The organism is Arthrobacter sp. EM1, from assembly GCF_029964055.1.
Classification (GTDB): domain Bacteria; phylum Actinomycetota; class Actinomycetes; order Actinomycetales; family Micrococcaceae; genus Arthrobacter.
The window spans coordinates 747,765-863,107 of the sequence record NZ_CP124836.1 but is presented as its reverse complement, the minus strand read 5'-3'; the positions used below and the strand labels follow the sequence as shown (position 1 = coordinate 863,107).

General features: G+C 66.8%; 84 protein-coding genes, 3 pseudogenes and 2 riboswitches (2 of these 89 cut by a window edge). Of the genes and pseudogenes, 35 read left to right on the top strand and 52 right to left on the bottom strand.

Features of this window, described 5'->3' with window-relative positions:
* Positions 1-576: the 3' portion of a LysR family transcriptional regulator gene (locus tag QI450_RS03765; protein WP_226772950.1), read on the top strand. The gene continues 330 nt to the left of window position 1, outside the view; the window shows 576 of its 906 coding nt (coding positions 331-906); its start codon lies beyond the left edge, outside the window; the stop codon is at positions 574-576.
* Positions 577-683: 107 nt separating this feature from the next.
* Here the strand turns inward: QI450_RS03765 and QI450_RS03760 are convergent, their stop codons facing one another.
* From QI450_RS03760 to QI450_RS03750, 3 genes are all read right to left on the bottom strand, one after another.
* On the bottom strand, positions 684-2,066 hold the full coding sequence (locus QI450_RS03760) for an MFS transporter (protein ID WP_226772952.1): 1,383 nt from the start codon (positions 2,064-2,066) through the stop codon (positions 684-686).
* A gap of 180 nt (positions 2,067-2,246) precedes the next feature.
* Positions 2,247-3,431, bottom strand: a complete 1,185-nt coding sequence (locus QI450_RS03755; RefSeq protein ID WP_226772954.1) for a homoserine O-acetyltransferase — start codon at positions 3,429-3,431, stop codon at positions 2,247-2,249.
* Between the two features lie 11 nt (positions 3,432-3,442).
* Positions 3,443-3,558: riboswitch (SAM riboswitch) on the bottom strand.
* Between the two features lie 78 nt (positions 3,559-3,636).
* Complete coding sequence (locus tag QI450_RS03750) at positions 3,637-4,953, bottom strand: bifunctional o-acetylhomoserine/o-acetylserine sulfhydrylase (RefSeq protein ID WP_226774622.1); 1,317 nt, start codon at positions 4,951-4,953, stop codon at positions 3,637-3,639.
* Positions 4,954-5,017: 64 nt separating this feature from the next.
* Positions 5,018-5,133: riboswitch (SAM riboswitch) on the bottom strand.
* A gap of 216 nt (positions 5,134-5,349) precedes the next feature.
* On the opposite strand from QI450_RS03750, the gene QI450_RS03745 reads away from it, so the two are divergent.
* Entirely contained in the window at positions 5,350-5,988 is a 639-nt protein-coding gene (locus QI450_RS03745; RefSeq protein WP_226774623.1) for a VOC family protein, read from the top strand.
* Between the two features lie 142 nt (positions 5,989-6,130).
* On the opposite strand, the gene QI450_RS03740 is transcribed toward QI450_RS03745, so the two are convergent.
* Positions 6,131-6,904: a CPBP family intramembrane glutamic endopeptidase gene (locus QI450_RS03740; RefSeq protein WP_226774624.1), complete on the bottom strand. Its 774-nt coding sequence runs from the start codon at positions 6,902-6,904 to the stop codon at positions 6,131-6,133.
* Positions 6,905-6,955: 51 nt separating this feature from the next.
* Between QI450_RS03740 and QI450_RS03735 the strand changes: the two genes are divergently transcribed.
* Positions 6,956-7,636, top strand: coding sequence for a histidine phosphatase family protein (locus QI450_RS03735; RefSeq protein ID WP_226774625.1), 681 nt, complete (start codon positions 6,956-6,958; stop codon positions 7,634-7,636).
* Between the two features lie 18 nt (positions 7,637-7,654).
* On the opposite strand, the gene QI450_RS03730 is transcribed toward QI450_RS03735, so the two are convergent.
* The 4 genes from QI450_RS03730 to tdh all read right to left on the bottom strand — a co-directional run bounded on the left by QI450_RS03730 (position 7,655) and on the right by tdh (position 12,378).
* Positions 7,655-8,884 (bottom strand): amidohydrolase family protein, encoded by a 1,230-nt coding sequence (locus QI450_RS03730; protein ID WP_226774626.1) that lies wholly within the window; start codon positions 8,882-8,884, stop codon positions 7,655-7,657.
* Between the two features lie 11 nt (positions 8,885-8,895).
* Positions 8,896-10,005: an FAD-dependent oxidoreductase gene (locus QI450_RS03725; RefSeq protein WP_226774627.1), complete on the bottom strand. Its 1,110-nt coding sequence runs from the start codon at positions 10,003-10,005 to the stop codon at positions 8,896-8,898.
* Positions 10,006-10,073: 68 nt separating this feature from the next.
* Positions 10,074-11,282, bottom strand: a complete 1,209-nt coding sequence (locus QI450_RS03720; protein ID WP_226774628.1) for a glycine C-acetyltransferase — start codon at positions 11,280-11,282, stop codon at positions 10,074-10,076.
* 49 nt (positions 11,283-11,331) lie between these two features.
* The gene (gene tdh, locus QI450_RS03715) at positions 11,332-12,378 is read right to left on the bottom strand and encodes an L-threonine 3-dehydrogenase (protein WP_226774629.1); all 1,047 of its coding nucleotides are present in this window, start codon (positions 12,376-12,378) and stop codon (positions 11,332-11,334) included.
* 156 nt (positions 12,379-12,534) lie between these two features.
* Between tdh and QI450_RS03710 the strand changes: the two genes are divergently transcribed.
* Positions 12,535-13,440 carry a LysR family transcriptional regulator gene (locus QI450_RS03710; protein ID WP_226774630.1) on the top strand — a complete coding sequence of 302 codons (906 nt, stop codon included), beginning with the start codon at positions 12,535-12,537 and terminating at the stop codon, positions 13,438-13,440.
* A gap of 84 nt (positions 13,441-13,524) precedes the next feature.
* Here the strand turns inward: QI450_RS03710 and gatB are convergent, their stop codons facing one another.
* From gatB to QI450_RS03690, 4 genes are all read right to left on the bottom strand, one after another.
* Complete coding sequence (gene gatB, locus QI450_RS03705; RefSeq protein ID WP_226774631.1) at positions 13,525-15,030, bottom strand: Asp-tRNA(Asn)/Glu-tRNA(Gln) amidotransferase subunit GatB; 1,506 nt, start codon at positions 15,028-15,030, stop codon at positions 13,525-13,527.
* Positions 15,030-16,595, bottom strand: coding sequence for an Asp-tRNA(Asn)/Glu-tRNA(Gln) amidotransferase subunit GatA (gene gatA / locus QI450_RS03700; protein WP_226774632.1), 1,566 nt, complete (start codon positions 16,593-16,595; stop codon positions 15,030-15,032). Before gatA ends, gatB begins: the two co-directional genes overlap by 1 nt.
* 4 nt (positions 16,596-16,599) lie before the next feature.
* Positions 16,600-16,896: an Asp-tRNA(Asn)/Glu-tRNA(Gln) amidotransferase subunit GatC gene (gene gatC, locus QI450_RS03695; RefSeq protein ID WP_226774633.1), complete on the bottom strand. Its 297-nt coding sequence runs from the start codon at positions 16,894-16,896 to the stop codon at positions 16,600-16,602.
* A gap of 222 nt (positions 16,897-17,118) precedes the next feature.
* Entirely contained in the window at positions 17,119-18,582 is a 1,464-nt protein-coding gene (locus QI450_RS03690; RefSeq protein WP_226774634.1) for a CitMHS family transporter, read from the bottom strand.
* Between the two features lie 159 nt (positions 18,583-18,741).
* Here QI450_RS03690 and QI450_RS03685 point away from each other — a divergent pair, with 159 nt between their 5' ends.
* Both QI450_RS03685 and QI450_RS03680 read left to right on the top strand, forming a co-directional pair.
* Positions 18,742-20,463, top strand: coding sequence for an ATP-binding protein (locus tag QI450_RS03685; RefSeq protein ID WP_226774635.1), 1,722 nt, complete (start codon positions 18,742-18,744; stop codon positions 20,461-20,463).
* Positions 20,456-21,127 carry a response regulator gene (locus QI450_RS03680; protein ID WP_226774636.1) on the top strand — a complete coding sequence of 224 codons (672 nt, stop codon included), beginning with the start codon at positions 20,456-20,458 and terminating at the stop codon, positions 21,125-21,127. Before QI450_RS03685 ends, QI450_RS03680 begins: the two co-directional genes overlap by 8 nt.
* On the opposite strand, the gene QI450_RS03675 is transcribed toward QI450_RS03680, so the two are convergent.
* From QI450_RS03675 to QI450_RS03645, 7 genes are all read right to left on the bottom strand, one after another.
* Entirely contained in the window at positions 21,124-21,642 is a 519-nt protein-coding gene (locus QI450_RS03675; RefSeq protein ID WP_226774637.1) for a hypothetical protein, read from the bottom strand. The genes QI450_RS03680 and QI450_RS03675 overlap by 4 nt on opposite strands.
* Before the next feature lie 89 nt (positions 21,643-21,731).
* Entirely contained in the window at positions 21,732-22,235 is a 504-nt protein-coding gene (locus QI450_RS03670; RefSeq protein ID WP_226774638.1) for a GNAT family N-acetyltransferase, read from the bottom strand.
* A 123-nt stretch (positions 22,236-22,358) separates the two neighbouring features.
* Entirely contained in the window at positions 22,359-23,195 is an 837-nt protein-coding gene (locus tag QI450_RS03665; RefSeq protein WP_226774639.1) for an inositol monophosphatase family protein, read from the bottom strand.
* Positions 23,192-25,507 carry an NAD-dependent DNA ligase LigA gene (gene ligA, locus QI450_RS03660; RefSeq protein ID WP_226774640.1) on the bottom strand — a complete coding sequence of 772 codons (2,316 nt, stop codon included), beginning with the start codon at positions 25,505-25,507 and terminating at the stop codon, positions 23,192-23,194. The genes QI450_RS03665 and ligA overlap by 4 nt, the downstream gene beginning before the upstream one ends.
* 176 nt (positions 25,508-25,683) lie before the next feature.
* Complete coding sequence (trxB, locus tag QI450_RS03655; RefSeq protein WP_226774641.1) at positions 25,684-26,658, bottom strand: thioredoxin-disulfide reductase; 975 nt, start codon at positions 26,656-26,658, stop codon at positions 25,684-25,686.
* Between the two features lie 10 nt (positions 26,659-26,668).
* A complete protein-coding gene (locus QI450_RS03650; protein ID WP_226774642.1) occupies positions 26,669-27,091 on the bottom strand; it encodes an arsenate reductase ArsC in 423 nt (140 codons plus the stop codon).
* A gap of 187 nt (positions 27,092-27,278) precedes the next feature.
* On the bottom strand, positions 27,279-27,950 hold the full coding sequence (locus QI450_RS03645; protein WP_226774643.1) for a metalloregulator ArsR/SmtB family transcription factor: 672 nt from the start codon (positions 27,948-27,950) through the stop codon (positions 27,279-27,281).
* Between the two features lie 45 nt (positions 27,951-27,995).
* Here QI450_RS03645 and QI450_RS03640 point away from each other — a divergent pair, with 45 nt between their 5' ends.
* Complete coding sequence (locus tag QI450_RS03640) at positions 27,996-28,736, top strand: MIP/aquaporin family protein (protein WP_226774644.1); 741 nt, start codon at positions 27,996-27,998, stop codon at positions 28,734-28,736.
* 33 nt (positions 28,737-28,769) lie between these two features.
* Here QI450_RS03640 and arsA read toward each other — a convergent pair whose 3' ends face one another.
* The 16 genes from arsA to QI450_RS03560 form a co-directional block, all read right to left on the bottom strand.
* On the bottom strand, positions 28,770-30,536 hold the full coding sequence (gene arsA / locus QI450_RS03635) for an arsenical pump-driving ATPase (RefSeq protein ID WP_226774645.1): 1,767 nt from the start codon (positions 30,534-30,536) through the stop codon (positions 28,770-28,772).
* Positions 30,537-30,759: 223 nt separating this feature from the next.
* On the bottom strand, positions 30,760-35,205 hold the full coding sequence (locus tag QI450_RS03630; RefSeq protein ID WP_226774646.1) for an FtsK/SpoIIIE domain-containing protein: 4,446 nt from the start codon (positions 35,203-35,205) through the stop codon (positions 30,760-30,762).
* On the bottom strand, positions 35,202-35,933 hold the full coding sequence (locus tag QI450_RS03625; RefSeq protein WP_226774649.1) for a hypothetical protein: 732 nt from the start codon (positions 35,931-35,933) through the stop codon (positions 35,202-35,204). The genes QI450_RS03630 and QI450_RS03625 overlap by 4 nt, the downstream gene beginning before the upstream one ends.
* A gap of 29 nt (positions 35,934-35,962) precedes the next feature.
* Positions 35,963-37,594 (bottom strand): serine/threonine-protein kinase, encoded by a 1,632-nt coding sequence (locus tag QI450_RS03620; protein ID WP_226774647.1) that lies wholly within the window; start codon positions 37,592-37,594, stop codon positions 35,963-35,965.
* Positions 37,591-39,303 carry an FHA domain-containing protein gene (locus tag QI450_RS03615; protein ID WP_282468104.1) on the bottom strand — a complete coding sequence of 571 codons (1,713 nt, stop codon included), beginning with the start codon at positions 39,301-39,303 and terminating at the stop codon, positions 37,591-37,593. The genes QI450_RS03620 and QI450_RS03615 overlap by 4 nt, the downstream gene beginning before the upstream one ends.
* Positions 39,290-40,285, bottom strand: a complete 996-nt coding sequence (locus QI450_RS03610; RefSeq protein WP_282468103.1) for a protein phosphatase 2C domain-containing protein — start codon at positions 40,283-40,285, stop codon at positions 39,290-39,292. Before QI450_RS03610 ends, QI450_RS03615 begins: the two co-directional genes overlap by 14 nt.
* Positions 40,282-41,748, bottom strand: coding sequence for an RDD family protein (locus QI450_RS03605; RefSeq protein ID WP_282468102.1), 1,467 nt, complete (start codon positions 41,746-41,748; stop codon positions 40,282-40,284). Before QI450_RS03605 ends, QI450_RS03610 begins: the two co-directional genes overlap by 4 nt.
* Complete coding sequence (locus QI450_RS03600; protein ID WP_226773095.1) at positions 41,745-44,303, bottom strand: transglutaminase-like domain-containing protein; 2,559 nt, start codon at positions 44,301-44,303, stop codon at positions 41,745-41,747. The genes QI450_RS03605 and QI450_RS03600 overlap by 4 nt, the downstream gene beginning before the upstream one ends.
* Positions 44,300-45,631: a DUF58 domain-containing protein gene (locus QI450_RS03595; RefSeq protein ID WP_226773094.1), complete on the bottom strand. Its 1,332-nt coding sequence runs from the start codon at positions 45,629-45,631 to the stop codon at positions 44,300-44,302. Before QI450_RS03595 ends, QI450_RS03600 begins: the two co-directional genes overlap by 4 nt.
* A gap of 49 nt (positions 45,632-45,680) precedes the next feature.
* The gene (locus tag QI450_RS03590) at positions 45,681-46,655 is read right to left on the bottom strand and encodes a MoxR family ATPase (RefSeq protein ID WP_226773093.1); all 975 of its coding nucleotides are present in this window, start codon (positions 46,653-46,655) and stop codon (positions 45,681-45,683) included.
* 91 nt (positions 46,656-46,746) lie between these two features.
* A complete protein-coding gene (locus QI450_RS03585) occupies positions 46,747-52,464 on the bottom strand; it encodes an Ig-like domain-containing protein (protein ID WP_282359245.1) in 5,718 nt (1,905 codons plus the stop codon).
* 574 nt (positions 52,465-53,038) lie between these two features.
* Positions 53,039-59,140: an Ig-like domain-containing protein gene (locus tag QI450_RS03580; protein WP_282468161.1), complete on the bottom strand. Its 6,102-nt coding sequence runs from the start codon at positions 59,138-59,140 to the stop codon at positions 53,039-53,041.
* Between the two features lie 255 nt (positions 59,141-59,395).
* Positions 59,396-60,520: an adenylate/guanylate cyclase domain-containing protein gene (locus tag QI450_RS03575; RefSeq protein WP_226773625.1), complete on the bottom strand. Its 1,125-nt coding sequence runs from the start codon at positions 60,518-60,520 to the stop codon at positions 59,396-59,398.
* Positions 60,510-61,115 carry a PH domain-containing protein gene (locus QI450_RS03570; protein ID WP_226773626.1) on the bottom strand — a complete coding sequence of 202 codons (606 nt, stop codon included), beginning with the start codon at positions 61,113-61,115 and terminating at the stop codon, positions 60,510-60,512. The genes QI450_RS03575 and QI450_RS03570 overlap by 11 nt, the downstream gene beginning before the upstream one ends.
* Positions 61,108-62,037, bottom strand: a complete 930-nt coding sequence (locus QI450_RS03565) for a biotin--[acetyl-CoA-carboxylase] ligase (protein WP_226773627.1) — start codon at positions 62,035-62,037, stop codon at positions 61,108-61,110. The genes QI450_RS03570 and QI450_RS03565 overlap by 8 nt, the downstream gene beginning before the upstream one ends.
* Before the next feature lie 73 nt (positions 62,038-62,110).
* Positions 62,111-63,001, bottom strand: coding sequence for an NAD(P)-dependent oxidoreductase (locus tag QI450_RS03560; RefSeq protein WP_226773628.1), 891 nt, complete (start codon positions 62,999-63,001; stop codon positions 62,111-62,113).
* Positions 63,002-63,293: 292 nt separating this feature from the next.
* On the opposite strand from QI450_RS03560, the gene QI450_RS03555 reads away from it, so the two are divergent.
* The 4 genes from QI450_RS03555 (at position 63,294) to QI450_RS03540 (ending at position 68,571) form a co-directional block, all read left to right on the top strand.
* Positions 63,294-64,877, top strand: a complete 1,584-nt coding sequence (locus QI450_RS03555; protein WP_226773629.1) for an acyl-CoA carboxylase subunit beta — start codon at positions 63,294-63,296, stop codon at positions 64,875-64,877.
* The gene (locus QI450_RS03550; RefSeq protein ID WP_226773630.1) at positions 64,874-65,110 is read left to right on the top strand and encodes an acyl-CoA carboxylase subunit epsilon; all 237 of its coding nucleotides are present in this window, start codon (positions 64,874-64,876) and stop codon (positions 65,108-65,110) included. Before QI450_RS03555 ends, QI450_RS03550 begins: the two co-directional genes overlap by 4 nt.
* A gap of 93 nt (positions 65,111-65,203) precedes the next feature.
* Positions 65,204-66,913 carry a DUF885 domain-containing protein gene (locus tag QI450_RS03545; RefSeq protein ID WP_226773631.1) on the top strand — a complete coding sequence of 570 codons (1,710 nt, stop codon included), beginning with the start codon at positions 65,204-65,206 and terminating at the stop codon, positions 66,911-66,913.
* A gap of 209 nt (positions 66,914-67,122) precedes the next feature.
* Positions 67,123-68,571: a dicarboxylate/amino acid:cation symporter gene (locus QI450_RS03540; protein WP_226773632.1), complete on the top strand. Its 1,449-nt coding sequence runs from the start codon at positions 67,123-67,125 to the stop codon at positions 68,569-68,571.
* Positions 68,572-68,663: 92 nt separating this feature from the next.
* On the opposite strand, the gene QI450_RS03535 is transcribed toward QI450_RS03540, so the two are convergent.
* Positions 68,664-69,239, bottom strand: a complete 576-nt coding sequence (locus QI450_RS03535; protein WP_226773633.1) for a hypothetical protein — start codon at positions 69,237-69,239, stop codon at positions 68,664-68,666.
* 213 nt (positions 69,240-69,452) lie between these two features.
* On the opposite strand from QI450_RS03535, the gene QI450_RS03530 reads away from it, so the two are divergent.
* The 3 genes from QI450_RS03530 (at position 69,453) to QI450_RS03520 (ending at position 73,149) form a co-directional block, all read left to right on the top strand.
* On the top strand, positions 69,453-69,845 hold the full coding sequence (locus QI450_RS03530; RefSeq protein WP_226773634.1) for a YbjQ family protein: 393 nt from the start codon (positions 69,453-69,455) through the stop codon (positions 69,843-69,845).
* Between the two features lie 78 nt (positions 69,846-69,923).
* Positions 69,924-70,607 carry a TetR/AcrR family transcriptional regulator gene (locus tag QI450_RS03525; RefSeq protein WP_226773668.1) on the top strand — a complete coding sequence of 228 codons (684 nt, stop codon included), beginning with the start codon at positions 69,924-69,926 and terminating at the stop codon, positions 70,605-70,607.
* A gap of 1 nt (position 70,608) precedes the next feature.
* Positions 70,609-73,149 carry an MMPL family transporter gene (locus QI450_RS03520; protein WP_226773635.1) on the top strand — a complete coding sequence of 847 codons (2,541 nt, stop codon included), beginning with the start codon at positions 70,609-70,611 and terminating at the stop codon, positions 73,147-73,149.
* 366 nt (positions 73,150-73,515) lie between these two features.
* Here the strand turns inward: QI450_RS03520 and QI450_RS03515 are convergent.
* Positions 73,516-74,739, bottom strand: a pseudogene (locus tag QI450_RS03515) (DUF222 domain-containing protein); the annotation flags it as partial.
* 368 nt (positions 74,740-75,107) lie between these two features.
* Between QI450_RS03515 and QI450_RS03510 the strand changes: the two are divergent.
* From QI450_RS03510 to QI450_RS03500, 3 genes are all read left to right on the top strand, one after another.
* Entirely contained in the window at positions 75,108-75,785 is a 678-nt protein-coding gene (locus QI450_RS03510; RefSeq protein WP_226773636.1) for a Maf family protein, read from the top strand.
* 157 nt (positions 75,786-75,942) lie between these two features.
* Positions 75,943-77,757, top strand: a complete 1,815-nt coding sequence (locus QI450_RS03505; protein ID WP_282468160.1) for a biotin carboxylase N-terminal domain-containing protein — start codon at positions 75,943-75,945, stop codon at positions 77,755-77,757.
* A gap of 78 nt (positions 77,758-77,835) precedes the next feature.
* Positions 77,836-78,567: a glutamine amidotransferase gene (locus QI450_RS03500; protein ID WP_226773638.1), complete on the top strand. Its 732-nt coding sequence runs from the start codon at positions 77,836-77,838 to the stop codon at positions 78,565-78,567.
* A 266-nt stretch (positions 78,568-78,833) separates the two neighbouring features.
* On the opposite strand, the gene QI450_RS03495 is transcribed toward QI450_RS03500, so the two are convergent.
* Positions 78,834-80,246 (bottom strand): MFS transporter, encoded by a 1,413-nt coding sequence (locus tag QI450_RS03495; RefSeq protein WP_226773639.1) that lies wholly within the window; start codon positions 80,244-80,246, stop codon positions 78,834-78,836.
* 254 nt (positions 80,247-80,500) lie between these two features.
* On the opposite strand from QI450_RS03495, the pseudogene QI450_RS03490 reads away from it, so the two are divergent.
* Positions 80,501-80,894: pseudogene (locus QI450_RS03490) on the top strand (MFS transporter); the annotation flags it as partial.
* Between the two features lie 85 nt (positions 80,895-80,979).
* On the opposite strand, the gene QI450_RS03485 reads toward QI450_RS03490, so the two are convergent.
* Positions 80,980-81,828 (bottom strand): hypothetical protein, encoded by an 849-nt coding sequence (locus tag QI450_RS03485; RefSeq protein ID WP_226773640.1) that lies wholly within the window; start codon positions 81,826-81,828, stop codon positions 80,980-80,982.
* Between the two features lie 211 nt (positions 81,829-82,039).
* On the opposite strand from QI450_RS03485, the gene QI450_RS03480 reads away from it, so the two are divergent.
* Entirely contained in the window at positions 82,040-82,732 is a 693-nt protein-coding gene (locus QI450_RS03480) for a hypothetical protein (protein ID WP_226773641.1), read from the top strand.
* 11 nt (positions 82,733-82,743) lie between these two features.
* Here QI450_RS03480 and QI450_RS03475 read toward each other — a convergent pair whose 3' ends face one another.
* Entirely contained in the window at positions 82,744-84,159 is a 1,416-nt protein-coding gene (locus QI450_RS03475) for an NAD(P)H-quinone dehydrogenase (protein WP_226773642.1), read from the bottom strand.
* 117 nt (positions 84,160-84,276) lie between these two features.
* On the opposite strand from QI450_RS03475, the gene QI450_RS03470 reads away from it, so the two are divergent.
* Positions 84,277-85,095, top strand: coding sequence for a purine-nucleoside phosphorylase (locus QI450_RS03470; RefSeq protein ID WP_226773643.1), 819 nt, complete (start codon positions 84,277-84,279; stop codon positions 85,093-85,095).
* 4 nt (positions 85,096-85,099) lie between these two features.
* On the opposite strand, the gene QI450_RS03465 is transcribed toward QI450_RS03470, so the two are convergent.
* Positions 85,100-85,576: an Rrf2 family transcriptional regulator gene (locus QI450_RS03465; RefSeq protein WP_282359420.1), complete on the bottom strand. Its 477-nt coding sequence runs from the start codon at positions 85,574-85,576 to the stop codon at positions 85,100-85,102.
* Positions 85,577-85,711: 135 nt separating this feature from the next.
* On the opposite strand from QI450_RS03465, the gene QI450_RS03460 reads away from it, so the two are divergent.
* The gene (locus tag QI450_RS03460) at positions 85,712-87,457 is read left to right on the top strand and encodes a phospho-sugar mutase (protein WP_226773645.1); all 1,746 of its coding nucleotides are present in this window, start codon (positions 85,712-85,714) and stop codon (positions 87,455-87,457) included.
* Positions 87,458-87,466: 9 nt separating this feature from the next.
* On the opposite strand, the gene QI450_RS03455 is transcribed toward QI450_RS03460, so the two are convergent.
* Positions 87,467-87,757 (bottom strand): nitrite reductase (NAD(P)H) small subunit, encoded by a 291-nt coding sequence (locus tag QI450_RS03455; protein ID WP_309485670.1) that lies wholly within the window; start codon positions 87,755-87,757, stop codon positions 87,467-87,469.
* On the opposite strand from QI450_RS03455, the pseudogene QI450_RS03450 reads away from it, so the two are divergent.
* From QI450_RS03450 to QI450_RS03435, 4 genes and pseudogenes are all read left to right on the top strand, one after another.
* Positions 87,744-88,232: pseudogene (locus tag QI450_RS03450) on the top strand (winged helix-turn-helix domain-containing protein); the annotation flags it as partial. The gene QI450_RS03455 and the pseudogene QI450_RS03450 overlap by 14 nt on opposite strands.
* Positions 88,233-88,381: 149 nt before the next feature.
* Positions 88,382-89,242: an FAD-dependent oxidoreductase gene (locus tag QI450_RS03445; protein WP_226773646.1), complete on the top strand. Its 861-nt coding sequence runs from the start codon at positions 88,382-88,384 to the stop codon at positions 89,240-89,242.
* 167 nt (positions 89,243-89,409) lie between these two features.
* Positions 89,410-90,093: a deoxyribose-phosphate aldolase gene (gene deoC / locus QI450_RS03440; protein WP_226773647.1), complete on the top strand. Its 684-nt coding sequence runs from the start codon at positions 89,410-89,412 to the stop codon at positions 90,091-90,093.
* Positions 90,094-90,150: 57 nt separating this feature from the next.
* Positions 90,151-90,384 (top strand): hypothetical protein, encoded by a 234-nt coding sequence (locus QI450_RS03435; protein WP_226773648.1) that lies wholly within the window; start codon positions 90,151-90,153, stop codon positions 90,382-90,384.
* A 68-nt stretch (positions 90,385-90,452) separates the two neighbouring features.
* On the opposite strand, the gene QI450_RS03430 is transcribed toward QI450_RS03435, so the two are convergent.
* Positions 90,453-91,283 (bottom strand): metal-dependent hydrolase, encoded by an 831-nt coding sequence (locus QI450_RS03430; protein WP_226773649.1) that lies wholly within the window; start codon positions 91,281-91,283, stop codon positions 90,453-90,455.
* Between the two features lie 6 nt (positions 91,284-91,289).
* Complete coding sequence (gene mfd, locus QI450_RS03425; RefSeq protein ID WP_226773650.1) at positions 91,290-94,973, bottom strand: transcription-repair coupling factor; 3,684 nt, start codon at positions 94,971-94,973, stop codon at positions 91,290-91,292.
* Between the two features lie 226 nt (positions 94,974-95,199).
* On the opposite strand from mfd, the gene QI450_RS03420 reads away from it, so the two are divergent.
* The 5 genes from QI450_RS03420 (at position 95,200) to QI450_RS03400 (ending at position 99,641) form a co-directional block, all read left to right on the top strand.
* A complete protein-coding gene (locus QI450_RS03420; RefSeq protein ID WP_226773651.1) occupies positions 95,200-96,735 on the top strand; it encodes an SDR family oxidoreductase in 1,536 nt (511 codons plus the stop codon).
* A 48-nt stretch (positions 96,736-96,783) separates the two neighbouring features.
* Positions 96,784-97,281, top strand: coding sequence for a DUF2505 domain-containing protein (locus tag QI450_RS03415; protein WP_226773652.1), 498 nt, complete (start codon positions 96,784-96,786; stop codon positions 97,279-97,281).
* 3 nt (positions 97,282-97,284) lie between these two features.
* Entirely contained in the window at positions 97,285-97,506 is a 222-nt protein-coding gene (locus QI450_RS03410; protein ID WP_226773653.1) for a hypothetical protein, read from the top strand.
* Positions 97,507-97,671: 165 nt separating this feature from the next.
* On the top strand, positions 97,672-98,151 hold the full coding sequence (locus tag QI450_RS03405) for a VanZ family protein (protein WP_226773654.1): 480 nt from the start codon (positions 97,672-97,674) through the stop codon (positions 98,149-98,151).
* A gap of 176 nt (positions 98,152-98,327) precedes the next feature.
* On the top strand, positions 98,328-99,641 hold the full coding sequence (locus QI450_RS03400) for a UDP-glucose/GDP-mannose dehydrogenase family protein (RefSeq protein ID WP_226773655.1): 1,314 nt from the start codon (positions 98,328-98,330) through the stop codon (positions 99,639-99,641).
* A 5-nt stretch (positions 99,642-99,646) separates the two neighbouring features.
* On the opposite strand, the gene sufU is transcribed toward QI450_RS03400, so the two are convergent.
* From sufU to QI450_RS03370, 6 genes are all read right to left on the bottom strand, one after another.
* Positions 99,647-100,102 (bottom strand): Fe-S cluster assembly sulfur transfer protein SufU, encoded by a 456-nt coding sequence (gene sufU, locus QI450_RS03395; protein WP_226773656.1) that lies wholly within the window; start codon positions 100,100-100,102, stop codon positions 99,647-99,649.
* Between the two features lie 12 nt (positions 100,103-100,114).
* Positions 100,115-101,413 carry a SufS family cysteine desulfurase gene (locus QI450_RS03390; RefSeq protein ID WP_226773657.1) on the bottom strand — a complete coding sequence of 433 codons (1,299 nt, stop codon included), beginning with the start codon at positions 101,411-101,413 and terminating at the stop codon, positions 100,115-100,117.
* A 176-nt stretch (positions 101,414-101,589) separates the two neighbouring features.
* Positions 101,590-102,498 carry a hypothetical protein gene (locus QI450_RS03385; protein ID WP_226773658.1) on the bottom strand — a complete coding sequence of 303 codons (909 nt, stop codon included), beginning with the start codon at positions 102,496-102,498 and terminating at the stop codon, positions 101,590-101,592.
* 383 nt (positions 102,499-102,881) lie between these two features.
* Positions 102,882-103,712: an SGNH/GDSL hydrolase family protein gene (locus tag QI450_RS03380; RefSeq protein WP_226773659.1), complete on the bottom strand. Its 831-nt coding sequence runs from the start codon at positions 103,710-103,712 to the stop codon at positions 102,882-102,884.
* Positions 103,705-104,685: a UTP--glucose-1-phosphate uridylyltransferase gene (locus QI450_RS03375; protein WP_226773669.1), complete on the bottom strand. Its 981-nt coding sequence runs from the start codon at positions 104,683-104,685 to the stop codon at positions 103,705-103,707. The genes QI450_RS03380 and QI450_RS03375 overlap by 8 nt, the downstream gene beginning before the upstream one ends.
* Positions 104,686-104,738: 53 nt before the next feature.
* Entirely contained in the window at positions 104,739-106,835 is a 2,097-nt protein-coding gene (locus tag QI450_RS03370) for a malectin domain-containing carbohydrate-binding protein (RefSeq protein WP_226773660.1), read from the bottom strand.
* A gap of 292 nt (positions 106,836-107,127) precedes the next feature.
* On the opposite strand from QI450_RS03370, the gene QI450_RS03365 reads away from it, so the two are divergent.
* Genes QI450_RS03365 through QI450_RS03350 form a run of 4 tightly spaced genes read left to right on the top strand, consistent with a single transcriptional unit; the run spans position 107,128 to position 112,072 of the window.
* A complete protein-coding gene (locus tag QI450_RS03365) occupies positions 107,128-108,360 on the top strand; it encodes an oligosaccharide flippase family protein (RefSeq protein ID WP_226773661.1) in 1,233 nt (410 codons plus the stop codon).
* Positions 108,361-108,364: 4 nt separating this feature from the next.
* Complete coding sequence (locus QI450_RS03360; RefSeq protein WP_226773662.1) at positions 108,365-109,258, top strand: glycosyltransferase family 2 protein; 894 nt, start codon at positions 108,365-108,367, stop codon at positions 109,256-109,258.
* Positions 109,255-111,240 carry a WecB/TagA/CpsF family glycosyltransferase gene (locus QI450_RS03355; protein ID WP_226773663.1) on the top strand — a complete coding sequence of 662 codons (1,986 nt, stop codon included), beginning with the start codon at positions 109,255-109,257 and terminating at the stop codon, positions 111,238-111,240. Before QI450_RS03360 ends, QI450_RS03355 begins: the two co-directional genes overlap by 4 nt.
* Positions 111,191-112,072: a glycosyltransferase family A protein gene (locus tag QI450_RS03350; RefSeq protein WP_226773664.1), complete on the top strand. Its 882-nt coding sequence runs from the start codon at positions 111,191-111,193 to the stop codon at positions 112,070-112,072. Before QI450_RS03355 ends, QI450_RS03350 begins: the two co-directional genes overlap by 50 nt.
* A 22-nt stretch (positions 112,073-112,094) precedes the next feature.
* Here QI450_RS03350 and QI450_RS03345 read toward each other — a convergent pair whose 3' ends face one another.
* Positions 112,095-113,144, bottom strand: coding sequence for an IS110 family transposase (locus tag QI450_RS03345; protein WP_226773665.1), 1,050 nt, complete (start codon positions 113,142-113,144; stop codon positions 112,095-112,097).
* Positions 113,145-113,562: 418 nt separating this feature from the next.
* Between QI450_RS03345 and QI450_RS03340 the strand changes: the two genes are divergently transcribed.
* Positions 113,563-114,669: an IS110 family transposase gene (locus tag QI450_RS03340; protein ID WP_282468101.1), complete on the top strand. Its 1,107-nt coding sequence runs from the start codon at positions 113,563-113,565 to the stop codon at positions 114,667-114,669.
* Between the two features lie 451 nt (positions 114,670-115,120).
* Here QI450_RS03340 and QI450_RS03335 read toward each other — a convergent pair whose 3' ends face one another.
* Positions 115,121-115,343, bottom strand: the 3' portion of a protein-coding gene (locus QI450_RS03335) for an O-antigen ligase family protein (RefSeq protein WP_226776250.1). Its footprint extends 1,085 nt past the window's final position; 223 of the gene's 1,308 nt are visible here — the last part of the coding sequence; its start codon lies beyond the right edge, outside the window; it ends in the stop codon at positions 115,121-115,123.

The window sequence follows — 115,343 nt, the reverse complement described above, 5'->3', positions numbered from 1 at the left end:
TTCGTTGCACCGGCGCTCGTCCGGATGCAACGTCAGCATCCGCTGCTGAACGTCGAAATGCTCAGCGCCACGCGCAAGGTCAGCCGGAACCGCTCCGGCGTGGACCTGGAGGTGGTGGTCGGCAACCTCGACGTCAGCAATGCGCAGCCCATTTTCCTGGCCAACTACTTTCTCCGGCTGTATGCCAGCCCGCAGTACGCCCGGGACCGCGGACTTCCGGTGACGCTCGACGACGTCCGGCAGCATGGTTTTGTGTCCTACGTCGAATCGGCGCTGCAGGTCGCCGAACTTGGCCACCGCTCCACCCAGCTTCCCGTCCCGCGGTCCAGCTTCCAGGCCACCAGCATCTTTGCCCAGCTGGAGGCGGTCCGCCGGGGTGCGGGCATCGGGCTGTTGCCGAACTTCCTGGCGGTCGGCGACCCCGGCTTTGTGCCGGTCCTGCCGGCGGACTTCCAGCGCCAACTTCCGATCTGGGCGGTGGCCCGCGCGGAATCGCTGCGCTCCGCGCCGGTGCAGGCCGTCCTGGCGGCCGTCCGGACCGAGATCTCCGAGCGCCAGGATGTCCTGCTGGGCTGAGCCCGGCGGCCAACAACAACGGCCCTTGTCCCCGCGGTGCGGGGACAAGGGCCGTTGTTGTTGCTGCTATTTCGTTGCAGTTACTTCTTGCAGTTACTTCTTGCCCGTTAGTTCTTGCCCGCGGCGAGGAGGTCGGCGGTGCCCCGGGCGTCGGCGGCGTCGACGTCGTGGAGCGAGATGCCGCGGGTTTCCTTGAGGAAGTACACCGCCACAATCGTGACCAGGCAGGCGCCGAGCAGGTAGATGGCCACCGGGGTGGAGGACTTGAACGTGCTCAGCAGCGAGGCGGCGATGATCGGAGCCATCGATCCGGCCACGATCGAGGTGACCTGGTAGCCGAGCGAGACGCCCGAGTAGCGCATCCGGGTGGGGAACATCTCGGCCATAATGGCAGGCTGGCCGGCATACATCAGTGCGTGGAAGAGCAAGCCGATGGTGATGGCGGCCAGGATGATGATGTCGTTTTTGGTGTCCATCATCGGGAAGGCGAAGAAGCCCCAGGTGCCGCCCAGGATGGCGCCGGCCATGTAGACCGGTTTGCGGCCGAGGCGGTCCGACAGGCGGCCGACCATCGGAACCACGGCGAAGTGGACAACGTGTGCGACGAGCAGCAGCAGCAGGATCCGTGAGGTGTCAGTCTGGACAACCACCTTCAGGTACGTGATCGAGAAGGTGACGACCAGGTAGTAGAGGATATTCTCCGCGAAGCGCAGGCCCATGGCGGTGAACACGCCGCGCGGGTACCGGCGGAAGACTTCGCCCACGCCGTAGCCCTTCTTCTCGACGGTGACTTCCTTCTGGGCCTCCAGGAAGATGGGGGCGTCGGTGACCTTGGTCCGGATGTAGTAGCCGATCAGCACAATCACCGCGGAGAGCCAGAAGGCCACGCGCCAGCCCCAGCTGAGGAAGTCCGCGGAGGACAGCGTCGAGGAGAGGATGAACAGCACCGCAGTGGCCAGCAGGTTGCCCAGCGGAACAGCGGACTGCGGCCAGCTGGCCCAGAAGCCGCGGGATTTGTTCGGGCTGTGCTCCGCGACGAGGAGGACTGCGCCGCCCCATTCACCGCCGACGGCGAAGCCCTGGGCGAACCGCAGGAACACGAGGAGGGCCGGAGCCCAGTAGCCGATCTGCTGGAAGGTCGGCAGGCAGCCCATCAGGAAGGTGGCAACGCCGACCAGGATGATGCTGAGCTGGAGCAGCTGCTTGCGGCCGAACTTGTCGCCGAAGTGCCCAAACACGATGCCGCCGATGGGGCGGGCAACGAAGCCAACTGCATAGGTGAGGAAAGCTGCGATGATACCGTCCAGCTCCGAGCCGGAGTTGGGGAAGAAGGTCTTGCCGAAGACGAGGGTCGCCGCGGAGGCGTAGAGGAAAAACTCATACCACTCGACGACCGTGCCGGCCATGGAGGCCGCGACTACTTTTTTGAGGCCGGACGTCTTGACGTCGGGCTCTTCTGCGCGCCGTGCGGCCGCGTTTTCCGTGCTCATTTCGACTCCTTTGGCATCGTCTTCGACGCCTCGTGGACCATTGGGAGGAGGGCGCCTGTGAGGTGAGACACGCGGCGCCATTCCCCACGAGTATGTCCGGTTCCGGCCCGGGCCTCAACGGCCATTAGTGCAGAGCGCATCTGCAAAAGTGCACACCCGGGGCGGCTTTTGGCTGCTGGACTACCCGAAGAAGTGCTGTCGGAGCTGGGTGTTGAGCTGCCCGATCTCGGTCAGGAAGCCGTCGTGGCCGATGGGCGCCTCGATGGTGTGCACCGCAACGTCGCCCGGCAGGGCAGCCGCGAGCGCCCGGGACTGGTCCGGGAAGTACAGCCGGTCCGAGTCGACGGCCGCCACAAGGAAAGCCGCCGTAGCCGGGGCCAGCGCTTCCGTCAGCGCGCCGCGGCCCCGGCAGACGTCATGGCTCATCAGCGCCTCGGTGATGGCGATGTAGCTGTTCGCATCGAAGCGGCGGACCAGCTTGTTGCCCTGGTGGTCGAGGTAGCTCTCCACCTGGTAACGCCCGCGCCCGGCGAGTGACCCGGCACGCAGCGGAGCCTCGGAGTCCTGGGCGTTCCGGCCGAAGCGTCCATCAAGCTCTGCGGCCGAACGGTAGGTGATATGCGCTATCCGCCGGGCCAGGGCCAGTCCCGCCTCCGGCCCGGGACCGCCGTAGTAATCGCCGCCGTTGAAGTTGGGGTCCTGCCGGATGGCGAGTGTTTGCGCCTGGGCGAAGGCAATCTGCTCGGCGGTGCTGCTGGCTCCGATTGAAATAACCCCGCAGCGCCGGACCCGGTCCGGGTAGCTGACGGCCCATTCGAGGGCACGCGCCCCGCCCAGGGAACCGCCGAGCACGGCGTACCAGCTCCGGATTCCCAGCGCATCCGCGAGCCGGGCCTCGGCGTCGGTGGTATCGCGCAGCGTGACCAGCGGGAACCGTGAGCCCCAGGGCTTCCCGTCGGGTGCCGTCGATGAGGGTCCGGTGGAGCCGTAGCAGCCGCCCAGGATATTGATCGAGACGACGAAGTACTTCCCCGTGTCCACCGGGGCGCCCGGGCCCGCGAGCTGCTCCCACCAGCCCGGTTCCGCACTGGCGCCTCGCGTGACGTGGGTGTCCCCCGTCAACGCGTGCTCGATCAGCACGGCATTGGAGCGTTCAGCGTTGAGGGTCCCCCATGTTTCGTAGCCGAGGGTGGCGTCAGGCAGCCGGGCACCGGATTCGAGCACCAGGTCACCGATCCGGAGGTGCCGGACGGTTCCGTCCGGCACAGCCGCGCCGTCCGCGGCGACGCTGCCGCCGGGGTCCGGGGCATGGGGATGGGAGGTCTTGCTTGCGGATTCACCCTGGCGGGTGGCGGCAATCGTCATGTGAGGACCTAACTTCGCGCTTGCCCGCCGGCAGCTCACCGGCAGGCCAGGTCTTCACCCGGGGCACCCCGCCGCAAATGGAGGGTTGCCGGCCAGCAAGCCGGGGCTGTCGCTGGCACTCATGACCTCCCCTGAGTGTACGAAATGCCGGCGCCCGGTGGCGAAGAATGTGACGCCCGTGTGACTTCCCCCGGGGAACGGTTGGTCAGACGGTCTTGGCGGCGCGGAAACCGGCATCCAGGTCGGCGAGGATGTCATCGATGTGCTCCAGGCCCACGGAGAGCCGCACCAGGCCGGGGTTCACCCCGGCGACGACCTGCTGCTCCGGCGAGAGTTGGCTGTGTGTGGTCGAGGCCGGGTGAATGACCAGGGAGCGCACATCGCCGATATTGGCGACGTGCGAGTGCAATTCCAGCGCGTCCACAAAGCTCTTGCCGGCCTCGGCTCCGCCGGCGATGTTAAAGGACACAACGGCGCCGGTCCCCTTCGGTCCGTACTTGCGGCCGCGCTCGAACCAAGGGCTGGACGGCAGGCCGGCATAGGCGACGGATTCGACGTCGTCCCTGGCCTCCAGCCATTCGGCGACCCGGCCGGCGTTGGCAACGTGCCGCTCCATCCGCAGGCTCAGGGTTTCGATGCCTTGGGCGATAAGGAAGGCGTTGAACGGGGACACCGCAGAGCCCAGGTCGCGCAACAACTGCACACGCGCCTTGAGGATATAGGAGAGGTTCGCGCCGAGCGCACCGTCCGCGCCGAGGTCCCGGGCGTAGACCAGCCCGTTGTAGCTGGGATCCGGGGTGTTGAAGCCGGGGAACCGTTCCGGGTCCTTGCCGAAGTCGAAATTGCCCGAGTCCACAATCACGCCGGCGATCGCGGTTCCATGGCCGCCAAGGTACTTGGTGGCCGAATGCACCACAATGTCCGCACCCCACTCAATCGGCCGGATAAGGTACGGCGTGGCGAGGGTGTTGTCTACGATCAGCGGGACACCGGCCGCGTGGGCCACCTGGGAGATGCCCTCAAGATCCAGCACGTCCTGGCGCGGGTTGGAGACCACTTCGCCAAAAAAGAGTTTGGTATTGGGCTGCACGGCGTCACGCCACTGCGCCAGGTTGTCCGGGTCCGCCACGAAGGTCACGGAAATGCCAAACTTCTTCAGTGTGTGCGCCAGCAGGTTGTAAGTACCGCCGTAAAGGCTGGGACTTGCCACCACGTGGTCTCCGGCTTCTGCGACATTCAGGATGGCCAGGGTCTCCGCCGCCTGTCCGGAGCTCAGCAGCAGAGCCGCGAGTCCGCCTTCCAGGCTGGCAACCCGCTGCTCCACGGCATCCTGGGTAGGGTTGCCGATCCTGGTGTAAATGGGGGCCAGCTCCGCCAGGGCAAAGCGGTTCGCGGCACTCTCGGCGCTGGGGAACACAAACGACGTCGTCTGGTAAATCGGCAGCGAGCGGGCGCCGGTGGCGCTGTCGGGCTCCTGGCCGGCATGGATCTGACGGGTTTCGAAGGACCAGGCACTGGACATCGGGACACTCCTTAGGGGAGCGGGCACAGCCTGACCCTGGGCACCGTGGCCCGGGCCCGTGCTGGCGCCGCGCTTGCCTCCCGGCGGGCGCCGGACGGCCAGGTCCTCACCCGGGGCACCCCACCGCGATACGAGGGTTGCCGGCCAGCGAGCCGGGGCTGTGCGCTGGCACTCATGACCTCACCCCAGTCTAGGAACCGGTTGCAGGCGGTGGATAGCTTTGTGACAAAGATGAAGCTGGCCCGGCCGCGGCGCTGCTGATGCCATGCCAATGCGGCCACGTGTGCTGCCAAGTGTGCTGCCGAGAGTGTGGCCGGAACAGTCCGGATCCGACCCCAACTGCCAGTAAGGGTACCCTAAGCTGAGAGGCGCATCACAAAGTGCCAAGATGATGGCATGCGCATGGATCACGTCTCTTACGCCTGTGAACAAGATGGCCTCGCTGCCACCACCGAACGAATTGCGTCTGCCCTCGGCGTGGAAGCCGTGAAGGGCGGAGTACACCCCCGATTCGGGACCCGCAACATGATCATCCCGCTAGCGGGACACAAGTACCTCGAGGTGGTGGAGGTCCTGAACCACCCGGCCTCCGACAAGGCCCCCTTCGGCCAGGCCGTCCGCGCCCGCTCCGAAGCCGGCGGCGGCTGGATGGGCTGGTGTGTGGAGGTCGACGACCTCGCCCCGTTCGAAGTCCGGCTCGGCCGCGCCGCCGTCAACGGCAACCGCAAGTTCCCGGACGGCCGGGAGCTGGTCTGGAAGCAGATTGGCATCCTTGGGCTCATCGCCGATCCCCAGGTCCCGTACATGCTCAAATGGGAAGGCGATCCGGAACTCCACCCGTCGAAGGCCTACGAGGGCAACGTCAAAATGTCCGCCCTCACGATTGCCGGTTCGGCCGAGCGCGTCACCGAATGGCTCGGCGTCCCGGTGGAGAAGCCGCTCGAAGACGTGGCCGTGCACTGGATTGCTCCGCGCGGGACACCCGGCATCCTCTCCGTCACGTTTGAGACGGCGTCCGGAGCCGTCACGATCTGAGGCTTCACCGCCCCGCACTTCGGCCGCCATCAGCGGGTGTCAACGACGTCACCCACCGATGGTGGCCGAATTTCTTAAAGCACGTATGGGCCGCCGCAGCCGTGCCCCGCAGATCCCCTCCGCGCAGAACCCCTCCGGCGGCTCAGCCCAGGCCGATGGCCTTGCCAAAGAGGCTGAAGCCGACGAAGGCCACGGTGTCCAGCAGCGCGTGGGCGATCACCAGCGGCATCACGCGCCGCGTTCGGGTGTACACCAGTGCAAAAACGACGCCCATGATCGCGTTGCCGATGAACGGGCCGAAGCCCTGGTACAAGTGGTAGCTTCCGCGCAGCATGGAACTGGCGAAGATGGCCAGCGGCAGGCTCCAGCCGAACTTGCCGAGCCGGTCCAGCAGGTAGCCCACCACAATCACTTCCTCCACGATCCCGTGCCGGACCGCGGAGAGGATGAGCACCGGCACCGTCCACCAGTAGGAATCGAGGGCACTGGGGATAATCGCCGTGGTGATCCCCAGCGCCCGGCCCGCAGCGTACAGGCCCAGGGAAGGTACACCGATCAGGGCCGCCAGCCCGAGGCCCTGGATCAGGTCCCTGCCCGGGCGGGCAAACGTGAATCCCAGTTTCCCGAACGCCGTGGCCCCGCTGCCGGCCGCACCGGACACCCGGTGTTCGGTGAGGAAATAGAACACCAGGACCACCGGTACCAGCGCGAAGACAATGTCCAGCAGCTGGTAGCTCAGGTCAAAGTATTCGCGGCTGCTTTGGGAGCGGTTCAGGGTGGAAGTCCCCTCCGCCAGCGGCCCCCGGGTCAGCTTGTCCAGCAGCTGAACGACCGAGTACACGGCGGATTGGCCCAGGGACAGGCCCAGGACGATCCAGACTTCTAGCCGCAGGCGACGGCGGGAGGGAACCAGCATGGTCCTATCTTGCCCGGTTTTTCCCGGTCGTCACGCCTATGCTTGGGGTTTATGAGTGCGCCCGGGAAAATCATCATGATCCGGCACGGCCAGTCCGCCGCCAATGCCGACACCTCGATCTACAACCGGGTGCCCGACTACCGGATCCCGCTGACCGGGCTTGGCATCGACCAGGCACGGGCAGCCGGCGAACGGGTACGGCGGCTGCTGGACGGGCAGCCGGCCTGCGTCTACGTCTCCCCGTACCTGCGCGCCTATCAGACCCTGGAGGCGATGAACCTCGGCGCGCTGGTTGAACGCGTGATCGAGGAGCCGCGGCTGCGTGAGCAGGACTGGGCCAACTTCCAGATCGCCGGTGAGATCGAAGACCAGAAGGAACTCCGCAACGCCTACGGCCACTTCTTCTACCGCTTCCGCGAAGGCGAATCCGGCTCCGATGTCTATGACCGGATCTCCTCATTTATGGAAACGCTGTACCGGCACTGGTCCAAACCCAGCTACGCCCCCAATGCGCTGTTTGTGACCCACGGGCTGACCATGCGGCTGTTCTGCATGCGCTGGTTCCACTGGTCCGTGGAGTACTTCGAATCACTCAACAACCCGGACAACGCCGAGGTCCGCACCCTGTACCGCACCGCAGAGAAAAAGTATGAACTCGACAAACCGTTCAGCCAGTGGGAGGCCCGGCGTGTTGATGAGACCGTGCTGAACGCTCCGCGGATGGTGTTCTAGCGGCCGCAGCGGCAGGCGTCAGCGCGCCCGGACCCCGGCCCGCCAGACCGCGTGGGTCAACGGGATGCCGGGCCGGTAAGCCAGATGGGTGGCGGACGGCGCGTTCAGCAGATGGAGGTCCGCGCGGTGCCCGACGGCGATCGAACCGACAGCGCGTTCTCCGTCGGCGTCGTTACCGGACTCCCGGCCAAGGGCCAGCGCACCGCCGTACGTTGCGGCGCGCACGGCCTCATGGACGCTGAGCCGCATCTGCAGCACCGCCGTGGTGACGCAAAACGCCATCGAGCTGGTATAGGAGGTGCCCGGGTTGCAGTTCGTGGCCAGGGCGATTTGCACGCCGGCGTCAAGCAGTTCCCGGCCCGGCGCCAGCGGCTGCCGGGTGGACAGGTCGCAGGCCGGCAGGCAGGTCGCCACAGTCCCGCGTCCGGCGCCAGTGCCGGGGCGCTTCCCGCCGTTACCGCCGTCCCAGCCGGACCAGCTGCCCGCGAGGGCGTCGACGTCGGCGGCGGACAGGTAGTTGACGTGGTCCACGCTGGCAGCGCCGAACTCCACGGCGAGCCTGACGCCGGGGCCCTCGCCGAGCTGGTTGCCGTGCACACGCAGGCCCAGCCCGGCGTCCCGGCAGGCCTGGAGCACGCGCCGGGACTGGTCCTCGGTGAACGCTCCCCGTTCGCAGAAGACGTCGGCCCAGCGCACAAACGGCCGGACGGCGGAGAGCATCGGGCCGCACACGAGCTCCGTGTATTCCTCGGCGTCAATCCCCGCGGGGACAAGGTGCGCGCCGAGGTACGTGACCTCGTCGACGACTGTGGAAGCGATCCGCGCGCTGCGGGCCTCGTTGTCAACGTCCAGGCCGTAGCCGGTTTTGGTTTCAAGATAGGTGGTGCCCTGCGAAACAGCTTCGGCTACCCGGCCCATCGCCAGCCGGGTGAGGTCGAAGTCTCCGGTGGCGCGGGTGGCCCCGGTGGTTGCGGCGATCCCGCCCGCAGTGTAGCTCTCCCCCGCCATCCGGGCCTCGAATTCGGCGGTCCGGTCACCCGCAAAGATGAGGTGGGTGTGCGAATCGACCCAGCCCGGCAGCAGGGCACGGCCGCCGGCGTCGACGGTGCCGTCGGCGGCCGGCGCGTCGGACGCCCGGCCCAGCCAGGCGATCCGTTCGCCGTCGATCACCAGCGCGGCGTCCTTCAGCACCCGGTGGTCCCGGTCCTGGGTCATCAGCTCGGCAATGTTTGTGATCAGGGTGCTCATAAGACCATTCTTCAGTGCCGGATGGACCAGCGCGTAGCCGCCAGCGGCGCCGCTGTCCGGGATACCGGACCGGCGGCAGTGGATCCGGCGCCCTGGCCTGCGAGGATAAGGTCCGCGGCCAGCTCGGCGATGCCGGAGGAGGTCTGGAAGCCATAGCCGCCCTGCCCGGCCAGCCAGAAAAAGCCCCGGGCTTCGGCGTCGAATCCCACCACGGGCACACCGTCGGCCGCCTCCGTCCGCAATCCGGTCCAGGCCCGGCGGACACCGCGGATGCCGAGGGTGGTCAGGGTATTAAGCCGGGCGCTCAGCGCCTCGATGTCCCCCGGGTGCGGCTGCGCGTCCTCGGGGCCGCTGGGCACCGATTCCGAGGGCGAGATCAGCACCTGCCCGCCGTCCCGGCGGAAGTAGAAGGAGTTGTCGGCCGCGCACACCATGGGGCTGGACTCCGGAAGGGGATGCTCGACGTCGACGATAGCCGCGGTGCGCCGGTACGGCTGCAGCTGGACTTTCTCGACCCCGCTGAGTACTGCCAGTTCGTCCGCCCACGCGCCGGCGGCATTGACCACAACGGCGGCTGCGAAGCCTTCCTGCCCGGCTCCGAGTTCCCAGCCGGACCCGAGCCGCTGGGCCGAGTGGACCTTTGCGCCGGTAATGATGTCCACGCCGCCGGCGGCCGCGCGCCGGCGGTGGTCCTCGAGCAGCAGGGGTGCGTCACAGCCGAAGGAGCCGGTGTCCAGGCCCGCGGCGGAGAAGGAGCCGGGGAGCAGTGCCGGGCAGAGCTCCATCGCCGCGGCGTGGCTAATCGGCACCATCTGCCCGCTGGACTCGCCGCGGACAGCCTCGTCGTCGCCGATCAGCATAAAGCTGCGGGGCGAGAGCACCGGCTCCGGCAGTTCGGCGTCCCGGGCGGCGATCAGCGCGAGGGTCCGCAGCGTGAGCTCCTGGACAACTGCCGGACCGTAACTGGGGATCAGCTGCCGCGCCGAGCGTGCCGAGGTGTGGTAAGCCAGGCTCTGCTCGGCTTCCACCAACGCGACGCTGCACTTCCCGGCGAGGGCTGAGGCAAGGGACAAGCCGGCGATCCCGCCGCCGACAATCACAACATCGTAATTAGCTGACATGGTTCCATCCTCGCAGACGGAGAGCCTGCGGCGCCGTTCCCGGCGCCGCAGGCTTCCTCCGGTGCCGCTTAGCCCGCGACGGCGGCGCGGCTGCGCACAAAGGCCTGCACACAGGCCTCGACGTCTTCGGCGCTGTGCGCCGCGGAGAGCTGTACCCGGATCCGGGCCGCACCCTTGGGAACTACCGGGTAGCTGAACGCCGTGACGAAGACGCCGTGCTCCAGCATCGCGTCCGCGACCTTGGCGGCCAGGACGGCGTCCCCGAACATCACCGGGACGATGGCGTGCTCGCCCGGGAGCAGCTCAAAGCCTTCCTCGGCCATCCGGCGGCGGAACAGCGCGGCGTTGTCAAAGAGTTTGCTGCGCAGTTCGCCGGAGTTCTCCACCAGGTCCAGGGCCTTGAGGGTAGCAGCGACGATGGCCGGGGCCAGCGAGTTGGAGAACAGGTAGGGACGGGCCTTCTGCCGGAGCATGGCGACGACTTCGCGGCGGCCGGAGACGTAACCGCCGGAGGCGCCGCCCAGGGCCTTGCCGAAGGTGCCGGTGTAGATGTCCACGCGGTCCGAGACGCCGGCGTGTTCCGGCGTGCCGGCTCCGCTGGCGCCCATAAAACCGACGGCGTGTGAGTCGTCCACCATGACCATGGCGTCGTATCTTTCGGCGAGGTCGCAGATCGCTTCCAGCGGGGCCAGGAAGCCGTCCATCGAAAAGACGCCGTCCGTGACAATGATCTTGCGGCGGGCCGGGTTCTCCTGCGTGCTGGCCTCGATCAGTTTCGATTCGAGGTCCGCCATGTCCTGGTTGGCGTAGCGGAACCGCTGGGCCTTGCAGAGCCGGATGCCGTCGATGATCGAGGCGTGGTTCAGGGCGTCGGAGATGACGGCGTCTTCCGGGCCAAAGAGGGACTCGAACACACCGCCGTTAGCGTCGAAGCAGCTCGAGAACAAGATGGTGTCCTCGGTGCCGAGGAACGCCGAGACGCGTTCCTCCAGGGCCAGGTGCAGGTCCTGGGTGCCGCAGATGAACCGCACGCTGGCCATGCCGAAGCCCCGCTCGTCCATCGCGGACTTGGCTGCGGCAATGATTTCGGGGTGGTCCGCGAGGCCCAGGTAGTTGTTGGCGCAGAAGTTCAGCACGTCCGCGCTGGCCCCGCCGATCTGGCCCGCCTTGATGTGGTTTGCCTGGGGCGAGTCAATGTGCCGCTCGGTCTTGAACAGGCCGGCGCCGCGGATCTCTTCCAGTTCGTGCTGCAGCTGGTTCTTAATGGCTGAATACATGGTGTGGGCTCCTGCGCTGGTGGGGTCGGTGGGCCGAAACGGTGGGGGGTTAGAAGCAGGTCCAGTCGAGGACCACTTTGCCGCCGACGCCGGCCCGGGCGATCTCGAATCCCCGGTCCCAATCGGTGGCGGGAAGGGTGTCCGTGACAACGGCGGAGATGTTGGCGTGCAGGACCGGGTTGGAGGACAGCATGGCGCTCATGGCGTACCAGGTCTCGAACATTTCCCGGCCGTAGATGCCCTTCATGGTCAGCATGTGCGTGACCACTTTGCCCCAGTCGATGTCGATGGACTGGCTGGGCAGTCCCAGCATCGCGATCCTGCCGCCGTGGTTCATGTTCTCGATCATCTCAGGCAACGCCGTGGGGTGTCCCGACATTTCCATGCCGATGTCGAATCCTTCGCGCAGGCCCAGTTCCCGCTGGGCGTCCTTGACCCGCGTCTTCGAGACGTCGATGGCGAGGTCGACGCCGAGGGTCCGCGCGAGTTCCAGCCGCGGTGCGGAGACATCGGTGATGGCGATCCTGCGGGCGCCGGCATGGCGGGCGACGGCGATCGCCATCAATCCGATGGGCCCGGCGCCGGTGATCAGCACGTCCTCGCCGACCAGCGGGAAGCTCAGCGCGGTGTGCACGGCGTTCCCGAAGGGGTCGAAGATGGCACCGAGTTCCGGCGTCACGGAGGAGTCCTGATGCACCCAGACGTTGGTCTCGGGGATAACAACGTACTCGGCGAACGCGCCGTCGCGCTGCACGCCGACGCTGACGGTGTTGATGCACATCTGCTTGCGGCCGGCGCGGCAGTTGCGGCAGATGCCGCAGACGATGTGGCCTTCACCGGACACCCGGTCCCCGACCTTGACGTCCAGGACGTCCTCGCCGGTCTCGACGACTTCGCCGTAGAACTCGTGGCCGGCGATCAGCGGGGTGTTGATGATGCCCTGCGCCCACGCGTCCCAGGACTGGATGTGCAGGTCGGTGCCGCAGATGCCCGTGGTCATGACCCGGATCTTGACGTCCCCGGGGCCTGCCTCCGGTTCGGGACGGTCAACGAGTTCGAATCCTGCGTGCGCGCCGGCCTTGTAGAGAGCCTTCATGGGCCTTCCTCACTGTGCCGTTCGGCACGTTGGGTGCGCTGCCTCGGACAGCGGGTGTGGGACAACTCACCCCATTAGAGCCGGTGAAAAGCATTAGCACAACCGTACTTTTCTCAATCGACGATTTAGATTCCCCTTGCGCATAGACTGGGCGGCATGGAAATCCACCAGCTGGAGATGCTCCGCGAGCTCGGGGCCCTCGGGAGCGTCAAGGCCGTCGCCGAAACCCTGCTCGTTACACCCTCGGCGGTGTCGCAGCAGCTGGCCGCCCTGCAGAAATCCGTGGACGTGCCGCTGACCCGCAAGGAGGGCAGGAACCTGGTCCTGACCGAGGCCGGGCAGGTGCTCGCCGACGCCGGGGCCGCCGTCGTCAGCGCCATGGCCGATGCCCGGACTGCTATCGGCGCCTATCACGGCTCGGCGGTGGCGCCGGTTACGCTGAGCGGTTTCCACAGCGCCGGGCAGGCGTTGTTCGCCCCGCTCGCCCGGCGCCTGGCCGGGCCGGGGCAACCGCGGATCCTGCTCACGGACGAGGACGTGGCCCAGCAGGACTTCCCGGCGCTGACGGCCCGGTATGACCTGGTGCTCGCGCACCGGATGGACCACAGCCCGGGCTGGCCCCAGGAGCGCGTCGCGGTAATCCCGCTCGCGCACGAGCCGCTGGATGTCGCGCTGCCGGCCGGGCACCGGCTGGCAGGCCAGGCGGCGGTGACCGCGGACGACGTCGTGGGCGAACCCTGGGTGACGAGCCGCGCGGGCTACTCCCCCGCGGACGTCCTGGCCGCGCTCGCGGCCGTCTCCAGCCGGGAGCTGAACATCGTCCACCGGATCAACGATTACTCCACTGTGGCGGCGCTCGTGGCGACCGGGGGTGTGATCGGGCTGCTTCCCCGCTACACCGCCCGGCCTGCCCTGAACCCGGGGATTGTGCTGCGGCCGCTGGAGGGCATCAGCACCCGGCGGCGGATCGACGTGCTGGCCCGGCCGGAGAACCTTAAACGCAGATCGGTCATGATCGTCTGCGAAGCATTGCAGACGATCATGACCGAACTGGTCCGTTAACCCAACTGATAACCCAACTGACTCGCAGTTGTGGTCGTTTTGAGGGGGCAAAACGACCACAACTGCGAGTCAGTTGGGCGGGGCCTAGCCTTCGACGCCGAGGCGCTGCAGGATCAGCTCCCGGACGCGGCCGGCGTCGGCCTGGCCGCGGGTGGCCTTCATCACGCCGCCGACGATCGCACCAATTGCTTGGATCTTGCCGCCGCGGATCTTGTCCGCAACGCCGGGCTGCGCGGCGAGGGCCGCGTCGATGGCTTCCAGGAGCGGGCCGTCGTCGGAGACCACTGCGAGGCCGCGCTGCTCGACGATCTCCGCCGGGGTACCTTCGCCGGCGAGTACGCCGTCCAGGACCTCGGTGGCCATCTTGTTGTTGATTTTGCCGTCCTCGACCATCGTGTTCAGTTCCACTATGGTGGCCGGTGACACGCCGAGCTGGCCGGGATCGACGTCGGCGTTCTTGGCGCGTCCGACGATCTCGCCCATCCACCACTTGCGGGCCACCGTGGCCGTGGCGCCGGCGGCGATGGTTTCCTCGATTTCGTCCATTACGCCGGCGTTAACAACGTCGCGGAACTCCAGGTCCGAATAGCCCCAGTCGGCCTGCAGGCGCTTACGGCGGGCGGCCGGCGGCTCGGGCAGCGTGGCCCGGAGTTCCTCGACCCAGGCGCGTGACGCAACAATCGGCACCAGGTCCGGTTCCGGGAAGTAGCGGTAGTCGTCGGCGTCGGACTTGGGCCGGCCCGAGGTGGTGGAGCGGGTGTCCTCGTGCCAGTGGCGGGTTTCCTGGGTGACGGGCTCGCCGGAGTCCAGCACGGCGGCGTGCCGCTGGATCTCGTAGCGGACCGCGTGTTCGACGGCGCGCAGCGAGTTGACGTTTTTGGTCTCGGAGCGGATGCCGAAGCGTTCGCGGCCGTGCGGGCGCAGCGAGACGTTGGCGTCGCAGCGGACGTTGCCGCGCTCCATCTTGGCGTCCGAGACGCCGAGGTTCTTGACGATCTCGCGGACCGCAGCCACGTAGGCCTTGGCGAGTTCGGGGGCGCGGGACCCGGCACCCTCGATCGGCTTGGTGACGATCTCCACCAGCGGCACCCCGGAGCGGTTGTAGTCCACAAGCGAGTAGTCCGCGCCCTGGATACGTCCGGTGGCGCCGCCCATGTGGGTCAGCTTGCCGGCGTCCTCCTCCATGTGGGCGCGCTCGATCTCGACCCGGAACACTGTCCCGTCGGCGAGCTCGATGTCCAGGTAGCCGTCGTACGCGATGGGCTCGTCGTACTGGGAGGTCTGGAAGTTCTTCGGGGTGTCCGGGTAGAAGTAGTTCTTCCGGGCGAAACGGCAGGTTTCGGCAATTGTGCAGTTCAGTGCCAGGCCGATTTTGATCGAGGACTCGATCGCGGCCTTGTTTACCACGGGCAGCACGCCGGGCATCCCGAGGTCCACCTCGTTGACGTTGGTGTTGGGCTCGTCGCCGAAGACGTTCGGCGCGGAGGAGAACATCTTCGTTTTGGTGTTGAGCTCCACATGGACTTCGAAGCCCAGGACGGGATCGTACTTCTCCATCGCCTCTTCGAAGCTGAGGGTTGCGTCAGTCATTAGTGGGAACCTCCGTGGCTCGCGACAGCGTCGTTAAGGGATGGGGCCGTCAGGGAAGGAGCCTTATCCAGCAGCGGGCCGCCCCACTGCGCCTCCAGCAGGGATTCGAGCACCGCACCGACCCGGTACAGCCGGGCATCCTGGCGGGCCGGGGCCAGCAGCTGGACACCGACCGGCAGGCCGTCCTCGTCGGCCAGGCCGCCGGGCAGGGACAGCCCCGGCACGCCGGCCATGTTGGCGGGGATGGTGGCGACGTCGTTGAGGTACATCGCCAGCGGGTCGTTGAGCTTCTCGCCGAGCTTAAACGCCGTGGTGGGCGCCGTTGGGGAGATCAGCACGTCGGCCTTGGCGAACGCGGCGTCGAAGTCGCGCTGGATCAGGGTGCGCACCTTCTGGGCCGAGCCGTAGTAGGCGTCGTAGTAGCCGGCGCTCAGCGCATAGGTACCCAGGATGATCCGGCGCTTGACCTCGTCGCCGAAGCCGGCGGCACGGGTCGCAGCCATCACGCGCTCAATCGTCATCGGGCCCTCTTCGGGCAGGACCCGCAGGCCATACCGGACGCCGTCGAACTTGGCCAGGTTGGAGGAGGCCTCGGAGGGCATGATCAGGTAGTAGGCGCCGAGGGCGTACTTGAAGTTGGGGCAGGACACCTCGACGATTTCCGCGCCGGCGCCCTTGAGCAGCTCAAGGGATTCGTTAAAACGGTTCTCGACGCCGGCCTGGTAGCCCTCGCCGTGAAGTTCCTTGATGATGCCGATCTTCATGCCGGTCACGTTGCCGATCGACGCGGCGGCCACGAGGTCCTCCAGCGGGTCCGGCAGCGAGGTGGAGTCGCGCGGGTCGTGCCCGCCGATGACCTGGTGCAGCAGTGCGGAGTCCAGTACGGTGCGCGAGACCGGGCCGATCTGGTCCAGCGAGGACGCCATGGCGATCGCACCGTAGCGGGACACTCCGCCGTACGTCGGCTTGACGCCCACGGTGCCGGTGACGGCGCCGGGCTGGCGGATCGAGCCGCCGGTGTCGGTGCCCAGGGCCAGCGGCGCTTCGAAGGCCGCCACGGCAGCAGCCGAGCCGCCGCCGGAGCCGCCGGGGATCCGGTCCAGGTCCCAGGGGTTGTGGGTGGGGCCAAAAGCGGAGTGCTCGGTGGAGGAGCCCATCGCGAATTCGTCCAGGTTCGTTTTGCCCAGGATCGGCATTTTGGCGGCGCGCAGGCGCTCCACGACTGTGGCGTCGTAGGGACTGCGCCAGCCTTCGAGGATCTTCGAGCCGGCAGTGGTGGGCTGGCCGATCGTAACAATGAGGTCCTTGACGGCGATCGGCACACCGGCGAGCGCGTGCAGCCCTTCGGCGGCGGCGCCGCCGGCGGCGCGGATCGCGTCCACTTCGGCGGCGACGGCGAGCGCTTCGTCGGTGTTGACGTGCAGGAAGGCGTGGACCTTGCCGTCGACGGCGGCGATGCGGTCCAGGTGCGCCTGGGTGACCTCGACGGCGGAGACCTCACGGGCGGCGAGCTTGCCGGCGAGCGCCGCGGCGGAGGAACGGATCAGTTCGTTGTTCTCAGTCATGTTCTTAGCCCTCATCCAGGATTGCGGGGACCTTGAAGCGGCCTTCGTACGCATCGGGAGCGCCGGAGAGTGCCTGTTCGGCCGTGAAAGTGTGGCCTACTACGTCCTCGCGGAACACATTCGTCAGCGGGATCGGGTGGGACGTGGCCGGGACGTCATCACCGGCGGCTTCACTTACGGACTTCACTGAATCGACGATGACGGCGAGTTCGCCTGCCATCGTGTCCAGCTCTTCAGCACTCATCTCGATGTGCGCGAGACGCGCGAGATGCGCGACGTCGTCGCGGTTGATCGCAGCCATGGATCTCCCCTGCAAGTTCGGATTATTTTCCGTCCCAGTCTACGTGGCCCTAAGCCCTTCCGCCGTCGGCGGCGGGCCGGACGATCCTCCGCGTGCTCGCTCGTTCCTCGCTTAGACGCACGCTTCCGGATGTCCGTCCCGTCGCCGATGTGCTGCGCTCACCGAACGAGACTGCCGAGTCCGGAAAATTTCCGAACTCGACAGTCTCACAGTTTTGTTTTGTCAGCCGATGCCGATGGCTCCGGTGAGTACTCCGGTGGCCAGCATGACCAGGGAGATAACTGCCGTGCGCCAGAGGACCTTCTTGTGGTGGTCGCCCAGGTCCACCTTGGCGAGGGAGACCAGCAGCAGGATCGCCGGTACCAGCGGGCTCTGCAGGTGGAAGGGCTGGCCGGTGATGGAGGCGCGGGCCATGTCCGCGGCGCTGATGCCGTAGTGGCCGGCCGTTTCACTGAGCACCGGCAGGACGCCGAAGTAGAAGGCATCGTTGCTCATAAAAAACGTCATGGGGATGCTGAGCACGCCGGTGATGACGGCCATAAACGGGCCCATGTCGGCGGGAATGATGGCCACGAGCCACTGGGACATGGCCTTGACCATTCCGGTCCCGTTCAGCACTCCGGTCAGGACCGCTGCGGCCATCACCATGCTGACGACGGCGACGATCGAAGGTGCGTGCGCGATCAGCTGCGCGCCCTGGTCCTTGAGCCGGGGAAAGTTCACCAGCAGCGCGATGGCGGAGCCGACCATAAAGACAAAGGGCAGCGGCACGAGGTCGGCGACCAGCAGCACCATAATGGCAACCGTCAAGCCCAAGTTGAACCACTGCAGCTTCGGCCGAAGCGTGGACCGGTTGGGATCCAGCGCGGTATCCGCCATGGCCGAATCGCGTTCATCGGCGAGGTCCCCGGTGTGTTCCAGGACCGCCACTGCCGACCGTGCCGCGGCGGGGCTTCCGCCGGGACCGGACGGCTTGCGGCCGAAGCCGAGCCGGCCGAAGCCGGTGCCGGTACCGGTACCGGTGTAGCTGTCGCCGGGGGTATCCGCAGAACCCCAGATCTCGGGGGCGACGGTGCGCAGCCGGTTGCGCTCCTGCAGGCCCAGCAGCCAGGCGAAGACGAACACAACGACGAGGCCCGCGATCAGCGAGGGGATCATCGGGACGAACACCTCCGAGACGCTGATCTTCAGTGCGGAGGCGGCGCGGGCGGTGGGGCCGCCCCACGGCAGGATGTTCATGGTGCCGTTGGCCAGGCCAGCCACGCAGGTCAGGATCACGGGACTCATCTTCAGGCGCAGGTACACCGGCAGCATCGCAGCGGTGGTCAGGATGAAGGTGGTGGATCCGTCACCGTCGAGCGAGACCGCCGCGGCGAGGACGGCGGTGCCGAGGACCACCTTGGCGGGGTCGTTGCCCAGCCGGCGCAGGATGAACCGGACCAGCGGGTCGAAGAGCCCGACGTCGATCATCAGGCCAAAGTAGATGATCGCGAACATCAGCAGGGCCGCGGTGGAGGTCATCGACTTCATGGAATCAAGCACCATGTCGCCGATGCCAAGTCCGGCGCCGGCGAAAAGCCCGAAAACGGTGGGAACAATAATAAGCGCCAGAACGGGCGTCAGTCTTTTCGTCATGATCAGCACCATAAAAACCGTGATCATGGCGAAACCTAGTAATACCAGCACAGCCGGCTCCTTCTGCAGTGAAGTGCACCACTCCGGTGTGATGCGCACTACAGACGCTAGGGTGGCGGGCGTCACGGCCGGGTCTTTGCCGCATTTGATTGGCATACTGCTTGTTGGACGCATTGTGCGCATTGTGCTCACACCCGAAGGAGGGTCAACGTGCCACGCTTAACCGGCCGCACGCCGCTGCGGTTCGCTACCCAGACCCTGCTGCTCCAGCTGGCGGTGGTGGCCCTGGTGGTGCTCCTGACGAGCGCCGTGCACGGCTGGCTCACCTATGACCGGCTGGGCCGCGAGGCCGAAAACCAGGCCCTTACACTGGCCAGGACCGTCGCTTCCGATCCGCAGGTGCGGGCCGCGGTGCAGCAGATCAGCGCCCAGCCAGGCACTCCCCCGCCGGCCGAACTGCTGGCCGGGCCGCTGATGGCAGCAGCCGAGGGCGCCCGCACCCGCACCGGAGCACTTTTTGTGGTCATCACCGACGAGACCGGACTGCGGCTGGCGCACCCCGAGGCCGAGCGGCTGGGCGAGCGCGTGAGCACTGACCCGTCCGAGGCGCTCGCCGGCAAGGAAGTCACCACCCGGAACACCGGAACCCTGGGCCCCTCGGCCGGGGCCAAGGTCCCGGTGTTCGCCCCGGAATCGGACACCGTGGTGGGCGAAGTCAGTGTGGGCTACTCTACCGAAAGCGTCAGCCAGAGCCTGGGCCGGGACATCGTTCCGATCGCCCTGACCGCGGCCGGCGCCCTGCTGGTCGGCGTCCTCGCCTCGTTCCTGCTCCGGCGCCGGCTCCAGCGGCTGACGCTGGGCCTGGAACCGGAGGAAATCAGCACCCTGGTCCACGACCAGGTGGCGGTGCTGCAAGGGGTCGACGACGGCGTGATCGGCGTCGCCGCGGACGGCCGGATCAGCGTGTTCAACTCCGCCGCCCGGCGACTGCTGGGCCAGCCTGATCTCACCGGCACGCCGTGGTCCGATGCTCCGGTGCCGGCCCGGCTGCTGGCGCTGACCAAGTCCGACGCCGCTGAAGGGGACGCCGTGGAACTTGTTGTCGGCGGGCGGGTGCTGGTGGCCAGCGCCCGCAAGGCCCTGCACGGCCGGGAGGACCTGGGCTGGGTGCTGATGCTGCGGGACCGGACCGAACTTCAGCAGTTGACCCGCCAGCTCGACGCCGTGGGAACCATGTCCACCGCGCTCCGGGCCCAGCGGCACGAGTTCGCCAACCAGCTGCACACCATCGCCGGGTTCATAAGCATCGGCGAGCACCAGCAGGCCCGTGATTACCTGGCCCGGCTGGCTGCCACCGGTCCGCTGAAATTTCCCGTGGACCAGGCCGAACTGCTCCAGGACCCCTATCTGCAGGCCTTCCTCGGCGCCAAAGGGGTGGAAGCGGACGAGCGGGGCGTGAGCCTGCGGCTCGGACCGGAAACCCTGGTCCGGGGACAGGTCACCGAGCCGCAGGACGTCACCACCGTGCTCGGCAACCTGATCGACAACGCCGTGAACGCCGCCGTCGCGGGCCCGTCACCGGACCGCTGGGTCGAGGTGGAAGTGCTCGACGAGCCCGGCACCGGAGGCAACGGCGGCACGCTGTTGATTGTCGTCGGGGATTCCGGCGACGGGCTGCCTGCCGCTGCGGCCGGCGGTGCTGATGACGTGTTCGAGGACGGATTCACCACCGCCGGCCGTCCGGCGCGGGCGGGCGCCGGCCAGGGCCTGGGCCTCGCGCTGGCCCGCCAGCTGGCTCGACGGCGCGGCGGCGACGTGCGCGTACTTGACCCGGGCTCCGCCGGCGGCCCCGGCGCGGTTTTTATGGCGACCCTGCCGGGGACCATTGTGCCCACTGAGACGAAGCCTAACGAAAGGGACAACGATGCCTGAGGACATCAGGGTGTTGATTGTGGACGACGATTTCCACGTCGCCAAGCTGCACGCGGCCTACGTGGACTCGGTGGCGGGATTCCTGGCCCTGGCCCCGGCGGGTTCCGCGTCGCAGGCGCTGCAGGCCATCCACAGCCTGCGCCCGGATCTGGTGCTGCTGGACGTGTACCTGCCGGACGCTTCCGGCCTGGACCTGCTCCACCAGCTGGACGTGGACACCATGATCCTCAGCGCCGCCGCGGACGCGGTCTCGCTCCGGCTCGCGTTCCGGCGCGGGGCGCTGGCGTATCTGCTCAAGCCATTTACTGCCGAGTCGTTGTCGCAGCAGCTGCGCTCGTACGCGCGCTACCGGCGGATCCTGGCCCAGCCCGGGAACGTCACCCAGGACACTGTGGAACGGGCCAAGCGGGCGCTCATCCCGGGCGATGTGATGGCCTCCGCTAAGCCCAGGTCCGCCACCGAGGCAGCGGTGCTGGAATCGTTGGCACCGGGTGAGCAGTACTCCGCGGCCGAGGTCGCCACCCGGGTAGGCGTTTCCCGGGCCACCGCACAGCGGTATCTGTCAGCGCTCGCCGACGACGGCGCCGTCGACATCCAGTTGCGGTACGGCAGCACCGGGCGCCCGGAGCACCGCTACGGGCTGGCGGCCGGCGCCGCCGGCTAGCCCAGGTCCCCGTGCAGGTGGAAGGCGTTGCTGCGGGCGTGCTCGTGCACGCGGGTGAGAGCCTCGATCTGGTTGCGGGCGTCGTCGGCCAGCGCGGCCAACGTAACAGGGTCGACTCCGAGGTCCGGCGCCAGCTCCGCCAGGACCTGCCAGCCGCCAAGCTTTCCCAGGATTGCGGAGCGCATCAGTTCAGCCTCCAGCACCATGGTCATCGGGGACCGGCTGACGATGCGGCCGTTGAGTTTGAGCCGGCCGGCGTGCTCGCCCAGCCAGGCGGCGGCTTGACGGTGACGGCGCGGCCGCAACCCAAGATCCTTGATGATGCCCCGGAGCACCTCGCGTTCGCTGCTGATCTCCTGGCTGATCCGGGAGAGCTCGCCCGCCACCGGGGTGTCGGCGTAGGCCTCAGCCATGCGTCGGATCCGGGAGACTCCGGCGGTGGAGCCGGTCAGGTGGTCCGAGAGATACAGGCCGAGGAGCTTTGCATCGATTGAGGCGGGGATGCGCGCTGCCATGGGTCCTCCAGAGTGCCTAAGCGTTTCGATTGACACTAACCTACCCCAGGGTGAGCGCCGCAAGGAGGAGTCCTGCCCGTCCGGCCGGGCTACAACTCCTGGCGGTAGACCAGCAGCTTGATGTCGGTGTCCGGCACAACCCAATCGCGTTCGGGGGCCCGCTGGAAACCGGTCTTGAGGTAGAGCCCGTGAGCGCTTTCCCAGGTCAGGCCCGTGGTCAGCGCCACGGCATTGATCCCGGCCAACAGCCGGGCATGTTCGAGGATGGCCTGGACCATGGCCTTGCCTGCACCGCTGCGCTGGACTTCAGGGTCCACCACAAGCATCCGGAATTCCAGCTCGTCGCTTTGGGCGATGTCCGCATAGGGTTCCCCGGCGACGGCCAGGGTCACGGAGCCTACGATCTGTCCGGCACGCTCCGCGACCCAGATGGTCGCGTGTGCGGCCCGCCGGGCGACGTCCTGGATTTGCCGCATGTACGGGTGGTCGGCGCTCTGGAAATAGCCTGCCGCGAGGTAGGCGTCACGGGTAATGCGCGCGATGGCGTCGTAGTCGGCCGGAACTGCGGGACGGATAAGGATCTGGGGATGCACTTATCCATGCTAAGCGCGCGCGGGCCGCCCTGGCCCCGGAACGGCGTTTTCCGTGACTGAACTATCAGAACGGCCGGAAATCAGAACGGTCGGAAATCAGAACGGCCGGGCAGGCACCGGGGGCTAGAGCGGGAATTTTCCGGACAGCTCCAACGTCCCGGCGCAGGTCCAGGCGGCGAGTCGTTCGTCGTCGGAGGGGCCACCGGCGAGCGGGCTGGTCAGCCGCGGGCGACGCACCCAGCAGCCGGCCTCTTCGGCGATGAGGGCTCCGGCGGCGAAGTCGTGCTCATTGAGTCCCCGTTCCCCGTAGGCGTCGTGCGTGCCGTCCGCGACGAGGCAAAGGTCCAGAGCGGCGGAGCCGAGGCGGCGGACATCGGCGAAGCCGTCCATAATGCTGCCCAGCCCGGACGCCTGCTCGGCCCGGACGGCAGGGTCGTAGCTGAAGCCGGTGGCCAGGATCTGTCCGCTGCGGCCCGGCAGCGGCCCGGCCAGTGGTGTCAGCCGGCCCGCTTCCTCGAGCCAGGCTCCGTGCCCGCGGAGCGCGTAGTAGCGCCGGCCCAGGGCAGGGGCATCGACCACGCCGGCCAGCCAGACTCCGTGCGGGTCCGCGACGGCCACCGATGTGCCGTAGTAGACGATGTTGCGGATGAAGTTGGCGGTCCCGTCGAGCGGGTCGATCGACCAGCGGTAGCCGCTGGGCGAGGGCGGCAGTACGGTACCACCCTCCTCTCCGGTGATGGTGTCGAACGGCCTGGCCGTGCTGATCACCTCGCGGACGGCTCTTTCCGCGGCGAGGTCAAAAGCTGTCACCCAGTCACCGGCGTCGCCCTTGTTGCTGACGTCAAGTTCGGCAGCGTTCCGGCCGGCCAGAACGGCGGCCCCGGCAGCTGCCGCCCGCCGGGCGAGCTCCAGCAGCGCGGCCGGCAGCCCGGTGGACGGGTTTGGGTTTTCGGCGCTCATTCGGTCATCACATCCTGGTGGTTTTCTTCGGAGTCCCCGCTCCCGCCGCCGCTGTCATTGCCGCCACCGCCGTCATTGCCGCCACCGCCGGATCCGTCAGCGGGCGCGGGGCCGGGTTTCGCGGCCGACGACGGGTCCGGCCCGTTGGCCAGTAGGGCGCGGAAGCCATCCTCGTCCAGGACCGGCACGCCGAGCTGTTCGGCCTTGTCCAGTTTGGTGCCCGCGTTCTCCCCGGCCACGACATAATCCGTCTTTTTCGAGACGGAGCCGGAGGCCTTGCCGCCACGGATCAGGATGGCTTCCTTCGCTTCGTCCCGGCTGAAGCCCGCCAGGCTGCCGGTCACCACGATTGTCAGTCCTGCCAGGGTTCGGGGCATGGATTCGTCGCGCTCGTCAATCATCCGGACCCCGTCGGCCGCCCAGGTGTCCACGATCCCGCGGTGCCAGTCTTCGGTGAACCATTCGGTCAGGGCGGCAGCGATGACCGGCCCGACGCCGTCGACGTTGGCGAGCTCTTCCTCGGAGGCCTGCCGCATCGCGTCCATGCTGCCGAACGCCGTCGCGAGCGCGCGGGAGGCCCGCGGACCGACGTGCCGGATGGAGAGCGCCACGAGGACGCGCCAGAGCGACTGGGCCTTGGCCTTTTCCAGTTCGCGGAACAGCTTCTCGGTGGTGGCCGTGGGCTTGGACGGGGTCTTGGCGGTGCCCTTGCTGTAGAAGTACGGCACCAGCTCGAACTCACCGGTGCCGACACCCTTGGCCCGCTTTTCCCGCCGGATCCGCACCTCCGCGAGGTCAGCGTGGGTGAGCCGGAACAGGTTCGCCTCGCTGGTCAGCGGCGCAGTTTCCGGTTCCGCGGGCTGGGTCAGGGCAATCGCGGCTTCCCAGCCGAGGGCTTCGATGTCGAAAGCGCCGCGGCCCGCAAGGTGGAACACCCGTTCGCGCAGCTGCGCGGGGCAGGAGCGGGAGTTGGGGCAGCGGATGTCCACGTCCCCTTCCTTGGCCGGCGCCAGCGGGGTGCCGCAGGCGGGACATTCGGTGGGCATCACAAAGTCCCGGACCGGCGGGTCCTGCTGCCCGCGCAAGGCCAGGACGGGGCCGACGATCTCCGGGATAACGTCCCCGGCCTTGCGCAACACCACGATGTCGCCGATTTTGACGCCTTTGGCCTTAACGACTTCCTGGTTGTGCAGCGTGGCCATCTCAACTGTGGAGCCGGCCACCTTGACCGGCTCCATCACTCCATACGGAGTGACGCGGCCGGTGCGGCCCACATTGACCTGGATGTCCAGAAGTTTGGTGTTGACTTCCTCGGGCGGGTATTTGTAGGCAACGGCCCAGCGCGGCACCCGGGAGGTGTAGCCGAGCGCACGCTGGGTGGCGAAGGCGTCGACCTTGATAACAATGCCGTCGATCTCGTGGGCGAGGCTGTGGCGCTTGTCCCCGTAGCGGGTGATAAATTCCAGTACTTCCGTGAGCCCGGGCAGCACCTCGAGGTACGGACTGGTGGGCAGTCCCCATTCGGCGAGCTGCCGGTAGGTGTCCGACTGGCTGGCGGTTTCGAGTCCCTCGCGCGCGCCAATGCCATGGACGTACATCCGCAGCGGGCGTTTGGCGGTTTCCGCCGGGTCCTTTTGGCGCAGCGAGCCGGCGGCTGCGTTGCGGGGGTTGGCCAGCGGCGCTTTGCCGGCCGCGATCAGCGCCTCGTTGAATTCAGCGAACGCCTTGGACGGGATAAAGACTTCTCCGCGCACCTCCATTTCGGCAGGGAAGCCGGTGCCGGTGAGCTGCTGCGGGATTTCCTTGATAGTCCGGACGTTGTGGGTGATGTCCTCCCCCGTGCTCCCGTCCCCACGCGTCGCGGCCCGGATCAGCACCCCGTCACGATAGAGCAGGTTGACGGCCAGGCCATCGATCTTGAGCTCGGTGAGCCAGGTCGGCATACCGTTGCCCAGTTTGGCGATGTTGGCTTCGGCCTTGGCGATCCACGCCTCCAGCTCCCCGAGCGAGAAGACGTCCTCCAAGCTGTACATTCGCTGCAGGTGTTCGACAGCGGTAAAAGCGGCCGACACTTCGCCGCCAACCTCCTGGGTCGGCGAATCGTTGGCCACGAGTTCGGGGTGCATGGCCTCGATGGTTTCCAGCCGCCGGTAGAGCTCGTCGAACTCGGCATCGGAAATGATCGGCGCGTCGTCCTGGTAGTAGGCGAAGCGGTGCCTGCGGACCTCCTCCACGAGGACCTCGTACTCTTCGCGTACGGCCCCGGAGGGGTTTTGTGTGTCGGCTTCTGCTGCAGTGTTCCCTGTGCTCACAGACCTATCCTGCCTTAGATCACCGACATTGTCCGGTCAGGATTACCCCGGAGCAGTCGCCCCGGGAGGGGTGCCCGCGACGCGCGGCGGCCGCTGCCCAACCAACTCGCAGCTAAGGCCGTTTTGAGGGCTCAAAACGGCCTTAGCTGCTACCTTGTTGGGCGGCCGGTTGGGGTTCAGGAGTGGGTGGGTTCCTCGACGAGGGCTGTGGCGATGCTGTCCGCGTCCTCGAGTGCGGCGAGGTAGCGTTCGGCGTCCAGGGCGGCCGCGCAGCCGGTGCCCGCGGCGGTGATGGCCTGCCGGTAGCGGTGGTCCACCGCGTCCCCGCAGGCGAAAACCCCGGTCAGGTTGGTGACCGTGGTGGGTGAATCGACCCTGATGTAGCCCTCGGCGTCCAGCTCTACCTGGCCGGTGAGCAGTTCGGTGCGCGGGACGTGGCCGATCGCGACGAAGATCCCGGTGGCAGCCTGTTCCCGGGTTTCGCCCGTGCCGGTGTCGGTCAGGGTGACGCCGGTGACCTTCGCGTCGCCGTGGATCGCGGTGACGGCGGAATTCCAGGCGAAGCGGATCTTGGGGTTGTCCTTGGCCCGCTGGGCCATGATCCGCGAGGCGCGGAGCTCGCCCTTGCGGACCACAACTGTCACGGACTTTCCGAACCGGGTCAGGAAGGTCGCTTCCTCCATGGCCGAGTCGCCGCCGCCGACGACGATGATGTCCTGGTCGCGGAAGAAGAACCCGTCGCAGGTAGCGCACCAGGAGAGCCCGTGCCCGCTGAACTTTTTCTCTTCGGGCAGGCCGAGTTCCTTGTAGGCCGAGCCGGTGGCGAGGATGACGGCGGTGGCTTCGTGGATCTCCCCGGCCCCGGTGACCACACGCTTAGTGTGCCCGGTGAGCGTCACCTCGGTGACGTCGTCGAACACCACCCGCGCGCCGAACTTTTCGGCCTGCTGTTGGAGTCCGTCCATCAGCTCGGGGCCCTGGACGCCGGCGGGGAAGCCGGGGAAGTTCTCCACCTCGGTGGTGTTCATCAGCGCACCTCCGGCCGTGACCGCCCCGGCGATGACCAGCGGCGCCAGCCCGGCCCGTGCGGCGTAGATCGCGGCGGTGTAGCCGGCAGGGCCGGACCCGATGATGATGAGCTGTTCCGTCATGGTCGTGCTCCTACTTTCCGGCGGGAAGGAGTTCGGAAATCAGGGCCTCGATGCGGGCCTTGATGTCGTCGCGGATGGGACGGACCGAGTCCACGCCCTGACCGGCCGGATCTTCGAGTTCCCAGTCCTCGTAGCGTTTGCCCGGGAAGATCGGGCAGGTATCGCCGCAGCCCATGGTAATGACAACGTCGGATTCCTTCACGGCCTCGGTGGTGAGGACCTTGGGGATCTCGGCGGACATGTCGATGCCGAGCTCGGCCATGGCCTCGACGGCGGCCGGGTTGACCTGCTCCGCCGGCGCGGAACCGGCTGAACGGACTTCAATCCCGCCCTTGGACAGGGTGGTGAGGAAGGCTGCGGCCATCTGGGAGCGGCCGGCATTGTGGACGCAGACGAACAGAACGGAAGGCTTTTTTGCGGTTTCGGTGCTCACGGGTTTCTCCTGAAAATCAGCTGTGTGACGGGTGCATCGCGGCCCGTTTGCGGTCCTGCGCCCGGCACGTATGGCCCTCGGCGGAACATTGATAAGAATCGATGTAGAAAGTATTGGACTTTAGATTGATGAATGTCAATTTCTTGCTTATGTCGGCTTGGCCGTCCCGCCTGGTGTCGCGGCCCGGTTAGGCTGCGAGCACGCGCGGCGCGAGGCCATTGACCCGGTGGGCGATGTCATCGAAAGCCTTCTCGAAGGCATCCTCGGTGCCCAGGCGAAGCGGGTCCGGCACCGACCAGTGCACACCACCCAGGCCGGTCAGTTCCTCATGGGCGTTGTCGCACACGGTCACCAGCAAGTCACCTTCTCCCGCCACCTGCTGCAGGCTGCGTGGACGACAGTCTGCCAGGTCCACGCCGTGCCGGCTGGCGACGTCGATAGCGCCTTGTGCGATGCGGTCCGCGGGGTGTGTCCCCGCCGACGTCGAGGGAATTTCGCTGGCCTGCTGCCAGAGGGCGGCGGCCAGCTGGGACCTGGCACTGTTTCGCGTGCAGACGAACACAACGCGGCGTGCCCCGTGCCCGGCTCCCGGCACCAGGCCCGCCAGGGCTCCGGCTGCAAGCCGGATATAGCTGCGCCGCCCGTCGGCTTCGGAGCGGCGGCGGGCGGCCAGCCCGGCCTCTTCCAGCGCGCGCAGGTGGTGGGAGAGCAGATTTGACGGCATTCCCAATTCTGCCTGCAGCTCCGTCGGGGAAAAGTCGCCCAGGGTCAGCAGATCCACGATGCGCAGCCGCGCAGGATCGGCCAGGGCCGCATGCTTGGCCACCCGGGCCCTAAAGCCTACTGTCTCAATATTCATTGGTTCAATTTTGACTGAGTTAATTCTTTGGGTCAAGCTGTTGCCATGACTTTCAACCAGCCGCCGCTGTGGCGCCGTGCCGTGGCCGAATTCCTCGGCACCAGTTTGCTCGTAGCCATAGTGGTCGGCTCCGGCATCGCCGCGCAGCAGCTCTCCCCCAACGACGTTGGCCTGCAGCTGCTGCAGAACAGCACAGCGACGGTGTTGGGCCTGACGGTGCTGATTCTGATGCTCGGGCCCGTGAGCGGCGCACATTTTAATCCCGTGGTCTCCCTTGCCGACTGGATCCTGGGCCGGCGCAGCGGTACCGGGCTGAGCCTGCCGGAGCTTGGCACCTACGTCTTTGCCCAGGTCCTGGGCGCGGTCGGTGGCAGTGTGGTCGCTAACGCCATGTTTGAGGTGGGCACCTCCATCTCCGCCAAGGAGCGCGCAACTCCGGGGCATCTGCTGGGTGAGGTCGTAGCTACCGCCGGTCTCATCCTGCTGATCTTCGCCCTCGCAGCCACCAAACGCGGTGTCCTCGCCGCGCCGGCCGTGGGCGCCTACATCGGCGCCGCGTACTGGTTCACGTCCTCAACGTCGTTCGCGAACCCGGCAGTGACCGCCGGCCGCGTCTTCAGTGACACCTTCGCCGGAATCGCCCCGGCATCCGTTCCGGGATTTGTCCTGGCGCAGCTTGTCGGCGCGGCAGTCGGCCTTGGCCTGATCCTGGTCCTGTTCCCTTCCGCAGCCCGCACCGCGGACGCCGTCGTCCTCCCCCACAGTTCCGAACCGACCAGTTCCTAGCCTTCGCCGGCTCCGGGCGGGGCATCGCCCCCGCTACACGGCGGGTGGGGAGCTGAGGGCGGTCAGGGCCGACAACTTCTCTTCACCAATGGGTTCTTCGGGCAGCAACGGAATGAGGGCGAACCGGTCCGTCAGGGTGTGCACCTTCGTGATCTGTTCGATTTCGCTCGCGGCGCGGGCCCGCAGGAACGGCGTCTGCGGGTGTGCTGCGGCGATCGAGTTGTTGATGACCCAGGCCCACGGGTGGATTCCCGCCCTTTCCAGGTCTTTCTGCAGCTCTTCGGCTTCCAGGACCGGTGTGGTTTCGGCCAGCGTAACGAGGACAACCTTGGTCTGGGCCGGGTCCTGCAGCCGCATAAGCGGTGTTACGAATCCCATGGTGTCGCCAACCTGGCGGGCGATCTCCCGGTGGTACGAACCGGTGGCGTCCAGCAGCAGCAGGGTGTGGCCGGTCGGTGCCGTGTCGATCACCACAAAGTGCCGGCGGGACTCCTGGACCACCCTGGAGAACTGCCGGAACACCGCAACTTCGTCCGTGCACGGGGACATCAGGTCCTCGGCCAGGGCCGCGCGTCCGTCATCGTCCAGGCTCCTGCCCTTGGTCGCCATCACGTGTTCGCGGTACTCCTGGATGGCTGCCTCCGGATCGATGCGCGAAACCGTCAGGCCCGGAATGGAGCCATGGAGGGTTTCGGTCAGGTGCGCTGCCGGATCGGTCGTGGTGAGGTGGACCGCATGCCCGCGCCTGGCCAGGGCAACCGCAATGGCCGCAGCGACGGTGGTCTTCCCGACGCCGCCCTTGCCCATGCACATCACGAGGCCGTGGCCGTCGAGCTCGACGTCGTCCACCAGGGCAGCCAGCGGGGCGTCCGCAATCTCGGGGAGCAGCGCGGCATCACCAGTGATCGCGGCGCCGGAAGTGGGCGCGAACAGGGATTCAAGCGCCGCAATGCCGACCATGTTCCCCGGCTTCAGATCCAGGACATCGCGTGGCAGGCCGGCGACCGCCTCGGGAATGGCAGCGAGGGCCGCGGCTTCCCGGGCGCGCAGGGCCTGTGCGAGCTGCTCCGCACCGGCGGCAGGCGGCAGGACGCCGTTGACAACGACGTAACCTCCCCCGATTCCGATCTGGTTCAGTTCCCGATAGGTCCGCTCGATCTCGGTCAGCGACGAGGTCTGCGCCCGGCTGACCAGGACAAGCCGGGTCCTCGCCGGGTCAGTGAGTGCCTGGACCGCCTTGGCGTAGACCTGCTTGTGCTTTTCCAGCCCTGAGAGGGGTCCGAGGCAGGACGGATCGCCTTTGCCGGCCTCGAGGAAATCGGTCCACGAGCCGGGCAGCTGCAGCAGCCGGATCGTGTGACCCGTCGGGGCGGTATCGAAGATGATGTGGTCGTAGTCCCCGTAGGCCGTGTCGTCGGCGAGCAGGCTGGTGAACTCATCGAAGGAGGCAATCTCCGTGGTGCAGGAACCGGACAGGCTCTCGGCGATGCCGGCCAGTTCGGTCTCGGGAAGGAGGCCGCGGACGGGGGCAATGATCCGCTCGCGGTAGGCCTCGGCCGCCTGCTCCGGGTCAATTTCCAAGGCGGAGAGTCCCGGCACGGCCGGGATGGGAGTGACACTGTTCCCGATTCTTATGCCGAAGACCTGGCCAACATTGGAGGCGGGGTCGGTGCTGACCAGCATGACTGCCTTGCCGGCCCTGGCCAGGGTGAGCGCTGTTGCGCATGCTACGGAGGTCTTGCCCACGCCGCCCTTGCCGGTAAAGAACAAAAAACGGGGCGTGTTCTCAAGAAACTTCACGCCGGCAACTCCCCCGTGGGTTCGCTGGCCAGGTTGTGGCGCGCAATGCCGGCGCCCGGGCCCCGGAGATGCGGCACCGGGCCGCAGGCACCCGGGCCGCAGCAGGAGGTGGATTCGCAGGTTCGGATAGCAGGCATGTGGTTCTCCCTAGACGGTAACTCCCCCTAGCGTATCGACAATCATCGATAACCTTAAGCAGGACCGGCACGCCGTTGGCAGCGGCCTAGTTCCGGTTCTCCGGCGGCAGCGCGAGCTGGAGTTTGCGGACCTTGCCGCGGCCCACGATGTAGCCGCGGCCGGGGACGAAGTCGGTGCTGATCCGGCCCAGCGAGGTGCTGAGCAGGCTGTCGCCGTCGATGTCGCCCGGGTTCAGCAGCAGGCCCCGGCGGCCGGACTTGAACGGTTGCGCGAGGGACCAGGCCGAGGACCAGGTGGAGGTTTCGGACTCGCCCACCACCCACTGTTCGGCCTTGATCGAGGCCGTGACGAGCCGTTCGATCCCGGATTCCGCCCCTGTGTCGGTGAAGTCGGTCAGCCCCTCGATGAAGATTGCGAGCTTGCCCGGGGTGCCGGTGGAGTAGTCCACCAGTTCGTCAAGTGCCTCCTCGACGTCGTCGGCGCCCACCACGGAACGGTCCCAGAGCTTCAGGGACGCTGCCGCCGAGCGGCGGGAACCGATGTAGAAAAGTTCGACGCCGGGGTTTGACCGGCGCAGCGCGTAGGCAAGGGTCACCAGTGCCACGGTGCGGCCGGCACCGGGAGGGCCGGCGAGGAGCAGCGGGCCCTTGGCCAGGATCTCGGCGGGCTGGAGCGTTTCGTCGTCGACGCCGATGACCGGCAGGTCAGGGCTGCCGGCGGGCAGGATGTCGAGGTCGATGTGGTCCGGCAGGCGTTCAATCTGCGGGGCCGGTTCGACGCCTTGGCGCAGCATGGCCTGGCTGAGTTTGTTGACCTCGCGGGCCTGCACGGCCAGGTTGGAGTTGCCGCCAAGCACGGCGAGCTGCACTTCGAGGTTGCCCAGCAGGCCGCGCCCCGGAGGCGAGGCCTGGCCCAGGACGTCCTTGGGCACATCCATCGAGAGGTAGTCGTCCTCGGAGGACAGCCGCAGCACCAGCCGGCGCTGGATCGAGGCCAGCAGCGACGCCGGCACCGAGTTGGGCCGGTCCCCGCTGATGACAAGGTGGATGCCGAGCGGACGGCCGTCGGTGGCGAGCTGCAGGAAGATGTCCCATAACGCGGAGAGCTTGCTGTATTCGTAGGCTTCCCGGAAGGCGGACATACCGTCCACCAGCACAAAGATCCGCTTTTCCGCCGGCTGCTCCGCCAGGGTCCGGTACTCCACGATGGTCGACGCCCGGACCTCCGAGTAGCGGGCCGCCCGGTCGTCGGCCAGGTCCCGGAGCCAGCGCAGCAGCCGGCCGACCCGCTCGACGTCGTCGCCGTTGATGATTTCGCCGACGTGCGGCAGTCCGTCGAGCATCTTCAGCCCCGAGGAGCCGCAATCGATGCCATAGATGTTTACCGGGCCGCCGCGCGGGGTGACAGCGGCGGCGATCGCGATGCCGCGCAGGGCAGCGGACTTGCCGGATCCGCCGGTGCCGTAGATGGCCATGTTGCCGTCCCGGTCCGGCTCGTAGAACACCGTGGGCTGGTCCTGGTGCGCCGGGTCGTCCGCGACGCCCAAGAGCAGCCGTTCGTCAGTGCGGGGGTTGGGCAGCCGGGAGAAGTCATAGGTCGTGGCGAGTTCGTCGAGCCAGGGTTTGCGGGGAGGCTCGATGGAGAGTACGTCGGCGGCTTTGATGATGTTCGCCGTCATCCTGGCGATGTCGTTCAGACCCGCCGCTTCTTCCTGCACCGGGTTCTCGGGTACCGGCGCGGCCCAGGCCGGACCTGAGCCGAAGGCCATCTCGACGATCTCGATCTGCGGCCGCTGCGGCTTCTCGGTGGTCCAGCCGCCGGCGTAACCGGTCTGGAAGCCCTGGATCCGGCCGGGACCGGTCTTGGCGGCGCCGCGTCCGGGAATGGAGGGGTCGAAGTACGCAGCCGTCGGCACGCCGAGGATGTCGATCGCGTCATCCTCATCGGCCATCCGCAGCGCCACCCGCAGGTTGGTGTTGGCGCGCAGGCTTTCCTTGATCACCCCGGCCGGGCGCTGGGTGGCCAGGATCAGGTGCAGGCCCAGGGAGCGGCCGCGGGCGGCGACGTCCACCACGCCGTCGACAAACTCCGGGACTTCGGTGGCCAACGCCGCGAACTCGTCCACAATGATGATCAGGTACGGCGGCGCGTCCGGGTCCGCTTCGCGCTGGAGCTCCAGCAGGTCCTTGGCCTTTTTCCGGTTCAACAGCCGTTCGCGGTAGTGCAGTTCGGCCCGCAGGGAGGTCAAGGCACGGCGGACAAGGTGCTGGGACAGGTCGGTGACCAAGCCCACGGTGTGCGGCAGCTGCAGGCAGTCCGCGAACGCGGCGCCGCCCTTGTAGTCAACGAAAAGGAAACTTACCCGGTCCGGGCTGTACGCTGCGGCCATTCCCATCACCCAGGACTGCAGGAACTCGGATTTTCCGGCGCCGGTGGTGCCGCCAACAAGTGCGTGCGGTCCCTCGTTTTTGAGGTCGAGGTAGAGCGGTTCGATGCCTTTGGAGCCGACCAGTGCCCGGAGCGTGCCGTTGTCCTTGCGGTTGGGCACCGCGGAGGCCCGGACGGAGTTGTTCTCGGTCCAGCGTTCGGCCACGACGGCCGGCTTGTCCAGGAAATCCTTGCCGATCAAGGTGGCGTAGGAAACTGCCCGGGGCAGGTCGGATTCGTCCTCGAGCGGCTTGCCGACGTCCACAACGGGGGTGAGCATCCGCGCCAGTTGGGCTGCCAGGCCGGCATCGAGGCTTTCGCAGCTCACCGGGAAGGTGTGCCGGCCGAGCCGGACCTGGCCGGTGGTGGTTCCGTGCTCGCCGTCGATGGCCATAAAGTCCCGGCACGCGGCCGGCAGTTGCTGCACCGACGAAGCCACCCACATCACGTGTACCCCCGAGTCGGGGCCGCGTTCGAGCATCCGGGTGAGCCTGCCGCGGTCCACCGGGGCGTCGTCCTCGACGACCACCAGCACGGTGGGCAGCAGCGGCCCGGCAAGGTCGGTGCTGAGCGGGTCGACGCCGGGCCGCAGGACGGGGCGGGGCGTCTGGGATGCTGCCTCGCGCTGGTCGATCAGGTCTTCCAGCCTTGACAGCAGGGCCGAGCCGCCCCCCGGGCCGGCGGCAAGATGGTCGCCGCTGAGCGGGCTGTGGCCGGAGCCGACGTGCGGGAGCCACTGCAGCCACTCCCAGCGTTCCTTGGATTGCGCCGAGGTGATGGCGGCCAGCACCACTTCCGCTGGCGAATGCAGGCCCGCGAGCTGCAAGACCATCCCGCGGGCAACATCGTCGACCAGGCCGCGGGGACCGGCGAGGCCGAAGGAGCCGGCGGAGCGCAACTGCGAGACGATCGGCACACCTTCGATGTCCCGGAACTGTGCCAGGCACTGCTGGATTTCGGCCATGTACTCGGCTTCGGTATCGCTGCTGTTGGGCTCTTCGAACTGGATCCTTGAGGGCGCGGTGCCCAGGCCGAAGCGAAGTCCCAGGAATCCGGTGTGCTCGGGCCGGTGGGTCCAGAGCAGCGGGCCGAGCTTGTAGATCGAGTCCACGGTGTCACTGACCGAGGGTGTTTCCTGCAGCCGGACGGAGCGTTCCACGTTCTGCAGCCGCGTAGTTTCGGCCCGGAACGCCGCCATCGACTCGCGGAACTGCTTTAGCTGTTCCTTCCGTTCCCGTTTGGCCTGCAGCTTCTGGTCTACGTAATGGCCCACGATGAACAACGGCATCATCAGCATAAACACCACCGAGAGCACATTTTGGGTGACGGCAAACAGGATTCCGCCCATCATCAGCGGCGCCAGCAGCATGATGTACGGGAAGGCGTGGTGCTCCTGGCGCTTGGGTCCGGCCGGGAGCATCCGTTTTTGCAGTTCGAAGCGCGGCACCACCCGCGGGGAGCGGTTGAAGTCGATCAACGGGGAGCTTGGCGCGGAGCTGTGCCCGGTGCCAAGGGAGACCACGGAGACGGTTGTGTCGCCCAGGGCCACCGTGTCCGAGGAGTTAAGCGTCGCGCGGGTGACCGGCAGCCCGTCCATCAACAGCCCGTTGGCCGAATTTGTGTCCACGATCTCGACTGTCTCGCCGACAGTGATGCGGGCGTGCCGCTTGGAAGTCAGGGGGTCCGTGAGCCGGACGTCGGCGTCGCGGCCGCGGCCGAGGTAGCTGGTGCCCGAGGGCAGCGAGAATTCGCGTCCGACGTCGGGTCCGGAGAGCACACGCAGCGTTGCCGCCGCCGGACCGCGGCTCGCCCCGGGCGTCCCGAACTGCTCGCTGAGCCGGGCGAGCGAGACAATGGAGCCCGGCCGCAGCCCGGATTCGAGCAGGTTGTCCCCGCGGTCCAGGACGCTGCCCTTCATGCCGCCGGCGGCGAAGGCTTCCTCGATGCTCAAGGACAGGTTTGGCGGCGGCGCAGTGCCCCGCCGGGAGGGGTCGGCCGCCCAAAGCTGGGTGGCGATGTCAGCCACGGTGGCTAGCCCGTCAACGGTGACGGCAAGGTCTTTCGCTTCGGCCGGGTCGCGGCGCAGCGTCAGTCGGATTCTCACGCTTCCTCAACTCCGTTCAGGTCATGAGCGGGCTGGCCCAGGCCGGGCCCGCCCAGCAGGTGCAGGTCCGCCGCCGTCACCAGGTGTGAGGTGATGGCATGTTCAACGAGCCGTGCGCGGCGGTTGCTCGCAAGTTTTCCGCCGCCTCCACGCAGGCCGGCGACCCCCGCTTTGTCGAGCTTGTCGCACACATTGTCCAGCTTTCTGTTGAACCGGGTCAGGGCCCAGCCCAGCGACCTGGCGGCCTCTGCCGAGGACGGGATGGCGCTGAAGCCGGTCCCGTCGCGGCGCAGCATGGGTTCGGCGAGGGCCACGATCAGGGCCTTCTGCGAGTCGGTAAAAAGCACCGGGCCGATAGTGGTGTCTCCGCTGCTGTCCGCGTCGCGGGATTCCTGCCGAAACGCAGGAGTCCGCAGGTGGACGGCAAACTCGTAGGTGGTGGGGCCTGCGGTGAAGATGACGTTGGTCAGGCTAAAGACCAGTGGAATCCGTGCGCCCGGCGAGAGCCAGGCCTGCATCCCGCCGGAGGCGTCAGCGATGGTGGCCGAGAGCCTGCTGCCGACATTGTTCAGCCACCAGATGCCGTCGTAGCGGGCGATCTGCAGGAACTGCCGGTGCAGGTACGGATTGTCATCCACCTCAAGGTCGCCTTCGCGGCCGATGCTGAAGATGTCATCGTCCGCGGGCTCATGCCACTCGCCGCAGAAATCTATCGCCAGATCCCCCATATGCCATGCCTTTCTGGACATTGTTGCTGCTATTTGCTGACGCAGGCGATCGAATCCGGACCCAGCGGCGAAGACGCCCCGTCGGTGCGGACGATCATCACCTGAATGCAGCTGGGTTCGGCCGGATTCGCGGCAATTTCAGCGGCCGGCCCGGCGGACGACTGGTAGTCCCCGTCACCCTTGAGAGTGTGGACCCGCCACTTGTAGCTGTCGCCGGGTTTCGGCTGCGGGTTGGTCCAAGTGAAGCTGACCTTCCCGGCCGCCCCGGCCACCCCGGCCAGCGCGGTGACGTCGGGCACTGTGCCGTTGTCCAGGGCGTCGGCGGGCGGTTTGCTGACCTGGTCGGTGGCTTTCGGAGCCGGCTCGGACCCGGTGGTTGACGCAACTATTCCGAGCACGGCGGCGGCCACCAGGACGGTGCCGCCGACAATCGAGAGCAGCAGCGTGCGTCGGCCGTGGCCGGCCGGGTGGGCCTCCGCGCCGTCGTTTGGGCTGGCCGCGGGGGCCGTGCTGGAGCGGTTGACCGTGGCCGCAAGGTCATCTTCGGGGGCCGCAGCTCCTTCGGCGGCTCCGGTTACGGGGGCCTCGAAGGCCGGCAGCGCCGGCGGGCGGTGGATGGTTGCGTTGTTGAACGTTGTTGCGTTGTCCACTGTGGAACTGGTGTCAGCGCCGCCGAACCGGGCCGGGAAGGTCGGTGTGTTGCCGGTGGCGTCCGGGTCGATCGCGGCGACGCTGCGGACCCTGGTTTCTTCGAAGCCGTCGTCCGGATGGTTTTCCTCCGCGCGCGGTTCCTCCAGGACCTCGAACGGTGTCACGGAGAGGTTCAGCTCGGCCTGGATCCGCTGCAGGGCCAGTGCGAAAGCGTGCGCCGAGGAGTATCGGGATGGTGCGGCCTTGGCCATCGCCGTCGCGAGCGCCAGTTCCAGGGATTCCGGGACATCGGCGCGGCCCAGCTTGGGCACCGGCAAGTTGGTGATCCGTGAGATCAGCTCCCGCTGGGAGTTGTCCGCCCCCGGCAGCACAAACGGGGACCGGCCGGCCAGCAGGGTGTACAGCGTGGCGCCGAGCGCCCAGACGTCCACCAGGACCCCGTCGACATGGTGGCCGGTGAACTGCTCGGGCGGCGACCACGGGATGGACATGCCGGCGTCCTCGTCCGAGTCGCCGGCGAGGGTTCCGGAGATCCCGAAGTCAGTCAGGGCCGGCCGGTTGTAGTCGGTGACGAGGATGTTCGCCGGCTTGATGTCGCGGTGCGCTATCCCGGCCCGGTGGGCGGTCTCGACGGCGGACGCCACCTGGATGCCGACTGCGAGCACCTCGTCCACGCTGAAGGGCTGCCGACGGTAGCGGACGTCCAGGCTGGGCCGCGAGCAGTACTCCATCGCGAGGTAGGAATGCCCGGCGTCGGTGATTTCGGCTTCGAAGATCGTCACGATGTAAGGGTGCGAGGACAACTGCGCCATCAAGTTTGCTTCGGATTCGAAGCGGCGGCGGGCACCCTCGGTCTTCAGGTCCGAAAGCAGTACCTTGACGGCGACATTGCGGCGCGGCCGCTCCTGCCCGTAGAGATAGACGTCGGAGAATCCGCCGGAGCCGAGCAGGCTGATGTAATTGAAGCCCGGAATCACCGGCGGCGGGGCTACCGGCCGTTTGGAGCTCACGGGATCTCCTCAAAACGCAGCGAGATGCCGTCGCCGACCTCGGCGATGTCACCGTCCAGCACGATTGCCATTTCGCCCTGGGCGAGCCGGCGCGGGGGTTGTCCTTCGCGGACCAGTACCGTGCCGTTGGTCGCCTTCAAATCACACAGCATCACGTGCCAGCCTTCTAGCCGGACCTCCACATGCGAGCGGGAGATGTCTCCGCTGGGGCTCGCTACTTGAATCAGCTTGGGCATCACGGCGCCCTGGACGCGGGACACCGAAGGCTGGCGTCCCACGATGAGGGACTGGGTCAGGTCGATCAGCTCACCGGTGGACAGGCGCATCTGGCCGAGGCGGGGCCGCCTGACCTGGACGCCGTCACCGGGCAGCGGCTGGCCGCAGCGGCCGCACTGGGCGCACGTGGACGGGTTGGCGTGGCCCTGCGGGCAGACCCGGGCAAGCACCATCGGTCCGGTAGCCTGTTCCGCCGCCGCGCGCTGGGTGCTGGGCGGCTGCGGGCCGGCACCGGCGAGGTCGCCCTTGATGATGGTCTGGCCGTCGTGGTCGGCGTCCGTTTCGGTGCGGGCGGCCGGGAGCATCGGAACGTGCTGCTGTGCCGCCGTCGGCAGGGGGACCGCCGGCAGTGGCGCAAGCGCAGGTGCCGGCGCGGGCGCAGCCGGCGAGGAACGGGCCCCGCCGGTGTGCCAGGGGACGGAATCGATCAGTCCGGTGGACACCGGGTGCGGGGCCGCGGGTGGATCCGGGGCAGGGGCGGGAGCGGCTGCTGGTTCCGCCACCGCCACCGCCGCGGCCGGCTCAGGCGTCGGCCCTGGGGGCGTTTCGGCAAAGTCACCGGAGAGTTCCGAGTCGGCGTCCGGGTCCTCGCGGACGGCTGCGTCTTCGATATTCCGCATCACCGTTTGTTCCCAAAGGTGATCGTAGCTGCCTGTCGGCTCCTGTTCGGCGGGCTCCGATGCGGCGGGCTTTTGCGCTCCGGAGGCTTCCTGATCCTGATCCGGACCGGCGGGTTCCCGGCCTGCGGCCGCCGGTTCCGGTTCGGGTTCCGGTTCAGCGGCCGCCGGTTCCGGTTCGGCCGGCGCTGCGGCCGCCGGTTCCGGTTCCGGTTCCGGTTCCGGTTCCCCGTGCAGCGTCCGCTCCAGCTCCAGGTCCTCGACGGGATATGCCAGCACGGTCTCTGCCGACGCACCGTCGGCGCCCGCCCCGGCGGCCGTCAGTGCACCCGGCAGGGCAGCCGCACGAAGGTCCATCCGCAGGCCCTTGAGCAGAACCACCCCGTCTGCCAGCCGCAGCTCCGCGGCGGCGCGGGGCGCACCTGCGGCCTCCGCACCGGGAATTCTCAGGCTGAATCCGTCGGCAGCTTCGAACCGCCGTTCGGTCCACGTGGTCACGTCTCGGCCGCTCAGTTCCACCGGGCCGCCGGGCAGCTCCACCGTCAGGTCGATCCCGCCGCGCAGGAACAACTGGAGAGAACCGGTGCCGGCCACTATCGCAAACCACGGCAGCCGGGCAAGTGACCCGCCCGAGGCCGCGGACAAGGTATCGAGGACTTCGGGCGCTTCCGGTCCGGTGCCCAGAAGTTCCCACAGCGACTCAACGAGGGCCGGTGTGCTGTCCGGGTGCAGCAGCACCACGGTTCCCGAGCGCACCACCCCGAGCCAGCTGCCCGGTGTGTAGCGCACTGCAGCGGTGGCGTTAGTGCTTGGCATCGTTGGGGTCCTTGCCCGGTCCACCAACAGCCGGTCCACCAACAGCCGGTCCACCAACAGCCGGTCCATCAACAGCTTGTCGCTCAACAGCATGTTCGCGCGCATCGGCCCTGGGCAGGGTGTCTTCGTCTTCCGCTGCGGACGCACTGCGCGGCGCTGTCCGGACGACGCCGTCGTCGTTGCTGACATCGGTGGCGTCCAGCACAATGCAGGTGACGTTGTCCCTGCCGCCGCTGCGCAGGGCCGCCTGGATGAGCTCATCCACGGCTGCCTGCGGGTCCGCCCGGGAGCGCAGGATACTGCCGATGTGCTCGTCGTCGAGTTCGCCATTGAGCCCGTCGGAACAGACCAGGATGCGGTCGCCTTCCTCAATCGGCAGCAGCCAGTAGTCGGCTTCGATTTCGTCGCCGGTGCCCAAGGCCCGGGTGACAACGTGCCGGCGCGGATGCACGGCGGCCTGCGCCGGGCTGATCTGCCCGGCATCAACAAGTTCCTGGACTTCGGAATGGTCCACGCTGACCTGGCTTAGTTGGCCCTGACTGAGCCGGTAGGTCCGGGAGTCACCGATGTTCAGGACCAGCCAGTAAGGCACGCCCGTCTGCTCCACCACCACAACCCCGGAAAGTGTGGTCCCGGCGCGGGAACCGGTGGCTTCCCGGATACTTTCGTCGGCCAGCAGCAGGTATTCCTGCACAACGCCGGCGGTGGCATCACGCCCGCCGCTCGCCAGCTGCGGGATCCGGGCAAGGGTGCGGACGCAGATGCCGCTGGCGATTTCGCCGGCCTCGTGCCCGCCCATGCCGTCCGCGACGGCGAAGACGGGATCGGCGGCGATGTAGGAATCCTCGTTCATCTCGCGCCGCAGGCCCCGGTCCGTGCCGTAGCCGCAGCTCAGCCGGAGTCCGGAGGTACCGCTGGGGGGCCCGTCGGGGGCGGTGCCTGGGGTGGCTGGGGAGGGAACGGCGGCCGGCTGGGGAATCATGCCTGTCCTAGGTAGAAGGAGCGGTCACCGAAGTGCACGGTGGAACCTGGGCGGACGTGGGTGGGTACCCCCGCCGCGAGGACGGCATGGGTACCGTCCGGGGTGCTGACGGCGCTGCCGTTGGTGGAGTTGCGGTCTGTCACCCAGACGCCCCCGTTTCCGGCGTGCAGATGGAGGTGGGTCTTGGAAATGGAACGCCCGGGATCGGCGACCGGGATAAGCTGCACCGGCCCCTCGCCGGGGTGCCCGGCGGGGTTCCGGCCGACCAGCACCGTGCGGTCCAGCTCAATCTCACGGCCGTCATCAAGCCGGATCCGGAGCATCGCCACGGTGATCGGGGCCTGCGTGTCGCGGACCTGGGTACGGTCGTGGTCCTCGTCGGGGTGCGCGGCCGGCAGGACGCTTGCGACGGCGGCCTCCGGTGCTGGGCCGGGCCGCGGTGCTGGCCCGGGCTGATGGGCTGGCCCGGGCTGCGGCCCGAGCACCGGCGGCTGCCATTGGCCGGCGGCGGGCGCCGCGGCTGCGGCCGGGGCGGACGCGGGCGCCGCGGCTGCGGCCGGGGCGGGCCGGGCGGACGCGGGCGGCGCGGCGGCCATGGCTCCGGCCAACGGCGAAGCGACCTGCCGGACCGCTGGAAGGTCAAGGGGCGCGAAGCTGTAAGGGCCTTGGATCCCACCGGTCGTGATCGGGTTGCGTCCGGCCTTTACATCGAAGACCAAGGTCTTCGCGGCAGCGTCGTGCCAGCCGCGGAGCTTCCCGTTCCGATCCCACGAGCTGGACAGGACCACCAGGACAGCCCAGGCAGCGCCGAGGAACACGAGGGGCCCCAGCACCACCAAGGCCACACCAAACCACTGGAAAATCACCACGGCAGCCGCAGCGATCACGGCGAGCAGCAGACCGGCCCCGGTGATAAGGCCACGCAGGAACACCGCTCCCCCGCCCGGCGCGAAACCATCGGCGTCCGAGCTGCGGATGCCCATCAGGCTGTTGCCGGCCGTCACGCCGGAACGGCCCTCAAGCACGGCAAGAACCACTGTGTAGATCAGGGTGAGGCCTGCACCAATGCCGCCGAACAGCACCAGGGACGAGGTGTTGTACACGATAAAGCCGCCGCTCTGGCTCCGGGTAATACCGGCCAGCCCGATGGCCAGCAGCACAGTCAGGATGGTCACCGGCGCCAGCCAGTCCAGCACTGCCGCACCCAGCCGTTTCCCGGCAGCCGCGGGTACCAGCTCCAGCTTGTGTGGCACCGAAGGACCTCCCCCTTGTCCGCGGGCCGGGGCGGGGCCCTGCGTTACGGGGATCCTACCGGGGATCCCGTGCGCATGCGAAGGCTCCCGTAAGTTGTGCGCGTTCCGCGCGGAACGGTTGCTCAGCGGCGTCCCGCAGGAGGTACAAAAGGCAGCCCCCGGCCGGAGCGGCTGTTGGCAGCGCGGGCAGCGTTCGACGTCGTCGGTCATGGCTCGTTGTGGTTCTTCCTGGCGGTCTGGCTGGCGTCGGCTGCAGAGTCGGCGGCAGCAGCAACGGAGGCTGCCTGCACCGGGCCGGACTCCACTGTACCTGCCGGTGTTGCCGGAGCTGCCTGCCGGCCGCGTTTTGTGCCCGGAACGCGGGGTTTGAGGCCCCGCAGGGTGAGCGCCGCCCGGCCGTCAGCCAGCAGGGAGCGCGGCGAGAACCGGGCCCGCTGCCGTCCCCAAAACCCGAGCGCTCCGGTCATCTCCTGCAGCGAGCCGTCCACGATTTCCCAGTACTGCCGCACCTGGTCCTCACTGGGCTGGCCGGCGCCGAAGATTGCGGCATCGGCCCGGTTGGCGAGCAGGATGGTGGTCCCCCGGGCGGACGGAAACGCCTCGGCAAGCACAACGGCGGACTCCCGGCGGGTCGCGCGGCTGTCCACTTCGGCGCCGAGGTCGGCCGCGAGGCTCACCACTTCGCGCCAGCCACCGCCGACACGCTGCGCAGCCGGTCCGTCACTGAAGCGCGCCTTCCGGCGCCGCGACTTCAGCAGCGCGATCAGCAGCAACGGCAGCGCGAGGATCCCCACCGGGATCAGCGCGAACCCGATCGCCGTCAGGAGCGGTCCCCAGAACAGCCAGGGGTTGTTTTTCTTCTCATCCGCGTCCAGCGCATCCGGTGAAGAGTCCGGCGGAAGGTCCGCGGGTTCCTGCGGCGGGGGCGGCGGCTGCAGCACCTGCGGCTTGGGTTTGGACTTGTTTTCCGGGTCCGGCGGGATCGGCACATTGTCCTTCGGCGGCGTCGGGTCGAAGGACACCCAGCCCACACGGTCGAAGGCGACCTCAACCCAGGCGTGAACGTCCTTGCCGGTGATCTTCACCTCGCCGGCACCGTTTTCCGGGCTTTTCGGGTCCGGGTAGAACCCCATCACTACCCGGGACGGGATGCCGAGGTGCCGGAGCATCAGGGACATCGCGACGGCGTACTGTTCGTCGTCGCCGAGCATCTGTTTGGCGGTGAGCAGGCTCCGGATCCGGTTCGCGCTGTGACCGGAGACGCTGGGCAGCTGGCCGTCGGCGATCAGGCCGTTGCTGAAGGCGCCCTTCTTCTGGAAGTGAGCCTCGACCTGGCGCACCCGGTCAATGGCCGTAGGGGCGTCGGCCGCCAGCTCGTTGGCCTGGGACCCGACAACCGGCGGTACCTCGGCGGCATCCGGCAGGGCTATCTTGGCGAAGTCGTACTGCGTCAGCTGGCCGTGTTCCAAGGTGGCGGGATCTGCTACCTGGACCCGGTAGGAGTCGCCCTTGGCAAGCCCCTTGGTCGTCACAGCGGTGTCCGTGCCGGCATTAAAGTACAGGCCGGACGCCGCGCCGGAGCCGTCGCGGACAAAGCTGATCCCGGTGGTTTTGCGGCCGCCGGGCAAGAAGTAGCCCTGGTAGTCCCCGATCGTGATGTCCAGGGCGTAATTGTTGCTCGGGACGATCCCGCCGGCGTCGGCCAGGGTGTTGATGGACTTGGCGTCGCCGACCTTGCTGAAGCTGCCGGAGCCGTTGGGATCCATGTTGTAGTTGGTGCCGTTGAAGGAGTCGAGGGCGGCGAGCCGGACCCGGGCGTCCTTGGGCAGGCCCTTGACGACAAAGAGGTTGTCGTCCTTTTTGTCCTTGACGAAGTTCCGAAAGCTCGCCAGCGGGGTGACGTAGTCCTTGGGGTCGAACGGCGGAACGATTGTGTTGCGCAGCACCCGGCGGTCCTCGCCCGCGGTGACCAGCGGGGACGCGACGGCGGTGACCCCGACGGCGACGGCGATCACGGCCGCGGCGGTGCCCAGCCGGCGAAGGGTGGCGGAGCGGGCGTTGGCCGGGTCCGTCTCCAGCCGGTTCACGGAGACCTTGCGGGTGTCGCTGCGGCGCAGCGCGTCGCGGCGAAAGGTGGCCCAGGCGATAGCGACAACCGTGAGTGAGATACCGCGTTCGACCGTGAGGAAACTGGCGTTTGTGCTGAACGCAATGCCCGTGATGAACAGCACCAGCACCGGCAACAGCGGCCAGTACGGGCTTTTCAGCCGCCAAATCAGCAGCCCGGCGGCCAGCGCGGTGAGGAGCGAGCTCAGGAACGGCACAATCAACGTTCCACCGGCGGTGCCGACCGGAACGCCGACGGTGAGCATATCCTTCCAGGCGAACACAACGCCCAGCAGCAGGGTGCGCAGCGAGGCGAGGGTGGGCAGGACGCCGGCGAACGAGGCCTCCGGGACCGCCAGTGCCGTGCCGAAAACGAGGTATACAGTAAGTGTCAGGGCGGCGGTAATCAGGAGCCCGAGCCGGTAGTGCACTGTGGCCGCGGCCAGGGCGAGGCCCAGCAGGATGCCGCCGAAGCCCGCGACCAGGTAGTACGGGTCGCCGCCGAAGCTGAGGCCGAAGCCCAGCACGCCGAGGCCCAGCAGCACGGTGAGGGCACCGGCGTCGAGCGCGAGATGCCATAGCGGCTGGCCGCCGGCGAATCCGGAACGTTTCGGCGCGGCGGCGTTGCTGCGCCGCCGGGCCGTTGTGGCGGTGCTCATGCTGCCGCCTTCCGCAGCACTGCGGCCAGGTCTGAGAGGTCTCCGAGGGTCAGCACGGTCAGGTCCCCGATGTTGGCCCTGGCCGGCGCGGCTCCGGACTGGAGCCGGACCGCGAGGCTGCGGACACCCAGCGGCACCGAGGCCGAGGCGGAGCGCAGCTGGGTGGGGGTGACGTTGCTGCCGACGAGCAGGAACACAACGGAGGCATTGGGGACGGTGTCCGCCAGGCTGCGGGCCAGGTCGACGGCGGTTTTGCGCTGGGGTGCGCCGACGATCCGGGTCATGTCATCGAGCATGTTGCGGCCCGTTTCGCAGCGCAGCGGTCCTTTTTGGGTCAAAACGTCGAGGTCGCGTTGTTCGCGGATGGCCTGCCGTCCGATCGAGGCCGCCGCTGAGACGGCGAGCTCGAATTCCTCCTCGGAGGCGTATTCGTTTGTGTTGATGGACAGCGAGATGGCGAGGTGGGCTCGGCGGGTTTCCTCGAACTGCCGGACCATCAGCTTGTTGGTGCGGGCTGTGGTTTTCCAGTGGATGTGCCTCCGGTCATCGCCGGGCACATAGTCGCGCAGGGCATGGAAGGAGACGTCGGCGCTGGAAAGGTCAGTGGTGGGCATACCCTCGAGGTCTCGGATGAAACCGGCAGCCGAGCCGGCCAGTGCCACGGTTTTCGGGTGCACAAACAAGTCCTCTGGTTCCGTCCACAGCACCTGGCGGCGCAGCAGGTGCAGCGGATCGGCGCGGACCGACCGGACCGGGCCCACAACAATCACGGCGCGGCGTGCGGTGGGGATGGTGAACAGGTCCTCATGGGTCTGCTGCGGTTTCATCCGGGGCAAGTGGAAAACGGCGGTGGCGGCACCGACCGGAAGTTCCAGGTCCGCCGGCAGCAGGGGCCGGACGGAGGTGTTGGAGACCGAGATGCTGCCGACGGCGCTGTCGCCGACTGCCACCCTGCTCCGGGCCAGGTCCAGCACGACGCCGTAGGACGAGCGGCCCAGGACGAAGCCGACAGCAAGCACAAACAGGACAAACGCGGCGATCGCGGCCGCCTTGGCTTCCTGCCAGCCAAAGGCCTGCCCGACGGTCCACAGCAGGGCCGCGGCAGCCAGCACGAACCAGCCCAGCACGCTCACCAGGGAGAGCACCGGCCACGCGTAGCGCAGCCAGAGCGCCCGCAGGCTGCGGCGGGCCGGGGCCAGGGCAAGGCCCGCGGTGCTCCCGGCCTCGGCCCAGAGGGAGGCCGGGTGCAGCCGGGTCGGCCTGCCGTCCCGGTGGAAGGGCCGTTGCAGGCGTTCAGCAAGCCGGGCCAGCGGAGTGCTGGAGGACATATGGGTGCCTTTGTTCGTTCGGGGTGACGGGGAGCGCTACTCGGTGCCGCTACAGCGCGGCGGCGCGTTGCTGCGGTGCGGCAACTTCGCCCAGTACCCGGGCCAGGACGGCCTCGGGGCTGGCGCCGGAGAATTCGGCTTCCGGGTCCATGACCAGGCGGTGGGTCCAGACGACGGCGGCCAGGTCCTTGACGTCGTCCGGGAGCACGAAGTTCCGGCCCTGGCTGGCGGCCCAGACTTTTGCGGCACGGACCATGGCGAGGGCACCGCGGACGGAAACGCCGAGGCGGGTTTCCGGGGCGTTGCGGGTTTCCTCGCAGAGCCGGGAGATGTACTCCAGCACGGCGGTGTCCACGTGGGTGGTGGCGGCGAGGTCCGCCATGTCCGCGATCGCCTGGGTGGTGATGATTGCGGTCATTCCCTTGGACCGGTCCTTCAGGTTGGCGCCGCCGAGCAACTGCACCGTGGAGGCGTGGTCCGGGTAGCCGATGGAGGTCTTGATCAGGAAGCGGTCCAGCTGGGCCTCCGGCAGCCGGTAGGTGCCGGCTTGTTCGATCGGGTTCTGGGTGGCCATCACCATAAACGGCCGTCCCGCCTCGTAGGTGGTGCCGTCCACCGTGACACGGGATTCTTCCATCACCTCAAGCAGCGCCGACTGCGTCTTGGGCGAGGCCCGGTTGATTTCATCGGCCAGCACGATGTTGTTGAAGATCGGTCCCTTGTGGAACTCGAACTTCTGCGTCTTCTGGTCATAGATGGTCACGCCTGTGACGTCCGAGGGCAGCAGGTCGGGGGTGAACTGGATGCGGTTGTTGGAGCCCTGCACGGTGGCCGCGAGGGCGCGTGCAAGCGAGGTTTTGCCGGTCCCCGGGGCGTCTTCGAAGAGGACATGCCCCTCGGCCAGCATCGCGGTAAAAGTCAACCGGATGACGTGGGCCTTGCCCAGGACGGCCTGGCCGACGTTGGCGACGAGTTTTTCGAAGGTGCCGGAAAACCATTCGGCCTGTTCGGTGGTCATGGTCATGGGGTGGTCCTGTTCTGTTCTGGGTGGAATTGCGTGGGGTGCCGGCGGCGGGGAGCCCCGCGGGGGGCGGCGTTGGGGACAGTGGCAGGCATCAGCAGCCGCCGGGCCGGGGTCCGTACAGATCCACTGTGGTGGACTTGACGAACCAATTTGGGTGGCTGCCCTGGGTCACACGGAACCAGGGTGTGCCGTTGCCGTAAATGTCCTTGGTGCAGTTGATGGTGAGCTTGCCCTCGGCCCGATCCACCCAACCGACACCGCAGCTCGAGGGGGAACCGGGGACGAAGGAATCAGGCTTTCCCGGCTGGCCCGGGCACGTCCGGACGCTTGAGGCATCGACCTGGATCTGCGAGGCAGGCGGCGGCGGTGTGGGATCGTTCCCGGACGTGGCCGATGCCTGTCCCGCCCCGCCGTAGGCCACTGTGAAGGCCCTCACCTGCAGGGTCCTGGTCTTGTCCCAGCCGCCCCCGGCAGCATCGAACCTGTTGGCCGTGCCAACGGATGTCCAGCCGCCGCCGTCGAGGTTCACTTCATACCGGGCCAGGGGCCGGCCGTTGGTGCTGGGGTTGTTCCACGTCCAGTGGACCTGGCCATCCCCGGCACCTGACTTGCCGCCGTTGACGTTGGGGGCGTTCGGCGGGGCGTATGGATTGCCCGTACCGATCGCGTTCGCGTCCCCGGCGACATTGTTTTTGGTGGAGGCGGCGATGATGTTGACGGTGACGTTCTGGCCGTTCGGCTGGCCGCCGATGGTGCCGCCGCCGGCGTTGATCGGGCCGGAGCCACTGGCGGTGGACCAGCGGTAGGTGATCTCCGTGGCCTGGGAGCCGTTGCGCTGGGCCTGCGTGAGCGGCGTGAACGTCACGGCCAACTGGCCGCTGGTGCCGGTCTCCTTTACGGTCCCGCTGCTGACCGTGCCGGGCTTGCCTGCGGCCCGGATCCGGGCTGACTGCGGACTCACTCCGGAGGTCCCGGCCTTGTTGGTTGCCGAAACAGTAAAGGTGTAATCCGCTTCCGAATTCGCCACCGTGACGTTTTGCGAGGTGCCGGCGACCTGTTGGGTCGATACCGGCGCGCCGCCGTTCAGGGTAGTCAGCGTATAGGCCGAGACCGCGTCGCCGTTGTTGTTCGGCGCCGCCCAGGAAATCTTAAGCTGGCTCTGGTTCCCCACGGAACCGGCCTGGCTGGCGCTCGGTGCCGCCGGGGTCACCGGGACCCCTGCCGGAGTCTCGGCGGCCGAATAGGCGCTCCACTCGGAGGGCTCCTTCGCATCGTTCCGGGCCAGGACGCGGACCTTGTAGGCGACACCGTTTTTGAGGCCCTTCCAGAGGTAGCTCACCGAGGTGAGGTTCTGGATCTGGGCGTTCTGGCCTGCCGGCGCCGGCGAGATTTCCAGGTCGTAGGACTTGACCGGCGAGCCCTTGGACGCGGGGGCCGTCCAGGCCACGGCGAGCTGGGTGTCGCCGAACTTCAGGGCCGGCGCGGCCGGGGTGTCCGGCTTAACGTCGGGGCGTACCTCGGCCGATGCCGGGGACCGCTCCGAGGTGCCCAGGGCGTTGGTGGCCGTGACCTGGAAATGGTATTTGGTGTTGTTGGTCAGTCCGGTCAGCGTGCAGGAGTTGGCCGGGCAGTCCTGGCTGTAGCCGCCCTCCCCAAACACCGTGTATTTGGTGATGGCCGAGCCGCGGTCCGCTGGCGCGGCCCAGTTCAGCAACGCAGTGCTGTCCCCCACGCTCGCGGCCTGCGGCGTGGTCGGCGCCAGCGGCTTGTCCTTGACCGTCAGCCGGATCCGGGCCGTGGCGTAGCGCGAGGACTCGCCGGTCTTATCCGCCACCGTGTAGGCCACGATCATGGTTCCCGAGAACCCGTCGGCAGGGGTCACCGTGACGGTGTCGCCGGTGGCGGCGGCGGTGCCCTGGCCCGTCTCGGTCACTGCCGAGACAATCTTCAGCGCGGTCTCCGGAAACGGGTTGGCATCGTTGTCGAGCACCCTGACGGTGACGGGCTTCCCGGCGGCGGCGTTGGTTTCGACGTCGTCGTTGGCGACCGGTTTGGGCCTGTTGGAGGCGGTCACGGTGAGCTGGTAGGTGGCCGTCGCCTCGAGTCCCCGGGGGTCCTTGGCCTTGACCTGGACGGCGCCCGCGGTCCCGGCATTGGTGCCGTCCTTGGCGGCGGCTCTTAGGGTCTTGCCGTCGATGCTGGCATCGAAGCCGGCCGGCACGCTGCCGACGAGCTCGTATTTCATCGTGTCGACGTCGCCGTCATCCGGATCGGTGGTCAACTTGGCCAGGTCGGTCGTGGCGGAGTCAGCCTTGGGCACGTCCACCTGGCTGCCCAGCAGCACTGGCGGGTTGTTGCGGTTGGGGTCCGGCAGCACCCTGGTGCGGATGCTGAGGGTTGCTTTCAGGCCGGCGGGGTCGTCCGGGCCGGAGCCGTCGGTGACCTCGAAGCTGAGGGAACCGGGACCCGCATAGTCCTTGCCCGCACTGTATTTCAGGGCAGTGCCGTTGCCGGCCACGGGGTCGGAGCCGTCGGCGCCAATAAGTTTGATCCGGTCCGTCTGGGTCAGGCGCGGCGTGCGGCCCTCGCGGACCTTGACCCACTCCTTGAGGTCCACTGGCACGGACTGCCCGGCGATAACCTCGATGACCTCGTCCTTGGCCAGGGTGGGTACCTGCTGGCCCAGCCCCGGGACCCAGATGATGGCGGTGGACTGCTGGCCGTCCACGTCTTCGACGGTGTAGGGGATCAGCTGCGGCTGCTCCGTCAGCTCCACGATCATGTTGCCGTCGGTGCCGGGCTTCGCCGTGGGCACCTCAGAGGCGATCTTGAGGTTCTCGCCCACGCCGTCAGGGTCCTCGTCGTTCTTCAGGACGGGGACGTCGACGGCCGTTTTCCCGAGCGTCTGGGCAGAGGTCACCCGGTCATCCCGGGCAACCGGAGCCAGCAGCGGGACGTTCTTGTCGACCTTGACGGAAATGGCCGCCTGGGCCGTCGCGCCGCGGTCGTCCGCCACCGAGTAGCGCACGTTAACGGTGCCTTCCCCGCCTGGTGCAAGCAGGATGATGCGGGAGCTCTGCTTGCTGACTGTCGCCTGCAGCTCCGGGGCGGCCTCGATGCCGTCGCCGGCGATCCGGATGGGGTCGCCGTCGGGATCGGTATCGTTGCGCATGGCGTCCACCGCGATCTGCCGCCCGGGCCGGACCTTGACCTCGTCATCGACAGGGGTCGGCTTTTGGTTGGTGTCACCGCGCGGGGCGATCCCGACGGTCACGGTGCCGGTGTTGATGGCTCCCTGCCGGTCCACGACTTTGTAGCGGAAACTGTCCGTTCCGGCGCCGTCCCCGGCTGCCGTGAAGTCAATGAAGTTGCTGCCCGCTGTGGCTGTGCCCATGGCGGGGGTGCTGTCGATGCCGGTCAGCTGGACCGAGTCGCCGTCGGGGTCGATCCCGTCGAGTTCCACCGGGATCCGCACGGACCCGGTCGCCACGACGCGGGCGGTGAGGTTTTTCGGCTGCGGCCGGGTGTTTTGGGCGCCGTCGAGCGGCAGGATGTGGATGGTGACGGCAGCGGCGCTCTTTTGGCCCTGCGGGTCCACGGCGTTATAGATGGCGCGGACCGTCTTGGGCTCGGCGCCGGCGATGAAGCGCAGCGTGTTTTCGGAGATAAAACTCTTGCCGTCGGCCGACGGGACGGGCTGCGGGAGCACCGGGTCCACGCTCAGCTTTTCGCCCTGCGGGTGCGTGTCGTTGGCCAGCACCGGGATGGTGACAACGTCGTTGACCCGCACGTTCACTTCGTCCGGTTTGGGCTGGGGGGCCTCGACGACGGCGGGGGCCGGGACCGGGACCACGGCGACGCTGCCCGTGGCCGACCTGGTGCCGTTGGACATGGTGTAACTGAAGGTAAAGGGTTCCTTGGTGCCCACAACGTCAGTGATCCGCAGCATGCTGTGATCGATCACGCTGACAGAGGCTGTTGTGTTCTCCGGCAGCTGGACGGACTGCAGCACCAGCACTCCCCCGGACGGGTCCGAGTCATTGGCCAGCGGGTCCAGGAGCACACTGCCGCCGACCGGCAGCAGCGCGACGTCGTGGACGGCCACCGGCTTGCCGGAGTCCTTGCCGGATTCAACGTCTACACGAATCAGGCCCTGGCTGCTCTGCGGGCCGTTGCTGGCAATGTACGTCAGGTAAACCGGTCCGGGGGTGTCGCTGCGGAAGGTGAAAGTGCCACCGTCCGTCACGGGTCCCAGCTGGGCGGTTCCGGCGCCTTCCACCTGGGCGAGGCGCAGGGCGCCGCCGTTGGGGTCGACGTCGTTTTTCAGCGGCGCGATCAGGAGGTCCTGGCCGACGACGGCGGTGACGTGGTCCGCGTTGACCACCGGCTGCAGGGCGCCGGGGGGCTGGACGTTGACGATGACTTTGGCAGTGGTGGTGGCGCGCCCGTCCCAGATGGACACCGTAACGGATTTTTTACCGGGCGCGGCGCCGGAGTCCTGGTACGTGAGCAGGCCGTCGCGGCGGACCTTGACCTGGTCCTGTTCGTTGTCCGCCTTGGCGTCCATCAGCACCAGGTCATCGCCGTCGGGATCAGTCCAGTCGGTGAGGATGTTCTGGCTGACGGTTTTGCCCTGCTCCACCAGCATGGTGGTGGGGTCTCCGCGTTTGAACAAGGGCGGCCTGTTCTCGTCCGGGCCCACGACGCTGAGGGTGATGCTGCCGGCGGCGGAGAGACCGCGGCCGTCTGCGGCGCTGTAGCCGAACGTTTCGGTGCCCGGTTTCGCGTCGGCCGGCACTGTGACCTGGAAAGCTGTGCCGCCGTAGATGTTCTCGAGGCCGCCGGAGGCGGGGCCTTTGTCGCCCACGGAGGCCGTGAGGACGTCGCCGTCGGGGTCGGAATCGTTATCGAGTACGGACAGGACTGTGGTGCGGCCCGGACGGACGCCGACGGCGTCCGGTTTGGTTTCCGGCGGCCGGTTGGGTTTGGTGCGGTCCGGCAGGATATTGATGGTGTTGTTGTCCGCCGACTCCTGGTCCTGGTCATCGGACTGGTTCTTGGGCGGGATAACGTCGTCCCAGTTGTTGACCAGCTGCATGTTCTGGTTCACCAGCCACACATTGCCCGAATTCACATCGTTCAGGACCACCAAATCCCGGTTCACCCGGAACACATACGACGGCGAAGCACTCGCCTTCGGCACATCCACGCTCTTGTCATCAGCATCATTAACACACTCACGGACATACTTATTCGCCCCCGACCACGCCGCATGAATGCACCCCGCAAGCTGCACCGGCGCCGCCGGCACACCCTGCCCGCCAAAGCTGACAGTCTTCGCCGTCGACCCGTCCAGCGGCTGTTTCAACAACGCCTTCGGCGTGGCAACGGCGACCGAGTCCGCAGCCGGACCCGAAAGCTGCAACTTCGCATCCCGCGCCTGCTCCAACGCCAACTCACGCCCGCCCGGCAGGAACAACTTTCCCCGCCCCGCATCCAGGACCACCGGCGCATCCCCCACCACGCTCAGTTGCAAATCCCCCGCACCCTTCAGCCCGTCCCAGACGCTGACGCTCGAGCGCTCCACCTTGCCCTCAGCATCCACCGAGGTCACAGTCACCTGACCGGTCTTCGGATCCGCACTGTAAATCCGGTCATCGGAACCCACCGCAGAGACCGTCCCGGCCGAACCAGCCAGCACCGGCTCGGACTCCTCAGCATCAAAACCATTCACCGTCGAGGGCGAGAGCGCCCACACCGTACCCTTCGCCGGATCCGTCACCGCAATAACCGCCGAACCAAAACTCACCGCCGCCGAACCCGGCAACTTCTTATCCCCACCCAACCGCATCTGCGCCGCCGACACCTGATTCAACGTCGAACCCGCACTATCATCAACAAACACAGTCCCGGCATCCTGCAACACATCAAAAGTCGAACTCGCCGGCGTCACCGCACCATCCAAAACCCGGGACGGATAATTCAACCGACCCACCGCATTCTTCGACTTCGACACCACCCACACCCCGCCATCGTTCAACTGAACCTCAGCGGTCTTAAACCCCGGATAAATGATGGCAGCAGCAACCAGGACGGCCGCAGCAGACACAATAGCGGCACCAGCAATAAGCTTCTTGCGCCGTGCGTTGGACCCAGGATGGCCGGATCGCGGCTTCGTTGATCCGGGTTTCTTGGATCCCGGCATTTTGGATTCCAGCGTGGCGAGCAGACGTGTCACAGCTCAGATTCCTTCAAGATTGCGTTGTGGTTCCCCGGCAGACCCGAGACAGGGCCGCGCACTTCCCGCCACAGCCTACCCAATGATCCGGCGGCATGCGATGGGGAGGACTGCCCGTCGAGCGGTTCCCGGCCCGGGCCGGCGGCTATGGTGTTGCTCCGACCGGGAAGGTGCACAGCGGAACGCCGCTCTGCCCGGGTGGTCCGATAGTCGTGTGCCGCGAATCGATCCAGCGCGTCTGGTTCGGCGAACCGCGCACGATGTAGTACCACTCGCCGTTCCCGCTGTACGGGGTGCCGTGCGGCTTCCAGCACATGATGTCGAAGACGTCGGACGCTGCCATCCACGGCCGGTTGGTGCCGCCCTGGCCGTCGCAGGTGAAGTTCCCCGGCTGGCTGTTGTCGTACGACGTCGCGCCGGGCAGGTCGGTGCAGCTGCGGGTCATGCCCGTGTTGAGCCTGGTGGTCCAACGGGTCTTCTCGGTCCCGGACCGGGCCGAGGCCGACGCGATCGGACCGCCGGTACCGACTGAGTTGACGGTCTGGACCTGGATCTGGTGCGGTTCACTGAAGCCGCCGGTGTTGATGGTCCGGCTGCCCGAGGCGGCGACCCGTTCCCAGCCTCCGGTGTCGATCTTGATTTGCGTGTAGGCGACGTCGTTGCCCGTTGTGGACGGCGAGCTCCAGTTGAAGCTGAGGTTCTTCTGGTTCTCGGCGCCGTTCTGCCCGGACGCCGCGGGCGTTCCGGGTGCGCCGTACGGTGTGGCGGCGGCCCCGGTACTGGCGTCGGAGCTCGGCGCGACGGACGAGTTGGCCGTCACGGTAATGGTGCCGGCCTGGCCGTTGGTGAAGCCGCCGACCTTCTGGCCCGGCGTCACTGCCCCGGTCTTTCCGCTGGGGCTCGCGTAGTACGTGTAGCTGACCTCCCCGGGCTGGGAGCCGTTGCGCCCGGCCGCGTCGAGTTCGCGGAAGTTGATGACCACGGCCCGGCCCGCGCCGCCGGTGTCCGCCGGCGTCGCGCTCACGCCGGAGACCGGGCTGAGCTTGCCGGTGGCACGGCGCGGTGCCGAGGCCGCACTGACCGCGCCTTTACCCGCTTTGTTCTCGGCCTGGACCGTGAAGGTGTAGCCGGCCTCGGAGTTGTTCGCGGTGAAGTTCGCGGTCCGCACCGTTCCGGCGACCAGCTGGGTCTGGGTGGTGCCGCCGCCGCCGCTCATGGTGACGTAGTAGTTCTTGATGGCGTCGCCGTTGGTGTTCGGCTCGGTCCAGTTCACCTTCAGCTGGTTGGAGCTCCCGACGGCGGATGCCACAGCCGTCGTCGGGGCTGCCGGGGCGGCCGGCATGCCGGCGGGGTTGTCTTCGGCCGAGTAGAGGCCCCACTCAGAGGGGCCGAGTTCGTTGACGGCCTGGGCGCGGACCTTGTACCGCACGCCGTTGGTCAGCCCGGGCCAGGTGTAGCCGAGGCCGGCCACACCGTTTTTCACGGCGATTCCGCTGGCCGGCGGCGGGGAGATCTCCAGGTTGTAGCTCTTCACGGCCGAGCCTTCGGACTTGGCCGCGGGCCAGGCGATCACCATGTTCTTGTCCCCGGCTTTGACCGTGGGGGCCTCCGGCGGCGAGGGCTTCTCGTCCGGCCTGATCTCGTTGGAGGCCGGCGAGGGCACGGACTCCCCCACCTCGTTGGTGGCGGTTACGGTGAAGACGTACTTAACGTCGTTGGTCAGTCCGCTGAGTGTGCAGGTGGTGGTCGGGCACTCCTGGCTGAAGCCGTTGCTGGAGCGCACCGCGTATTTGCTGATGGTGGCACCATTGTCCGAGGGCGGCGCCCATTTGAGCACAGCTGTCCGGCTGCGCACGTCGGTGGCGGCCGGCGCCGAGGGGGCATCCGGCTTGTCCCGGACCGTGATCCGGACCCGGCCATCGGTCTGCCGGGACACGTCGTTGGTTTTGTCCATCACGGTGTAGCGCAGCACCAGCACGCCCTTGAAACCGGCGGCCGGGGTGAGCGTGATCGAGTCCCCGGCAACTACTGGCTGTCCGGCTGCGGAGCCGGTTTCCACGGTGGCGGCGACAATCTTCAGCGGGGTGTCGCTGAAGGGGTTGAAATCGTTGGCGAGCACATTGATGGTCTCGGTCTTGCCGGCGTTGGCTTTCTCGATGACGTCCTCGTTCGCGACCGGCAGCGGACGGTTGGAGGCCACGACGGTCGCCGTGATGCTTGCCTTGACCGGCTCGGAGCGGCCATCGGTGACCTTGACCGGGATGCTGCCCTTCCAGCCGGCGGCCTTGGCGGAGTCTGCGGTGACCTTCAGGGTCCCGCCATCCATGGATGCCTTGAAGCCTTCGGGCAGGGTGCCGTCGAGTTCGAACGTGAGCTTCTCCTGGTCCCCGGAGTCAACGTCCTTGGCCAGGTTGCCCAGCTCCAGGCTCGCGGACTCAGCCTTGGGCACCTCCAGGGTGGCTCCGCTGAAGCTCGGCTGGTGGTTCGCGTTCGGATCGGGAATCACAGTGGTGATGATACTGAGGGTGGATTTGAGGCCCTGCGGATCGTCCGGTCCGGTGCCGTCGGTGACTTCGAAGGTGACGGAGCCGGGGCCCACATAGTCCTTGAGCGCGGCGTAGCGCAGCGCGCTGCCGTTGCCTGCCACGACGTTCTGCGGGTCAGCGCCCTGCACACGGACGTTGTCCAGCTGGGTGATCCGGGGCGTGCGGCCCTCCCGGACCCGGACGTAGTCGTTCAGGTCCAGGTCGATTTGCTTGCCGGCCATCACTTCGACGACGTCGGTTTTGGCCAGCGTGGGGTGCTCTTCGCCCTGGCCGGGGACCCAAATGACCGCCGTCGCGCTTTGGCCGTCGACGTCGGTAACTGTGTAGGGGACCAGCTGGTCCGTCGGCGCGAGGGCCACCCGGACACTGCCGTCGCCCACCCGGGCGTTCGGGTTGCCGTCGGGCAGGCTGATCCTAAGGTCGGACCCGACGCCGTCGGGATCCGAGTCGTTCTTCAGGACGGGGACGTCGACGGCGGCCTTGCCAAGTGTTTCGGCGGGGGTCACCACGTCGTCCCTCGCGATGGGCAGTTTCAGGGCGGCGTCCGGGCTGACCCGGACCCGGATGACGGCGCTGCCCTGAGCTTTTTTGTCGTCCTGGATCTTGTAGCTGACGCTCTCGTTGCTGGCGGCGCCGGGGGCTGTAAGGAGCACCTTGCCACCCTCGGCCGCCTCGACCGCGAGTTCGCCGCGGGCCTCAAAGCCGTTGCCGACCAGGCTGATCGGGTCCCCGTCCGGGTCCGAATCGTTCTGGAGGGCCTCGACGGCGATCTTGCGGCCGGGCCTGACGTCCACCCCGTCATCGACGGCGATGGGCTTCTGGTTGTTTGCCTCCTGCGGCGCGATGCCGATGATGACCGTGCCGGTGTTTTCGGCGCCGATCCGGTCCCGGACGCGGTAGCTGAAGGTGTCTGTTCCGGCCGCCTTGCCGGCCGCGGTGAATTCGAGGTAGCCGTCCTTGACCAAGGCTGTTCCCATGGCGGGGGCCTTCTCCACGCCGGTCAGCTGGACGGAGTCGCCGTCGGCATCAACACCGTCTAGCGGCACGGGGATCCGGACGGTCATCCCTGCCACCACGCGGGCCGTGAGGTTCTTCGGCTCGGGGCGGGTGTTCCGCTCGTCGTCGCGGCCCCGGACCCGGATGGTGACCTGCTGGGAGTCCGACTGCCCGGAGGCGTTGGTGACCTTGTAGATCGCGTAGACGGTCTTCGGAACTTCACCGGCAATGAAGCGCAGGGAGTTACCGGCGGTGAAGATGCGGCCGTCCGCGGCATCCGGTTGTTGCGCGAGCACCGGTTCCAGGGTGAGTTTTCCACCGTTGGGGTCGGTGTCGTTCGCCAGGACCGGGATGGTCACGACGTCCCCGGCCCGCACGGTCGCTTCGTCCGGTTTCGCCTGCGGGGCCTGGAGCTTGGTCGGGGCCGGGACCACCAGTACGGCGATCTCCCCGCTGGCGGAGGATTTGCCGTTGGAGATGGTGTAAGTGATGTTGAGCTGGCCCTGCGCGCGGATGTCGGTGATCCGGACAACGGAGTGGTCCAGCACGGCAACGTTCACGGGCAGGCCGTCTGCCGCGGTCACGGATTGCACCACCAGCACACCGCCCGAGGGATCGGAGTCGTTGCCGAGCACATCCACCAGGACGCTGCCGCCGCTGGGCAGCAGGGCGGTGTCGCGGACGGCCACGGGGGTGCCGTCCCCGCCGCCGGGGACCACATCGACGCGGACCAGCTGCTGGGCACTCGCCGGGCCGTTGGTCACGAGGTAGGTGACGTAGTGGGCGGACTGGGCGGTGGAGTTGAAGGTAAAGGTCTGCTGGTCCGCCCCCATCGTGGCCGTCGAGTTGCCGTCCGGGCTGACCTGGGCGAGGCGGAGCGCGCCGCCCTGGGGGTCCGAGTCGTTTTTCAGCGGAGCAATCAGGGTGTCCACACCGGCGACGGCGACCACGTGGTCCGCGTTGGCGATCGGCGGGAGGGCGCCGGCCGCACGGACGTCGACGGTGATCTTCCCTTCGGTACTGGACCGGCCGTCGGAGACCGTCACGGTGACGGTCTTGCGTCCCGGCTCAGCACCGGCGTCCTGGAAGCTCAGCAGGCCGTCCGGACGGGCCTTGACCTGGTCCCGGGGGTCGCTGCTGGTGGCGCTGACGACGTAGAGGTCATCGCCGTCGGGGTCGATCCAGTCGGGGAGGATGTTCTGGCTGACGATTTTGCCGGACTGGACCACCAGGGCAGTGTTGCGGTTGGTTTTCTGCCGCGGGGCGGAATTCTCCCCGGCGGGGATGACTGTGAGTGTAACGTCGGCCGCGGCGGAGAGCCCGCGGCCATCGTCTGCCGTGTATTTGAACGTTTCCGAGCCGGTCCGGTCTGCCGGCACGCTGACCTGGAATCCGGTCGATCCGTAGATCGGGGCCAGGAGCCCGGATCTGATCGGATCCGGCGCCCGGACGGTGAGGATGTCGCCGTCGGGGTCGGAATCGTTATCCAGTACCGGGAGGATGGTGGTCTTGCCGGCACGCACCCCAAAGCTGTCCGGTTTGGCCGCGGGGGCACTGTTGGGTTTGGTGCGGTCCGGGAGCACTGTCTGCTGGACTTCGTCGGCGGAGTCTTTGTCGGCGTCGTCGGAAGTCTGCTGCGGCGGGATGACGTCGTCCCAGTTGTTGACCAGCTGCATGTTCTGGTTCACCAGCCACACATTGCCCGAGTTCACATCGTTCAGGACCACCAAATCCCGGTTCACCCGGAACACATACGACGGCGAAGCACTCGCCTTCGGCACATCCACGCTCTTGTCATCAGCATCATTAACACACTCACGGACATACTTATTCGCCCCCGACCACGCCGCATGAATGCACCCCGCAAGCTGCACCGGCGCCGCCGGCACACCCTGCCCGCCAAAGCTGACAGTCTTCGCCGTCGACCCGTCCAGCGGCTGTTTCAACAACGCCTTCGGCGTGGCAACGGCGACCGAGTCCGCAGCCGGACCCGAAAGCTGCAACTTCGCATCCCGAGCCTGCTCCAACGCCAACTCACGCCCGCCCGGCAGGAACAACTTTCCCCGCCCCGCATCCAGGACCACCGGCGCATCCCCCACCACGCTCAGTTGCAGGTCCCCAGCACCCTTGAGCCCGTCCCAGACGCTGACGCTCGAGTGCTCCACCTTGCCCTCAGCATCCACCGAGGTCACCGTCACCTGACCGGTCTTCGGATCCGCACTGTAAATCCGGTCATCGGAACCCACCGCAGAGACCGTCCCGGCCGAACCAGCCAGCACCGGCTCGGACTCCTCAGCATCAAAACCATTCACCGTCGAGGGCGAGAGCGCCCACACCGTACCCTTCGCCGGATCCGTCACCGCAATAACCGCCGAACCAAAACTCACCGCCGCCGAACCCGGCAACTTCTTATCCCCACCCAACCGCATCTGCGCCGCCGACACCTGATTCAACGTCGAACCCGCACTATCATCAACAAACACAGTCCCGGCATCCTGCAACACATCAAAAGTCGAACTCGCCGGCGTCACCGCACCATCCAAAACCCGGGACGGATAATTCAACCGACCCACCGCATTCTTCGACTTCGACACCACCCACACCCCGCCATCGTTCAACTGAACCTCAGCGGTCTTAAACCCCGGATAAATGATGGCCCCGGTAATCAGGACGGCGGAGGCAACAGCGAGGCCGGTGCCGGCCATAACCCGGCGCCGGGGGGCGGCGAAGGGGCCGGTCAGCGGGCGTGCGGCATCCGGCCGGCGGGTTTTTGGCCGCAAGGCGTCAAGGAAGGTCTTCATGTGTGCTTATGTCCCCCAGAAAGTCCCGGCCACGGCACAGGGCGCATTGCGCGTGTGGTTGCCAGATAGCGTCGACTATTCCATATCAACCATCGATTAGAGAAACACCTGCCGGTTCACGGCCGGACGGGACGGCATCGGCGCAGCCCGGCGGCTGCTTTAGTCCAGGACCAGTCCGCGGCCACTGCCGCGCTGCAACTGGACCGGGTGGATTTCGCCGAAGCCGCGGACGTCTTCGGCCGGCCGCGGCTGAAGGACGAAGCGGTCGTCCTGTTCCAGCGCGGCCGCGGTCATCGAGTCAACGAGCACAGTGCCCGGGTCCGCCAGCGCGGTGAGCCGGGCCGCCAGGTTCACCGTGGGTCCGTAGATGTCGCCGAGCCGGGACAGGATCCGGCCCCACACCATCGCCACCCGGGCCTGCGGCAGGATCTCATCGTCGGTGAAGGCCTGGCACAGGGCGAGGGAGATCTCGGCGCCGGCTGCGGGTGTTTCGGCAATGTAGAGGACTTCATCGCCCACCGTCTTGACGAGGCGGCCGCCGCCCACCGAAATAATCTCGGCGCACTTGTTCTCGAAACGCTGCACCAGCTGGGCAAGGGTCTTTTCGTTCATCCGGCGCGACAGGCTCGTGTACGAGACCAGGTCCGCGAAGCCGACCGCCCTGGCCAGCGGAAGCGGGGCGTCATCCTCGTCACCTTCGCGGCCTTCCTCACTGGAAGCCAGCCCGGCCTCGGCGCGGACAGCCAGGCGCTGGACGCCGGCGTTGAGCTGGCGGCGCCAGGAGTAAACCAGCATCTCCTCGAGCGCGTCCACGAGCGAAGGCAGTTGGCTGACCATGTTTTTGCGGGCGACAGGGTCTGAGACGCCCTGCTGGTCAACCATGTCCTCCACCAGCGCCTCGACCTGCCAGACAACCATCCGGTCCGTCATCTGGCCGATGGCGCGGGTGACGGAAATCGCGGCTTCCTCGGTGAGTTTGCCGGCGCGGACCAAATCCACGATGGTGTTCAGCGCGGCCTGGTCACGTTCGGTAAAGGCGACGTCCTCGTCGCCGATGTTGGGAAAACCCAGGGCACGCCAGAGTTTGCGGGCGGAAAGCAGCGAGAGGCCCGCGCCGGCGGCGACTTCACGGCGGCGGAGCTTGCGTTCCCCGCCGAGCAGCCGCTGCTCCAGGGCTTTCAACGCGATGCGTTCGGCGGACATGGTCCCGGTGGGAGGGGCGATGGCGTCCGGTTCTGCTGGTTCAGCCCGGGGCTGCTCCGGGGGAACGTTCTCAGCGCTCATTTCTTCCACCTTCTCTCGTCTCCCCCGGCCAGACCGGATCGGGGTTGTGCATCAGATCCACGGCGCCTGGAACCTCCCGCGGGAGTTCATTAATGGCGTCGAGGATGAAATTTCGGAACGTCGCGACTTCCGGGACGTCGGGAACCACCATGCCCGCGGGGTGCCCGGCTTCCAAGGATATATTCCCGGAGCGCAATACGCGTTGGAGCAACGACTGGTGGATCACCACATTACGGACTGCGGCCAGGAAAACCTGCTGATCCCGCCGCCTGAGCATGCCGTACCGGGCAATCAGGCGCTGGCTGGTCAGGATGTACTTTGTGGTCTGCCAGGTTATGGTCCGGGGCAGGCAATAGCCCAGCAGCACCGAGGCGGCGAGAACCACACAGCTCCCGATCAGCCAGGGCGTCGCGTTTGCCGCCTCATTTGCGAGGACCGGGGCGAGCTTGGCCGGGCCGCCCTTGACTATCCAGGCGCTGGCAAAGGCCGCGAGGGCAGGAACAAGGATAAACGCCAACGCCGGCCACAGCAGGGTCCGCGGCTGCGGCCGGGTGATCACAATGACCTGTTCGCCCGGGAGCAGCTCTTTACGCATAACCGCTTGGGGCACTTCCGGGGTTGGTTCCCTCGCCTGGCGGCGACCAGGGCCGCAGGTGCACAACGTCACCGGCAGTCACCACGTGCTCGTGCCCGCCGGCGTCCACCACCAGCAGGGAGCCGTAGTCATCCAGGCGGGTGGCGTGGCCGATGATTTCATGGTCCCCCGGGAGCTGCGCGCGGACCTGCTTACCCAGCGTCGTCAGCACATGCTCGACCCGCTTGTGCAGTGCGGGACCCCCTGCCAGCCCCGCGGCGGGATCGCCGTCGGCGTTGCAGAAACTGCGGTAAAGGGTGGCGAACCGGGACAGGTAGCTCTTCAGCAGTTCGGTCCGATCCACTGTGGTCGGGTGCTCCAGCAGGACGGACGTGGCGGTAGGCACCGGGAGTTCGGCCTGGGTGAGGGTAACGTTCAGCCCCGTCCCCAGCACCACGGGCGGCACGGCGCCGCCGTCCCTGGGGCCCAGCTGGGCCAGGATGCCGGCAATCTTCCGGCCACGGACCAGTACGTCGTTGGGCCATTTGAGTTCCGCGGGAATTCCGGCCGTTTCCAGCAGTGCCTCACGCAGGGCGAGGGCCGCCAGCAGCGAAAGCCAGGAGTAACTCTGGGTAGGCAGCGGCCTTCCCCCGGCATTGACCGGGCGCAGCACCACCGAGACGGAGATTGAGCTTCCGGCAGGGGCCTCCCAGCGCCGGTCAAGGCGGCCGCGGGCGGCGCTCTGGTATTCGGCGGTGAGCACTGTGAGATCCGGGTACGAGCGGGGGTCTTCGGTGACACCGCGGAGCAGGTCCGCGTTGGTGGAACCGGTCGAGTCGACCACCGTCAGCTGCGGTATCCCGGCCGCGGCGAGGAACGCCTGATCGCTGAGGGCGTTGAGGTCAAAGGGCGGACGGTCCGGGGCTTCCTGCGCGGCTTCCATGCTTTGAATCCTACCGAGTCAGCGCCGGGGTGGCGCTTCCCGCTCCGCCGGCGGCACCGAAACCACAGTGAACTCAGAGGAAGATGTCAGGAATGAGCCGGTCTTCCGGTGCGCCAAGGCTGTAGCCGGTGAAGTCGGTGACCCCGGCGGCGGCCAGGACCTGCTCGTCGGTGTAGAAGTTCCCGCTCCAGCTGCCGGATTCCGGAATCGCATTGCTGCTGGTCAACACCGCATGGGCGGCGTCCGCCATGATTTCGGGGCCGCGGGCACCCTGGACGATCTTTTCGCCGCCCGGCATATTGCGGATTGCGGCGGTGTTGATCAGGGTGCAGGGCCAGAGCGAGTTCACGTTGATTCCGTCGATCTTCAGCTCCTCGGCGAGGCCCAGGGTGGTCAGGCTCATGCCGTACTTCGCCATTGTGTAGGCCAGGTGCAGGCCGGCCCACTTGGGGTCCAGGTTCAGCGGCGGGGAGAGCGTCAGGATCTGGCCGGCGTCGGATTCGCGCAACGCCGGCAGGGCGAGCTTGGAGAGCAGGAAGGTGCCGCGGACGTTAATGTCGTGCATCAGGTCGTAGCGCTTCATGTCGACTTTGTCGGTCTTGGAAAGATCGATGGCGGAGGCGTTGTTGATGACTATGTCGATCCCGCCGAAGCGTTCGACGGCGGCTGCGACGGCGCCGGCAACATCCGCGTCGTTGCGCACGTCACCGACCAGCGGCAGCGCCTGCCCGCCTGCCGCCTCGATCTGTTCGGCGGCGGAGTAGACAGTTCCCTCCAGCTTGGCGTGCGGCTGGCCGGTCTTGGCCATCAGCACGATGTTGGCGCCGTCGCGCGCGGCGCGGGTAGCGATGGCCAGCCCGATGCCGCGGCTTCCCCCGGAGATGAGGATGGTGCGGCCCTGGAGGGAACCGGCGGCCTGGTAGGGCCCTGCGGCGGCGCCCGAAGCATCAGTGCTCGAAGTCATAAGGACACTCTAGCCGACTCATGTTACCGACCAGTAACACTGATGCGGCGCCCGGCGATGCTCCGGTCCGGACAATTTCCGGGCCGGCCGGGGTGGTGGTGCCGGTGAGAGTCGGGGCGATTATTGTAGGTTTTCTACAGCGGCCTGGGCCAATAGCGTCACTAGACTTGCCAACAAGGACCGGTTTTTGTGGAGACCAGCTAAAGCGCCACACGGACGGGGCCACCGCACCGCGCACCATGAATACCACCACGATTCAGCAGAACATCAGCTACAGAGCCGGAGACACTTGATGAGCCACGATCTGACCACGACCGCGGGAAAGATTGCCGATTTCCGCGACCGCCAGGCCCGAGCTGTTCAGCCCTCCGGCCCGGAAGCGATCGAGAAGCAGCACGCCCGCGGCAAAAACACCGGCCGCGAGCGGATCGACCTGCTGCTCGACGCCGGCTCCTTCGTCGAGTTTGATGCCCTGGCCGTGCACCGCTCCACGGCCTTCGGCATGGAGAAGAAGAAGCCGCTCGGCGATGGCCTGGTTTCCGGCTACGGCACGGTGGACGGCCGGCCCGTAGCCGTGTACAGCCAGGACTTCTCCGTCTACGGCGGCTCCCTGAGCCAGGTCAACGGCGAGAAGATCGTTAAGGTCCAGGAATTCGCGCTGCGCAACGGCTGCCCTGTTGTTGGCATCCTCGACGGCGGCGGAGCACGGATCCAGGAGGGCGTTGCCTCGCTGGCGATGTTCGCGGACATCTTCCGAAACAACGTCCATGCCTCCGGCGTTGTCCCCCAGATTTCCCTCATCATGGGCCCCTCCGCCGGCGGCGCGGCCTACTCCCCCGCCCTGACCGACTTCGTGGTGATGGTGGACAAGACCTCCCACATGTTCATCACCGGCCCGGACGTGATCAAGACGGTCACTGGCGAAGACGTGGACATGGAAACCCTGGGCGGCGCCCGCCAGCACAACACCAACACGGGAACGTCCACCTATCTGGCCTCCGATGAGGCCGACGCGGTCGAGTTCGTCCGCGAACTCCTGGACTTCCTGCCCTCCAACAACCTCGCCGAGGCCCCGGTGCTGGAGCATTCCCAAGAGCTGGAACTCGACGACGAAGACTTCGCCCTGGACGCGCTGATCCCGGACTCGGCCAATCAGCCGTACGACATTCGCAAGGTCATTGAGCAGATCGTGGACGACGCACACTTCCTGGAGATGCAGTCGCTGTACGCACCGAACGTCATCATCGGCTACGGCCGGGTCGAAGGCCACACCGTGGGCATTGTGGCCAACCAGCCCATGCAGTTCGCGGGCACGCTGGACATCGCGGCCTCGGAGAAGGCTGCCCGCTTTGTCCGGCATTGCGACGCGTTCAACATTCCGATCATTACGCTCGTGGACGTGCCAGGCTTCCTGCCCGGCAAGGACCAGGAATTCCAGGGCATCATCCGCCGCGGCGCCAAGCTGCTCTACGCCTACGCCGAAGCGACAGTGCCGAAGCTGACGGTCATCACCCGCAAGGCCTACGGCGGAGCGTACATCGTGATGGGCTCCAAAAAGCTCGGCGCCGACCTCAACCTGGCGTGGCCGACCGCGCAGATCGGTGTGATGGGCGCCCAGGGCGCCGTCAACATCCTGTACCGCCGCGAACTCGCCGCAGTCGCGGAAGCCGGCGGCGACGTCGAAGCCAAGCGTGCCGAGGTCATCCGGCAGTACGAAGAGGAGCTGCTCAACCCCTACCAGGCAGCCCAGCTCGGCTATGTGGACGCAGTGATCGCCCCGTCCGAGACGAGGGTGCAGATCATCAAGGGCCTCCGTGCCCTGCGGGACAAGCGCGCCAGCCTGCCTGCGAAGAAGCACGGGAACATCCCGCTGTGACGTCGGCATTCGAGCCCGGGGATGCGCAGCCGGCGGAGCACCCACTGCTCGCCGTGGTCAAGGGCGAGCCGACACCCGAGGAACTCGCGGCCCTGACAGCAGTGGTGCTTTCCCTGGGCAGCAGCGAGCCGGCCGGCACGGACAAGCCAAGCGCCCGGCACTGGATCCGCCGGCAGCAGCTGCAGCTGGCACCCGGGCCCGGGCCTGGCTCGTGGAAGCGCAGCCGGGGCTGAGCCTCCCTCCCCAGGTTGGGTTCCGGCCGTCAGCCACCGGGGAAAGTGCAGCAACCCTTTCATAACGGCCCGGGCCCGGCTAGTGTCTGTCGGGTGAGTATAGAAACCCCTGACACCACAGCTGCCAACAACCCGGGTCCCGGGCGGGCGCACACCGCCATCGACGCCGTCGCCGACGCTTTTACGGAGACCCTGATCCGGCTCAACCCGAGCTTCGCCACCGAGCTTGGCCTTCCGGGCCACGAGACGGAATACCAGGATTACTCCCCCGCCGGGCACGAGGGTTTCGCCGCTGCCGCGCGCGAGGCCCTAACGGCGCTGGACGGCCTGGAACCGGCGGACGACGTCGACGCCGTCACCCTCGATGCCATGCGCGAGCGCCTGGGCCTGCAGCTGGAAATCCACGACTCCGGCTGGGGCCTGGCGGAGCTGAACAACATCGCTTCCCCGGCGCAGGAGATCCGCGCAATCTTCGACCTGATGCCGACGGACACCGCCGCGCAGTGGGACCACATTGCCGGCCGCGCGACCAACGTTCCCGACGCGCTGGACGGCTACATAGTGTCGCTGCGCGCCGCCAAGGAGGGCGGCAAGGTCGCCGCCGCCCGCCAGGTGGAGATTGTGATCGAGCAGACCACCAAGCACGCCGCAGAGGACGGTTTCTTCGCCAGGCTGGCCGCCAACGCCAAGACCACGGCGGGCCCGCTGCCCGAGGACGTGCAGTCCAAGCTCGACGCCGGGGCTGCCGCCGCGCGCGTCGCCTACTCCCGGCTGGCCGGCTTCCTCGAGTCCGAGTTGCTGCCCGTTGCCCCGGCGAAGGACGCAGTGGGCCGTGAGCGCTACGCGCTGGCCTCCCGCGCGTTCCTGGGCGCCACCGTGGACCTCGAGGAAACCTACGCCTGGGGTGTGCAGGAGCTCGACCGGCTGATCGCCGAACAGGAGCATGTGGCCGGGCAGATCCGTCCCGGCGCCACGATCGGGGAAGCCAAGGAGATCCTCAACAACGACCCCGCCCGGCAGCTTAAGGGCACCGATGCCCTGCAGGCCTGGATGCAGGAGCTTTCCGACAAGGCCGTGGCCGACCTCGCGGGAGTGCACTTCGACATCCCGGAGGTGATGAAGACCCTGGAGTGCAAGATTGCCCCGACTGATGAAGGCGGCATCTACTACACCGGACCCTCGGACGACTTCAGCCGTCCGGGCCGGATGTGGTGGTCCGTCCCGCCGGGTGAGGACACCTTCACCACCTGGGCCGAGACCACCACGGTCTACCACGAGGGCGTCCCCGGCCACCACCTGCAGGTGGCGACCGCAACCTACCGCCGGGAGCTGCTGAACAAGTGGCGCCGGAACGTCTGCTGGACCTCCGGTCACGGTGAAGGCTGGGCGCTCTACGCCGAGAAGCTGATGCAGGAGTTGGGCTACCTTACGGACCCTGGTGACCACATGGGCATGCTGGACATGCAGCGCATGCGTGCCGCCCGCGTGGTGTTCGACATTGGTGTCCACCTGGAGCTGGAGGTGCCCGAGCGTTGGGGGTCGGGCACCTGGACTCCGGAGCAAGGGTACGGCTTCCTCCAGCAGAACCTCGCCATCAGCGAAGGCCAGCTGAGCTTCGAATTCACCCGCTACCTCGGTTGGCCGGGCCAGGCGCCGTCGTACAAGGTGGGCCAGCGGCTGTGGGAGCAGATCCGCGCCGAGCTCGAATCCCGGCCGGGCTTTGACCTGAAGGCCTTCCACACCAAGGCGCTCAACCTGGGCTCCGTCGGACTGGACACCCTGAAGCGGGCGCTGCTGGGATAGGCCCGCAACGACCCTCCGTCCCGGAGATCGGCCATCCTCCTATCCCTGCTTCACGAGACAATCGCCACATTCGACCGGGGAATAACTTCACAAACGGGTAGTCTTCCGGCGGAAATCCCGTGATTCCGTGGCCGGGACCGAAAACCCCCCGCGTAACATTTCTCAACGTTCGTTCGCCGTGCTAAGTGCCGCAGTCCTAGCGTGTTCCAGTGAGCACTCAGACAAGCACCCCCGCATCCGCCGGAAAGACCGGCTTCCAGCTGCCCAAGTGGGCCGGCTCGTTCGGCTTCCAGATCATCGCCGCCCTGATCGTAGGCCTGGGTCTCGGCCTGCTGGCCAAGTACACGGGCAGCACCAAGGCGAACCCCAATGCCCTCGGCGCAACCCTGCAGACCATCGGCTCGAGCTACGTCTCGCTGCTGCAGACCGCCGTAGTGCCCCTTATCTTCACGGCAGTCGTGAGCTCCATCTCCAACCTGCGTGCCGTCTCCAACGCCGCCCGGCTGGCCTGGAACACACTGCTCTGGTTCGCCATCACCGCCTTGATCGCCGTGCTGATCGGCATCGGCCTGGGGGTGTTCCTGCAGCCCGGCGCCAATACCGGCATCACCCAGGAGGCCAAGTACAACGGCAAGTCCGGCGACTGGTGGGCCTTCCTGGTCGGCCTGTTCCCGAAGAACTTCCTGGGCCTCGGCGCCAGCACTACCGTGGCCGACGGCGTCGCCACCACTTCGGTGAGCTTCAACGTCCTGCAGATCCTGGTGATCGCGGTCGCCGTTGGCATCGCAGCCCTGAAGGTGGGCAAGGCCGCCGAGCCGTTCCTGAACCTCAACGCCGCAGCCCTGGCCGTGATCCAGAAGGTCCTCTGGTGGATCATCCGGGTCGCCCCGCTCGGCACCGTCGGCCTGATCGGCAACGCCGTGGCGATCTACGGCTGGGACACCATCGGTTCGCTGGGCAAGTTCACCTTCGCCATCTACGTGGGCCTGGCCCTGGTGCTGTTTGTGGTCTACCCGGTCCTCATCCGCAGCCACGGCCTGTCCGTCAAGCAGTACTACTCCGGCGTCTGGCCCGCCGTGCAGCTGGCCTTCGTCTCCCGCTCATCCGTGGGTACCCTGCCGCTGACCCAGCGCGTGACCGAACGCAGCCTGGGCGTACCCCGCGCCTATGCCTCCTTCGCCGTGCCGCTTGGCGCCACCACCAAGATGGACGGCTGCGCCGCAATCTACCCGGCCGTCTCGGCGATCTTCGTGGCCCAGTTCTTCGGCATCCAGCTGGACTTCACCCAGTACCTGCTGATTGCCCTCGTCTCCGTGCTGGGCTCCGCCGCAACCGCCGGAACCACCGGCGCCGTCGTTATGCTGACCCTGACGCTCTCCACACTGGGACTGCCGCTGGCCGGCGTCGGACTCCTGCTGGCGATCGACCCGATCCTGGACATGGGCCGCACTGCGGTCAACGTGGCCGGGCAGGCTTTGATCCCCACCATCGTGGCCAAGCGCCAGGGCATCCTCGACGAGTCGCTCTACAACGCACCGCGCAACGGTGACCCGTTCGCGGACGACGACGAAACCGCCGCCGGCGCCGTCGACCCTTCCGCCGCAGCCGCTCCCGCAGCGTCCCCGGATGGCCGCGAGCTGGCCGCCGCCAAGGGATAACCCGGCCCCGGGCAGAACCAAAGGAAGTCCCCGGGAGGTTCCCGGGGACTTCATTGGTGTTGCCGGCTCAGGGACGGCGGCGACGCAGGATCCTAGTGTCCGCCCCGGCCTTCGCCCCCGCCGATAACTCCCGCTGCCACTGCCTTTGCCACGGCGTCCGCCTCGGCCTGGGTCAGGGTGCCATCGGTGACGGCCTTGTCCAGACGGGTCTTTAATACCGCAGCCCGGTCGGCCTGTGCAGCGGTGCGCAGCTCCTCCAGCGCCGTGGTGACCTTGGATTCATCGATTCCGAGGGAGGCAGCGAGTGACTTCGCCAGTGCCGCCTCCCTGGTGGCCCGGTCCGGCTTGGTGCCTTCGGCCGGCGGTGTGGCCGGCTTATTGGCTTCGCGGAACGCCTTCAGGGCCTCCGTTACCTTGGCCTCGTCCACGCCGAGCTTGGCAGCGAGTTCGGCAGCCTGGGCTGCGCCGCGATCGCCACCACCGTGTCCGTGTCCGCCCCGCATGCCCCCACCCTCGGTGGCGCCCGGCGTTGCCTCTGTCGAAGCGCTGGAGCTGGGGCTGGGGGTCGGCGTGGTGGCGGCTGAGGCCATCCCGGTGACCCCAAGCCCGGCTCCGAGGGCCAGGGCCCCGGCCGAAATCGCGAGTGTCATTCTCTTCGTTCGTGACATGCGCTGTCTCCTGTTCTGCAGCTTCGTGCCCGCTGCCATTGGTGATTGTCTCTTCCAAGACGTAGTTCCAGTCTCCGCCGGGCACTTCGGCAGAAGCTGTCCGGAACCTTTCATCTTCCTGTGAAGCCAGGCGGTCGCCGCCTGCCGGAACTTTGGCCGGTTTCCGCGCTGCGGTTCCGGTCCGGGGAGCTCCGGAGTCGGTAGGCTCGGTGCATGCTGATCGTGACCTCCAATGACATCCCCGGCCACCGGATTGACGCAGTATTCGGCGAGGTCATGGGCCTTACCGTCCGCGCCCGGGATATCGGCGGCCAGGTGATGGCCGGCTTCCGTTCCCTTGGCGGCGGGGAACTGCCCGAAATGACGCGCATGCTCTACGAGAGCAGGCAGCAGGTGATGGCGCGGATGGTCACAGAGGCGGAACAACGCGGGGCCAACGCCATAGTTGCCTTGCGTTTCGACAACTCCCAGCTGGGGACCACGTGGACCGAGGTCTGCGCCTACGGTACAGCGGTATTCATCGTGCCGATCCCGGCCGGCGAACCGGGGGCCACCGGCCAGTCGGCCTTCCTGAGCCAAGCTGCCGCGGACAGAAATTTGCCCTGAGTGCAAACATGCACGTAGTGTAAATACGTGCATCCATCCCTGCCCTCCCGAGCCGCGGTACCTCCTGCGGCCGAGACCCTGCCCGAGGCGCCGTCGCGCCGTGAGCTGAACAAGGCCGCCACCCGCCAGGCCATCATCGACTCAGCGCTGGCCTTGCTCCGATCCAATGGTCCGGGCAACTTCACGGTCGAGGACATCGCTGATGCTGCCGGAATCTCGCGCCGCACGTTCTTTAACTATTTCGGCAGCACCGAAGCCGCCATCGCCGCGGTCACCTTCGGCTTCCTGGACAAGGCCCTTCAGCAGTTCCGGCTGCGCCCGGCCGGAGAACCCTTCCTGGACTCCGCCCGTGCCGCGCTGGCGGAACTGGCCGATCCGATGACGGTGGCCCCGTTGGCCGAGCTGTACAGCCTCGGCCAGGCCTATCCGCTGCTGAGCCGCTCCGAGCTGGAAGCCTGGGACCACTGCACGGGCCAGATCATCACCGCAGCCCGCGAGCGTGTCAGTGGCGGCGGCGTCGAACTCGATGAGCTGTACCTCCGGGCACTGGCCGGCTCAGTAATCTCCTGTGGCAAAGCCGCCATGGATGTCTGGTTCGCCCGGTGCGGCGGATCACTCACACCGGAGTCCCTATCCGTCCTCCGGCAGCTCCTGATCGATTCCATGAGCCTGCTCGGCTCCGGATTTGCCCGCCCCGGGACCCTTCAGGCCGGCACTCCGGCCGCCAACTCCAACTCCACCCTTTTCGCAGATCGGCTCTGACATGGCACTTTTGCTCTACCGCCTCGGCAAGTTCTCCTACCGGCACCGCTGGCTTGTCATCTCCGTATGGCTCGCGGTGTTGGTGGCGGTCGGCGGCGCGGCAGCCGCTTTCCACGGCACCTTGTCCAACAACTTCCAGATCCCGGGAACCGAGACCCAGCAGATGGCGGACAAGCTCAAAAATGAGCTCCCCGCATCCTCCGGCGGCTCCGCGAGTGTGGTTTTCGAAGCGAACGATGCCCAGTTCAGCCAGGCCGGAAAGGAAGCCGTCACGGCTGCGCTGGCCAAGCTCAAGACGCTCCCCGACGTTCAGGGAACGGTTGATCCGTTCGCCACCCAGGCGCAGCTGGATAAGGCGGGCACGGATCTGGCAGCAGGCCAGGAGCAGTCCGCCGCCGGGAAAGCCCGGCTGGAGCAGTCCGCCGCAGAACTCGCGGCAGGAAAAGCCAAGCTGGACGCGGCCGAGCAGCAAATGACGGCGGCCGGTATGGCGCCCGCCGCGATCGAGGCACAGCTCGGCCAGCAGAAGGCGGCCCTCGCCGACGGTCAGGCAAAGCTGGACGCCGGCACCAAGGACCTCCAGGCAGGCGAAGCCAAGCTGGCCCTGGGAGCACGCCAGATGGAAGCCTCGAAGGGCCTCCGTTTCGTCTCCGAGGACGGCAAGGCCGCGATTGCACAGGTCCAGTTCAAGACCTCAATCAACGGGCTCAAGCCAGAGGTCCGCCAGGAAGTCCAGGACATCGCCAAGGAGGTTTCCGCCGCCAACGTCACTGCGCTGCCCAGCAAGGAAATCAGCGAAGACATCTCTGAGCTCTTTGGCACCGCCGAAATTCTCGGCATCGCCGTAGCCGCCCTGGTGCTGATCATTATGCTCGGGACCCTGATCGCCGCCGGACTTCCACTGCTGATGGCAATTGTCGGCGTCGCCGTCGGAGTGGGCGGCACCTTTGCCCTCAGCGGCACTATGGACATGAGCTCCATCTCGCCGATGCTGGCACTGATGCTTGGCCTTGCGGTCGGGATCGACTACTCCCTGTTCATCGTCAATCGGCACCGCGGCCAAATGCTCGCGGGCATGGACCCCGAGGAGTCAGTGGCGCTGGCAACCGGCACCTCCGGCAACGCCGTGCTCTTCGCCGGCCTCACCGTGATCATCGCCCTCGCAGCCCTGGTGGTCCCGGGTCTTCCGTTCCTCGCCGTGATGGGCCTCTCGGCCGCGGCGACGGTGGCCGTCGCCGTCGTCGTTGCCCTGACACTGACGCCGGCCGTCCTCTCCCTGGTGGGCCGAAAACTGATCTCTAAACGGGCCTGGGCCAAGGCGGAAAAGCACAATGCCGCGCCCGGCCACGAAACCGATGACCGTGCCAAGGACGAGTACCGCAGCAGCCACGGCTGGGGCGGTGTGGTAACCAACCACCCGTGGCTGGCCCTGCTCGCCGGAGTGGTCCTGCTCGGGGTTGTGGCGCTGCCGGCCAGCCAGCTCCGGCTCGCCCTGCCGGACGCCAGCTCCGAGCCGGTCGCCTCGCAGGCATTCAAGGCCTATGACGTCACCAAACGAAGCTTCGGTGAGGGCATGACCGGCCCGATCATTGTGGTGGGTGACTTCCCGGCGGGACTCAGCGTAGCCGAGGCCCAGGCCAAGCAGTTCGACGTCGCGGACATCCTGCGCGGAACCGACAATGTCAGCGCAGCCGTGCCGCTGGCCCTGAGCGAGGACCGCCGGACCGCCGTGTTCCAGGTCATTCCGAAGGAAGGCCCCGCCAGCGCCAGCACCGTCCGGGTGGTCTCCGAACTCCGCGCCGAGAAGGGCCAGATCAAGGACTCCACCGGCGTCAGCATCGGCCTCACCGGCCAGACCGCCGGCAACGTCGATGTGTCCACCAAGCTCGGTGACGCGCTGCCGCCCTACCTGATGATTGTGGTGGGCCTCTCGCTGGTCCTGCTCCTGCTGGTGTTCCGCTCCATTTGGGTTCCGCTGCTGGCGACCGGCGGTTTCCTGCTCTCGCTGGCCGCCGCCTTCGGAGCCGTCGTCGCGGTCTATCAGTGGGGCTGGCTCGGGGCTGTCTTTGGCGTCGAGAACCCCGGTGCAGTGCTGAGCTTCCTGCCCATCATCCTGATCGGTGTGCTGTTCGGCCTGGCGATGGACTACCAGGTGTTCATCGCCTCCGGCATGCGCGAGTCCTATATGCACGGCGAATCGGCCAAACATGCGGTCCGCTCCGGCTTCAGCCATGCCGCTGCGGTGGTTACCGCCGCCGCGATCATTATGGTCAGTGTTTTCTCGGGCTTTATCTTCTCGCACCTGAACATGGTCCGGCCGCTCGGCTTTGCGATGGCCTTTGGCGTGCTGATTGACGCCTTTGTGGTCCGGATGACGATCGTTCCGGCCGTGATGTACCTGCTCGGCGAAAAGGCCTGGTGGCTGCCCCGCTGGCTGGACCGGATCCTGCCGGATGTGGACGTCGAAGGTGCCAAGCTGCGCAAGCCCAATGCCGACGCCGGGGATCCAGTCGCGGAAAGCGCCGGAACCGCTGCCCGGTAGCTCCACCGGCTGCCCCCAAGCACCAAACTGGCCGCCCGCTGATCACTCTGATCGGCGGGCGGCTCTGTTGTGGGCACGTTCGACGGCGGCCTTACCGGTTACTCATTGGGCCCCTTGGCGGCTCTTCGCCCGGGCACGAAGGAGCGTCCTGGCCCGTTCGCGGCGTTCGCGGCGTTCGCGGCGGCGGTCGCGGCGGTCGCGGTGGCTGGCCACCGCTGGGTCCGGCTGCGGCGGGTCTGCACCTTTTCCCGCGCTTGCTTCTGCGCTTGCTCCTGCGCTTGCTTCCATACCTGCACCCGCGCTTGTCCCCGCGCCTGCTTCTGCACCTGCACCCGCGCTTGTCCCCGCGCCTGCTTCTGCACCTGCCCCCGGTAACGGAGGAGCGGTGGAGTGATAGCTGTGGCCGGTGGGGGTGGTGACTTCAAGGATGTGCCGTTGGCCCGGCAGTGGTCCAGGGCGTGGCCGTGAGCTCCAGCCGGGGGTTTCTTTGGTGTGGTTGCAGGCTTCACAGAGCCCGGCGCCGTTGCTGTGTCTGGTGGTGCCGTTCTGGTGCCAGGGGATGATGTGGTCGGCGTGCCGGATCGGGGCGTCGCAGTACGGTGTGCGGCAGGTCTGGTCCCGGATGGTGAGGAAGCGACGCAGCCCGGGCGGGAAGAGCCGGGCCTTCGACTCCACCGCTGTCAGCTCGCCCGGGCCGGGCGCGGTGAAGAGCCGGCGGAGCCAAACGTTCAAGGCCGTGTTTTCGCCGTTACCCGGGTTGGCAAGAACTTCGCGGGCCCAGCCGGCGGGGACGATGCCGTAGCCGGGGAGGCGGGCGGGTTCGCTGTCGGCCTGGAAGAGGGTGCGGTCGGTCATCACGAGTTGGATCTCGATGCCGCTGATACCCCCTGGGGTTCCAGTGGTGCGCTCCACAAGGGCATCCGCCATGAGCTGGCCACGGGTCCGGGGGTCCCCGCCGGCGCGAAGGCTGTCTGCATTCCTGCTCAGGGCTGCGTGGACAGCCACGCCCTCGGTGACAGGGAGCAGGGCGGTCAGATAACACATGGTGTCCGGGGCCGGGCGGAGGCTAACGTGGCGTTCGGCGGCGGCGTGGCTGGCACGGCCGGTGACGGAGCGGGGGTCGCGCCGGTAGGCCGCGGTGCGGGCCGCGGCGACGAGCGCACGGTCTCCGGCGCCGTCGAAGGTTCCGGTGTCCGGCGCCAGTTCCTCATCCACGGCGCAGCGGCCGTCGGCGCACAGGCACGCGGTTTCACGCACGAGGAGGGTGGCGCGCCATTCGTTGAGCTGCCCCGCCTCCAGCGCGGCCAAGGTGTGGGGCATTTCGGTGACCAGGGCCTTCGCCAACCCTAAAAGCCGGCTGCCTTTGGCGGGTGATTCGCGGCGGGCGAGGGCGATCTGCGCCCCGACCCCGGCACCGAGCTCCGCGGCCGGCATCCCGGCGTCCGACTGTTCGCGGCGCTGGAGCAGATCGAAAGCGACGGACAGCCGGGCCTGACGGGCGGCCAGGGCGGACTTTTGGTCCTCCAGGGACCGGATTTCAGCAATTAGCCAGGCAGCGTCCGGCACAGGCACGTCGCTCCCGAAAGCCATGGCTGCCTCTTCCGTTCCCGGCTTCTTCCCGCAGCCAAAGGCGCAGGTGCACCCCATTGCTGCCGGAACCGCCGCGGTCGACCCATAACCGTCCATAGGTCAAGTGTTCCGCAGGGCTACGACATTATTGAACGCCTATAGAAGCCGGCCAACCGCTTCGAAGGCCAGCTCCGCCACCCGCCAATTCAGTTCGATCCGCCGTGTACTGCTCTCGGGCAAACTAATCTCCTGAAGCGCGCGGCCGGACATCGCCAGCACGCAGCGAAGGTTCCCTTCCGGTCCTTGATTCCCCTTTATGAACGAACTTTCCCAGTGGCCTCGGACATTAGGTCACCTCGACTACCGGCACAACGAACTAGGCTGGAGCGGTGACCCGCCTCATTCTTGCCTCCCAGTCCCCCGCCCGAACCAAGCTGCTCACCGACGCCGGAATCCGGCACGAGATCCTCGTCTCGGACGTCGACGAGGATGCCGTCCAGGCCCGCTACGGCGTCACGGACCCGCACGATACCGCGCTGCTGCTCGCCCGCGCCAAGGCCGAGGCCGTCGCCTCCCTGCCCGAAGCCGACGGCGCGCTGGTGATCGGCTGCGATTCCGTGTTTGAGTTCGACGGCGAGGCGCACGGCAAGCCCTACACGGCCGACGTCGCCAGGGAGCGGATGCTCCGGATGAGCGGCGGCAAAGGCGTCCTGCACACCGGGCACTGGCTCGTTGACTGCCGGGACACCGAGGGCACCGACGAGTCCCGGGCCGCCGGCTCCGGCGCCACCCTCGGGCACGTCACCTCCGCCGAAGTCCACTTTATGGAGATGACCCCCGAGGAAATCGACACCTACATCGCCACCGGGGAGCCGCTGCAGTGCGCCGGCTCCTTCACGATCGACGGCTACGGCGGGGCGTTCATCCGCAAGGTCGACGGGGACCCGCACGCCGTCGTCGGGCTGTCCATTTCCACCCTCCGCGGGCTGCTGGGACAGGCGAAAGTAGGCATCACCGAATTGTGGACCAGCGGTGCCGCCGATCCCGCCCTCCTCCGGGCCGAGTGAGCTAATTCGCACGCACTTGTAGCAACCCTACAAAGGCAAGGGGCTTTACCCGCGGAATCCGCAAGTAATATCGGCGGAACCCACAAAACCGCGCTAGGCTCCCTGAAGGAAAGAAGGAGACGCCTTGTCAGCAAATTCGGAGCAGTCCGCAAATCCCGTGCAGCGATCAGCCCAAGAAGGCACCGCCGTAGTAACCCACCCCCTGAGCAAGGTGCTGATCGCCAACCGCGGCGAAATCGCGGTGCGTATCATCCGCGCCGCCCGCGATGAAGGCATCGCCTCCGTAGCGGTCTACGCGGACCCGGACCGCGACGCCCTGCACGTAAAGCTTGCTGATGAGGCCTACGCCCTGGGCGGCAACACCGCCGCCGAGTCCTACCTCGTGATGGACAAGCTGATCGAGGTGGCCCACCGCTCCGGCGCCGACGCCATCCACCCCGGCTACGGCTTCCTCGCCGAGAACGCCGAGTTCGCCGCCAAGGTGATCGACGCCGGCATCACCTGGATCGGGCCCTCCCCCGCCGCGATCGCCGCCCTGGGCGACAAGGTCCAGGCCCGCCACATCGCCGAAAAGGTCGGCGCACCGCAGGTTCCCGGCACCGCCGACCCGGTGGAGTCGGCCGAGGAAATCCTTGAGTTTGTGGACAAGTTCGGCTTGCCGATCGCCATCAAAGCAGCCTTTGGCGGCGGCGGGCGCGGCATCAAGGTGGCCCGCACCCGAGAGGAAATCCCCGAACTCTTCGAGTCGGCCGTCCGCGAGGCTGTCGCCGCCTTCGGCCGCGGCGAATGCTTTATTGAGCGCTTCCTGGACGCCCCGCGGCACGTCGAGACCCAGTGCCTCGCCGACGCGCACGGCAACGTCGTGGTGGTCTCCACCCGTGACTGCTCGTTGCAGCGCCGCAACCAGAAGCTCGTCGAGGAGGCACCGGCCCCGTTCCTCACCGAGGAGCAGAACCGCCGGCTCTACGAATCCTCCAAAGCCATCCTCAAGGAGGCCGGCTACCTTGGCGCCGGCACCTGCGAGTTCCTCGTGGGCCAAGACGGCACCATCTCCTTCCTCGAGGTCAACACCCGACTCCAGGTAGAGCACTGCGTCTCCGAGGAAGTCACCGGCATTGACCTTGTCCGCGAGCAGTTCCGGCTGGCCCGCGGCGAGGAACTCGGCTACGGGGACCCGGAGATCCGCGGCCACTCGATCGAGTTCCGCATCACCGGCGAGGATCCGGGCCGGAGCTTTATGCCCGCCCCCGGCACCATCACCCGGCTGTTGAACCCGACCGGACCCGGCGTCCGGATCGACTCCGGGGTGGAGCAGGGGGATGTCATCAGCGGCAACTTCGACTCGATGCTCTCCAAGCTGATCATCACCGGCGCCACCCGCCCGCAGGCCCTGCAGCGCGCCCGCCGCGCCCTCGAAGAGATGGTGGTTGAGGGAATCCCCACCGTCATCCCGTTTGACCTCGCCGTCGTCACCAACCCGGATTTCGCCCCCGCCGAGGGCCCGTTCAAGGTCCACACCCGCTGGATCGAGACGGCGTTCGTCAATGACATCCCCGCGTGGACGCCGACCGGCACCGAGGCTGAAGCGCCCGACGCCGTCGAACGCCAGCGCGTCGTCGTCGAGGTCGGCGGCAAACGCCTTGAGGTCGTCCTCCCTGCGTCGTTGGGTACCGGCGGCGGCGCCGCTAAACCGGCTAAGGCGAAGAAGCGTTCGCGCGCCGGCGGGGCCGTCGCGGCGGCCGGCGGCAACGCCCTGACGTCCCCCATGCAGGGAACCATCGTGAAGGTAGCTGTCGGCGAGGGGGACCTTGTGGCCGAGGGTGACCTTGTTGTGGTGCTCGAGGCCATGAAGATGGAACAGCCGCTCACAGCGCACCGCGCCGGCATCGTGATCGGACTGACAGCGTCCGCCGGCGAGACGGTCTCCGCCGGCGCCATCATCGCTCTGATCGAGGACGCAGCCGGCCAGTAGCTTCCCGGCCACTGCTGCACGGGCAGGACGCAGGCGCGCCTCTGGCGCAGCGCTCTTCCGCCCGTGCAGACTTGGTCTGTGAAACCTTTCCTGCTCCTCGCGTCCCGGGCCGAGGACGCCGCCGCCGAGGATGAATACGAAGCCTACCTGCGCTACGGCGGCCTCGAACCCGCGCAGCTGACGCGCATTCGGATGGAAGCCGCGCCGCTGCCCCCACTGGACCTGTCCGATTACTCGGGGGTGATCGTAGGAGGGAGTCCGTTCACCTCCAGTGATCCTGCCGGGCAAAAAAGCGACGTCCAGCACCGGGTGGAGCGTGAACTCGCGGCCCTGCTCGACCGGATCGTGCCTTTGGATTTCCCGTTCCTCGGTGCCTGTTACGGCGTGGGTACGCTCGGCCGGCACCAGGGCGCCGTGATTGACCGCACTTACGGCGAGGGGCTGGCCGGTGTGAGCATCAAGCTGAGTGCGGAAGGCCTGGTGGATCCCCTGCTGCGGGGTCTGCCGGAGAGCTTCACGGCCTTCACCGGCCACAAGGAAGCCTGCACCCTCCTTCCTCCCCACGCGGTGCTTCTGGCCAGCTCCGCCGCCTGCCCGGTGCACATGTTCCGGATTAAAACCAACCTGTACGCCACCCAGTTCCACCCCGAGCTCGATGTTGACGGGTTGGCGACCCGGATCGATATCTACCGCCATGCCGGGTACTTCCCGCCGGATTCGGCCGAAACGCTGCTGGCGGAGGTCAGGCGGTCCACCGTCACGGAACCGATGCAGATCCTGCGAAACTTCGTGGAGCGCTACTCCCGCTAGCCTGCCCCTAACAACCCTCCCGCAGATCCTGCCGCCATCCGAACAACCCTCCCGCATCCTCGGAATCGACCTGCGGGAGCGTCGGCCCCTTCCCGACCGGACCTGCGGGAGCGTCGGCCCCTTCCCGACCGGACCTGCGGGAGCGCCGGGCCCTTCCCGACCGGACCTGCGGGAGCGCCGCGACACCGAAATGCCCGGCGTGTTCGGTGAACACGCCGGGCATTTCCGCTCCCTACCAGGCCAGGGAGCGGGCCTGGGATCGAGGATTAGGAGACGTTGTTGGTGTACTCCAGGTCGCGGGTTTCCTTGCTGACGAAGAGTGCGATCAGCGTCAGCACGGACATGGCGGCAAGGTAGATGCCGACCAGCACTGGGCTGCCCTTCGCCAATTCCCACAACCAGACAGCGATGAACGGGGCCACCGCGGCACCGAGGATGCTGGAGAAGTTGTAGCTGATGGCGGAGCCCGTGTACCGCACGTTCGTCGGGAACAGCTCCGGCAGCAGCGCACCCATCGGCCCGAAGGTCAACCCCATCAGCGAAAAGCCGATGATCAGCAGCGCCATGGTGCCCACGAAGCCGGCACTGAACAGCGGGACAAAAAGCAGGCCGAAAACGAAGATGCCGGCGGTGACGACGATAAGCATCTTGCGGCGGCCGTACTTTTCGGCCAGCGGCCCGGAAACCAGTGTGAAGATGCCGAAGAATACGACGCCGGCAATCAGCATCCACAGGAAGTCGTTGCGGGTGTAGCCCAGGCCGGGGACGAACGCTGCTGCAGCGGCCTCCGTCATCGGCTTGCCGGCCTTCTCGGCTGCGGCCTTGGCGGTTTCAAGGCTGGAGGCGCGGGTGCCGTAGGTCAAGGTGTAGGTGGTCATCAGGTAGAACAACACGTAGGTGGCGAGCATAATAAACGTCCCGAGAATCAGCTGGCGCCAGCTCGACTTAAAGACCCGGGCCAGCGGCAGCTTGGCAACTTCTTTGGATTCCAGGACCTTGGTGAACGCCGGGGTTTCGATCAGTTTGAGCCGGACGTAAAGGCCGATGATCACCATCACGGCGCTGAGCAGGAACGGCACGCGCCAGCCCCACGCCTCGAAGGCGGCCGGCGTCAGGGTGTAGCTGAACACCAGGAAGATCACGTTAGCGATGATAAAGCCGATCGGGGCACCCAGCTGCGGGAACGTGCCGTAGATGGCACGCTTGTTCACCGGCGCGTTCTCGGTCGCCAGCAGCGCCGCGCCGCTCCATTCCCCGCCGAGGGCCAGCCCCTGGGCGAAGCGCATAACAACCAGCAGGGCAGGCGCCCAGAAGGTCCAGCCGGGAACGGTCGCCGTTGGCAGGCAGCCGATCAGGAAGGTGGCGATACCCATGGTCAGCAGCGAGGCGACCAGGGTGCCCTTGCGGCCAAACTTGTCACCGAAGTGGCCAAAGATCACGGACCCGAGCGGCCGGGCAACGAACGCGACGCCGAAGACAGCGAAGGAGCTCAACAGCTGGGTGGTCTCGTTTTGACCGGGGAAGAACAGTTTGGGGAACACGAGCACGGCGGCGGTGGCGTACACGTAGAAGTCGTAGAACTCGACGGTGGTCCCGATCAGGCTGGCGACGATAACGCGGCCGCGCGAGTTCACCGGCTTGGCGGACCCCTGCTCTGCGGAAGTGGCAGTGGATGACATGTAGTAGCGCTTTCATAAAGACCGGACCGGTGATGATTGAGACCGCCCGGATGGGGATAAGTAGGATTACATGATAGTTCCAACAGTCCATCCAATGGACAAGTGTTCCACTATTTGGACACCGGGATTCGTCTCACGTGGTGCTCATCACACTACGCCCCACGCCACCCCTAACACCGTTACAAACGCGCCGATAGCCAAACGTCACAGCACGTTAACAAACGGCGAGGCTCCCGGAAACGCGGCTTACCTTACTGCCGGCGGCCGGCTTCACCTTCACCACCTCGGAAATCATCTGGCTCATTTCCATGCCGAGCCTGGTCGGCGCCACCCCCGGGATCCCTATGCCTTATGGTCCGCGCTTCGGCGGCCGCAACTGGACCATCGGCCCGGCCCTGCTGCTGCTCATCCCCTCAACTGGCCTGGCCCTGTGCGTCTCCAACCCGGAGACCCCCTTCGGCACCATGCTCTTCGTGGCAGCGCTGGCCGGCTTCGGCGGGGGGCAACTTCGCCAGCTCGATAGCCAATATCACCTTCTTCCATCCGGCCCACGAAAAGGGCTGGGCGCTGGGGCTAAACGCCGGCGGCGGAAACCTCGGCGCCGCCGTCGCACAGCTCGCCGTCCCAACCGCCACCACACTCCTGGCCTAGTTGACTTGGAGACGAGAATGCCGGGCGCCTAAAGACCCCCGGCATTCTCATTCAGAATGCCGTCCAGCACTTCAGCTGTGGTTTAGTTCCTGATGCCACCGTGCCTGCTGCATGCTCCCTGCCGCGTGGCGCTGGGCCAGATGTAACCGTCCTTGCAGATGATCGTGCCCCCGACCGGAGCGGGTACCGCGGGGACTGCAGGGACCACCGGAGGAGCCGCAGGAGCGGGAGCGGGGGCCCGTCGGGCGGCAGCGTCTGCCGCAGCCTTATCCGCCGCTGCCTTGTCGGCAGCAACTTTGTCAGCCGCTGCCTTGTCTGCAGCAGCCTTCTCCGCCGCTGCCTTGTCTGCAGCAGCCTTCTCCGCTGCCAACTGGTCCGCAGCAGCCTTCTCCGCTGCCAACTTATCGGCGGCAGCCTTTGCAACGATCTTCTTTGACTCCGCTTCCGACAACCACACCAGACGCTGATCCGCGCCCATCGTGCAAACAAAGACATCGCCGTTGTAGCTTTTAGTCTCGTTGACCGTCAGGCAGGCCGACTTCGCCGGATTCGTGGCTGTCGGCGTCGGCGTCGGCGTCGCGTTCGCGGATGCTTGCGGAGAAACCAGTGAAGACCTGCTTTGGTTGCCCGTCGACGAAGCCGTCGCTCCGCCAACAATGCCACCGACGATGAAAAGGGCAATTCCCGAGCCGGCAACCAGCAGTGCGCTCTTGCGGTGCGGAATGCCTACCCACGATCGCCGCTTGAACAACAGCGCGTAGAGTCCGGTCACCACGGCAATGAGGCCCAGGAGGATCAGGACGGCACCAAAGCCTCCTGCAGCGGCGAATAGGAGGGCCAGAAGGAACACAACGACCGCAACGACCCAAAACAGGACCGTCGGGCGCCAACCGAACTTCGTGCGCGGCGAAGCTTTTGAAAAATCGAGCATATTTTCCCCCGGGAAATTAAGAATGATGCGATTGAGACGCCGTCACATTAGCAGCATGCCGAAGGGCTTCAACGCTGGCCTCGGGTTCGGTTCGCCGGCAGTCAGCGGCCCTCGTTCCGGGTCCAGACGGCATCAGGCCAGCCGCGGCCCGTTATCGGCTTCCGCGTCACGGGAATCGGGCATCGGCCGGAAGCCCGGTAGCATCGGGGCCATGAGCGCCGACGACGACGACATCACCGAAGAACTCCTGACCGACGCCGACAAGCTGACCGGGCTGAGCCTGGAATTGCTGGGCCTGGACCCACATCCGGCGGACATGACGCCGGAACAGCGGCTCCAGTTTGACCCGGAAGACTTGGCTGAAATGGTAGCCCTCGGGCCAGAGGACCGCGGGCAACAAGTGCAACAGGCCCGACTTCTCGCCGGTCTCTTGTGGAATTCCTCCAGCATCCTGATCGACCAGCTCTTCCGCGACCTGGGTAACCTGAGCCAGCTGCAGTCCGTCACGGCGTCCGAAATCGCCGGGACCTCCGTGCTGTCCTCGCTGCCGCCACAGTTTGCGTCCAGCTACGACGCTAAGTTCACCCAGAAGTTCATCGTCGTCGCCGCCGACGTAACAGCCTCACTGGTCCGTGGCTGGACCGCACCCGGGTGCCTTGCCGCCGAACTCGCCGTCCGCTGCCTGCTCGACCAGGCGGAGATCACCGAGGATATCTACGAACTCGACCTCCCGGCCGACTGGCGGGCACAGGTTGATGAAGTCCTGCTGGCGGACGCGGACAGTGCAGCGCTGTACTCAGAGGGCCTCGCCGTCCTGGAGGACGACGCCGACCAACTGGGCTTCGAGCACTGGTTCCAGCCTTTCGGTGCCGGGGACACGGTCCCGCCTTACGCCTGCTCCTGAGCCGCCGCAGACTACATGTGGACGTGCAGGCGCCGGGCGGCTTCGGAGATCGACCCGCTCAGCGACGGGTAGACGGTGAAGGTGCTGGCGACGTCGTCGACGTGCATTTTCTGGGTGACCGCGAGGGAGATCGCAAAAATCAGCTCGGAAGCGTTCGGACCCACCACAACACCGCCGATGACGGTGCCGGAACCCTTGCGCGCGAAGATTTTGATAAAACCGTCCCGGTGGTTGCGCATCTTGGCGCGCGCGTTGCTGCGCAGCGAGAGCTTCACGACGTCGGCCTGGTATTTGCCCGATTCAATCTCGGCCTCGGACACACCCACGTTGGCGATCTCGGGCGAGGTGAAGATGTTGGAGGCCACCTGGTGCAGCTTGAGCGGGGCCACACTGTCGCCCAGGAAGTGCGCGATAGCAATCCGGCCCTGCATCGCGGCGACGGACGCGAGCGCCAGCACACCGGTGCAGTCGCCGGCGGCGTAAATGTTCGGCGCTGTGGTGCGGGAGACGCCGTCTACCTTGATGTGCCCGCTCCCGGTGAGCGCGACGCCCGCCTCCTCGAGGCCGATCCCTGCGGTGTTCGGGATGGAGCCGACGGCGACCAGGCAGTGGCTGCCGGTGACCTGGGAGCCGTCTCCGAGGGTGACGATAACGCCGTCCGCGGTGCGCTCGACGGACTCTGCGCGGACCTGGGAGAGGACCTTGACGCCGCGGCGTTCGAAGACGCCTTCCAGCACCTCGGCGGCATCGGTGTCCGAGCCGGGCAGCACCCGGTCGCGGCTGGAAATCAGGGTGACTTTGGACCCGAGCCCGTTGTAGGCGGAGGCGAACTCGGCGCCGGTGACACCGGAGCCCACCACAATCAGGTCCTCGGGCAGCTCATCCATGTTGTAAATCTGCGCCCAATTCAGGATCCGCTCGCCGTCCGGCCGGGCGGTGGGCAACTCCCTGGGGTGTGCCCCGACGGCGAGCAGGATCGCGTCCGCTTCGATGGTCTCGGTGCCGTCGACGGTGAGAACCTCGATGGTGTGGTTGTCCAGCATTTTGCCGGATCCCAGCATGATCCGGACGCCCTGGTTTTCCAGGCCGCGCTGGATATCGGTGGACTGCTGCCGGGCCAGCCGCAGCAAGCGGTCATTGATGTGTTTGAGGTCCGCGCGCATCGTCGGGGTGCAGTCTCCGCCGTCGACGTCGAACTTGACGCCGAGCTCACCGGCCTCGCCGACCCGGGTCATCAGGTCCGCCGTCGCAATCAGGGTCTTGGACGGAACAACGTCGGTGAGCACCGCTGAGCCGCCGAGCCCCGCACGTTCAATGATGGTCACCTGTGCGCCCAGGGACGCTGCAACCATGGCTGCTTCGTAGCCGCCGGGCCCTCCGCCCAGGATTGCGATACGGGGTGAGCTGAAATCGGGATGCGTAGTCACAATCAGCCATTGTCCACCATCCGGACCGTCACCACCAAGAATCCCGCCCGCCCAGAACAGCCCACAACACAGCGCGCGGCGCTGGGCAGTACCCGGCCGGCAGGATAACTTATGAGGGTGAGTACAACAGAATTCCTGAACACAGACCCCTTCGACGCCGCCCGCGCCGCCGCCGACTACATCGCCGAGGAGACGGGCGTCGACGCCCACGACGTCGCGCTGGTGCTCGGTTCGGGTTGGGGCGACGCCGCGGAACTGATCGGCGAAACCACGGCGACACTCTCCGCCGACGAAGTCCCCGGCTTCTCCTCCCCCTCGGTGGTGGGCCACGTTGGCACCATCCGCTCCGTGCTGACCACGGAGGGCAAACGCGCGCTGGTCCTGGGCGCACGCACCCACTACTACGAGGGCAAGGGCGTCCGCGCCGTCGTCCACGGGGTGCGCACCGCCGCCGCGGCCGGCTGCAAAACCCTCGTCCTGACCAACGGCTGCGGCGGCCTCAACGAGGACTGGACGCCCGGCACTCCCGTGCTGATCAGCGACCACATCAACCTCACAGCCACCTCACCGCTCGAAGGGGCCACGTTCGTGGACCTCACCGACCTGTACTCCGCACGGATCCGTGGCCTGGCCCGCGAAGTCGACCCCACGCTGGACGAAGGCATCTATGCCCAGTTCACCGGCCCGCACTACGAAACCCCGGCCGAAGTGCAGTACGCCAAGCGGATCGGCGCGGACCTGGTGGGCATGTCCACCGCCCTGGAAGCCATCGCCGGCCGGCATGCGGGCATGGAGGTGTTCGGCATTTCGCTCGTCACCAATCTCGCCGCCGGCATCAGCCCGTTGCCCCTGAGCCACGGGGAAGTCCTCGAAGCGGGACAGGCAGCCGGACCACGGATCTCCAAACTGCTCGCCGAGATCATCGCCAAGCTCTAAGGGCTCAGCTCCCCACGGCAAGGTAGCGCAGCGCCTTCCGCCTGTCCTGCGGGAAACGCCGATCCATCGAGTCCGCTATCCCGGCTATGGTCTGCCGCGCCAGGGCCTGCCGCCAGGCGAGTTCGGCCTGGCGCATGGTCTGGGAGATCAGGCAGGTCCGGACAACGTTGCGCTCCATGTCGGCATCCGGGACGCTTGCCATGATGCCTTCGCAACGGAACACCGGACCGGCACCTTCCAGGGCAAGCACGATATCGAGGACTGTAACGTTTTCCGGCCTGCGCGCCAGGTGGAACCCGCCACGCGGGCCGGAAACGGAAACAAGGATACCGGCCCGGACCAGCGCCTGGAGCTGCTTGTTCAGATACGCACCCGGAAGGCTGTAATACTCCGCCAACCGGGCACTGTTAACCGCCTCGCCGGCCGGTGTCCAAGCCATGTTAACGCAGCTGTGAACGGCCCATTCCACCCCCCGGCCCATCTTCATGTTCCAGACGCTACGTGTCCGGAAAAATAGCTGTCAAGGCCCGGAGCACCAGCCGGTTGTGATCGATCTTTCAGGGGACTCTCGCTTGTCGGGAAGGCATCCGCCGCTAATGCGGCTAGTTTGGTTGCTATGACGTCTTCTGATGCCGAACTCGCCCGACTGCTGAGCGACGCCCGGGCTTGGGCCACCCAGGACCCTGATCCCGCCACCGCCGCCACCCTGACCGAACTGATCCGCCTCGCCGACGACGGCGCCGCGTCGGCCCGCCAGGAGCTCGCGGACAGTTTCAGCGGAACCTTGCAGTTCGGCACCGCCGGCCTACGCGCGGCCCTCGGGCCCGGCCCGAACCGGATGAACCGCATGGTGGTCCGCCGCGCCGCAGCAGGCTTCGCGGCCTTCCTGACCGGCACGGTCGCCCACGCCGCCCCCGGCACCCGGCCACGCGCCGTCGTCGGCTACGACGCACGGCACAACTCGGATGTCTTCGCGGAAGAAACCGCCGCAATCCTCGTCGCTGCCGGCATTAACACCTTCCTGATGCCGTCAGCCCTGCCCACCCCGCTGCTCGCCTACGCGGTCCGGGCGCTGGAGTGCGACGGCGGTGTGATGGTGACCGCCAGCCACAACCCGCCGCAGGACAACGGTTACAAGGTGTACCTCGGCCGGCACGCCGTCGAGGAGAGCGGCCGCGGCGCGCAGATCGTGGCGCCCTACGACGCCCTGATCGCAGCCAAAATCGATGCGGTCAGCGGGCTGTCCGGCGTCGCCCTCGCCACGGCGGGATGGACCGTGCTGGATCCGTCCATCGTTGCCAGCTACGAGGCCGCCGCCGCGGCACTGGCCATGCCGGCGGACTTTCCGGCCCGCGACCTCAACATCGTCCTGACCCCGATGCACGGGGTGGGCGGCAAAACCGCCGTCGCGGTGCTGCACGCGGCCGGTTTTGCCAACGTTACGGTGGTGAGCGAACAGGCCGAGCCGGACCCGGACTTCCCCACCGTGAACTTCCCCAACCCCGAAGAGCCCGGCGCCCTGGACCTGGCCCTCGAGACCGCGGCCCGGGAGGATGCGGACATCGTGATCGCCAACGACCCCGACGCGGACCGCGCAGCGGTTGCTGCCAAGGACCCCGATACCGGATCCTGGCGGATGCTGCGCGGCGACGAGGTCGGCGCGCTGCTCGGCGCGCACATCGTGGCCCGGCTGGCAGCCGCCGGCAGCACCGAAACCACGGCAGGTGTTTTCGCTAATTCGATCGTGTCCTCGCGGCTGCTGGCACGGATCGCGGCTGCGTCAGGCTACGCCCACGAGGAAACCCTCACCGGCTTCAAGTGGATCGCCCGCGTTCCCGGCCTGCTGTATGGCTACGAAGAGGCGCTGGGTTACTGCGTCGCCCCCGACCTGGTCCGGGACAAAGACGGGATCTCGGCGGCGGTACTGATCGCGGAATTCGCGGCCGCGGCCAAGGCGCAGGGCAAAACCATCTTCGACACCCTCGACGAGCTTTACCTGGTGCACGGGCTCCATGCGAGCGACCAGCTCAGCATCCGGGTCGCAGACCTGGGCCTGCTGGACGCCATGATGAACCGGCTGCGCGTCAGCCCGCCGGAGTCCTTTGGCGGCTCCGCAGTCGAATCCATCACGGACCTCGCGGACGGCAGCGATCAGCTGCCGCCCACCGACGGCCTGCTGTACCTGACGAAGGACCTCAGCCGCATCATCATCCGCCCCAGCGGCACAGAGCCGAAGCTCAAGTGCTACCTGGAGGTCATCCGCAACGTCGGATCGGCCGCCGAGCTGCCCGCAGCGCGGCACGAGGCACGCGCCGCGCTTGACGGCGTGCTGGCAGATGTCCGCGAGGCGCTCGGGTTGTAGCCTCCGGGGCTACAGCTCGACCTCAATGCACCCGCCCACAATCCGGGTACCGAAGGTCGGGAGCCGAAGGCCCGGCTTGCCCAGGCACTCCCCCGTTGCGAGGTCATAGACCTCCTTGTGCAGCGGTGAAGCGAGCGTGTGGCGCATCCCGCGGGAGCCGGTTATCCCGCGGGCCATCACGTGCGCCCCGGTGGCTGGGTCCTCGTGGCCGACCGCAAACACCTCGCCGGTTGCCGTGCGGAACAATGCCACCTGGTGCCCGGCAATCAGCGCCGCCTCGCCCCAGGCCGTGGATGCCATGTGGAGCACGGCGCACGAGATGGGCGTTTACAGGGAACTCGTGGCGAGCCTGAAGACCACTGTCGCCACCGCAGTGGTCGGTCCCATTACGGCGCAGCCGCTGATCGATGCCGGGCTGCAGCCGCTGGTCCCGGACCGGTTCCGGCTGGGCGCCCTGATCCGGCTCGTGGTGGAGCACCTTGCCCTCAACCACGTCCGCCGCCTGGATACCGTCTCGGGCCGGGTGGAACTCCGCGGCCGCTCCCTGCGGATCGATGGTGGTCCGGTCGAGCTGACTCCGGCCCAGCTGCTGCTGCTGCGGGCGCTGCTGGGCGCCGGCGGCGCTGTGCTGTCCCGCGAGTCACTCTCCGAGCTGTTGGGACTCCACGGTTCCGTGCACGCCCTGGACATGACCGTCAGCAGACTGCGCTCCGCCCTGCCCGATGGCCGGCTGGTGGAAACCGTGGTGAAGCGCGGCTACCGGATCGGCGTGTGACGCACGCCATTACCGGCTGGTAAACATTGGGAAACGGAACCCCAAAATCCGGCAACACCGGTGAAACACCCCGGAAAGATCGCCCGCCTAGGCTGGGGACCATCAAGGACTCCGGCCACACCACCGGCCGCCATCGAAAGGGCCTCACCATGTCCGCCAGTTCCCCCGTTCCTGCTCCGTCAGCTGCCCGGCCCCGGATCGTTATTGCCGGCGCCGGCCCCGCCGCGCAGGCCCTGGTCCGCCAGCTCACACGGACCCCGTTCGCCGGCGGGATTACAGTGCTGAGCAATCGAGATGATGCTTCCGGGCAGTTGCTGGAACTCGCGGCCCTCCCGCAGGTTTCCGTGCGGCTTGGCCAGCCGGCGAGCTACATCGACCCGGACAGCCGCTGCGTCACGACCTCGGATGGCCTGGAATTCAACTACGACCACCTGGTGATCGCGACCGGGTCCTCGCCCGTCGGCGCCCCGCTCCCAGGTGAGGGCCGGTGCCTGAACTACGCCACCATCGATGACGCGGCCCGGCTGGGCGAGGCCGTCAGGGATATCACCCGCGTCCTGGGCCGCAGGCCCCTGGGGATCCTGGTTGGCACCGGGACCGCCGCGGGTCAGGCCGAGGCTGTGTTGCGCGCCCGTGGTATCCGCCCCATCCGCACCACGCGGCGTCCGGCCTCCGTGGTACCCAACCTTGCCGGTTCCACACCCCCCGCCGGCGGTCTTGTGTTCGAGGACGGCTCCGTGATGGCCGCGGACCTGGTGGTTCTGGCCGAGGAACCGATTGCCCGTGACGCCCTCGCGGTCAGTGCCGGGCTCACCACAGCACGGCACGGCGGCATCGTCATCGGCCGCGACTTCCGCACGTCCGTGCCTGGAATCTGGGCCATCGGGGACGCCGCAGTGTTCGACGGCGTGCGCTTGGGGCTGCTGGTGGCCGCTTCCTCCGCCGCTTCCGTGTGCGCCTCGCAACTGCTTCAGGACGGCCTGCCGGAGTTCCTCTCGGAGGCCGCCTGAACCATTGCCGGCCGGCTGGGCGGACGCCCGCGGGCGACGGTCCTGTTGTGGCAAGATGGACACCTGAGAAGCGACGAAGAATGCGGTGTCTGCAGGCCCACAAGGCCCCCGAAGGGACAACTCAGGGGCTAAATCCCAGTCCCAGGCCCGCCAGGAAAGGGACCACCATGAGCGACGAAGCCGCGAACATTGCCTCCTACATCGACCACACCCTGCTCAAGCCGGAGGCCAGCGAAGCTGAGATCCTCTCGGTCTGTGCCGAGGCCGCCGAGTATCGGTTCAAGTCTGTGTGCGTCAACCCGGTCTGGGTCAAGACGGTCAAAAAGGCCTTAAAGGGAACAGACGTGCTCACGTGCTCAGTCGTCGGCTTCCCCCTCGGTGCCACCCCCAGCGACGTCAAGGCCTTTGAGGCCCGCGGCGCCGTGCTGGACGGTGCCGAAGAAGTCGACATGGTGATCAACATTGCCGCGGCCCGGGCCAACGACAAGGGCGCCCTGGCCGATGACATCCGGGCCGTGGCCACCGCAGTGCATGACGGCGGCGCGATCCTGAAGGTCATCATCGAAACCGCCCTGCTTGACGACGCCCAGAAGGTGCTCGCCTGCGAAGCGGCCGTCGAGGCCGGCGCCGATTTTGTGAAGACCTCCACCGGCTTCAACGGTGGCGGCGCCACCGTTGCGGACGTCGCGCTGATGCGCCGCGCGGTGGGCCCTGACCTCGGAGTCAAGGCCTCGGGCGGGGTGCGTTCGCTCGCCGATGCACGGGCTATGATTGCTGCAGGTGCAACACGTATTGGCGCCAGCTCCGGAATCGCGATCGTCAACGGTGAACAGGGTTCGTCCGCGTACTGATCCGCTCCGGCAGCCGCCACAGTTTTGAGCCCTACGGGGCCGAGGAGGAACGAACGAATGTCCAGCAATACCGCCAAGACCCAGCAGACGCCGCAGAACGAGAACAGCCTCGGTTCCACCATCATTTTGTTTGTCCTGATGATGGTCCTCTTTGGCGGTTCCCTGTACTCGCTGAACTTCCTGACGCTGGGCAACCCGTGGCCGATGGCCGCCTGCCTGGTCCTGTTCGCCGCGGCGTTCTGGATCCCGCAGACGATTCTTGGCCGCTCGGACTCCGCCGGCGAAAACTAACGCAGCACCGGACTTTTACGGCTGAAGCCCCGGATCTCCGGGGCTTCAGCCGTTTAACCAGGTGTCCGTCAGGCCCCGGCAAGCAGCCCGATCAGGCTCTCGGTGAGCCCGGTGCCCAGCGCGGCCGCGGCGGGCCAGTGCTCCCTGGCCAGGGCCAGCGCGGCGCCGAACATCCCGATCATGGCATAGGCGCTGACCGGGATCAGGATGAACCATTCGCGGCGTGAACCGGCGCGGCCCAGCAGCGGGATGGAGAACGCGCCGTTGGCCCTCCAGACGTTCTTGAGCAGCGGCAGTTTGCGCAGGAACTTCGGCGGTTTGACCACTATCGGCCAGAGCAGCGGCACTCCCCCGGTGGTGATCATGTCCCCGACAATGTGCACCAGCACGCCGGTCAGCATCGAGACCGGGAGCCAGCCCCACTGGTGCGGCGCGAACCAAGTCACCAGCCCGGCCATCGTGAGGGCGAAGACCCAGTTGCTGATCCAACCGTACTTCGGGAAGAGCTTCAGCGCCTTCGCGGCGATATTGATCATAAACATACACAGCAGTCCGGCGCCCACCGATAGCAGGCCCCAGTCCGTCTGAAGCTGGAGTTGCCCGGCCAGCGCCGCGATCAGTACAAAAAACGCCGCACCGAGCAGCGAATGGGTGCCCTGGCGGTGCCCGCCGGAGACGTTCTCGATGCCGACCGCGATTATGTTCGACAGCGGCGGCAGCGAGTGCGCCACAGTGCTGGAGCGGTGGTCCCAGTCGCAGACAAGCGCTGTTCCCGCCGTCGCCATCCCGCCGATAAGGATCCCGGTAGCATCCAGCGGATACCAGCCCATCGCGTAGGGGCCAGTTGACGCAACGGCAACCCACGCCGCGGCTCCCGACGCGGCGTGGTGTCCTCCCATCACCGGCTACGTCACCGCCGGCGCGGCAGATAGTGGTGCGTCGGAGAAGATGTTGCGGATGACGCCGTTGGCCCATTCGAGGATCTCGGCGTCCTGCAGGTCCCGGCCGCCGATCCGGGCGGTCTTCGGCTTCGGGATGAGCACCGCGTCCAGGGCCGGCTTGGACTGTGCTCCGGGGTACATCCGGGTGAGCCGCATGAGTTTGGACTCCGGCAGCTGAGCCGGGGAGAACTTGATGAAATTGCCCTGCAGGGCCACGTCGGACAGCCCGGCCTCGCGGGCCCCCACCCGGAAGCGGGCAACGTCGATCAGGTTCGTCGCCGGCAGCGGCAATTCGCCGTAGCGGTCCACCAGCTCGGCGAGCACCTCATCTATCGCCGCGTAGGTAATCGCCCCGGCGAGCTTCCGGTATGCCTCGAGGCGCAGCCGTTCGCCCGGCACGTAGTCGTGCGGCAGGTGCGCATTGACCGGCAGCTCGATCTTCATTTCCGCGGCTTTCTCCTCGGCCTCGCCGCGGTATTCCGCGACTGCCTCGCCGACCAGGCGGATATAGAGGTCGAAGCCAACGCCCTGGATATGGCCGGACTGTTCCCCGCCCAGGAGGTTGCCGGCCCCGCGGATCTCAAGGTCCTTCATGGCCAGCTGCATGCCGGCGCCAAGCTCGTTGTGGGCGGCAACGGCCTTGAGCCGTTCCAGCGCCACCTCGCCCAGCGGCTTTTCCACGGGATACAGGAAGTATGCGTAGGCCCGTTCCCGGCCGCGGCCCACCCGTCCGCGCAGCTGGTGCAGCTGCGAGAGCCCGTACTTGTCCGCCCCGTCCACGATCAGCGTGTTGGCGTTGGAGATGTCCAGGCCGGTCTCGATGATGGTGGTGCAGACCAGCACGTCGAAGCGTTTTTCCCAGAAGTCCACGATGATCTGTTCAAGCCGGCTCTCGGACATCTGCCCGTGCGCCACCTCCACCCGGGCTTCCGGGACAAGCTCGCGGATCTTCGCCGCGGTGCGGTCGATGCTGGAGACCCGGTTGTGCACCAGGAACACCTGGCCTTCGCGCATCAGCTCGCGGCGGATCGCTGCGGACGTCTGCTTGTCCGTGTACGGGCCGACATACGTCAGGACCGGGTGGCGTTCCTCCGGCGGGGTGGCCAGCGTCGAGGTCTCGCGGATTCCCGTCAACGACATCTCCAGGGTCCGGGGAATCGGGGTGGCGCTCATGGCCAGGACGTCCACGTTGGTGCGCATCTTTTTGAGCGCCTCCTTGTGTTCGACGCCGAAGCGCTGCTCCTCGTCCACGATCACGAGGCCCAGGTCCTTAAACGCGAAGTCCTTGGAGAGCAGCCGGTGGGTCCCGATCACCACGTCCACGGAACCGACCTTAACGCCCTCGGCTGTTTCCTTCGCTTCCTTGCCGCTCTGGAAACGGGACAGCGGCCTGACCACCAGCGGGAAGCCGGAGAACCGCTCGGTAAACGTTTCATAGTGCTGCTGGGCAAGCAGCGTCGTCGGCACCAGTACGGCCACCTGCTTGCCGTCCTGGACGGCCTTAAACGCCGCCCGCACCGCTATCTCGGTCTTGCCGTAGCCAACATCACCGGAGATCAGCCGGTCCATCGGGATCTCCCGCTCCATGTCGGCCTTGACCTCGTTGATGGTGGTCAGCTGGTCCGGGGTCTCCACATACGGGAACGCTTCCTCAAGTTCGCGCTGCCACGGGGTGTCCGCGCCGAAGGCGTACCCGCGGGAGGCCATCCGGGCCGAGTAGAGCCGGATCAGCTCGCCGGCGATCTCCTTGACCGCCTTGCGCGCCTTGGATTTGGTGCTTGCCCAGTCAGCGCCGCCCATCTTGCTCAGCGCCGGGGTGTCCCCGCCGACGTAGCGGGTGACCTGGTCAAGCTGGTCAGTGGGGACAAAAAGCCGGTCGCCCGGGGCGCCGCGCTTGGACGGCGCGTATTCGAGCACCAGGTACTCGCGCACCCCGTCGCCGCCGCCGGCCACCTTGCGCTGGATCAGCTCCACGAACCGGCCGATGCCGTGTTGTTCGTGGACTACGGAGTCACCGGCCACCAACTGCAGCGGATCGACGGCGTTCCGCCGCTTGGACGGCATCCGGCGCATGTCCTTGGTGGACCCCGCGGACGTCCGGCCCAGCAGGTCGGCCTCGGTCAGCAGCGCAACCTTGAGCGGGTCCAGGACAAAACCGCGTCCGACGGCGGCCGTTGTCACCTCGATCAGCCCTGCCTGGGGGTCCTCGTCCAGGGCGTCGACCCGGGCGCAGGGAATGTTGTGGTCGTGGAAGAGTTCCGCGAGCCGCTGGGCAGGGCCGGGGCCTTCCGTGACCACAACGATCCGCCACTGCCCGCGCACCCGGGAGCCGATGAAGTCCATCATTTCGGCGACGTCGCCCTGGTAGCCGCGGGGTTCGCGGGCGTGCAGGTTCAGCACGTCGACGTCGGGCAGCAATTCCTCGTCGGTGGCCAGCGAGGTGATCGACCACCAGGACACCTCGTGTGCCAGGGCAGCGGTACGGGTTTCCGTGAGCGAGCGGAAACTGGCCGAGTGCAGCGCCTCGGACGCCGCGGCGCTCAAATCGAGCGGCGCGGTCCCGCCGTCGGATGCGGTGGACCATGCTGCCTCAAGGAATTCCTCATTGGTGGCTGCAAGGTCATGGGCGCGGGTCCTGACCTTCTCGGGCTCGATCACCACCGCCATGGAACCGGCCGGGAACTGGTCCAAGAACGGCACCATGGCGTCCACGAGCACCGGGGCCAGGGACTCCATACCCTCGACGGCGATGCCGCCGGCGATTTTTTCCAGCATGTCAGCGGCGGCGGGGAGCTGCGATTTCAGTGTCGCGGCGCGGGACATCACGGCGGGGGTGATCAGAATCTCGCGGCACGGCGGGGCGTGCAGTTCGGTGGGGTGGTGCACCCCGGGCCCGGTGAGCGAGCGCTGGTCGGCGACGGCAAACCAACGCATTTGGTCTACTTCGTCGCCGAAGAACTCCACCCGGATGGGATGGTCCTCGGTGGGCGGGAAAACGTCAAGCATCCCGCCGCGGACGGCGAACTCACCGCGGCGGGTCACCATGTCCACCCGGGCGTAGGCGGCGTCGGCCAGGTTCCGGACGACGTCGCTGAAAGGGACCTCCTGTCCGACCTTCAGGGTGACAGGGGCCAGTTCGCCCAAGCCTGCCACGATTGGCTGGACCACGGCGCGGACCGGGGCCACTACCACGCGCAGCCTGCCGGCCGTGGTTGATTCGGGATGTGCCAGCCGGCGCAGTACCGACAGGCGCCGGCCCACAGTATCCGAGCGCGGCGAGAGCCGTTCGTGCGGGAGGGTTTCCCAGCTGGGGAACTCTGCGACGGCGTCGGCAGGGAGGAAGGCACGCAGCGCCTCGGTCAGGTCCTCGGCTTCACGGCCCGTCGCGGTGATGGCCAGGACGACGGGCTCGGGGCCGCTGCCATCGGTGCTGCCGGCCGCCGGGGTTTCGGTGCTGGTCCCGGCCGCGGCCAGTCCGTCAGCCATTTCCGCGAGCAGGGCGGAACGCAGGCCGGCGGGGGCACTGATCTGGTAGTCCTCGCTGCGGTCCGCGAAACCGCGGGCGGCTTCGGCGCGGACGCGGGCGTAGTTCCGGTCTTCGGCAAGGACACGGCGCAGACCGGTGAGAGTGGGGCCGTTGAGGCTCATAGCTGTTGCTCCTGAAGGGATCACGGGGTGCAGGCAACACAAATACCCGAAATTCGCGAGAATTCCGGGTACCTCCAGCCTACCGCGCAGCCCGGACACCACGCCGCACCGAGCCGTCGCGGCAGCCCGGACAGAGCGGTGCCGGCTCCCGGACTAGGCTGGCTGAATACCGGGCCGTCCAAACGGCCTGGCGCTCCGAATGGCTTAGTGACGAGAAGGAGTCAGCATGACCGGCATGCCCGAAAACCAGCAGAAGACACCCGCGCCAATCACCGCTGCGAAGACGGTGCTGGTCACCGGTGCGACCGGCTATATCGGCGGCCGGCTGGTCCCCCGGCTGCTGGAAGCCGGTCACAGGGTGAAGGTCCTGGTCCGGACCCCGGCCAAAATCGCCGGCGTGCCGTGGCTGGCCGACGTCGAGGTCATCCAAAGCAGTCTTGACGACGGCGCTGCGCTGCGCGCTGCGCTGGAGGGCGTCGACGTGTTCTATTACCTCGTGCACTCAATGGCCGGCGGTGCGGGTTTCGAAGCCAAAGAAAAAGCGATGGCCCGGACCGCTGCGCAGGCCGCGGTCGAGGCCGGCGTGGACCGGATCGTCTACCTCGGCGGCCTGCACCCTTCCGACGTCGAGCTGTCCACCCACATGAGGTCCCGCGAGGCGGTAGGCCAGGTTTTCCTCGACAGTCCGGTTGACGCCGTCGTTTTTCAGGCAGGCGTTGTGATCGGCTCCGGTTCGGCGTCCTTCGAGATGATCCGCCACCTGTCCGAGGCGCTTCCGGTGATGCCCGCCCCGAGCTGGGTGCGCAACAAAATCGAAGCGATCGCCGTACGCGACGTGCTGCACTACCTGCTCGGGGCGGCTTCGCTCAAGGGCCCGGTCAACCGGACCTTCGACATCGGTTGCCGGCAGGTCCTCAGCTACGCGGGCATGATGCAGGAATACGCCGCCGAAGCCGGTCTGCCCAAGCGGTTTGTCCTGGCGTTGCCGGTTCCCGCGCCCAAGCTCGCCGGCATGTGGGTAGCGTTGACCACACCCATTCCGTTGTCGATGTCGCTGCCGCTGGTGGAATCGCTGCAACACGACGCAGTCTCCCGGGAACACGACATCGACGCCGTCATCCCGCAGCCCGACGGCGGACTAACCGACTTCCGCTCAGCCGTGTCGCTGGCGTTGGGACGGGAGCGCGACGGCCAGGTGACCACCGTGTGGTCCAACGCCGGGGCCGACGCGGACCCGCTGCCCAGTGACCCTGATTGGGCCGGCCACCGTGTGTACCTTGATGACCGCACCTTCAGCAGCGACGTGGCCCCACAGCATGTCTGGACCATCATCGAGGGCATCGGCGGTAAAAACGGCTGGTACTCCATGCCCTTGGCCTGGAGTGTCCGGGGCTGGATCGACAGCGTCACCGGCGGCGCCGGGCTCAGCCGCGGGCGCCGGCACCCCCACCTGCTGGCCGAAGGCGAAGCGGTTGACTGGTGGCGGGCCGAGCGGGTTGAACGCGGCAGCCTCCTGCGGCTCCGGGCGGAAATGAAAGTCCCGGGACGTGCCTGGCTGGAGCTCTCGGTGGAGCAGGAGGGAACCGGGAGCCGTTACCGGCAGCGGGCGATCTTCTTCCCGAAAGGTCTCAGCGGGCGGCTGTACTGGCTCGCGGTACTGCCGTTCCACAGCCTGATCTTTCCTGCCATGTCGCGAAACATCACGGCCGCGGCAAAGGCTCTCCAGGATGAGGAATCGAAGCCGGCAAGTCACACCGCGTAGGATGTTTGGAGCCCAAACGACGAGTTCCACCCCAATGGAGGACCCCCAATGGCATTGAGCGCATCCACTACCCTTCCGCACAGCGTCGAGAGCGTCACAGCTGTGTTCGTGAACCAGGACTTCCTGCGCCACACAAGTGAACTTGTCGGCGGCACCCTTGAGTCGTTCACCGTGGACGGTGACACCGCCGGCGCCTTCAGCACCACTACGGTCCGGACCATCCCGACCACCCGGATGCCGGATATTGCCCGGAAGTTCGTTGGCGAAACCTTGAAGGTGACGCAGCTGGAGGCCTGGGACGCCCCCGCGGCCGATGGGTCCCGGTTGAGCAACATCACCTTGAAAGTCTCCGGCGCGCCGTTGGACGTTAAGGCCGTCCAGCGGCTCGTCGCCGACGGCGGCGGCACCCGGATCGAGCTGGACGGAACAGTCACGTCCTCGGTCCCGTTCCTGGGCGGCAAGATCGCCGAGGCGGCCGAGCCGATGGTGGGCAAAGCTCTTAATATCCAGTCCACCCAGGCCCGGGCCTGGCTCGAAAGCCACTAGCCGATGGCGCTGACGGGGTTTCCCGCCGTCGTCCTGCTCGTCGCCGGCATCTGGTCCCTTGTGGTCTGGCCGCCCTTCCTGCGCCGGGTCCTTAAGGACCCGCGGGCCCACGACGGCAACGGCAAAGCCACCCGGTTCCTGACCGTGCACGTGGCCCTGGTCAGTATCTCGCTGCTCTTCGGCGCGTCGACGGCGGCCATCGGGATCGCCGGCCTGCTGGGCTGAGCGCAAGGCCCGATCCGGTCCGGCATACACGGCGGCACATTCCGCCGCGGCCTGCTCAGGACTAGAGTAAGGTTCCACCTGCTGTGCGCACCGTCGCAGCCAACGCGACCCAGTGGGACGCGGCATACTTTTTGTGAATCGATTCGGTCTCGAAGGGAATTGCCGATGCCATCCAAGCGGCTGGCCAAGCGGGAACTGTTCGCGTATCTCGCCGTGTTGGCCCTGATCGCATTCTGGCCCTCCCCGGTCGATGCCCCGGCCGCGGGCCTCCTCGCGCGGGTATTGCGTAAGCTCCACAGCTGGGGAGCGCCGCAGTGGATCAACTACGACCTTGCCGAGAGCGTTGCCAACATCCTGCTGTTTGTCCCGCTCGGAGTGCTGCTGGTATGGATCCTCGGACGCAGTTGCTGGTGGGTCGCCGCGCCCGCCGCATTGATCACCTCGGGGGCCATCGAACTCGGCCAGTTCCTCTTCCTGCCCGCCAGGTTCCCGACATTCTCCGATGTCATCGCCAACACCGCCGGAGGAGTCCTTGGCGGCGCCCTTAGCTACCTGCTCTGGCACAAAATCGGTCCCGGCGCGCGCCGTCTGCCTTCCCTGCGGCGCGATCGGGGCAGCGCTCGCCCGGACCGCTCCGCCCCCTGACCCGAGGCCGCAACCCGCCCTTTCCGGACGCCGGCGAATTACCGTGGAGCCAAGGTTTTCCAACAATCGCCTAAATGCTAGGGAACAGGTCAAGAAATGTTGGCTGTGACGTCTCGAAATGGCAAATTTTGTGGAAAACTGAGTAAATTCCGTTGCTCCATGAAAGGGATCTGCAAATGCGAATTTCCGTTATCGGCTGCGGCTATCTGGGAGCCGTCCATGCCGCCTGTATGGCCAAGCTCGGGCACGATGTTGTGGGAATCGATCTCGACGAGAAAAAGATCTCCGCACTGGCCGCAGGCAAGGCACCGTTTTATGAGCCGGTACTCGATGATCTCCTTGTTGATCTTGCCCAGTCGGGCCGCTTGCGGTTCACCACGGATATACAAGAGGCACGCGGCTGCGAGGTGCACTTCATCTGCGTCGGAACGCCACAAAAGCGCGGTGAGAACGCCGCGGACCTTAAGTTCGTCGATGCTGCCGTACATTCGCTCGCGGGCCAGCTGAGCCCCGGCGATGTGGTGGCCGGGAAGTCCACCGTCCCGGTCGGGACCGCTGCCCGTCTGGCGGAAATCATCAAGGATGCGGAAAAGGACGCACATCTCGCGTGGAACCCGGAGTTCCTCCGTGAGGGCCACGCCGTATCAGATACCCTGAGCCCGGACCGCTTCGTCTACGGCGTCGAGGACGGCAACGAAGACCACCCCGCCGTCAGGGTGCTGGATCACGTCTACGAGACGGCGCTCTCCACCGGAACACCGAGGCTGATAACGGATTTTGCCACGGCTGAGCTGGTCAAGACGGCCGCCAACTCGTTCCTGGCAACCAAGATTTCATTTATCAACGCCATGGCCGAGGTGTGTGAGGCCGCCGGGGCCGATGTTACCCGGCTGGCCGATGCCATCGGCCTGGATGACCGGATCGGCCGGAAGTTCCTGAACGCCGGCATCGGCTTCGGCGGAGGCTGCCTGCCAAAGGACATCAGGGCTTTTATGGCCAGGGCCGGCGAACTCGGGGCGGACCAGGCCTTGACGTTTCTGCGCGAAGTGGACGCCATCAACATGCGGCGCCGAACCCGCGTTGTGGAAGTCACCCGCGAACTTTGCGGCGGCACCCTGATGGGCCAGCGCATCGCAGTGCTCGGTGCCGCGTTCAAGCCGGAGAGTGATGATGTCCGGGATTCTCCGGCGCTGAGCGCCGCCGCGCAGCTGCAACTCCAGGGCGCAGTGGTGACCGTGACCGATCCCCAGGCGTTGTCGAATGCCGCCAAGCGGTTCCCGGAACTGCAAATGGAGTCTGATCTTGAATCCACCCTCCAGCATGCCGACGCAGTGCTGCTGCTCACTGAATGGAAGGAATACCGGGACCTGGACCCGCACACGACCGGCGCACTGGTCGCCTCGCGCCGGATACTCGACGGGCGGAACGTCCTGGACCCTGCCAAATGGCGCGCTGCCGGGTGGACGTACCGCGGAATGGGCCGCCCTTAGGCGCTTCAGTCAGGCAGCGCCCGGGCCAGGGACTCCTCCGCGGCAACCCAGGAGAGCATCGCGCATTTGACCCGCGCAGCATATTTGGAGACTCCTTCAAAGGCCGCCGCGTCGCCAAGAATTTCCGGATCAGCGGCGAGCTTTCCGCGCGAGCGGAGCACGTCCCGGAAACTGCCGATCATCTCCCGGAATGCTTCGATTTCCATCCCTTCGGCAAGATCGGTGAGCACCGAGGCTGAAGCCATGGAAATGGAGCAGCCCGCGCCGTCCCAGCGCAGTTGTTCTACCTTGCCGTGGGAAAGGGCCAGGCGCACGGTGATTTCGTCCCCGCACACCGGGTTGAGTTGGTGCGACTGGCCCGACGTTGACCCCGGCGGGAGCGCAGCCGAGCCGAGGCCGCTGCCGTGACGAAGTTTCGCGTGCTCGAGAATGATTTGTTGGTAGAGCTGTTCAAGGCTCATGGGACTCTTCCTTTATGCGCCGAAATAGGCGCGGACTTCACTGACGGCGGCGAGCAAAAAATCCACTTCCGAGGTGGTGTTGTACAGGTAAGTACTGGCCCGGGTCGTGGCTGTTACGCCCAAACGGCGGTGCAGGGGCTGCGCACAATGGTGGCCCACCCGCACCGCGATGCCGCGGCTGTCGAGGAACTGCCCAACGTCGTGGGCGTGGACGCCTTCGACGTCGAAGGACGCGAGGCCTATCCGATCCACGCCCGGAGCCGGACCAAGCACCCGCACCCCGGGGATGCCGGTCAAGCCCTCCACCAGGCGCTGCCCGAGCAGGGACTCCCACGCATGGATGCGCTCCAACCCGGTCTCAGTAAGGTAGTTGGCTGCGGCGGCGAGCGCGATCGCCTGGGAGATCTTCTGCGTTCCTGCTTCGAAGCGCTGCGGGGAAGGCAGGAAGCTGGCCCGCTCCATCGAGACGGTAGTGATCATGGAGCCGCCGGTAAGGAACGGCGGAAGGGCGTTGAGCAGTTCTGCCCGGCCGTAAAGCACACCGATTCCGGTTGGCCCGAGCATCTTGTGACCGGACAAAACCGCGAAATCGACGTCGAGATCCTTGATGTCCAAGGGCAGATGCGGCGCCGACTGGCAGGCGTCCAGGACAGTCAGCGCACCGGCGGCCCGGGCAAGTGCCACCAGGTCTTTGACCGGGTTGATCGTGCCAAGGACGTTGGAGGCGTGGCTGAAGGCGAGCAGCCGGGTAGCAGGATTGATGATTCCGGCTGCGGCGGCCATATCCAGGTGTCCCGCGTCGTCAACCGGAATGAACCGCAGGACCGCGCCCGTGCGTGCGGCAAGTTGCTGCCACGGAATGAGGTTCGCGTGATGCTCCATTTCCGTGACCACAATCTCGTCACCGGCGCCCAACGCGAACCGGGCCGCCTCGCTGGGCGCACCCGGCAGGGAGGCGTTGAGGAAGGAGTAGCTGAGCAGGTTCAGCCCTTCGGTGGCGTTGGCCGTCCAGATGATTTCCGCGGCCGCCGCACCCACGAAGGCTGCCAGCGTTTCCCGTGAATCTTCAAAGGACTCCGTCGCTTCGACGGCCAATTGGTGGGCGCCGCGGTGGACTGCGGCGTTGCGCTGTTCGTAGAATTCCCGTTCGGCGTCGATAACGCTTACCGGATTCTGGGATGTCGCCCCGGAGTCGAGATACACCAGCGGACGCCCGCCAACGGAGCGGGAGAGGATGGGGAAATCGTTGCGGATGCGCAGCACTTCGTCGTCGTTGAGCGCGGGCAGCCGGCGCGCCTGGGTCCGTGACATCGGTACAGGTAACACCTTGCCTCCTCCGGTCGGGTCGAGTGGGCCAACGCCCATCATCGCACGGAAGGGGACCGCCGACAGGCAGTCCCCTTCCGTGTGATCACAATGGACAGACCGGCGCTGCCCCGTCCCGGGAACCGGGCCGTGCAGCGGACGATCAGCGCCGGCGATCCTGGCTAGAGCAGCTGGGCAGCCTGCGGTACCCGGGGGGTTCCGCCGCCGCCGACAGCGGTGGCCGAATTGTTCGACACAACACGCAGGTACTGCCGGATGGCCGCAAAGTCGTTGCGCATGCGGTTGAAGGCGGCGCCGGCCGCCGCGGGCTCGGCGTAAAGCACGGTCCCACCTGCCGCGTCAACGACGTAGGCCCCAAAGTTCTGCAGGGCTTCGGCCAGCGCACGGCCCTCCGGGCTGAGGGGAAGGGCGGCCACATTGACGTTTCCGGGAATACCGAACAGGGTACCCATCGGGATCGGACCGCTGTACGTTGAGCTGGCGTTGCCGTCCTGGCGTTTGGCCGGCCAGACCGGACCCAGCTTGAGCTTGGAACGCGGAATCGCGATGGCCAAGGCGTGCGGAATCCGCAGTTCCTGGATCTCGTGGGCCCGGATCAGGCCCCCGAGTGCGCTGACTCCTGCTGCCCGGACCCCGTTGGTGCCGCCGTCGCCCTTGAGGTCCGTCTTGACCTGGAAACCGGACTTCCAAGCGGTAGCGGAGACCTGCTTCATTGTCCAGTTCTCGTAGGCGGTGGCGGCATCGGGCTGCGTGATGACCGAGTGGCCGTCAGTGCCGATGGCTACCTGGGCGTTCGAGGGAACACGGTAGTTCCACGTCCAGGTCGGGCTGGTTGACACGGACGCTGTCGGATCGCTGGTTGTTGCGTTGACGACGGGAATGGACCACTGCTCGCAGTTGATGTAGCAGCCGCCGGACATCAGGCTGCTGGTCTTGGCCGCTGACGGGCTTTCAAAGACGGCAGCGGAACCCAGTGCGGTGTTCCAGAATGACGTGGAGCTGAAGGGGTGACGAAAGACGCTTCGTGATCCGGCAGTTGCGGCGGCTTGAGCACCTGCCGTGGCTGCCATCGCCGAACCTGAGGTGGCTCCCATACCTGCGGCGGCTACGGCAGATGCCGCGAGACCTTTGAGGAACGAACTACGTGAGAAGACGGCGGACCGAACGCCGTTCAGGTTGTTTTTCGTACTCTTGTGTGAAGTTTCGTGTGACATTCATGACCTCTTGCGGAATGCGTCCGCCCCCAAGCCGACAACACAACGTCGCAGGAACTTGTGTTCCCGCGACGTCTACCCGCATGTTGATTGTTGGGTGTTTACGATCAGAACGTTACACACGCGCCGGACCGTACGGCCAATCGGAAGGTGATCTGCGTCACTTAATTTTGCGCACGACGGCGGCGGCGGGGCAGGTACTTTACCGGCGGGATTTTCCCGATCGGCCCGCCCGGGCGTTAATGGACCCGCTGGTCAGCCATCGATTGGGAAGCGCCCTTGGGGTCCGGAAACCTGAGTGCCGCCTGGATGGTTTTCGCAATGGCGGCGTGACCAAGATCACTTGGAAAAAAGTTGTCCGTGGCCCGCCCGTCGGGCAGCTTTTTGTCAGCCCAGCGGTTCTTCTCGGACTGGAAGAGACCGTTCAGGGGCCGGAACCGCCCTTGGTTGCGGCCGCAGGCATCCTCAGCGAGCCGGTCGAATTCCGCTGTCGACTTTTTGTCTCCCCACGAACCCAGGCAGAGCAACCCGGCCGTTGGGGAAGCGGCGCGTACCGCCGAGATCAGTCCCGGGTAGGCCGCGGTAAATCCAGCGAGGTCCGCCTTGGCAGCCTCGTTAGTCCCGACCATCACCAGAACCAGGTCGAACGCCTTCCTGGCGGGGAGCCTCGCGGCAAGCTCATCGGTTTTCAGGGTCCCCCCCGTCGCGGACGACGCAAGCACTGTTAACTCCACCGGCCCCTTGGACTCCAGCCCCGCTGCGAGGAGGGACCGGTAGCGAGTCCCCTCCGTGGACGCAGAGGAGCCAAGCGTAATCGCATCTCCGACCAGCAGCACCCGCAAGGGCCGGTCCGGCGGGAAAACCACCTTGACTGTCACTGCATCAAGGGCAGCCTCGGCGCGCTGGGCCATTCGTGACTCGACCTGGGCTACGTAGGCATCCGCCCGATCCAGGTCAGCCGCCGGCGGCGGGGCCACCGGTGGGGTGAGGACCATGACCGTCGTCAAAATGGTGGTGGCCACCAGACCCGTCAGGCCCGCAACCCGAAGTATCCCGGCACCCCTACCCATAGGGTGAGGCTTCCTTTGAGGCGAAGACACCACTATTGGAGAACGGCGAATTACCGCTCATGTACGACGGTCCGGAAAATTCGCTGATATCGACGATCTCCTGCATCCATTTGCGTAATTCCCGGCCGAAATCATCTCGCTCCAAAGCAATAGTGACCACCGCTTTGATGTAACTGAATTTATCCCCGGTGTCGAATCGGCGGCCGTTATAGATGACGCCGAATACACCGTTGCCTGTGCTGCCTGCCACTGCCAATGATTGCAGGGCATCGGTGAGTTGGATTTCGCATCCGCGTCCCGGTTTGGTTCGTGACAGTTCAGCAAATATCTCCGGGTGCAGAACGTAGCGGCCAATCACGGCGAGATTCGAGGGTGCACATTCCTGTTCAGGCTTTTCGACCATTCCGGTGATCCGGACATAGTCCTGGCCCGGCACAACGTCAACCGCTGCGCTACCATAGGCTGAAATCTGCTCCGGGTCGACTTCCATCAGGGCCACTACGGATCCTCCGCTGATCGCCTGCGCCTCAATCATGCGCGCCAGGAGGTCCTCGCGTTCGTCGATCAGGTCGTCTCCGAGCAGTACAGCGAACGGCTCGTTATCAATGTGCTTTTCGGCCATAAGCACCGCGTGGCCCAGTCCCAGGGGCTCGCCCTGGCGGAGGTAGTGCAGGTCCGCGAGCTCCGAGGCCTGCCGGACCGCCGCCAGTTTCGTGACATCACCCTTGCATTCCAAGATGCGCTCCAGCTGCGGCGAGCGGTCAAAGTGATCCTCCAGTGCACCTTTGTCCCGGCCTGTGATCATCAGGATGTCTTCGAGTCCGGCCCTTACCGCCTCTTCGACGACGTACTGGACGGCCGGTTTGTCCACCACCGGCAGCAGTTCCTTGGGAACTGCCTTGGTTGCCGGCAGGAAGCGGGTCCCCAGCCCTGCCGCCGGAATGACTGCCTTGCGAATCATGTTTCCCCCCATGGTCAAAGTTGACTTACACCCGCCGATGAGATGATCGGCGATGGTCGCGAAGATTACTGCACTGTTCCGAGCCATACACCCGTCTGTGGCTGGTTGGTCTGGGCGCCTCCGACGGCCAGGATGACCTTTGTGCCCACCCGCTGGACGATAGCCCCTTGCCGTGCGACCGGCAGCGAGGGCAGGACCGACCAGTTGTTGCCTACGGGGTCGTAGGCCACAACTTGGGACGTCGGTTGGAAGTTGTCCATTTGGCCGCCGGCCATAATGATCTTGCCGTCCGCGACGAAGGTGCCCGCCTCGATGTGGCTCTTGGACATCGGCAGGCTGGAGATCTGCGTCCAGCTGTTGGTTACCGGGTTGTAGGCGTGTCCGTCGCCCTGCTGAAGGTGCAGTTTGTCGTGTCCGTGTTCGCCTCCCACAACGTAGATCTTCCCGCCGAGCACCACACAGCTCATATGGTCCTTCGGATTGGGCAACGGCGCCGCAGCAGTCCACCGCGTTGTCGTGAGGTTGTAGACAAAGTGGTCTCCCACATTCGTTACGCGGTCCGCGGGATTACCGCTGATATAGTGCAGCTCGCCGTTGAGGGCAGCGAACGCACCGGCTCCGCGGCCCGCCGGCAATCGCGTAAGCAGGGCAAAGGAATTGGTGGAGGGATCGTAGCGGTAGACCCGGTCGCTCACCGTCTGGGTGGGCGTCTTGGTGGTGTCCAGGTTCCCGGCAAAACCACCGCCGAAGTAGATGTAGCGGCCATCTTCCGTGATGCCGAGATGGGTCTCGGCCATCCCTGCGGGCAGGCTCCCCAGCGTGGTCCACGTGTTCGTGGCCGGGTTGAAGCTGGAGTAGGACCTAATGGCCCGGAAGCTCGAATCGAAGCCGCCAAAACGGTAGATTATGCCGCCCAACGCAAGGCCGGCCGCTTCAAAACAGGCGACGGGGGACGATTTTCCGGCCGCCCAACTGGCAGGCCACGGGGTGTTTGCCGGGACCGGAAGCGGTGCGCCCGCAGGATAGGTGATTTCAATTGCCGATACTTTCGGCTGGTTCACCGTGGCCGTGAAGTCCAGGTTAAGGACTCCGTTGGTGACGTTGACCGTAAATTCCTTGACGGCCGCACTTGCGGCACCCACGTCGGCGAAGATGTCGTAATTGGCCAGCTCCACGGCGCCGCCCTCGAGGTTTGCGCTGAAAATTCGTTTGCCCGCTCCGCCTGGACCGCCGCCGGCGGCCCCGAACCAGATCTCAGCGAAATGCAGGCGGACCGTGTAGGCGCCGGCCGCCGTGACCGGGACGGCGTACCCAAAGCTTCCGCCGTCTGCTGTGGCGCTGCGCTCCGTGGTGTACAGAACGTCATCGGTGGTTCCGGCGATGGCGGTGGCCGCTGAATTCGTGAAGGCTTTGCCGCCGGTGAAGTATTGGTCCGCCAACCAGGACACTCCACCGCTGACCAGTGCCGGGCCCCCTGCATTGATCCGCAGGGTGGCACCGCCCGCCGGCGGGGGTGTGACGGTGCCTGTCGGGAAGACAACTTCGATGGCGGAGACTTTGGGCTGGTCCGCGGCCGCGGAGAACGCGATGTCAATGACAAAGTTGTTGACGTCCACGGTGAAGGTCTTTGCGGCGGCCGCCACGGCCCCCACGCTCGCAAACAGGTCGTAGTTGGCCAGTTCCACGGCGCCGCCTTGAAGGTTGGCGCTGAACACACGTTTCCCGGCACCGCCGGGGCCGCCCCCCGGAGCTCCGAACCAGATTTCCGCAAAATACAGGTTGACGGTGTAGCTGCCGGCGGCCGGGACCGGTATGGAGTAGTTAAAGGATCCGAGGTTGCTGGTGGCGCTGCGCTCGGTCAAGTACAGGACGTCATCCGTTGTGCCGGCAATCGACGAGACAGCTGGGTTCGTGAACGCCTTGCCTCCGCTGAAGTACTGATCGGCCGACCACACTACTCCGCCGGTGGTCACAGCGGGTCCGCCGGAGTTGATGCGAATTGCTGCCGGTGTTGCTGCCTGGGCTTTGAGCTGGGATGCGACAGTGACGGTGCCGAAGGCCGCCAAGCCCATCAGGACGGCGGTCCGCCTGCCCACCTGATAGTCCGGCAAAGGCGACCGGGAGGAGTTCACTGCCGGTTTCTGGAATGCGTTTCCGGTCATGTCTGGTCCTTGTCAGGGTGGTGGTGTGGTTCGGTCTTGGCCGCAGTTTATCCATCCGGGATTGGGGCCTTCAATGGCAAATGGCGGCCGATCCGGAAGTCCAGTAGGTGCCCCGGCGGCCCCAAGTAGGCGTTTGTGGCGGTGCAGGTAGAAAGCCCGAAAATGCTGAGTAGGGATCGGCCCCGGCCACGTGCTGCCGCCGCCAAAGACCAGTCCCTGCCTCGCTGTTCGGAGGGAACCCGGCGTTGTTAGCTGATGGGGGAAACCTGCACCGTTGGCTGAGGGAGGATGCATGAAGACCCAGTTCCTGGTATTGCTGTCGGCACGGGTCTTTGCCACCGGCATGCAGGCCGTGACGTTTATCCTGCTCGCGCGTTGGGCCGGTGTCCGGGACTTCGGGATTGTGGCGGTGATTGCCGGCGTCGGTGCGGTCCTTTTTACCGTCGCCGACTGGGGGCTGTCCTCCTACATTCCCCGGGCACGCGCCAAGGGCCGCGACGCCGAGGTGGCCACCGGGCTAAAGATGGACCTGATCGGAAACGCTACCGCCGGAAGCTTCGCGGCACTGGTCCTCACCGCTGTGGCCGCCACGACCGGCCTCAATCCATGGTTCATCCTGGTCCCGGTGGCACTTGCGCTGGAGCAATTCGTTGAGGTCGGGCTGACGGTTCCGATTGCGGACAAAGCGAAAGCGCCTTTGGTCATCTCGCTGGTGCTGCGCCGAGTAACCTCTTTTGGCCTGTTCGTCTCGCTCTACGCCCTGGGCTTTGAGACTATTGCCGCCTATTCCCTCGGACTGATTACAGCCTCGGTGGTGGGAATCGCGCACGTGCTGCGTGTTCTGCACCAGCGGCTGGCCGGCCGGGCCCGCGCCGCGAGCGCCCGGGAGATGTACAAGTTCCTGATCCCGTACTTCCTGGCCAATCTGAGTTCCCAGGCCCGAACACTGGACTCCGCCATCGTTGGGGCGGCCAGCTCCGTAGCCTCTGCCGGGCTCTATTCCGCGGCCTTCCGGCTGATCAACCCGCTGATGCTGGTCTCCGGCTCCATCGTCGCCGTTGTGCTGCCCCACGCGTCACGGCAAGGACTCCCTGAAGCCAAGAAACTGGGCCAGAAGTTGTCCTTGGCGGCCCTCCTCGCCAGCTTGCCGTTGATTCCCGTCATCATCTGGTCCCCGGCAATCGTTGAACTGCTATTCGGGTCCGAGTTTGCCGCAGCCGCCCCGGCCTTTGCTTTTGCCGTCGCGGCACTGCCGTTCCTTTCCCTGGCACCACCGTTGGGAGGACTGCTGCAAAGCCAGGGCCTTGAGGCATTCGTCGCGACCAACGGCATCATCTTCGCCGTCCTGAACCTGGGCGGTGTCCTGCTTGGTGCACTGCTGTGGGGCCCCGCCGGTGCCGCCGCAGGGGTCGCCATTGTCTATTCGGCGAAGTCCCTGGTCCTCTTCGGCCGGCTGCAAACCGCAAAAGCCACCCCAATCACGGTCCCGTCGCAGTCGCGCCTGGCCCCCTCCGGAACGGTGTGATGACGTGAAACGAAACGGCCGCCCCGCAGTGTCCGTCCTTATGCCGGTGCGCAACGGCAGCAAAACCATCCAGTCCGCCGTCAGGTCCACCTTGGCAGCACTGCCACGGGAGGGTCAGTTGCTGGTCACCGACGACGGCAGCACCGACGGAACGCCGGAAATCCTCGGCCGTTTCAGGGACTCTCGCCTCACGGTCTTCCGGAACGAAAAGTCCCTTGGGGTGGCCGCTACGCTTAATGCGCTGCTCTGGCGCGCCGGAACCCCCTACATCGGCCGGATGGACGCCGACGACCTAGCCATGCCCTTCAGGTTCGCGGCACAGCGTACCCATCTAGGCAGCGACCACGAAGTGACGTTCACCTCCGTCGTGAACTTCGGCCCGCGAATCGGCAACTGGAAACCTGCGATCCCGATCGGCATCACCGCAGAAGCCATGCCCTATTTCCTCCTGCTCGGAAACCCGCTGGGACATTCGGCGATGTACGGCTCCACCGAGACACTGCGCCGCATGTCCGGGTACATCGCCGGACCTGCCGAGGACTACGAACTCTGGATGCGTCTGGCGGCGTCCGGCTACCGGCTACGCCGCACCGCAGTGCCGTTCACCGCCTACCGCCATCATCAGTCCCAGACAACAAAAGAGGCCGACTGGAAGCGCCGGGTGCTGGATGATCCGGCCCTCCGGTCCTCGCACCGGGCCCTTGCAGCGTTCGTTGGCTGGGATGGTCCGGACTTCTTCGATGCTGTGGTGCAGGGAGCGCACGGCACCGGCGGAGCGCGTCTTGTCGCGGAACTCTCGTCCTTCCTGGACGCGGGATGCGGGCACCTCTCCGGCACGGAGCGCCGTCATCTGGCTCACCAACTCGGCAAGCTAACAGCAAAAAGGGGACCGTCATGATGCAAGACAAAGCGAAGGTCTACGTACTGCACGGCCTGCGCATCGACGATGTCACGCTTGAGGAGGCGGCTGATTCCGTTGTGGATCTCGCCCGCGGCCCCCGGGCGGCGCTTGTGGTCACACCCAATTCGGACCACTTCCTGCGCTGGCAGCGCTCCGCGGCTTTCCGGTCGCTCTATGACGGGGCGGCGCTTGTCCTCCCCGACGGGTTCCCCTTGCCGCTGATGGCGAGGTTCGAGGGTCACTCCGGTGCCACCCGGTTGACCGGATCCGACCTCTTTATGTCAGCCATGGACCGCGCAGCAACCGAAGGGGTTCCGGTCGCCATTATCGGGGGCAAAGACGGTGTTGCCGAAGCCGCGGCCGCGCAGCTGTCGCTTTCACGCCCGGGCCTGCGCTTCTTCCTCCTCGACTCCCCCTCCCCCGCGCAGCTCGCCGACGACGACTACGTGCGCGGCCTGGCGGATCGGCTTGCCGCCGAACCGGACAAGATTGTTGCGTTGTGCCTCGGTTCCCCCAAGCAGGAGCAGCTTTATCACCAGCTTGCGCGGTTTGCTGAGCTGCAGGGCTGCTTTCTCGGCGTCGGGGCGGCCGTGGACTTCGCGGCCGGAACAGTCCGCCGGGCACCGGCGGCGATCCAAACCCTGGGGCTGGAATGGCTCTTCCGCCTTGTCCAGGAACCTCGGCGGCTGTGGCGCCGCTATCTGCTCGATAACACCCGAATCCTGCCCTACGTGCTCCGTTCTGCAGCCTACGGGCTTGCGCTGCGTGCCCGGCCCAAGGCACCCGTCCGCCGGGCGGTCCTGGCCATCGCCGCTCTGGGCTACTGGAACGCGCCCCGCCAGGATCCGGCACCCACTACCGCGGAACGGCCTAAGCGGGTAGTCCTCCACGTCGGGCCGGACGTCACGACCCAAGGCGGTATGGCGTCTGTCATCGCCGAGTACCTGACCTTCGGCATGAGCGACTTCACCATGACCAGCTACGCCACGTGGGCGCCCGGCTCCAAGGCAGGGTCCGTCCTGAGGACGGCAAAGCTGGGTCTTTCGATGATGCGGGGCAAGCACTCCCAGCAGTTCCTCCATGTTCATGTCAGCGAGTCCGGCAGCCTCGTCCGGGAAGGTGCCGTCATCGTTCTGGCCCGGATGCTTGGGATACCCACGTGTGTTTCCCTTCATGGCGCCGATTTCGGCGATTCGGTCAAAAAATATCCACGGCTGACAAAGGCCGTTCTCTCGCGTGCCTCGCAGCTGATCTGCCTGGGACCGAAGCAGAAGGAACTTGTGGCGGGCATCGTCCCGGACGTCCCCACCGAGGTCGTTTTTAACCCGAGCGGGCCGGCCCCGGCTGCTTCCCTGGATGCGGCGGGGCCCTTTGGTCCTGCCACCCGGCATTTCGTTTTCGCCGGCGAGGTCGGCACCCGAAAGGGCTTTGACCTGATTGCGGAAATCTGGCCCGGCATCGCCAGGAATCACCCGGATCTCTGGCTGCACGTCTGCGGTCCGGCCGCCGATGTGGATATCTCGCAGCCGCTTCCGCAGACAAGCTATCACGGCACCGTTTCCAGGGCAGAGGTTCAGTCCTTGCTCCGAGGCGCAGAGGCGCTGCTCCTGCCGAGCCGGCGCGAGGTCCTGCCGATGAGCGTGCTCGAATCCCTGCGGCTGGGTGTCCCTGTAGTGGCCTCCCACGCCGGCGAACTTGATTCTGTGCGGGCCTCCTCGGCGGTGTACTACTGCGAACCCCAGGCCTCATCCCTCCAGGACGCCATCGAAGACCTTTTGGCCACCGCCCCGGCGCAGCAGTCGGCCCGCAGCCGGGCCGCAGCCATCTGGAGTGCCGCCCATACTTCCAACGAATCGATTGCCGCGCGGCTGGAACTCGTCTACTCGCAACTGCAGCCCCGCCTCGACGGCGGCGGTTTTGAAAGGACAAATGATGTCGACAGGCTCAGTCACCTGCATCGTTCCGACGCATCGGCGTGATGCCGCGCTGGCCCGGGCCCTTGCGTCAATCGTCGAACAGCGCCACACCCCTGCCGTTGTCGTCGTCGTCGATGACGTGGCTTCCCCGGACACCCGCCAGCTGACGCGGGAGCAAACCGGCCACCCGGACATCACCTATGTGGATAACTCCGGCACACAACGGCCCGGCGCCTCCTCCTCACGCAACGCCGGGGCAGTTCTCGCTTCATCGGAGTACCTGGCGTTTCTCGACGACGATGACCGCTGGGAGGCCGGGTTCCTGGAGCAGTGCGTGGCCAGGCTCGAACTCGGGGACGTTGATCTGGTCACCGTCGCCGGCGCAGTAGAAATCGGGGCGGAGCGCACGCGGCGCCCATGGCTGGGCTCACGCCCGGTTACCGCCCGGGATTGCCTGGCATGGAACCCGGGAGTGACGGGCAGCAACTTTGTGATCCGCCGGACGGCCTTCGAGGACATCGGCGGATTCGATGATTCCCTTCCGGTCTTCAACGACTTGGATTTTTTCGTCCGGTACCTTCAATCCGGGAGGCACTACGCGGTTGTGGATGAGGAACTGTTCATTCAGACAGCCGAGGGCGACGACCATTTGTCCTCCCGCAGCGCGAGGCGGGCAGCAGGCATCCAGAAATACATCTCGAAGCACAGCTCCCAATTAAACGCAGGCCAACTCCGTGCCCTTAAACGGGAAGTGCATCTCGCCCAGCGGTACGTGGGCCAACGCCAGCATCTCGCCGCCTACCATTTCGTCCTGATGTGGGTAAACTCCAGCCCTGCGCAGTTCCTCACGGTGCTCCGGCGAAAGCTTGCCGGAGGCAGGAAAATGTACGTCTAGACGACCCTTCTATGGTGGCAAGTCAAGCGATGAGTGTCTGGAGTTGGCGGAAGATCTGCCTGGCGATGAATCGCTTGAGGCAGCGGCGGATTTCCCGTGGGCTCCTGCCTTCCGCGGTGCGTCGCTCGATGTAGGCACGGGTGGCGGGGTCTGTGAGGCTTCTGGTCCGGGCGACGACGTCCAGTGCGCGGTTGAGCTGCCGGTCACCGTAGCGGTTGAGCCGGTGTCGGCGCGTGTTGCCTGAGGACGCCGGGATGGGGCTCGCGCCGGCCAGGGCAGCGAAGGCCGCTTCCGAGCGGACGCGGCCGTGGTGCGAGTATGCGGCGAGGATGATCGCTGCGGTCACTGGGCCCACCCCGCGGATGTCCAGGACTCCGGGGGCCATGAGCTGGACATACTCGGCCAGTGCCAGCCGGTTGGCCTCCAGTTCCGTGCCCAGGGCGATGACGGCGGACGCAAGCCGCCGCGCCTCGGCCCGTGCGACAGTGGCGGCAGCGCCTTCGCACTGCCTGGCCCGCCAGCCCTGGACCGTCGCGACTTGGGCAGCGGTCAGTGGGGAGCGTGCGTCGATTCCCAGATCGAGGGTCCGCAGCAGGGCGGTCAGCGCGTTGCGCGCGCCCGTGCGCTGGGTGTCCATCGAGCGTCTGGCGGCAAGGAGGATCCGGAGTGCTTCCCTCAATCCCTCGGCCCGCGGGCTGATCAGCTCTGTGGTGGTCGCTCCCAGGACGGTCCGGGCGGCGGCGACGGCGTCGATCTCGTCGGATTTGCCTTGGCCGTGACGGGACTGCCGCCGGGGCGGCCTGGCCTCGCAGACGGCGAAGCGCTCCGCCTCGAGCAGGCGCGTGAGCCTTGCCCCGTAAGAGCTCGTCCCCTCGACAGCGACCAGGACGTTTCCGGTCGCGGTGCGGCGGCGGATCCACTCAACCGCCCGGCTCATACCTGCCCCGCTGGCCGGAAACGTGTCGGTCCCGATCACCGCGCCTGTGGTGGAAGTGAGAACTGAGAATGTGTGGGTTCTTGCGTGTGTGTCCACGCCGACGACGTGTGTGTATTGTTCTGCGACTATGGTCATTTGCTTGCTCCCCTGTCCTGATGGATCTGTCGGAACCAGCTGGTGGATCACCCTGAGGCAAATCTCTAACGAGTCACGCAGCACCATCGTGGGCGGAGCGGACAGCCTTCTATCAAGCCATCGGAGTGGGCCGACTGCTCCCGGGACCTTAGGGGCGGACAGGTCGTCTATAAGACACTGCAGTGCGGGTCAGATATGAAGGGAGTCACGCCCGGCGGTCCCGGAAAGCAGTCTGCCAACCAACCTCGGGCTGGTCACTACCTATTAGAGATATGAAGTGTGGTGGGGCGCCCCGGACGTAGCGACTGGAACCTCGGGTTCAAAGAGGTTCGTGGGTTGTCGGTCCGGGTCCTTCCGCACGTGGGTGCGGGGGGTGTGGACTGGCAGAGCCACATTTGAACGTTTGGAGGTTCCAACCATGAATAAGCGTACTTACGTCGGTTTGGATGTCCATGCGCGCAGCGTGAAGGGTTGCGCGATCGACCGTGAAACGGGCGAGATCCTGAGGCAGAGCCTTGCCGCGAACGATGCGGGGATCGTCGAGTGGGTTTCCGGGCTGCCGGGGCCGGTTCTCGTTGTCTATGAGGCAGGCCCCACCGGATTCGGGTTGGCCCGGCTGCTGGTCAGTGCAGGGGTCGAATGCCTGGTCGCGGCGCCGTCCAAGCTCCAGCGGCCGTCCGGGGACCGGGTGAAGACTGATGCCCGCGATGCCGAGCATCTGGCCCGGTTGGCCCTGCTCGGACAGATCACGCCCGTGCGGGTTCCTGGCCGTGCGGATGAAGCGGCGCGGGATCTGGTGCGTGCCCGTGAGGACGTCCGTACGGATTTGATGAGGGCCAGGCATCGGATCTCGAAGCTCCTGTTGCGCCACGGTCTGGTTTACTCCGGCGGTCATGCCTGGACCGATGCCCACCACACCTGGCTGCACCGGCAACGATTCGATGATCCGTCCCTGCAGGCCGCCTATGAGGCTAGCCTGGAAGCCGCGGACCTGACCTTGGACCGCAGGAACCGTTTGGATGCGAAGATCACGGCCCTCGCGGCCACCGACCGCTATGCACCCGTGGTCCGTGCGCTGATGTGTCTGCGCGGGATCTCGGTGCTCACCGCCTTCGGCCTGGCAGTGGAGATCGGTGACTGGACCCGCTTCACTGGCAGCACCATCGGCGCCTATCTGGGCCTGGTGCCCTCCGAACATTCCTCTGGTGCTTCACGGTCCCAAGGCGGCATCACTAAAACAGGAAACACCCATGCCCGCCGCCTGCTCGTCGAGGCCGCTTGGCATCACCGCCGTCCATATGCCAACGCAAGCCGTGACATGCGTGCCCGCTGGGACGCAGCCGATGAGGCCTCCCGGGTCCGCGGACATCAAGGCAACCACCGCCTGCACCGCAAGTGGGACCAGTTCGAAGCCCGTCACAAACGGCGCGTCATCGCCAACGTCGCTGTCGCACGGGAACTGGCTGGCTGGTGCTGGTCTCTCGCGGCCGCGGTCCAACAGGAGCAGCCATGGACGGATGAATAGACGTGTGCCGTTCCCGGCTCCGTCCGGAGGCTCGGCAGCGTGGAGGAGACCCGCGATACACCTATGGGCAACCGGTAAATTACGGTGACGCCCGACATTGCTAGACCAGCGGCACCCCTCCAGCCGAACACCTCGTCCTGCGGTAGCCAACCCGCGAATATCAGTCTGACAGCGCCGTCGACCACGACGCGCCGGCCGCCGGACCAAGCAGGGGAACGAACACAAAAGAGCGGTCCAAGACATCCAATCTTGGACCGCTCACCCTTGCCGTCTTGACATGGACTACCTACATATCAGCTGTACTGCGCCATTAGGTTGGTGCCCGGCGGATTGGGCAGGTGCCCGGATGCTTCCACGCGGCCGGGTCGGCCGTCGAAGACCACCAGGGGCCGGTGATCACAGCCGGCGCCATGTTCCCCGCGGCCCGCCCTCCGGCGGCACTGTTGTGCCGTCAGCTTCTGCCTGGGACTCCAACACCGGCAGAGCCCTGCAGCGCGGAGGGCAGCGCGGTTCCCGGGGCGGGGACCTCCACCGGGCGCCGCTTCTGCGCCGTCTGGGCCAGGATATACAGCAGGATGGTCATCGACGAGGGATAGAAGAGGACCGGATCGCTGATGGAGGTGGCAAGGACGTAGATCCATGCGACCAGCTGGATACGGTTTCGGAATGAAACG

Coding starts and splice junctions, on each gene's coding strand:
- QI450_RS03760 (WP_226772952.1), bottom strand. CDS start 2,066: ATGAGCACGGAAAACGCGGCCGCACGGCGCGCAGAAGAGCCCGACGTC.
- QI450_RS03755 (WP_226772954.1), bottom strand. CDS start 3,431: ATGACGATTGCCGCCACCCGCCAGGGTGAATCCGCAAGCAAGACCTCC.
- QI450_RS03750 (WP_226774622.1), bottom strand. CDS start 4,953: ATGTCCAGTGCCTGGTCCTTCGAAACCCGTCAGATCCATGCCGGCCAG.
- QI450_RS03745 (WP_226774623.1), top strand. CDS start 5,350: ATGCGCATGGATCACGTCTCTTACGCCTGTGAACAAGATGGCCTCGCT.
- QI450_RS03740 (WP_226774624.1), bottom strand. CDS start 6,904: ATGCTGGTTCCCTCCCGCCGTCGCCTGCGGCTAGAAGTCTGGATCGTC.
- QI450_RS03735 (WP_226774625.1), top strand. CDS start 6,956: ATGAGTGCGCCCGGGAAAATCATCATGATCCGGCACGGCCAGTCCGCC.
- QI450_RS03730 (WP_226774626.1), bottom strand. CDS start 8,884: ATGAGCACCCTGATCACAAACATTGCCGAGCTGATGACCCAGGACCGG.
- QI450_RS03725 (WP_226774627.1), bottom strand. CDS start 10,005: ATGTCAGCTAATTACGATGTTGTGATTGTCGGCGGCGGGATCGCCGGC.
- QI450_RS03720 (WP_226774628.1), bottom strand. CDS start 11,282: ATGTATTCAGCCATTAAGAACCAGCTGCAGCACGAACTGGAAGAGATC.
- tdh (WP_226774629.1), bottom strand. CDS start 12,378: ATGAAGGCTCTCTACAAGGCCGGCGCGCACGCAGGATTCGAACTCGTT.
- QI450_RS03710 (WP_226774630.1), top strand. CDS start 12,535: ATGGAAATCCACCAGCTGGAGATGCTCCGCGAGCTCGGGGCCCTCGGG.
- gatB (WP_226774631.1), bottom strand. CDS start 15,030: ATGACTGACGCAACCCTCAGCTTCGAAGAGGCGATGGAGAAGTACGAT.
- gatA (WP_226774632.1), bottom strand. CDS start 16,595: ATGACTGAGAACAACGAACTGATCCGTTCCTCCGCCGCGGCGCTCGCC.
- gatC (WP_226774633.1), bottom strand. CDS start 16,896: ATGGCTGCGATCAACCGCGACGACGTCGCGCATCTCGCGCGTCTCGCG.
- QI450_RS03680 (WP_226774636.1), top strand. CDS start 20,456: ATGCCTGAGGACATCAGGGTGTTGATTGTGGACGACGATTTCCACGTC.
- QI450_RS03675 (WP_226774637.1), bottom strand. CDS start 21,642: ATGGCAGCGCGCATCCCCGCCTCAATCGATGCAAAGCTCCTCGGCCTG.
- QI450_RS03665 (WP_226774639.1), bottom strand. CDS start 23,195: ATGAGCGCCGAAAACCCAAACCCGTCCACCGGGCTGCCGGCCGCGCTG.
- trxB (WP_226774641.1), bottom strand. CDS start 26,658: ATGACGGAACAGCTCATCATCATCGGGTCCGGCCCTGCCGGCTACACC.
- QI450_RS03645 (WP_226774643.1), bottom strand. CDS start 27,950: ATGAATATTGAGACAGTAGGCTTTAGGGCCCGGGTGGCCAAGCATGCG.
- QI450_RS03640 (WP_226774644.1), top strand. CDS start 27,996: ATGACTTTCAACCAGCCGCCGCTGTGGCGCCGTGCCGTGGCCGAATTC.
- QI450_RS03625 (WP_226774649.1), bottom strand. CDS start 35,933: ATGGGGGATCTGGCGATAGATTTCTGCGGCGAGTGGCATGAGCCCGCG.
- QI450_RS03615 (WP_282468104.1), bottom strand. CDS start 39,303: ATGCCAAGCACTAACGCCACCGCTGCAGTGCGCTACACACCGGGCAGC.
- QI450_RS03610 (WP_282468103.1), bottom strand. CDS start 40,285: ATGATTCCCCAGCCGGCCGCCGTTCCCTCCCCAGCCACCCCAGGCACC.
- QI450_RS03605 (WP_282468102.1), bottom strand. CDS start 41,748: ATGACCGACGACGTCGAACGCTGCCCGCGCTGCCAACAGCCGCTCCGG.
- QI450_RS03600 (WP_226773095.1), bottom strand. CDS start 44,303: ATGAGCACCGCCACAACGGCCCGGCGGCGCAGCAACGCCGCCGCGCCG.
- QI450_RS03595 (WP_226773094.1), bottom strand. CDS start 45,631: ATGTCCTCCAGCACTCCGCTGGCCCGGCTTGCTGAACGCCTGCAACGG.
- QI450_RS03590 (WP_226773093.1), bottom strand. CDS start 46,655: ATGACCATGACCACCGAACAGGCCGAATGGTTTTCCGGCACCTTCGAA.
- QI450_RS03580 (WP_282468161.1), bottom strand. CDS start 59,140: ATGGCCGGCACCGGCCTCGCTGTTGCCTCCGCCGTCCTGATTACCGGG.
- QI450_RS03575 (WP_226773625.1), bottom strand. CDS start 60,520: ATGAGCGCTGAGAACGTTCCCCCGGAGCAGCCCCGGGCTGAACCAGCA.
- QI450_RS03570 (WP_226773626.1), bottom strand. CDS start 61,115: ATGCGTAAAGAGCTGCTCCCGGGCGAACAGGTCATTGTGATCACCCGG.
- QI450_RS03565 (WP_226773627.1), bottom strand. CDS start 62,037: ATGGAAGCCGCGCAGGAAGCCCCGGACCGTCCGCCCTTTGACCTCAAC.
- QI450_RS03560 (WP_226773628.1), bottom strand. CDS start 63,001: ATGACTTCGAGCACTGATGCTTCGGGCGCCGCCGCAGGGCCCTACCAG.
- QI450_RS03555 (WP_226773629.1), top strand. CDS start 63,294: ATGAGCCACGATCTGACCACGACCGCGGGAAAGATTGCCGATTTCCGC.
- QI450_RS03535 (WP_226773633.1), bottom strand. CDS start 69,239: ATGTCACGAACGAAGAGAATGACACTCGCGATTTCGGCCGGGGCCCTG.
- QI450_RS03530 (WP_226773634.1), top strand. CDS start 69,453: ATGCTGATCGTGACCTCCAATGACATCCCCGGCCACCGGATTGACGCA.
- QI450_RS03520 (WP_226773635.1), top strand. CDS start 70,609: ATGGCACTTTTGCTCTACCGCCTCGGCAAGTTCTCCTACCGGCACCGC.
- QI450_RS03495 (WP_226773639.1), bottom strand. CDS start 80,246: ATGTCATCCACTGCCACTTCCGCAGAGCAGGGGTCCGCCAAGCCGGTG.
- QI450_RS03485 (WP_226773640.1), bottom strand. CDS start 81,828: ATGCTCGATTTTTCAAAAGCTTCGCCGCGCACGAAGTTCGGTTGGCGC.
- QI450_RS03480 (WP_226773641.1), top strand. CDS start 82,040: ATGAGCGCCGACGACGACGACATCACCGAAGAACTCCTGACCGACGCC.
- QI450_RS03465 (WP_282359420.1), bottom strand. CDS start 85,576: ATGGGCCGGGGGGTGGAATGGGCCGTTCACAGCTGCGTTAACATGGCT.
- QI450_RS03460 (WP_226773645.1), top strand. CDS start 85,712: ATGACGTCTTCTGATGCCGAACTCGCCCGACTGCTGAGCGACGCCCGG.
- QI450_RS03455 (WP_309485670.1), bottom strand. CDS start 87,757: ATGGCATCCACGGCCTGGGGCGAGGCGGCGCTGATTGCCGGGCACCAG.
- QI450_RS03445 (WP_226773646.1), top strand. CDS start 88,382: ATGTCCGCCAGTTCCCCCGTTCCTGCTCCGTCAGCTGCCCGGCCCCGG.
- deoC (WP_226773647.1), top strand. CDS start 89,410: ATGAGCGACGAAGCCGCGAACATTGCCTCCTACATCGACCACACCCTG.
- QI450_RS03435 (WP_226773648.1), top strand. CDS start 90,151: ATGTCCAGCAATACCGCCAAGACCCAGCAGACGCCGCAGAACGAGAAC.
- QI450_RS03430 (WP_226773649.1), bottom strand. CDS start 91,283: ATGGGAGGACACCACGCCGCGTCGGGAGCCGCGGCGTGGGTTGCCGTT.
- mfd (WP_226773650.1), bottom strand. CDS start 94,973: ATGAGCCTCAACGGCCCCACTCTCACCGGTCTGCGCCGTGTCCTTGCC.
- QI450_RS03420 (WP_226773651.1), top strand. CDS start 95,200: ATGACCGGCATGCCCGAAAACCAGCAGAAGACACCCGCGCCAATCACC.
- QI450_RS03415 (WP_226773652.1), top strand. CDS start 96,784: ATGGCATTGAGCGCATCCACTACCCTTCCGCACAGCGTCGAGAGCGTC.
- QI450_RS03410 (WP_226773653.1), top strand. CDS start 97,285: ATGGCGCTGACGGGGTTTCCCGCCGTCGTCCTGCTCGTCGCCGGCATC.
- QI450_RS03405 (WP_226773654.1), top strand. CDS start 97,672: ATGCCATCCAAGCGGCTGGCCAAGCGGGAACTGTTCGCGTATCTCGCC.
- QI450_RS03400 (WP_226773655.1), top strand. CDS start 98,328: ATGCGAATTTCCGTTATCGGCTGCGGCTATCTGGGAGCCGTCCATGCC.
- sufU (WP_226773656.1), bottom strand. CDS start 100,102: ATGAGCCTTGAACAGCTCTACCAACAAATCATTCTCGAGCACGCGAAA.
- QI450_RS03390 (WP_226773657.1), bottom strand. CDS start 101,413: ATGTCACGGACCCAGGCGCGCCGGCTGCCCGCGCTCAACGACGACGAA.
- QI450_RS03385 (WP_226773658.1), bottom strand. CDS start 102,498: ATGGCAGCCACGGCAGGTGCTCAAGCCGCCGCAACTGCCGGATCACGA.
- QI450_RS03380 (WP_226773659.1), bottom strand. CDS start 103,712: ATGGGTAGGGGTGCCGGGATACTTCGGGTTGCGGGCCTGACGGGTCTG.
- QI450_RS03375 (WP_226773669.1), bottom strand. CDS start 104,685: ATGGGGGGAAACATGATTCGCAAGGCAGTCATTCCGGCGGCAGGGCTG.
- QI450_RS03370 (WP_226773660.1), bottom strand. CDS start 106,835: ATGACCGGAAACGCATTCCAGAAACCGGCAGTGAACTCCTCCCGGTCG.
- QI450_RS03365 (WP_226773661.1), top strand. CDS start 107,128: ATGAAGACCCAGTTCCTGGTATTGCTGTCGGCACGGGTCTTTGCCACC.
- QI450_RS03355 (WP_226773663.1), top strand. CDS start 109,255: ATGATGCAAGACAAAGCGAAGGTCTACGTACTGCACGGCCTGCGCATC.
- QI450_RS03350 (WP_226773664.1), top strand. CDS start 111,191: ATGATGTCGACAGGCTCAGTCACCTGCATCGTTCCGACGCATCGGCGT.
- QI450_RS03345 (WP_226773665.1), bottom strand. CDS start 113,144: ATGACCATAGTCGCAGAACAATACACACACGTCGTCGGCGTGGACACA.
- QI450_RS03340 (WP_282468101.1), top strand. CDS start 113,563: ATGAATAAGCGTACTTACGTCGGTTTGGATGTCCATGCGCGCAGCGTG.